Source organism: Tistlia consotensis USBA 355, assembly GCF_900177295.1.
GTDB lineage: Bacteria > Pseudomonadota > Alphaproteobacteria > Kiloniellales > DSM-21159 > Tistlia > Tistlia consotensis.
Map to the genome: position 1 here is coordinate 263,841 of NZ_FWZX01000002.1, position 109,830 is coordinate 373,670.

The window sequence follows — 109,830 nt, forward strand, 5'->3', positions numbered from 1 at the left end:
GCAGCCGGCGATCGCGAGCGCGACCAGCAGGCGCTCGGCGCGCAGCGTCCGGGCCGGGGCTCGCCGCCAGCGCTCGACCAGGGCGTCGATCCCGACGATCGCCACGGTCAGGAAGGGCATCAGCGCGAGGCCCAGCGTGGTGGCGTGGGAGCGGCCGACGAAATAGCTCAGCTCGCCGATCCCGAGCACGCTCGCCGGCACCAGGCTCCAGGCGCGCGGATGCCGGATCCGGCCGGCCAGGGCATCGCGCACCGGCATCGCCAGCGCCACGAAGAAGATGCCCGCCATCGGCATCCAGAGCCCGAAGCCGTAGGGGATCGGCTCGCTCCAGAGCGAGTGCTGGCCGTCCTGCCGCGGCTCGAAGAAGGCGAGGCCGCCGAGCATCGGGCCGTAGTCCGGCCAGCGGCCATAGGTGATCTGCAGGAAGGCGGCCAGGCCGGCGTGCCCGACGGCGATGCCGGCGACGACCGTCAGCAGGGTCCGGGCGAACGGCAGGAGGCTTCGGTCGCAGACCGCGGTCAGCAGGGCGAAGGCGATCGGCGGGCCCGCGACGTAGGCCGTCGCCTCGATGCTCCAGAGCGAGCCAACGAGCGCCAGGAGGAAGAGGCCGAGGTCGCGCCGCCGACCCTCCGGCACCCAGGCCAGCCAGGCGACGGCCAGCGAGGGCAGCAGGTAGCGGTAGCCCTGGGTCGAGGGCAGTGCGTTCATGTTGAGCGCGTAGATATGGAAGCAGATGATCCAGAGCAGCCCGACAGAGGCCAGCAGCAGGGCCGCCGGCTTGTGCGCGACCAGGCGATAGACGGTCAGCGGCAGGCTCAGATACCAGAGCACCGTGACGAAACGGACGATCATCGCCGCGCTGCCGTAGGTCTGGGGCAGCCAGTGATAGGCCGTCGTCAGCAGGGCCCAGGGCAGCAGGCCGTACTGGGAATAGACCTCGACCATCGGCACGCCGCCGTGCAGGGCGTGCAGCGCCGGGCCGACGTAGGCCGTGTAGTGGGCCCACTCGATGAAGGACTGGTCATCGTAGAGCAGCAGGGCGAAGACGAGCGCAACAGCGAGCAGCAGCGCAGCGATCGGGCCCCCGCGCACAGCCGGCAGCCGGGGCAGCAGCCAGGCGAGCGGCCAGGCGGCGAGGATCAGGATCGGGAACAGGGGCCGGTCCACGGCCCAGCCGAGGAACGCAGAAACCCGGTCGTCGCGCGCCGGGTAGAGCGGCGTGTAGACGGCGGCGAACAGGACCAGCGCGCCGACCAGCAGCGGCACGGACCAGACGGCGAGCCGATCGAGCGGGCGGGCGACCGGCCCGGGCAGCCGGCCCGCCAGCGCGACCATCGAGAGAACCAGGAACGCGGCCAGGAAATCGACGAGCTGGTCGTGCAGCGGCAGCCTGAAATGGATCTCCCTGAAGAAAGGGACGTACTGCCCCAGCTTATCGTTGGTCCAGTGGTACAGCTGGTCGTTCTGATGGGTGAGGCCGCCGATCGAGAGCAGCAGCAGGGTCGCGGCGGCCAGCAGTACGACACGCCCTGCCGCGAGCTTCCAGGCCTCTTCTCCGCCGCGGTCGCAGAGGCTCCAGATCAGGCCCGCGGCGAAGGGGCCGACCACCAGCAGCATCAGGTAGCCGACGGTCTCCTGCAGCTCGGTTTCGACCGACAGGTTGACGCTGAAGACCAGCGCCGCCACGAAGAGCGCGAAGAGCGCGACGGGGCGCAGCGGCCAGGACGGTCCGGGATCGGGGGCGTTCACCGGTCGACCGCTCCAGCTTGGCGGCGCCGCGAGTCGCCGGCGGCGCCGGCGAGGGTCACGCCGAGGACGAGCAGGGCGAGGAGGGGGGAGGCGAAGAGGTGGGCCTGGACCAGGCGCCGGGTCCAGCTGCCGGAAGACGCGGGCTTGTAGGCGAAGACGACGCTGTGGCGGCCGGCGGGCAGCTGGACCGCCATGGCCGTGACGTCGGCGATGTAGAGCGGCGCCGGCTTGCCGTCGAGGGTCGCCCGCCAGCCCTCCTCGTAGGGTGCGCGCCAGACCAGCCAGCCGTCGGCCGGGGCCTCGACGGTCAGGCCGGTGGTGTCGTTGCGGTTCGGCTGCACGTCCTTGAGGAAGCCGTCGAGGATGACGCTGAGCCGCAGCGTCGTGCTCTCGGGCTGGCCGGGGGGCAGGGCGACGACCAGGCGGTCGGTGGCGACGTTGCGCACGTCGAAGGTGAAGGGCCGGATCAGGTCGCCCTGGGCCGGCGCCAGCTCGCGGCCGCCGACGCTGAGGCGGATCGCGTCGCGGTCGGCGGTGAAGAGGTTGGTCGCCATGTAGGCGGGGAAGCCTTCGGGCAGCGGGAAGTCGTACTCGACGAAGCCCCCCGCCGTCGCGAGGGCCGGCTCGCGCCGGCGCTGCGCCACCGCGTCGGCGAGGGTGAGGTCGAAGTCGCGCCGCTCCGCTTCCTGCGGCGGCAGGGCCGGCGGCGCGTCGGGCAGGGCTTCGCGGGCCTCGTCGACCTGGTCGCCGTCCGGGTCGGCCAGCGAGACGGCCCAGCGGCCGGCGCCGGCGGCGAGCAGGGCGGCCGGGCCGACCTTGTCGGCGCGGACCCCGACCGGCGCGAAGAACAGCGCCCGGTCGTCGGCCTTGAGCAGCGGATAGAGCGCCTTCTCGTCGGGGCTGCGGCTGTCCTCTCCCTTCACCTTGTCGCTGGCGTCGGCATATCGGATCTGGCGCAGCTCGTAGATGTTTGGCGGATTGAAGTGGCGCGACAGGAAGACGGTGTTGAAGTAGGCGCCCATGTAGATCTGGCGGATGAAGTAGACCGCGAAGTCGGTCGGGAAGGCCGGGTCGCTGGTCGGCGCGACGGGGTCGGGCGCGACCCGCACGTGGCGCGGGAAGGTCAGGGTCGCCGGGTTCTGGTAGTCGATGACGACCGGGTTGATCTCGCGGCCGTCATCGGCCTCGAGGCCCTTGAAGCTGCGCGGCTGGATGCGGTCGCCGGTGTAGGGGACCTTGGCGAGATAGACCGAGTAGCCCCAGAGGTCGGCGGCGATCGCGGCGAGCGGCAGGGCGACGGCGAGCGCGCGCAGCCGGCGGCCCCGGCGCAGGAGTGCGAGGCGCGACGCCAGCAGGCAGGCCGCCAGCGCCGCGAAGACCGCAGCCGACTCGAGGGCCGAGGCGAGCGGCAGCGCGACCAGGGCATAGACCGCGCCGGCCAGCAGGACCGTCGTCGCGATCGCGTCGGCCCATCGCCCCTCCTCGGCCGCGCCGGCCTCGGCCCGCCGCCGCAGCGCGGTCAGGCCCAGGCCGATCGGCACGATCAGGAAATAGGCCATCAGCAGCATCGACATGTGCGGATTGGCGATCAGGAACCCGAAGGGATTCGTGAAGCCGGTGATCAGGTGCGCCGGCAGGCCGGGCGACCGCAGGATCGCCGGCTGCATCGCCAGGATGGTCAGCAGGAAAGCGCCGCCATGGATCCAGCGCTCGCGGTGCCGGCCGTGGGTCAGGCCGATCAGCGCCAAGCCCAGGCTCGCGGCGCCGATCCACTGCCAGGAGAACCACCAGCGGTTCTCGGTGAAGTCGAGCGCGAAGGTGGGCAGCAGGGAGAGCTCGGGGCCGTGAATGCCCTTGGTGATGAAGCCGAGCGGGTCGAACAGGTCGTTGAAGCGGCCCGAGGTGCCGGCGAGACCGGAATTGGCGACATAGAAGGTGGTCTTGAACAGGTGCAGGTAGTCGAGATCCATCGCGACCACCAGCGTCAGTGCGCCGAGGCCGGCGGCCAGCGCCAGGCCCTGGCGCAGCGTCCATGGCGTTGCGGGGGCCGGCTCTCCGGCCGGCCGGCCGCGCCGCGCCTGGAAGGCCCACCAGCCGGCGGCGGCGGCGGATGCGAAGACGAAGAAGTGGATCGGCATGTAGAAGTAGCCGACCGCGATCAGCGGGATCTGGGCGAAGGCGAGGCCGAGGGCCAGGATCGCCCAGAGCAGGGCCGCCAGGCTGAAGCGGCGGAAGAGGAGAGTCAGGAAGTAGAGCACCAGCGGCGCCAAGCTGTAGAGGAAGCCGGCCAGAAGGCCGTTGTAGGTCTGTGCCGCCAGCACGGAGTTGGCGAGCAGCAAGGTCAGGACCCGCGCCCAGCGTGGCACCGGATAGAGGCCGAGCAGCGCCAGGCCGCCGGCCGTGCGGAACAGCGTCGCCAGGCCGAAGAAGAACAGTGGATGGAAGGCCTGGAAGGTCTCGCCCGGCCGCGCCAGGCCCTGGGCAAAGAGCGAGAAGACCCAACCCTCGACGATCGGCGTCAGTCCCTGGAAGCCGGTCGTGAGATGGAAGTAGGCGTGGTTGACCTGGTCCATCCTGCTCCAGAGCTGGACCCCGCCGCGCAGGAAGTAGCCGGCGTGCACCCAGGCCGACTGGTAGGGGATCTCCAGGTCGTGGCCGGCGGTGAAGCGGATCCGGTGAAACGCCAGCAGGTCCGGATAGACCAGGGCCATCACCAGCATCGAGACGGCGGCGACCAGCAGCCATTCCAGAATGACAGCGGTCCAGCGCCTCATGAAACGATGACCCCCCCCCTGCGCCTTCCCGCGGCCGTACCGAGTTTCTTCGGCGGAACATTGAGCATCCGCGGCGGCTCCGCCGGGGATAGCCCACGTCCGGCCTCAATGCCACAGCTTAGTTGGGCCTGGGGCTTGCGGTCGAGAGTCGCTGCTGCGGCGGCTCAGAAGAGCCCGAGGAGCGCGAGGGCGCCGAGCAGCAGCAGGACGATCGCGACGACCGCGAGATACTTGAACAGGCGGGCGAAGAGCTGGCTCTCTTCGGTGGTGAACGGCACCTAGATCAGGCCCCGGTCCGCCTCGAAGATTTCCCGGTCGCTGCTGATGCTGTTCTTCTTCTTGCCCAGGAGCCTCGGGATGTTGCGCATGGTCATCATGTCGCTCGAGGCCAGCACGGTGTTGCGGAAGAACTTCACGGCCGGGCCGAGGGGCAGGCGATAGAACAGCAGTTCCTGGACCATGTTGGCCGCACCGATCATGCGGAAGATCACGTTGTCAGGCAGCGCCACCATCTTCTTGAAGAAGGGGATCCACTTGGGGTCGAACTTGACCATCAGCCAGAACAGCGAGCAGAGGTTCTTGAACTCGTTGCTGTAGGGCGTCTTGAGGTTGATCTCCAACGCCTCGGCGACGTGCTTGTCGATGTCGAAGTTCGGATCGACGAAGCCTTCGCGCTTGGCGTAGTCGACCAGCGGCAGGCCGGGGAACAGCAGGAAGGTGTTGGCCCGGGTGTAGTCCGACTTGAGACGCATGTTGAGCTCGACCGTGTCGAAGGCCTGGTCGAGCGTCTCGCCGGGCAGGCCGATCATGTTGGTCGTCAGCATCTTGATCTTGCGGTCGCGCAGCAGCTTCGCGCCCTCGATCATGTGCTCGTTCTTGACCCGCTTCTTGATCACGACCTCGCGCAGATGCTCGTTGCCCGATTCCAGGCCGACGGCGACGCCGAAGCAGTGGGCCTTCTTCAGCAGGTCCGCCGACTTCTCCACCACCGAGTCGTAGCGGATGTTGCAGTTGAAGGGCAGGGCGACCTCACGCGCGTAGAGCTCGGCGAATTCCTCCAGCCAGTCGTAGTTGTTGCGCAGGAAGAACAGGTCGTCCGAGAAGTGGACGTGCTTCAGCGGGTAGCGGTTCTTGATGTAGAGGATTTCGTCGATCGTCCGACGCGGGCTCTTGCGTCGGTAGTACTTCCCCTTGCCCTTGTACATCTGGAAGATCACGGGCTCGTGGCAGAAGGTGCAGGGGTAGGGGCAGCCGATCGAGGCGATGAAGCGCTTCATCGGCAGGTCGCGGATGAAGTCGTACTTGTAGTAGATCTCGCGGTCGGGGAAGGCCAGCTCGTCCAGGTCGGCGACCAGAGGGCGCAGCTCGTTGCGATGGATGCTGCCATCCTGGTCCTTGACCCAGAGGTTCTTGATCTGGCGGATGTCCTTGCCGGCCTCGAGCGTGTCGCAGAGCTCGAGCAGCGCCATCTCGCCCTCGCCACGGCAGATCGCGTCGATGCCCGGCTTCTCGATGACCTCCGGCGAATAGGTCGGGTGCGGGCCGCCGACCACCGTGGTGATGCCGGGGAAGCTCGTCTTGACCTTGCCGACCAGGTCGAGCACGGCGTTGTGCACGCCGGTCAGGGCCGAGAAGGCGACGACCTGGGGGTCGTAGCGAGCGATGGTCTCGCGCAGGTTCGGCGTGTGCGAGGCCAGGAAGAGGTCCACCTCGTGGCCGTTCGCCTTCAGCGTGCCGGCGAGACTGGCGATGCCGATCGACTCCTGGATGCCGTTGTTTTGCAGGAACAGGATGCGCATTCAGAAGACCTTATTCCGCCGAGGGTGTTTGTTTGGAGGCCGAAGACAATTCTCCCATCTAGGGCTTGTTGTTAGCATCGGACCATGTTCCCCACAAGGACTCGCCTGCCGTTCCGGAAGGATTCTGCGCCGTCTCTTCGTGCGCCGGGGGTTGGCGCCGGCCCATCGAAATGGCACAAGACTGACGAACCGGCCTGCGCACCTCAATGTACGCGGAGGCCAGTCGCCGCCATCGTTGCTCTGCGCAATGAGTCGCCCGCGGGCTGGCCGCGGATCAGGGATCAGGTGAAGGCCCAATGCTCGACGTTGCCGTGAAGCAGGACCCGACCGTCGCGGCCGGACGACGTTCCGCCGAGGCGGCATGGCGGGCGTTCCTGGAGCGCTTCCCGCAGCCGAAGGAACTGGTGCTGATCCAGCCGCCGCTGGTGCCGGAGCAGTTCTTCGACGTCAAGACGGCGCAGGGCGGCGGCTACTACAACTTCCCGCCGACCGGACTGCTCTACATCGCGACGGTGGCGCGCGAGGAGCGGCCGGATCTGGAGATCTCGCTGATCGACCTCAACCACCTGCTGCTGAAGCAGAGCCACGACCCGGCGTTCCGCTACAAGGTCTGGCAGGACGTGGTGCGCGAGGCGATCGCCGGCTGCGAGGCGCCGATGGTCGGCGTCACCTTCATGTTCGGCACGACCAAGCCCTGTTACGTCGAGGTCACGAGCTTCGTGCGCCGCGAGTTCCCGGAGGTGCCGGTGCTGAGCGGCGGCGTCCAGGCGACCTTCGACTACAGGGAGATCCTGCAGGACGGCCAGGCCGACCTGGTGACCCGGCGCGAGGGCGAGGACCAGTTCCGCAGCTTCCTGCGCGGTCTCTCGGACCCGGCGACGCCGCCGGTGCCGGGCCTGGCCTTCCGGCTCGGCGAGGCGATCCATGAGATCGACGGCCCGATCGAGGCGGCGCCGCTGGCCGCCGACATCCGCTGGGCCTACGACCTGATCGACATTTCCGAGTACTACGCCTACGGCTGCCTCGGTGCCTTCTCGCGCTACGTCGGCACCGACCGCCGGTTCTGCACGGTGCTGACCAACCGCGGCTGCCGGGCGCGCTGCACCTTCTGCACGGTGCGCAACTTCAACGGCTTCGGCGTGCGCCAGCGCTCGATCCAGGACGTCATCGACGAGGTCAAGTTCCTCAGGGAGCGGAAAGGCGTCACCTACATCGACTGGCTCGACGACGACCTGCTGTGGAACCGTGAGCGGGCGCTGGCTCTGTTCAACGGCCTGGCCGAGCAGGTGCCGGGCCTGGAGTGGACGGCCAGCAACGGCCTGATCGGCGTCTCGGTCGACGAGGAGATGATCGACGCCATGGTTCGCTCGGGCCTCAAGGCCTACAAGATCGGCATCGAATCCGGTAACGATCGCCGGCTGAAGCAGATCAAGAAGCCGACCACGAAGAAGAAGCTGCGCGAGCGCAACGGCTGGTTCAAGAAGTATCCCGAGGTCCTGACCTCGACGAACTTCATCATCGGCTTCCCCGAAGAGACCTTCGGCGAGATGCGCGACACCTTCGACTTCGCGCTGGAGCTGGCCTGGGACTGGTCGAGCTTCTACATCTGCCAGCCGCTGCGCGGCACCGAGATGTTCACCGACTTCGAGGACCTGGGCGACGAGCGCACCAAGGAAGAGCGCTACGACAAGATGATCAACCCGGGCCGCTCGGCCGAGCGCGGCGAGTTCGGCTACCGCTTCAAGGAGGCGAAGCGCACCTACGCCGGCTGGGAGATCTTCGAGATCCCGGAGGACACGGTCCCCGACCTCGACCAGCAGAAGGAGATCTGGTTCGCCTTCAACCTGATCGCCAACTTCCTCGGCAACCCCTGCTTCCAGCCGGGCGGCAACCCGCTGAAGATCGCCCGCTGGATCGAGGCGATCCACTCCGGCTATCCCTACGACGCCTCGATGGCGGCGGCGCTGTCGCACGCCTACCGTCTGGCCGGCCAGGTCGAGCGCGCCGACGGCCTGACCGCGCGCTTCCTCGAGCTCTGCGCCGGCGCCGACTACTGGCAGAACCGCGTGCGGCAGTTCCCCGAGCTGCTGCTGCTGGCCGGCCTCGAGCAGGCTCCGGACTGGTACGAAGGCGAGGTCCCGACGGCTCTGCTCCGGCCGCTGCCGACGCGATGAGCGGCAATCCGGACGGCCCGCTCACGGGCAAGGTCGCCGTCGTGACCGGCGCGTCGCGGGGCATCGGCCGGGCCGTCGCCGAGGCGCTGCTGCGCGCCGGCGTCTCGGTCATGGGCTGCTGCCTGCACGCCGAGAGCCTGGCCGCCGCGGTCGGGCAGATGGCGCCGCTCGGCCCGATCGAGGGCCGGGTCTGCGATGTCCGCGACCTGGAGCAGGTGACGGCTCTCTTCGCCCGTGCGGCCGAGCGCTTCGGCGGCCTCGACATCCTGGTCAACAATGCCGGCGTCGGCATCGTCAAGGACTTCGACGCGCTGACCCCCGAGGAGTGGCGGCAGACCATCGACGTCAACCTGACCGGCGTCTTCAACTGCTGCCACGCCGCCCTGCCGCACCTCAAGGCGCGCGGCGGCGGCCATATCGTCAACATGTCGAGCCGCTCGGCGGTCAACCCGATGCCCGGCGGCACGGCCTACAACGCCTCGAAGTTCGGGCTGAACGGCTTCAGCGAGGCGCTGACCCTCGACCTGCGCAAGCACGGCGTGCTGGTCACCTCGGTGATGCCGGGCCGGGTCAACACCGACTTCGCCGGCGAGGCGCCGCAGGATTGGCACATTCCGGTGGAGGACCTCGCGCGCAGCGTGCTAGAGGTCCTGGCCCATGATCGGCGCAGCCTGATCAGCCGGATTGAGGTCCGGCCCTCCTTTCCGCGCTACTGACAACAGGTTCCCATGTCCCTGCCGCTTCTCGCCGACCATGTCGTCGCGGTCACCGGAGCGGCGCGCGGCGTCGGCGCCGCGGTGGCGCGCGCCTGCGCGGCGCACGGCGCGGCGCTGCTGCTCCTCGACGTCGAGGCGATCGGGCTGGAACGGCTGGCCTGCGAGCTGGCGGAGAGCGGCACCGAGGCCCTGTCCCGCATCGTCGACGTGCGCGAGGCCGGCGCCGTGGCCGAGGCCTTCGCGGCGGCGGCCGAGCGCTTCGGCGGGCTGACCACGCTGATCCAGAGCGCCTCGCCGGAGCGGCGCGACCGGCGCAGCTTCCCCGAGAACATGGAGCACTGGCACGCCGAGCTCGAGATTCTGCTGGAGGCGCCGGCCCAGCTCGCCGCGGCGGCGGCGCCACTGCTGAGCAAGGCGGCCAATCCGAGCATCCTCAACATCTCCTCGGTGCTCGGCGCGCAGGTCGCCCAGCAGACGCCCGGCTACCACATCGCCAAGGCCGGCATCGACCACCTGACCCGCTACCTCGCCGTCTCGCTGGGCGAGAGCAGCATCCGGGTCAACGCGATGGCGCTCGGCCTGGTCGACCGCGACGAGGGACCGCGGCTGACCGACGACCCGATCAACCGGGCGGTCTGCGAATCGGTTGTGCCGCTGCGTCGGGCGGCCAACGGGCGCGACATCGGCCAGGCAGCGGTCATGCTGGCCTCGCCGCTTGCCTCGTACGTCACCGGCCACGTGCTGGTGGTCGACGGCGGCCTCAGCCTCAACGAGCCCTTCTTCACCGCCCGCAAGGGCTACCTGCACGGCAAAGGCCCGGTGAAGGAGGTGTGAGCGCCCCCGGATGCGGCCGGGCGCGCGACCCGTTCTACGGCGCCCGGCAGGAGCGCAGGGCGAGGACGTCGTAGAAGGCCCCGGAATCGACCCGCTCCAGCGTGCAGCGCGACGCGATTCGCTGCCAGGCCTCCTGCCAGATCGACAGCAGGCTCTCGCGCTCGCGGTCGACGAGCAGCAGGTCGCCGGGGCCTAGGGCGTCGCTGGACTCCAGGATGGCGCGGCGCAAGAGCGGCGCATCCATGTCGTTGAGCGAGCTGGAGACCGGCCAGAAATACCAGCGGTCACTCTGTGCGAACAGTGCAACCCCGAGGAAGTAGAGGCGCTTGCTGTCGATCAGCGCCGGGATTCGGTTCCGGCCCGGAAAGTCCCGGTCCAGGAGCAGCCGCAGGTCGCGCACGCGGGCGGCCAACCCGGTCCCCTGCATCTGGAACTGCACGGGGTCGGTCTCGTCGACCTCGCTCGGCCGCTGTGCGATCCCGGCGGCGAGCCTGCGGGCGACCGCCTGCGGTGCGCAGCCGGCGGCGTCGAAGCACTCGCGGAGCAGCGTCGCGTTGCCCTGGTCGGCTCGGTAGGGGCGCGCGAAACGCTCGAGCGAGAAGGCGACGACCGAGGCGACGGCCAGCGCGACCAGGAGCCGTTCGAGCCGCAGCTGCGATCGGGGAGTCTCGCGCCAGCGCTCCAGCAGCGCGTCGAGGCCGACGAGGGCGACGGTCAGGAAGGGCAGCAGCGCCAGGCCCAGCGTCGTCGATGTCGAGCGGCCGACGAAATAGCTGACCGCACCGATGCCGAGCACCGACGCGGGCACCAGGCTCGAGGCGCGCGGATGGTCGTCACGGCCGGCCAGAGCGTCGCGCGCGGCGAGGGCGAGCGGCACGAAGAAGGCAAGCGCGACCGGTATCCACAGCCCGTACTCCCTGGGGATCGGGACGCTCCAGTGCGAGACGCTGCCCGGCTCGAAGCTGGACACCAGCTCGAAGTAGGGGCGGTAGTCGGGCATCCGGCCGTAGGCCGCCGCGAGATACAGGGCGAGGGCGCCCTGGCCGGCCAGCAGGCCGCCGAGCAGGATCGCGCCGTCTCTCAGCAGGGGGCGTGGCGTGCGCGCGCGCAGCGCGGTCAGCACGGCCGCAGCGCCGACCGGACCCGCCGAGAACAGGAGGTCCTCGATGCTCCACAGCGAGGCCACCACCGTCAGGACCAGGAGGCCGAGGCCGCGCCAGCGCCAGTGCTCGGCCCAGGCCATCCAGAGCACGACCAGGGCGGGCAGCAGATAGCGGTAGCCCTGGGTCGAGGGCAAGCCGTTCAGATTGAACACCTTCTCATGGAAGGTGATGGCCCAGATCAGGCCGATGGCGGCGAGCAGGAGGCAGACGCCCTTGTCGCGCACGAGCCGGTGGACGGTCAGGAGGAAGGTGACGAACCAGGCCAAGGTGAACAGCCGCACGACGAAGGCTGCTGCGCCGAAGGTCTCGGGCAGGCGCTCGAAGGCCGCGCTGAGCACGACCCAGGGCAGGAGGCCGTACTGCGAATAGACCTCGACCATGGGCACGCCGCCCCGCCGCGCATGCAGCGCGGGACCGACATAGGGCACGAAGTGGTCGTACGCGCGAAACAGCCCGTCGTCGAACAGCAGCAGCGCGAGGATCAGGCAGAGCGCGAGCAGGCCCCACGCGAAGGGGCCTCGGCGGAGAGGCGGCAGCCGCGGCGCCAGGAATGCCAGCGGCCAGGCGGCCAGCAGCAGGATCGGGAACAGCGGCCGCTCGGTGAGCCACTCGAAGAAGGCCGAGACCTGCGGACGATCCGGATAGAGCGGCGCGTAGATCGCGCAGAAGAGGGCCAGCGAGCCCAGCAGCAGCGGCACCGTCCAGCGGTCGAGGCGCGCCAGCCGGTCGTCGAGCCTCGCCGGCAGCCCCCTCGCCGCAGTGAGGAGCGCGCCTGCCAGGAAGGCGGTCAAGGCGACCACCAGCAGCGGGCCGAGCAGCGGGACTCCTGTCGCCTGGCGCACGAGGCCGCCGAGCGCCAGGATGAGAAGCAGGCAGGCGGCGAGCTGGACGATCCGTTCGGCGCGGCGCGCCCAGGTGCTCGGGCCGAGCCGCTGATCGAGCCAGGCCCAGAGCAGTGCCGCGGCGAAGGGGCCGAAGACCAGCAGCAGGAGGTAGCCGGCCATCTCGGCCTTCTCGCTCTGGCCGACGACCGCGACCGCCAGGACCGGCAGGGCCGCCAGCAACGCGAAGGGCGCGATCGGCGCGACCGGCCAGCCCGGCACGCTAGGCGTTGGTCGTGGCTCGCTCACGATGGCCGGCTCCTCTACTTTCCGGACGCGCCGTACCCGAGGTGTCCGAGGTCGATATAGACCCGCTCGGGCCGCTTCGAGAACTGCTGCCGGCGCGAGACGTGGATCTCCCAGTTCAGGCGCAGGAAGACCTTCACGACCTCGCGCAGGTTGCGCCAGCTGGCGGCGCCGCCGGGCTTGCCACCGGACAGGTAGCCCGGCACCTCGGCGAAGCGGGCGCCGGAACGCAGCAGCTTGACGTTGATCTCGGAGACGATCGAGAAGCGCTGCGAGGTCGCGTCGACGGAGCGCACCAGCCGCGTCGGCCAGACGCAGGGCGCGTTGATGTAGAAGACGTAGACCTGGAAGGCGATGTAGTAGAGCAGCCGGTAGGTCAGCGACAGGATGATGCGGCCGTAGGGCCGGATCTCCAGGTTGAGCGGGGCCGCGATCACCATGTCGGCGGCGTCGCGGTGCCGCGCCATGACGTCGATGAAGCCGGCGTTCATGTCGTTGTCGCCCGGCACGATCATGAACTTCTCCGACTTCAGGGCGGCGAGGCCGCTGCGGATCGCCGCGCCGAGGCCCCGGTTGACCTCGTGGCGCACCAGCCGCACGCGCGGGTCGGCGGTGCCGGCCGCCTCCACCAGGCGCGCCGTGGCGTCGCTGCTGCCGTCGTCGATCACGACGATCTCGTAGTCCGCCAGGCCGATCCCGGCCATCACCCCGCCGACCGTCGCCAGGGTCGACTCGATGTTCGGTTCCTCGTTGAAGGCGGGAACCACGAAAGACAGCTCCGGCATGGTCACGCCCCTCCGCTGCCCGGCCGGCGGGCCAGGTCCAGGTAGACTCGCCGGGGCCGCGCGCGGAATCGCTCGCGCTGCGAGACGTGGATCTCCCAGTTCAGGCGCAGGAACACCTTCACGACCTCCTGGAGGTTGCGCCAGCTGGCGGCGCCGCCCGGCCGTCCGCCGGTGAAGTAGCCCGGCACCTCGGCGAAGCTGGCGCCGGAGCGGAGCAGCTTGACGTTGATCTCGGAGACGATCGAGAAGCGCTGCGATTTCGCTCCGATGCCGCGCACCAGCTCGGTCGGCCAGACGCAGGGCGCGTTGACGTAGAAGACGTAGACGCGGAAGGCGCAGAAGTAGAGCAGCCGGTACATCAGCGACAGGAAGATCCGGAAGTCGGGCCGGATCTCGAGATTGAGCGGCGCGGCGATCACCAGCTCGGCGGCGTCGTGGTGCCGTGCCATCGCGTACATCAGGTCGGCGCTCATGTCGTTGTCGCCCGGCACCACCATGAACTTCTCGGCGAGCGCCGCCGCGGCGCCGTCCAGGATCGAGCTGCCGAGGCCCTTGTTGACCGTGTGGCGCACCAGGCGGATCCGCGCATCGGCGGCCGAAGCCTGTTCGACCAGGGCTGCCGTCGCGTCGTGGCTGCCGTCGTCGACCACCACGACCTCGTAGTGCTCGAGCGGCAGCTCCGCCATCGTCGCGGCGATCGTCGCCAGGGTCTTCTGGATGTTCGGCTCTTCGTTGAAGGCCGGGACCACGAGGCTCAGCGCCGGCCTGGTCATCGCGGCCTCCCCGGGTCGAACTCCGAGAGCCGGCCCAGGTAGAGCCGCTTCAGGGCGCGCATCAGGCCGAGCAGCCGGGCGAGCGAGGGTGAGGCCAGCCACAGCCGCCCGTCGCGCCGCAGCACCGCGCCGCCGGCGACCATCCGCTCCAGGCGCAGGTGGGTCAGGTGGCGGTCGCTGTAGCGCGCGAGCAGGTCGTCGTGCGGCAGTCCCGCGGCGCCGGCCGCCTGCAGCTCCAGCAGGATGCGCACGCGCAGGCTCGACTGTCCGGCCTGCACGAAGTTGAGGAAGACGAACCAGCCGCAGCAGAACAGCAGCAGGTCGCCGAGCAGCAGCCAGAGGCCGGCCGGGCTGAAGGTCAGGACCTCGACCAGCGCCAGCGCCGCGAGGCCGGCGAGCAGGCTGACCTTGTAGGGCAGCACATGACCGCGGGTCAGTCGCTGGCTTGCGACGTGGCCGGCCAGGCTGGCGGCCAGGGCCAGGGCGACCCGTGCCAGGCCCAGCCACTCGGCGAGCCCCTCGGGCGGCGGCAGCAGGGGCAGCAGGCCGGTCATCCGCTCGCCTTGTCCATGCCGGAGAGCCGCCGGTAGAGGTGGGTGAGCTGCACGAAGAGGCCGACGTGGCCCTGCATGCGGTAGCGGTCGTCGGCGTCCAGCACGACGATGCGCTGCTCGAGCAGCTTGCCGATGCGCGTGGCGGTGAAGGGATGACTGGCGATGAAGGCCTCGACCTCGCCCTCGGGCATGCCGGCGCTGCCGTGGCGCTCGATGAAGCCGGCCAGGGCCAGGGTCGGGCTGTCGTGCTCGACGCCGATGTAGAGCAGCAGGTAGGAGGTCATGCCTGCGCCGGCGAGCAGCAGGGCGTAGACCGCGGCCGGCAGGCTGCCCCAGAAGAGGCCGGCGAGCCCGGCGATCAGGATCGTGGCGGCGAGCAGCGGCAGCGGCCGGGCCGCGGCCAGGCGGACGACGAGGAAATGCAGCAGGACGCCGGCCAGGACCGATCCTGCACCGGCGAGCACGGCGACCATGCCCATCCCCCCAGGTTTCCTCAGCCCGGTCCGGCGCCCCAGGGCATCGCGGCCGCGGCGGTGACGAAGAGGCTGCCGTCGCGATAGCTGGTCGGCATGTCGGCGACCGTCGCGACCTGCCGCCAGCCGGTCTTCTGGGCGAAGAGGTTGACGCCCAGGCCCTTGAGGTGGGCGAAGACGATCTCCGCGTTCTCCGGGGTGCCGATCTCCATGACCGCGTCGGTGCCCTGCCAGTGCGCCCGGGTCGTGCCGCGGATGATCTGCGTCTCGTGGCCCTCGGCGTCGATCTTGACCAGGTCGGCCCAGTCCATGATCTCGCCGATCGGCTTCAGCTCGACCGGGAAGCGCTCCAGCTCGCCGTAGGGGTTCGCCTTGGCGCCGCTGAGGTGGCTGCCGGTGGTGTTGCCGAGCACGCGGACGAACTCGGCCTGCCCGGGCCGGTCGGAGACCGCGGCCTCGATCAGCTCGACCCGGTCGGCGACGCCGTTGAGCTCGAGGTTGCGGCGCAGCAGCTTCGCGTGGACGGGATCGGGCTCGAAGCAGCGCACCTGGAAGCCGGAGCGCGCCAGCATCAGGGAGTGCAGGCCGATGTTGGCGCCGACGTCGCCGGCCTTGCGGTAGCGGCCGCGGTTGGCGTTGTAGAAGGCGAAGAGGATCAGCTCGTCGAGGCCGAAGAGGTCGAGCGAGTCGATCGCGCCCATGCCGTGATAGGGGAACGTCAGCGCCCCGAACGGGCCGAAGCGGCGCGGCCGCCGGTTGCCCGGCCCGAACATCTGGCCGACGGCGTGCTGCGCGGCCGCCTTGAGGAAGGCGTAGGCCGGCGCATCCGGCCGGTGGTCGTCCAGGTCGACCGGCAGGACCTCGAACTGGCGGGCCAGCAGCTCCTCGGGGGCGACGTGGCGGAACGCGCCCTTGCCGACCAGCTTGTCGTTGCCGGCGCGGCGCAGCTTGTACATGTCCGGATCGTCGGCCAGCAGGGCCTCGAGCTCGGCGGTGCCCCAGCGGTCGTGGGCGACGCTGAAGTTGCGGCCGCCGATCGTCTCGCGGCCGGCGCCGACCAGCCAGTCGCAGCAGGCGACGACCTTGTCCATCGACACCCAGTCGCCGCCGTCCAGCATCTCGACCGTGCGGCGGTAGTTGTCGCCCGCGGCCTCCTTGGCGTCGAGCGTCGCCTGGTGGATCTTGGTCTTGACCCAGCCCGGGCCGACGATGGCGAAGCGGGTGTCCGGGATCTCCGCGTCGAGCAGCTCGCACATCTTGATGCTCGCCACCTTGGCGACGGTGTAGGCCGAATAGTTGGTCGGCGCACCGTTCGTGCCGCCGGCGGCGAAGAACAGGACCAGGGGGCCCTGCGCGCTGTCGCGGCGGCGCGCCGGCAGCAGGCCGTGCAGGGCCCGCAGCTGCGCGGTGAAGTTGACCTGCACCGACTGCTCCCAGGCGTCGAAGCCGACGGCCTCGAAGCTGCCGACCGGCTCCATGGCGCCCGGGGCCACGACCAGGACGTCCCAGGCGCCCTCGGCGGCCAGGGTCCTGGCGGCCGCCCCGACCGAGGCCGCGTCGGAGAGGTCGCAGGGCGCCAGGACGGCGCCCGCCCGCTCCAGCTCGTCGAGGGCCGGTGAATGGGTCCGGTAGGTGCCGGCGACCTGGCAGCCTTCGGCCAGCCAGGCCTTGGCCAGGGCGAGGCCGATGTCGCTGGAGATCGACAGGATCAGCCGGCGCGGCAGGTCGCGGGCGGTCTGCGGGGCGTCCGGGGTCTGTTGGCTGCTGGTCACGCCTTGTGCTCGTAGTCCAGGGATTGCGAACGGATGAAGTCCCAGTTGTCCTCGACCCAGGACACGGTCTCGTCGATGCCTTCCTCGAGCGAGATCCGGGCGCGCCAGCCGAAGGCTTCGCGCGCCTTGGTCGAGTCGATGACGTAGGCGGCGTCCTGGCCGGGCCGGTCGGCGACCGTTTCGGTCACCTCCTCCAGCGACTTGCCGAGCCGCTTCGCGATCTCGGCCACGACGTCGCGCACCGCGACGCCGCCGTCGGGCGACAGGTGGTAGCGCTGGCCGATCTCGCCCCTGGTCAGGATGTCGAACTCGCCCTCGGAGACGTCGCGCACGTGGATATAGGACTTCACCGCGTGGCCGCCGCCGTGCAGCTGGATGGTCCGCCCGAGCTTCAGGTAGATGACCGAGCGCGGGATGATCTTGAAGAGCTGCTGGCGGGCGCCGTAGACGTTGGTCGCGCGCACGTTCATCACCGGCAGGCCGTACTGCTTGCGATAGACCTCGAGCAGCATGTCGGCCGCCGCCTTCGAGGCCGCGTAGGGCGTCGAGGGATTGTCCGGCGTGTCCTCGGTCACCCTGCCGACGCAGTTGCCGTAGGCCTCGGGCGAGGAGACGTGGAGGTAGCGCTTCAGGTAGTCGCGCCGGCGCAGGGCGTTGACCATCTTGGCGAGCGAGACGGTGTTGGTCTCGAACCAGTGCTCGGGATGCTCCCAGCTCGGCCCGACCTCGCTCTGCGCTGCGAAGTTGACGATCGCGTCCGGCTTCTCCTGGTCGAGGAAGTCGATCAGGGCGTCGCTGTCGCGGTTCATGTCGAACTGCTGGAAGCGGAAGCGCGAGAGGTCGTCGCGGCCGCGGTAGCGCAGCAGCGGCGCCGGCTTCTCGGCCGAGCGGCTGATGCCGATCACCTCGATGCCCGGCTTGTCCAGCAGCAGATCGCAGAAATCCTGGCCGGAAAAGGCGTTGCTGCCGAGCACCACGACGCGGCTGGGTTGGTAGCTTTCGCTCATCACTCTCGGTTTCTGCTGGAAAGGACGGTGGGGCTCTAGAAGGGGCCGGTGAAGCTGCTGTCGGGCTGGTCCAGGTTGCGGCCCTCGGGCACCGCGAAGAGCTCGGGATCGACCGGTCGGCCGAGCAGCTTCAGGGCCGCCGCCACGAGGTGCGGTGCGCGCGGGTAGTAGGAGTCGGACAGCGCCTTGCTGGTCGGGGTCGGGAAGTCGGGCAGGCCGATGCGCACCGGCGCGGCCTTGAGCTTGTCGAAGGCCTGCTCGACGACCAGGCTGACGACCTCGGCACCGGCGCCGAAGCGCACGTGCGCCGTGTCGGCGACGACCAGCCGGCCCGTCCGCGCGACCGAGTCGAGGATCGTCGCCTCGTCGAGCGGCCTGACCGAGCGCAGGTCGATGACCTCGGCCTCGATGCCCTGCTCGGCCAGGATCTCGGCGGCGCGCAGCGCCTCCAGGCTCATGTAGGACAGCCCGACCAGCGTGACCTCGGCCTTGCCGCCGCCGCCGTGCATCAGCCGCGCCTTGCCCAGGGGCACCCGGTAGGGACCCTCGGGCACCTCGTCGGCGAGGCCGTAGAGCCAGCGGTGCTCCAGGCAGATCACCGGGTTGTCGTCCTCGATCGCCGAGAGCAGCAGGCCCTTGGCGTCGGCCGGGGTCGCCGGCATCACGACCTTGAGGCCGGGCACGTGGGCGAACCAGGCCTGCAGGCTCTGGGAATGCTGCGGGCCCTGGCCCCAGCCGCGGCCGACGATCATCCGGATGGTCAGCGGCACGGGCACCTGGCCGCCGAACATGAAGAACCACTTGGCCGCCTGGTTGACCATCTGCTCCATGGCGACCAGGGCGAAGTCGACGCGCTGATGGGTCAGGATCGGCCGCATGCCGGTGATCGCCGAGCCGACGGCGACGCCGGTCATGGCGTTCTCCGACAGCGGCATGTCCTGCACGCGCTCCGGCCCGAAGCGCTGCAGCAGGCCGGAGGTCGTGCCGAAGATGCCCTTGGGGTCGGGCGCGCCGAGGCCCATCAGGTAGACGCTGGGGTCCTGCTCCAGCGCGATCGCCTGCGCCTCCAGCAGGCCCTGGGCGAAGGTCATCCGGCGGGTCGACACGGCGGCGCTCCGGTGGGCGTCGTCAGGCATAGCAGTCCTCCGGCGACAGCGTGTCGACGGGGAAGGCAGCGGCCTTGGCCTTGGCGACGGCGGCGTCGATGCGTGCCTGCAGTTCGCCCTCCAGCGCGGCGAACGCCGCGTCGTCGGCGCCCAGGCGGTCCTGCAGCAGCGCCTTGTGGCGTGCCAGCGGGTCCCGGGCGCGCCAGGTCTCGTACTCCTCGACCGTGCGGTAGCCGATGTCGTTGTCGAAGTTCGGTCCGCAGTGCTCGCGCCAGCGGTAGGTCGCGAGCTCCAGGAAGGCCGGTCCGTGGCCGGCGCGGCAGGCCTCGACCGCCTCGCTGGCCATCTGCCAGACCGCGACCGCGTCGTTGCCGTCGCCTTCCCAGGTCGCGACGCCGTGGGCGCGGGCGATGCCGGCGATCGGCCGGCCGAGCGGCTGGCGCACCTCCATGGGGGAATAGACCGAGTAGAGGTTGTTCTCACAGACGAACAGCAGTGGCAGCTTTTTCAGCGCCGCGAAGTTCAGGGTCTCGTGGAACACGCCGGTCTCGGCGGCGCCGTCGCCGAGGTAGATCACCGTGACCTTGCCGTCGCCGCGCAGCTTGCTGGTGAAGGCGGCGCCGGCGGCGATCGGGATCGTGCTGCCGACGATCGGCACGGCGCCGAGGAAGCCCTTGGCGCGGTCGATCAGGTGCATCGAGCCGCCGCGGCCCCGGGCACAGCCGGGCGCCTTGCCGTAGATCTCGGCGAACATGCCGTCCAGGTCGGCGTCCATCGCCAGGTAGTGGCCGTGCGAGCGATGGCCCGACATCGCCTGGTCGCCGGGCCGGAGCGCGGCGGCGACGCCGGCCGCCGGCGCTTCCTGGCCGATCGAGAGATGCACCGGGCAGCGCATCTGCTGCTCGGGATAGAGGGCGACGATCTTCTCCTCGACCAGCCGCACGTAGAGCATCAGCCGGTAGAGACGCCAGAGCAGCTCCGGATCGGGACCGTTGGCGAGCGCCGCGGCGCTGCCCGCCGATGCGGCGGAGGCCGAGGTCATTTCAGGTCGATCTTCTGCATCATGCGGATGTTGTAGTAGCGCGGGTCGTTCAGGGCGTCGGGCAGGCGGCCGTCGCGGAAGGCCGCGACCAGGCCCTCGACCGCCTCGGCGATCGTGTGCTTCGGCGTGAAGCCGAGCTCCTTGGCGATCTTGGCCGAGGAGACGTGGTAGGAGCGGTTGTCGTCAGTCGGCTCGACGACCATCTCGACGTCGTCGCCGACCGCCTTCTTCACCGTCTCGGCCAGCTCGCGGACCTTGTGGTTCTCGTAACCGGCGTTGAAGACCTTGCCGTCGATCATCTCGTCCGGCGCCTCGAGGGCCAGCAGGTAGAGGTCGCACATGTCCTCGATGTGGATGTTCGGGCGCAGCTGCTCGCCGCCGAACACCTTGATCTTGTGATTGTGCACGGCATGGTTCGTCAGGATGTTGACGACCACGTCCAGGCGCTGGCGCGGCGAGTATCCGCAGACCGTGGCCGGGCGCAGGGTCAGGGTCACGAAGCCGGGCTCGCGCTCCTCCTCCAGCACCGCCTCGCACATCGCCTTGAACTTCGAGTAGTCGGTCAGCGGCTCGAGCTCGAGCTCCTCGGTGACCTCCACGCCTTCCTTGATGCCGTAGACCGACGAGGAGGAGGCGTAGATGAAGCGGTTCACGCCCGCGGCCTTGGCGGCGCGCACCAGCGGCCGGAAGCAGTCGAAGTTGATCGACTTGCCGAGGCCGGGGTCGAGCTCGAAGGAGGGGTCGTTGGAGATGCAGGCGAGGTGGATCACCGAGTCGCAGCCGGTCAGCGCGTCCTTGACCGCCTCGATGTCGCGGATGTCGCCCTTGACGGTGCGCAGGCGCTCGTGCTTCGGCAGAACGTCCTCGCCGTAGATGAAGAGGTCGAGAACCGTGACCTCGTAGCCGGCGTCCAGCAGCTTGGGGATCAGGACGGCGCCGACGTAGCCGGCGCCACCGGTCACCAGAACGTGCCTCTTGCTCACTGAAGTCTTCTCCATTCGCCCGGAAAGAAGACGGTCCCCTGTCAGGCCGTCCGAAAGCCGGCTTCCCAATAGCGCGTCAGGTCGCCCAGTACAATTTCCTTCTTGGCGTCCGGCGGGGCGAAGCGGCCGTGCCTGCGCGAGGGGCTCACACGATCTCGTGCAGGATGCGGTCGCTGCGCATCATCGCCCAGGAGCCGAGCAGGAAGACCGCCAGGGAGATCGTCGTGGCGGCCAGCAGGGCACGCGAATCGGGCAGGGCCGCGCCGAACAGCGCGTGCCGGTAGATGCCGCAGATCGCGGTCATGGGGTTGCCGAAGAGCGACAGGGATCGCCAGACCGGCGGCAGCATGTCGAGGGGATAGACGACCGGCGTCGCCAGGAACCAGACCTGGACCAGGAGCGGCAGCACGAAGCGGACGTCGCGGGCGACGAGAAAGATCACCGAGCTGACGGCCGAGAGGCCGGCGATCAGCAGCAGCGTCAGCGCGACCGCGAGCGGCGCGTAGCCGAGATTCCAGCCGACCGCGATCGGCAGGGCGCCGCCCGTCGCCCAGTACCAGGCGAGGAGCGCGGCGAGGATCGCCACGAAGACGAGGTGGTAGAAGACCGGGATGACCAGCGAGCCGAGCACCATGGTCAGGCGCGGCGTATTGATCGAGCCGTGGATGCGCCGCGTGTGCGACAGGCTGCGCACGCCGCGCAGCAGGCCGATATGCACCGCGCTCCACAACGCCATGCCGCTGAAGAGGTAGAGCGGATAGGGGATCGTCTTGGACTGGAAGGAGCCGACGTGCTGGAAGACCAGCGCGATGCCCAGCGTCGGCAGCGCGGCCCGGACGAGCAGCCAGAAGGGGCCGAGGATCGTCTGCTGGTACATGCGCGCGAAGAGGATCTGCGCGACGGCCAGGACGATCCGTCGGGCCTGCAGGGTCCGCCGCAGATAGACGAAGAGGTTGCGGGCGACCGGACGGACGACCGTTCGGCGGACCGGGCGGCGACGGCGGCCTGTCATTCGCCGGGCTCCGCCGCGAGCTGCGTGACCTGCCAGTCGCAGCGCGGCTCGACGAAGCCGGCCGCCGAGATCGACAGCAGGTGGTCGCCGCGCCCGTCGGCCGGGCGCCGCTCCCCCCGGACCGCGATCGGCAGGGCCTGGCTCAGGCTGTCCTGCTCGCCTTCGAGCTCCAGCCGCAGCGACAGCGGCCGGGGGCCGACGACCTCGGCGCGCAGGCCGGCCTCGATCACGAGCAGCCCGGCCCGCGCGATGTCGACGGCGGGAGCCGGTGCGCTGCGGCTGACCAGGGTGGTCTTGTTGTCGGCGATCAGGGCGAGGCGCAGCCGGCGCGGGCCGAGCGGCCGGGTGACCGGCACCTCGATCCGCAAGCGCAGCGGCTCGCCCGCCGTGGCGACGAAGGTGCCGGGCGCACCGCGATCCTCCTCCAGGCGCCGGCCGTCCCGCCCCCTGGCTTCGAGCTTGCCAAAGGTGACACCCTCCGCCGACCGGGCCAGGGCGGCGTCCCGGATCTCGATCAGCTCCGAGAAGACCGGCCCGGGGGTGCCCGGCACCGACGCGGCCGGGGGCCGGGGGGCGCGCGGGATGGCGAGGAAGGTGACCGGCTCCCGCCGGATCACGATGTCCTGCCGGCGGGCGCGGTCGACCGCGACGAAGGCGGTGACGGTGAAGGGAAAGCTGCCGAGCAAGCCGGGCGGCACCGTCGCCCGCAACTCGTAGGTGCCGGCCTCCGGCAGGACGATCGGCTCGCCGAAGCTGCGGGCGGTCAGGACGTTCTTGTTGCGCAGGAGGTCGAGGCCCGGCCGGATGCGCAGGTCGTCGACCGGCGTGCGGAAGCGGAAGCCGAGGCAGAAGCCCTCGTCCAGGAAGACGGCCGGCAGGTGGCGGCAGGGGGCCTCGACGTCGGGACGCTCCGGCTGCGGGACGGCGGGTGCGCCGTCGGCCAGCAGGATGTCGAGCCAGGCGGTCTCCGGGCCCGGAATCTCGCCGAGGTCGCTGCGGGCGCTGACGTAGTCGGCGCCGCCGATCTGGTTCTGCCGGATCGCGCGCCGCGTCCTGTCCTTCTTGCTGTAGCTCTCCCACTCCCTGGACAGAAGCACCGGCCGGTCCCCGTCCTTCTTCGAGCGAGATTTCTTCGAGGGCGCGCGCTCCGGGGGTTCCTCTGCGAATCCGTCGTCCTCGAGGAGATCGCCGTCGTCCTCCTCGTCGTCCTCGTCCTCGGCCTCCTCGGCCCCGGTCTCGAGGGGACCCTGCGGCGTCGCGATGGCCTCCTCTACGAAGGCTGCGTGGCGGTGCTCGACCTCGCTGGCCGGGCCGAAATCCAGCAGCCTTCCGTCCTTCAGCAGCAGCAGGTGGCTGCTGGCCTCGATCGCGTCGGCGAGCCGGCGCCCCGAGAAGAACAGCGTCTTGCCCAGGGCCGGCGCGTCCCGCAGGAAGGCGCGCCAGCTCTCCTCGACGCCGGGCGAGGCGATCCGGCCGATATCCTCGATCACCAGGGTGTCGAAGGGCGCGCAGCACATCACGCCGAGCAGGATGTCGTTCAGCTTCTCCCGCGGCACGCGGCGCAAGGGCAGGTCGAGCATCTCCGTGGCGCCGGCGAAGGCCTCGACGGACGGCAGGGCCGCGGCCATCTCGCGCCGCTGCAGGCCCAGAAGCTCGGCGACGGTGAGCAGGTTGGCCCGCACGGTCTCGTGGGCGCTGCCCGCCATTCTGAGCTGGGGCCTGACGATCACCCGGCCGCGATGCACGACCTTGCCGCGATCCGGCGCCATGGCGTTGGCGACGATGCGCAGGAAGGCCTGTCGCGAGGCGCCGCCGAGGTCGACGACGGCGACCAGGGCGCCGGCCGGGACCGCCACGCTGACGCGATCGAGCAGGACGGTCCGCCCGTCGCCGCGGCGGCGGGCGGGATCGCCGGTGCCGAAGAACAAGGCGCGGAACTCGAGGAGCGTGTTCAGCGATTCGTTGCGTGCGAGCCGGCGCCGTTCGTGCCGTGGTGCGTCGCTCCGCCAGAGGCCGAGGCGGTCGACGACGACGGCCGCCGTCTCCGGTTCGCCGACGGTGCCTCGAACCGCCTTTCCGCCGCTTGCCCGAGCCGGCGAGCGCGGGTCCTCGCGCGGTGAAGCTCTGTTCAACTGACTGGAAATCTTGCCTCTCCGCTCGCGCGGCGTTTTCGGGGGGTGACGGGAAGGGCCGTCCGGCTGCGGCTAGGCGCCTACGGCGCTCCGTTCGTCCGGGGCGTCGCTGCCCTCCCCGGGCGGAGCCTGGCTCGAATCGCTGCCGTGGCCGGACAGGGCCTCGGCCTCCAGGACGAGGCCCCGGCCGAGGATCAGGTGGTGATCCAGCAGGTTCGGATTGCCGCCGGTCAGGGCGTTGTAGCCGAGCCAGAGCTCGCTGCGCAGCCCCGTGTCGCGGTCGTCGGCGCGCTTGCCGAGGGTCTCGACGAAGACCTCCGCCGCCGCGCGGATCTGCTCGCCCGACGGCTTCTCGACGCGCAGCCCTTCGAGCCCGGGCCGGCCCTCCCGCTGCAGCCGTTCCGCCAGCCGACGCAGCGACAGCGTCTCGCCGTGCTTGTCCAGGAAGCGGCCGAACAGCGCGCCGTCGCGCGCGGACAGCGGATAGTGCAGCCAGGGATCGTAGGCGTCGATCGTCAGGCAGGCGGTGCCGCAGAGGCGCGCATAGAGCGTCCAGAACAGGCCGCGGGCGACGGCGAAGCGGCTGCGGGACAGGGCTTCCAGGGCGGCGCCGGCCGCGAAGTCCTCGTTGCCCAGCAGGCGGATCGCGCCGCCGGCCGGCCAGTCCTGCTTGCGGCCGCCGAGCACCAGCACCTGCCATCCCTTCTCTTCGAAGGCCCGGGCCAGGGGCAGGAGCTCCCTGGCCTTGATCGACCGCGTCTTGGAGTAGGGAATGTAGGAATGGATCTCCCGGTCCCGTGCGGGGTCGGCCAGGATCGTGAGGACCTTCCTGCCCGCCTCGACAGGCGGCTCGCACTGCGCTTCTGACCGGTAGATGGAAGGCAGCTGGATCGCCTTCTTCAGCCGTCGCACCGAGCGCCGGCTGACGGTATCCCAGGGGGCCGTCTGGCGGGCCGAGAGGCCCCTCTGCTGCCTCAGCAGCTCGCGTTGCCCGGCTTCGAGCGCGCGCAGCTTGAAGCGCTCGACGAAGGCCAGGTCCTGCTGCATCTCGGCCTCGAGCGTCTTCACCTCCTTGGTGATCTCGGCGATCTCGGCCTCGGTGTGCCGCTGCGCCTCCTTGAGCGCCTCGGCCGTCGGCAGCTGCAGGGCGCCGAGGCGCTGGCCGGCACGCACGGCCTGCCGCGGCAGCCATCGGATCTTCACCGCGTCGCTGCCCAGGCCCGCGAGCCCGAGCTCCTCGCGCGCCTCGCGCGGCAGCCACAGCTCGGCGGGCGGGGTGAAGGGCATCATGCGGGCGACGTTGTAGAGCAGGATCAGCGAGGCGACCGGCTTCTGCGGATCGAGCGCCAGGCTGAGCTGCCGGTCGAAGTGCAGTCGGCCCGCCGCCGCCAGCAGCGCCCGCGTCGCGAAAGGCTTCTTCGGCAGCGGAACGGCGACCTCGGGCTTGGCGCTCGACCGGTAGCCGATCAACCTGTCGGCGCGGCGGCGGCTGAGCGCCGGAAGCAGAGGCCTGGCCGGCAGCGCGCCGTGCACCGCGGCACCGTTGACCCGGCCCTCGCAGAGTTCGCCGAGCGCCTGCGCGAGCAGCTCCGCGCCTGGCCGGGCGAGGCCGTGCGGGCGCACGAAATGCGCAACGAAGGCCTCGTTGATCGCCCGGTACTTCCCCGGATCCGCCAGGCAGGCTTCGAGCTGCTTGATGTTCTTGGCGATGCCCTTGGCGATGTGGGTCGGGCCGCCGTGCTTCGCCATCAGGTGCCGGAAGTGGATCGTGCCCACGGTCCCGACGTTCGTCGCGCGGTCGATGATCGAGAAGACGGGGGCGCCGACGATCGCCGCGTCGATCTGGGAGCTCGTGTTCAGCCCGACCGTGGCGTCGGCATAGTAGAGGGTGTCGTAGAAATCGGTCTGGGTCTCGGGGCCCTGCAGGTCCGGGCCGTAGCGCCAGACGGTGACGTTGCGGTGGCCGTCGAGCTGCGACGGCTCCCAGATCGCGAGGTTGCGCGGGTGCGGCCGGATCAGCACGCTGGCGTTGGCCAGGCGCGGCTCGCGGCTCGCGCGCAGCGCCTTCAGCCACTTCAGGACGAAGGCGCGCTCGTTGCCGGCGATCTGGCTCGACGAGCAGAGGTAGACGACGAGCTTCTGGTCCTCGGGCAGGCCGAGCAGCCGCAGCCACTCCGCGCGGCTCCGGCTCGGCTTCTTTTCGAACCAGGCGTCGAAGGTCTGGGCACCGGTCGTGACGACATGGTCCTCCGGCACGCCGTGATAGAGCCGCGCCTCCCGCTTCTGGGCGTCGTTCCAGACCGTCACGAGGTTCGGGACGAAGCGGATCAGTCCCTTGTTGGTCAGGTTGTCCCAGCTGGCGACGCAGAGGCCCGTCGGGATGTCTTCGGCCGCCGCCGCCTTCAGCAGGTCGACCTGCGGCGAGCCGTAGTCGATCAGCGGCGAGACCACCACCGCGTCGGGCCGGATCGCGCGCAGCAGCGCGAGGTCGCTCTCGAAGGGCGGGGTGGCGGCCTCGCCCCGGGCCAGCAGGCGCTGCAGGGCGGCCAGCCGACGGCGGCTCATCGGCAGCTCCGGGGGGAAGGCCTCCATGATCGCCGGGGGCGCCAGGTGCTGTGCCCGCTTGCGCAGCATCTCGACCTTCCGGAAGGCCGGGCTGAAATAGCGCAGATAGTCCTGGCCGAGCCGCAGCATCCGTCGTCGGCGTCGCTCTTCCTTCTCCGCGGGGAGCGCGCAGAGGGTCACCGGTCGTGCCAGGGGGCGCCGGGCGCACCAGTCGAAAAAGCCGCCGGCCAGGCTGTTCGTCGCCTCGTAGGCGATGACCACCTCGGTGCCGCGCTCCATGAGCCGGTCGAGGGCTGGGCCGAAATGGCGGAGCACCACGCTCGGTTCTCTCAGGACGAACAGGAGGCGACGAGGCTGTTCCGTCATGACTGCTCTACGAGCCCCGGTTCTGGATCCCTGGCGTCCGCCTGCCGCTCAGCGGCAGGCGATGCGGTGGCCGGAGGACGCGGCCGCCATCCGGCTTCGACGATGCCCGAGGCATTGGGTCAAGTGAAACTCCAAGTAAAGCCGGACAAGCAAGAATAGAGCCCGCTCCCGCGGAGGGATTCTCGCGGAGGTCGTGCTGCCCGGGTCGCCGCCGGTTCCTGCCGAGGCCCTAGCACGAACCCCCAAGGCGTGTCACTGCCGGAAGGCGGCAGCGTCCGCGATCCGCCGCCCCGGTCAAGGGCAGCCTGCCCCGTCGTCGTCGCATTCCGAGATCGCCATGGGCGAGCCGCGGCGGGCTTCGGCCGGGGCCTCTCCGGATCGCTCCAACGGCCGCCAGCCGCCGCCCTCGGCATCCCGCTCGACCACGAACTGCGCGAGGTCGCCGTTGCCGATGAAGCCGCCGTCGGCGGCCCACTTCCGGAAGTAGTTGGGGGCGTTCGGCTGGTCCATCCACTGGACCACGGCCTTGCGGTAGCGCGCCTGCAGCTCCGTCCGTCCCGGCGGCCCGGGAGACTGCAGACGCCGTTCCATCTCGCGGACGCCCGCCAGCAGGTCCTCCGGCGTCAACTCGATGTAGTCGTAGAGGGCGTCCGCGCGGAAGTGGTCCAGGTGATGGCGGCCGCAGGTCTCCTCCAGGCTCAGGAAGCGGCCGCTCTCGGCCTCGCAGACGTACTTCGGCACCAGCAGGTCGGCCGGCCCGATCGGCCAGTTCACCGCGATGTGGGTCGCGTTGACCAGCAGCATCGGCGTTCCGGTCATGAAGGGGATGATCATCGGTCCGGAGTCGGACGCGAGGAAGAAGACGCTACGCGCGATGCAGTAGTAGTCCAGCGCGGGGACGCTCTCCGGGTTGGTCGCGATGTCCACGACCGAAGGCAGCGACAGCGGAGTCATGAACCGGTCACCGAGCCGGACCACGGTGTAGCCCGCCTCGGTCAGGTAGCGGATCGCCGGAAGATAGTTGTCGACCGTGTTGTTCCGGGTCGATTCGTTGCGCGGCAGCACGACCGTGCCGTCGGGCAGGATGGCCGCCGACTTGTTGCCCGACTTGTAGCCCGGCTCGCGGATGTGCAGGGCGACGATGCGGGCGTCGGGGGGAATACCCAGCCGCTCCGCCAGCGCGGCGAGGCGCTGCTCGTCGGCCTTGCGGAGGTGCATCGGCTGCGTTTCCGCGACCAGCCGGCGCCTGTAGTAGGACTCGCCCTGGCCGGCGACGAGCATCCTGGCGTGCCGTGCCGGCGCCTGCTCCTGCCGCTCCCGGCGGCGGATGCGCCATTGGTGGAGCGGCCAGGTCCAGAAGCGGCTGGGATCGAGGGGATGCTCGCGGCAGACCTTGGCGAACTCGCCCTGGTGCTCCGCGAGCAGTTGCTCGACCCGCTTCAACTCGTGACGTACCTGCCGCAGCTCGTCCTTGCGCTCGACGCTCTCGGCCTTCGCGGCCTTGTCCTTGTCCCGGCCGCCGCCGGTTCTGGCCGCCGTGCGGGCCTTGCTCCGCGCGGCCATCAGCCTTTCCTTCCGGCGGGCCAGACGCCGCTGCTTGCACTGCAGCCCTCGGATCCGCAGGGCGATGCGGAGCCGGTATTCCTTCTCCAGCCATTCGCCGTCGACGGGCAGGCCGATCTTGCGCCGCAGCCTCTGCTGCAGGCGGCGGTCGGGATCCCGGGACAGCTGTTGCTCGGCGAGGTGCGCCTGCTCCTGCCGCAGCAGGTCGCGATCGGCGTACCAGTTGAGCACGCGGTCGAGCAGGCGGCAGCTCGGCAGCCGCCGGACGCCGGGCATCACGAGGTCGAAACAGGTGCGATTCGGCAGATTTGGCGGCTCGACGAGGTAGAGCCAAGCGTCGTTGCGCCGCGCCGTCGCGGCAGCCTGCATAACCTCGAGGTTGAGATGGCCGAAATACTTGCCCGCTGGCCGGAAGACCAGAAGTGGCCGTCGGCTCAAGCGGAGGGCACGTTCCCAGGGCATCTGAGTCGAAGTCTAAGCTCTCGCCGCGGGCGAACAAGAAACAAACGCCGACACGACAGGGAGTGCAGCCGCCGAGCGTCGCGGCCCTTATGCCATGAGGTGGCGACCGCCAAAAGACAAAAAGCGGCGCGGCAGGCGTGTGGCGGCCGGCGGGCCGCCGGCACATCCAGTTGACAAGGGACGGGCGCGCTGGCATGCCCGCTGCGTCGTTCACGCAAAGCGAAGATCTGCCTGCACATGAAAACGTTGGTGACCGGGGGAGCCGGCTTCATCGGAAGCCATTTGGTCGAGCGTCTGCTCGCCGAAGGGCACGATGTCACGGTCATCGACAACTTCACGACCGGGCGGCAAGCCAATCTCGATCTCGCCGATCCCGAGGGGCGCGTGCGGCTGGTCCGTGTCGACGTGGCCGACCCGGAGGCGCTGCGGCCGCATTTCGAGGGCGTGGAGTGGGTCTTCCACCTGGCCGCCCTGGCCGACATCGTGCCCTCGATCGACCATCCGATGCTCTACCATCGCACGAACGTCGACGGGACGATCGCCGTCCTGGAGGCGGCGCGAGCCGCCGGTACGCTGAAGAAGCTCGTCTATGTCGCCTCTTCGTCGTCCTACGGCTTTCCCGACACCGTGCCGACGCCGGAAGAGGAGCCGATCCGGCCGACCCATCCCTATGGCCTGACCAAGGCCCTCGGCGAGCAGTACGTGCTGTCCTGGGCCAAGATGTACCGGCTGCCGACGGTTTCCCTGCGGCTGTTCAACGTCTACGGCCTGCGCTCCCGCACCTCGGGCGCCTATGGCGCCGTGTTCGGCGTGTTCCTCAAGCAGAAGCTGGACGGCCATCCCTTCACCGTGGTCGGCGACGGCACGCAGACGCGCGACTTCACCTACGTGACCGACGTGGTCAACGCCCTGGTCACGGCGGCGGCCTCGGACGTCTCCGGCGAGTGCTTCAACGTCGGCTCGGGCCACACCTACAGCGTCAACCGGCTGGTCGAGCTGCTCGGCGGCGAGATCGTCTACGTGCCCAAGCGGCCGGGCGAGCCGGACTGCACCTTCGCCGACACGGCCAAGATCCGCCGGGTGCTCGGCTGGGCGCCGAAGGTGAGCTTCGAGGAAGGCGTCTCGACGATGGTCGAGAACATCGAGATGTGGCGAGACGCGCCGCTCTGGACCGTCGACTCGATCGCCGACGCCACCCGGCAGTGGTTCAAGTACCTCAAGTCCGAGGCCTGAGGCGCCTGCGCCGGCAGGCGCGGCCGGGTCAGCCCGCCGCTTCCTCTTCCAGGATCCGTTTCAGGTAGGCCCGGATCGGGGCGTTGGCCGGATCCTCGGCCAGGCGCTCGAGCTGTGCCGCGTCGATCAGGCCCTGGCGGAAGGCGACCTCCTCCGGGCAGGCGACGTGCTGGCCCTGGCGGGCCTGGACGGTCTGCACGAAGAGCGAGGCCTGAAGCAGCGACTCGTGGGTCCCGGTGTCGAGCCAGGCGTAGCCGCGGCCGAGCCGCTCGACCGTCAGTCCGCCGCGCTCCAGGTAGGCCTGGTTGACGTCGCTGATCTCCAGCTCGCCGCGCGCCGAGGGCTTCACCGCGCCGGCGATCTCCACCACCTCGTTGTCGTAGAAATAGAGCCCGGTCACGGCCCAGCTGGAGCGCGTCTGCTTCGGCTTCTCGACGATCGAGGCCGGCCGGCCGGCGCGGTCGAAGCTGACGATGCCGTAGCGCGACGGCTCGGCGACCTGATAGGCGAGCAGGGTCGCCCCCTGCTGCCGGCCGGCCGCCCGCTGAAGGATCTCCGGCAGGCCGTGGCCGTAGAAGACGTTGTCGCCGAGCGCCAGGGCGCAGGCGTCCCGGCCGATGAACGCGCGGCCGATCAGGAAGGCCTGGGCCAGGCCGTCCGGCGAGGGCTGCACGGCGTAGCTCAGCGACAGGCCCCACTGGCTGCCGTCGCCGAGCAGCTGCCGGAAGGTCGCCTGCTCGTGGGGCAGGGTGATCAGCAGGATGTCGCGGATGCCGGCGAGCATCAGCGTCGACAGCGGATAGTAGATCATCGGCTTGTCGAAGACCGGCAGCAGCTGCTTGCTGACCGCGCGGGTCACCGGGAACAGCCTGCTGCCCGTGCCGCCGGCGAGAATGATTGCCTTCATGCCCGATCGTCGCGCAGCAGCGTGATCCCTCCAGCGGTACTGCGCCGCACCCAGCGTGCGGCACCGCGCCGACCGTCATGCCATCGTCGGGCGCTTCCCGGCAAGCACGGCGATCGGCCGGCCGCGGCTGTTGCGCCCGGCCGGTGCCTTGCCTAAAAGGCGCCAGTGACGGACAGCGGCGGCCCGTCGACCGGCCCCGTCCGCGATCCACCTGGGCCGCCAGAGGAAAGAATGTCAGCAGCCGAACGGCTCGCAGCGCGCCTCGCGGCGCTTCGTGAGAGCGCCGCCTTCCGGAACTACCTCGAGGTGCGCGACGCGGTGCTTCGCCTGAAGGACCAGGCCGGAACCGCGGGCGAGCCGAGCCGCTACTGGCAGGAGGAGCTGGCCGGCTTCGAGTACCTGCTCGACGCCTCGCCGCTCGTCGTCGAGAAGCTGCTGCACCACAGCTACCACCTCACCGGCCTCAAGGTTTACGACTACCGCAGCGGCAAGGAAGCTGCGCAGCGGCAGTTCGAGGAGAAGCTGGCGGCCCTGATCGAGCTCGGCGGCCGCGACCTGCTTGTGCCCCAGCCGCGCGCGCTCGGCGGCTTCGGCTTCGAGATCGACGGCGCGCTCTACAACATCGACACCCTGAAGTTCTTCGAGGTGCTGATCGGCATGCGGCGGGCCGGGGTCCTGCCGCCGGCGGACGGCGAGCGCCGCTGCCTGCTGGAGGTCGGCGCCGGCTGGGGCGGCTTCGCCCACGCCTACAAGACCCTGCGGCCCGACACGACCTACGTGATCGTCGACCTGCCGGAGGTCCTGCTGTTCTCCGGAACCTATATCAGGACCGTCTTTCCCGCGGCCCGGCTGCACTTCCACGACGCCGCCGACCCGATCCCGAAGGGGAGGTGGCGGGACTACGACTTCGTGCTGCTGCCGAACACCGCCCTGGATCAGCTCCGCCCGGACCGGCTCGATCTCGTCGTCAACATGGTCTCCTTCCAGGAGATGACCGCCGAGCAGTGCCTCGGCTACGTCGCCAAGGCGGCGGCCCTGCACTGTCCCGTGCTGTACAGCCTCAACCGGGACCGCAGCCCCTACAATCCGCAGATGACCGCGGTCTCGGAGCTGATCGGCGAGCACTACGACACCGAGGAGGTGGCGCTGCTCGACGTGCCCTACACGAAGATGCTGCAGCCGACCGGCAGGAAGAAGAAGGACGGCGAACGGACCGAGCGGTCCTATCGGCACCTGGTCGGCCGCCGCCGTGCCGCCGCGCCCGGCGCGGGCGGGTTCCTGCGCCGTCTTTTCGGCTAGAGACGGCCTTCCGGCGCCGGGCGAGGCCGCCAAAAAGCGCTTTGTCAGCGACCCGGCATTTGTGTATCCCAAGGGGCCCATTGCGCAGCTGCGAACCGCCAGGCGACTGGACGGCGGCCACACTTTCCCCGAAGTGGTGAAGAACCTGTCGATGCCCTCCGAATTGTCAGTGCCGAGTGACGAGCCCGCGATCAAGGTCGAAGGCCTCTCCAAGGAGTATCAGCGCAAGCTGCGGACGAAGGGGCCGACCGGCAACGCCGCCTTGAACCTGCTGCTGGCGCAGATGCGCCTGCCGCGCTGGCTCGGCGGCAAGAAGAAGAAGGCCGACAACCGCATCGTCGCCCTCGACGACGTCAGCTTCGAGGTCAGGCCGGGAACCTGTCTCGGGGTCATCGGACCGAACGGCGCCGGCAAGTCGACGCTGCTCAAGGTCATGGCGCGCTCGACGCCGCCGACCGCCGGCCGGGTCACGATGCGCGGGCGCGTCGCCTCGCTGCTCGAGCTCGGCCTCGGGCTGCGCGACGACCTGACGGGCCGCGAGAACGTGCTGCTGGCCGGCGCGATGTACGGTGTGAGCCGGCGCTTCATCGAGGAGCGGCTGGAGGAGATCGAGGCCTTTTCGGGCCTCGGGCAGATGTTCGACGAGCAGGTCAAGGCCTACTCTTCGGGCATGTACGTGCGCCTGTCCTTCGCGCTGATGATCAACCTGAAGCCGCAGATCCTGCTGGCCGACGAGATTCTCGCGGTCGGCGACATGCAGTTCCAGGAGCAGTGCATCGAGCGGGTCAGGAACGACGTCGCCGACGGGCTGACCGTGCTGTTCGTCTCCCACGACATGGCGGCGATCGAAGTGCTCTGCGACCGTGTCCTGTGGCTCGACAAGGGCCGGGTCATGATGATCGGCGAAACCCTGGAGGTGATCGACGCCTACCGGGATTCCGTGCACGGCGTGGCCCGGGCGCTGCCCGTCATCAAGTCGAAGCCCCGCGACTCGGTGTTCCACAACGAGGAACTGGTGATCGCCTGGGTGAAGCTGCTGTCGGCGGAAGGCAAGGAGACCGGGCACCTGGACCGGAGCCGCTCCAGCTTCATCGAGATCGGCCTCGAGGCCAAGAAGCCCGGCATCCGGACGCGGGTGGCGGTCGATTTCGAGTGGGGCAACGTCAAGGTCTTCCGCACGGTCACGCCGATCGTGACCTTCGAGCAGCCGGGCACGAAACGCGCGACGGTGCACCTGCCGCCGAACCTGCTGGCCGACATCGAGTACAAGGTCCACGTCAAGGCCCGCTTCGTCGGCCGCCATACCACCGACACGGTCACCGCATCGGACGCCCTCACGTTCCGGGTCTACGACGACACGGCGACGGATCCGGATTCGGCCGATGCCGATGCCTACCTGCTCGAGATCAAGCGGCACGGCAGCCATGTGTTGCGCCCGCAGCTCGACTGGCAGGTGGAGTCCGATACGCTGCCGGCCATCGCCGACAGGGAGGCAAAGGGATGACCACGGTCGACGTCATCGAGCCGGCGAAGCCCCAGGTCGGCCGGCAGATCTTCGCGGTCTGGCGCTTCCGGCACCTGTTCTTCTTCTTCACCCGGAACTCGATCCGCGGCTACTACGCCAACACGATCCTCGGCTGGCCCTGGCTGGTGATCCGGCCGTTGCTGCCGGCGCTGCTCTTCGCCGTGCTGTTCAGCAACGTCCAGCAGTTCAAGGGCAACGGCCTGCCCTATCTGCTGTTCCTGCTGTCGGGCTTCGCCCTGTGGAACCTCGTCGGCGTCGGGCTGCGCATCTCGGTGCGCAGCATCTCGGGGCACCGCAAGTTCATCACGCGGATGAACTTCCCGCACATGATCGTGCCTTTGGCGACGATCGCGCCGGCCTTCGCGCAGTTCCTCTTCGCGATGGTCGTGATGGGGCTGGCGACGGCCTACTACTGGTGGGCCGACGGCAAGCTCTACATCCACGTCAGCTGGCGCCTGCTGTGGCTGCCGGGGCCGGTTCTGATCACGCTGCTCACCGTCGGCGGGATCGGCATGCTGCTGTCCGGGCTCAACGCCTTCGCGCGCGACGTCCGCCTGACCCTGCCCCTGTTCCTGCAGTTCTGGATGTTCGTCAGCCCGGTGCTCTATCCGCTGACGGTCGTTCCGGAGCACGCCCTCAAGATCATCTACATCGTCAATCCGATGGCCTCCGTGCTCGACACCTTCAAGTGGATCCTGTTCGACATCCCGATGCACGAGCCGACTTTCGTGTGGTATGCCGCCGGCATGTCGCTGGTCATCTTCGGCATCGGCGCCTGGTTCCTCACGCGGCTCGAGAACGCCCTCGTCGACTACCTCTGAGCCCCTCCACGCGGTCCTGCCTTCGGCGGGTTCCGATCCCTTCGACAGCAGCGGAGCGCGACGCGTCAGCATGGCGATTTCCAGCAAGATCGTTTCCCTGGAGACCCTCTCCAGGCTTTCCCAGGAGGCCCGCGCGCGCGGCGAGGCGGTGGTCCAGTGCCACGGCGTGTTCGACGTCCTGCATGTCGGCCACCTGCGCCACCTGGAGGCGGCGCGGCGCCACGGCACCATGCTGGTGGTGACGATCACTGCCGACCGCTTCGTCAACAAGGGTCCGGGCCGGCCGATCTTCAACAACGACCTGCGCTGCGAGATGCTGGCGGCCCTCGACGTCGTCTCCTACGTCGCGGTCAACAACAACGGCAACGCCGTGCCGGCGATCGAGGCGGTCAAGCCGACGGTCTTCGCGAAAGGCGGCGAGTACGTCGACCCGAAGGACGACGTCACCGGCCAGATCGTCGTCGAAAAGGCGACGGTCGAGCGCTTCGGCGGCCGCATCGAGTTCACCCACGACCTGACCTTCAGCTCGTCGAGCCTGATCAACTCGGCCTTCGATGTCTACTCGCCGGCGCTCAACGTCTACCTGAGGACGGCGCGCGAGCGCGGGCTGATGACCGAGCTGTCCGGGGTCGTCGAGGCGATCGGCAAGCTCAAGGTGCTGTTCGTCGGCGACATGATCGTCGACGAGTACGCCTACGTCCGGCCGATGGGCAAGTCGGCCAAGGACAACATCATCGCGACCCTCTACCAGGGCGACGAGTGCTTCGCCGGCGGCGTCGTCGCGGCCGCCAACAACATGGCCGAGATGTGCGGCTCCGTGGACGTCCTGACCATGCTCGGCGACCAGCGATCGTACGAGACGGTGATCCGCGAGAGCCTGCGGCCGAACATCAACCTGCAGCTGACCCGTCGCGCCGACGCGCCGACGACCCGCAAGTGCCGCTATGTCGACCCGAACTACACGCGCAAGCTGTTCGAGGTCTACTACATGGACGACACGCCGCTGCCGTCGGCCGAGCAGGCGGCCTTCGACGGGCTGCTGAAGGAGCAGATCGCCGACTACGACGTGGTCGTCGTCACCGATTTCGGCCACGGCCTGATCGCCGACTCGACCCGGCGGGTGCTGGAGGAGGGCGCGCGCTTCCTGGCGGTCAACACCCAGACCAACAGCGCCAACATCGGCTACAACCTGATCAACAACTATCGCCGGGCCGACCTGGTCTGCATCGATGCGCCGGAGGCGCGCCTGGCGACCCGCGAGCGCTACGCGCCGCTGGAGCAGGTAATCCGCGAGCGGCTGACCGGGCTGATCGACTGCGGCCGCTTCATCGTCACCAACGGCGCCAACGGCTGCTACACCTACGAGCCGGCCGAGCAGCGGCTGTCCCACGTGCCGGCCTTCGTCACCGAGGTCGTCGATACCGTCGGCGCCGGCGACGCCTTCCTGTCGGTCGCCAGCCCGGTCGCCAGCCTCGGTGTGCCGCTGGAGTACGCCGGCTTCATGGGCAACGCGGTCGGCGGCATCAAGGTCGGGATCGTCGGCCACCGCCGCTCGATCGGCAAGGCCGAGGTGGTGAAGTTCATCACCGCGCTGCTGAAATAGGCAGGCCGCTCGAGGGCCCGGGCGTGCGGCGCCGCTCGCTGCGCCGCCGCCTCAGCGACGCTCGAACAGCAGGTAGCTGACCCGGCCCTCTTCGCCGAGCTCCGGGGTGCTCGACCACTCGCCGGCCTCGGCCAGCCCGAGCTCCTCGCCGAGCAGGCGGCGGACCTGGTCGCGGCGCTCCTCGCCCGAGCATTCGACCAGGACGGAACGGATCGCCGGCCCGCCGAGCGTGCGCCGCGCGCCCTCAAGAAGGGCGCACTCGTGGCCGTCGACGTCGATCTTCACGTAGTTGGGAGCCGGCAGGCCGAAGTCCTCGACCGCGCGGTCCAGGGTGTAGAGCAGGATCGGGTAGACGAGGGTGGCGTCGAAGTCCTTCATGCCCTCGACCGGCTCGTCGCCGATGCCGTGCATGCCGGCGCCCGACTCGTTCGAGCGATAGCGCATGTCGCTCATCGTCACCCGGTCCGACAGGGCCAGCGGCAGGGCGGTGATCCGCCCCTGCATGCGGTTGAGCGCGACGTTGTCGATGAGCGCAGCGTAGGTGCGGTAAGCCGGCTCGAAGGCGAAGATCCGGCCCTTGTCGCCCGAGACGGCGCCGGCAACCAGGGAATAGGCCCCGACGTTGGCCCCGATGTCGTAGAGCACGCCGCCGGCCGCGAACTCGCGCTCGATCCACTCGACCGTCCAGGGCTCCTTCTCGACGACCCGCCAGCGGGTGAACTCCGCCTTGGAGCGGGCGTAGATCTGCAGCGCGTTGTCGCGGTACTCCAGGGGGATCGTCGGCCAGGCGATCTCCTCGTAGAAGCGGCTGACGAGGCGCAGCAGCCGCCGGGAACTCGGATTGTCGGGATCCTTCCGGACCGTCTCGAGCATGGTCCGCTGCGTCATCGCCGTCAGGTCGGTGAGGGCGCCGAGTTGCTTCTTGATCAGGAAGTGCAGGGCGTCGAGGTCGCGCCTGGCCAGGGCGTCGCGGCCTCTCTTGAAGAGGCGCTTGAGCTCATGGACCAGCTCGGGCTGCTGCGCCACCCAGGGGGCGAACACCTCGAGGCGCTCGTCCAAGGTCCGTCGGTCCAGTTCCTGGGCGTGCCGGCTGTCGCCCGTCTCTGTCAGGTCTTTGATATCCACGGTCCCTTCCGTGTCCTTGGAAGCTCGCCAGTCTTGATGCCGGTCGGTGGCCGGGTGGCATGCTCGTCATGCCATCGCCGCCCGCACTCAATTAATGCTCTTTCACGTCAGAGTCATCGACAGAGTACGCATGATCGTCGGTTCTTCCGCTTCGGGGCGTCGAGAGCTCGGGGCAGCGGGCCGGACTTTTCCTCGATCAGGCAGCTGGCCGTCCGACGGACTCCGCTGACCTGGTGCGATCGCAGGGGACCGGCTCGCTCGCCCCGCCGCGTCCTCATGCCGGATAGCCTGGCAGCGCCGGGGCGTCCTTCAGCAAGGGGGCGGCGCGGTCCTTGGCCGAGAGGATCGGCTCGCGGACCGGCCAGTCGATGCCGATCGCCGGGTCGTCCCAGCGTATTGCCCGGTCGCAGTCCGGCGCATAGACGCTGCCGGTCACCGCATAGATGATCTCGGTCTCGTCGCTCAGCGTGGCGAAGCCGTGAGCGAAGCCGGGCGGAATCCACAGCTGGTTGCGCTCGGCCGCGTCGAGCTCGACGGCGACGTGGCGGCCGAAGGTCGGCGAGCCGCGGCGGACGTCGACGGCGATGTCGAGCAGCGTGCCCTTGAGGGCGAAGACCAGCTTGCCCTGGGCGCGCGGCTCCTGGAAATGCAGGCCGCGGACCGTGCCGCGCACCGAGCTGGAATGGTTGAGCTGCACGAAGTCGAGCTCCAGCCCGGCCTCGCGCCAGGCTTCCCGGTTCCAGCGCTCCAGGAAGAACCCGCGGTCGTCGCCGAAGACCTTGGGACGGATCATCAGCACCTCGGGCAGCGCGGTCTTCTCAAGCTGCATCGCGGGTCGGCTCCTTGGCTTTGGTCTTCTTCCTGGCGGCCCGTTCCCGGTCTCGGGCTTCCTGCTTGCGCCGTTTCATTGCCGCCCGGTTGTCGCGCCGCCGGCGGTCGATCGAGGCGTTGTCCAGGGTATAGAGCGCGAGCAGGCGCAGCCGCCCGGGCCAGGACAGCTCGGGCGGGCCGAGACCGCGCAGCAGCCAGTCCTGGGCCAGCACGGCCAGGTGCTGGGCCCAGACCGGCAGGTGGGTATAGAGCGGCGCACCGCCCGGAAAGCTGCTGCGCCTCTGGCGGGCGCCGCTCGCAAGACCGGCATAGCGGCGGTGCCAGAGGTACTCGGGCACCTCGACGAAGGGACCGAGCGCGGCCAGCTCGGCGAGCAGCAGGCGGTCCGGCACCAGCACCAGGCGCAGGCCCGAGGTGCGCTCCAGCGCCGGGACGCGGATCAGGGAATAGATGCAGCTGCCGGCCGCCGCCCCGGAGCCGACGTAGCGGACCCGGGCGGTCCGGTCGGCACTGCCGCCGCGGCCGAGCATCTCGCGGCGCGACATGATCATCTCGCCCTCGGCGCCGATGCGATGGTACCAGCTCCAGGCGATCGGGGCCTCGGGCGCCGCGTCGAGCGCGGCGACGAGCAGGCGCAGCCAGTCCGGGTGCCAGAGGTCGTGATCGCTGCCCCAGGCGAAGTATTCGATCGAGGGGAAGCTCTCGCGTGCCAGGCGCCAGGTCTTCATGGCGTTGCGCGTGTAGCCGTGCTGCCGCTCGTTGCGCACCACCTTGAGCCGCGGGTCGAGTGCGGCGTACTCGGCCAGGATCTGCGGCGTCTCGTCGGTCGAGCAGTCGTCGACGACGAGGATGCCCAGGTCGCCGAAGGACTGGCTGAGAATCGATTCCAGGGTGCGCCGCAGCTGGTGGGCGTGGTTGTAGACCGGAATCCCGAAGGCGGCGCGCGGCGCGAAGGTCATGACCGCCGGTACTTCTTCCAGGCGACGACGTGCCGGTAGCCGGATCCGTCCTGCGGGCCGCCGCCGGAGACGGCCTTCTGCCCCGGCCTGCTGCTGTCGACCGGGGCGGCGCCGCCCAGCTGCTCGCCGGCCTTGTCCTTGAAGGCGCGCGCCCCGAGGTCGGTGAAGGGGCCGTCGAGCAGGGCGACCTCGTTGACCCAGTAGGCCTGCTCGAACAGCGGGTGCAGGTCGCCGACGCCGGCGCCGGCGTCGGGATCGGCCGGCGCGCGGCGGTTCAGGCTGTAGAGCTGCGGGCAGTCGAGCGCCGCCAGCGTCGCGATCCAGCCGCTCACCTGCTCGGCGGTCATGTCCTGGAACGACAGGGTGTTGATCGCGAGGTCGAGGTGGTCGGGCCGCAGCGTCCCGGCCAGGGCGGCGGGCAGGAAGACGAAGTCGTGCTCGGCCCAGCTGCCGGCGGGCAGGGCCTCCGGGCCGGTCGCGAAGGCGACCTTGGCGTCCGGGAACAGCGTCGTCAGGTAGGTCGCCGACAGCAGGAACAGCTGCGGCAGGTCGACCAGCACCAGGGTGCTGTCCGGGAACAGCCGCTTCAGGGCGCCGGCGAGGCCGCCCCAGCCCGGACCGATCTCCATGACGACCGGGCGCCGCTCGCCGCGGCGCAGCGGCACCAGGGCGCCGCCCCGGTCCATGGCCAGCAGGCTCTCGTAGAAGCGCAGCGTGTCGAGGTTGACGAGCGCGCCGTCGATCTCGACGCCGAAGCCGCCGAGTTCGCGCGCCTCCGGCACGAAGAGGTCCGAAACGTCGAGTCCGCGCAGCACCGCCAGCTTCTCGGCGATCGCGGCCGCGCGCTCGGGCGGGCCGTCGGGCCGGTAGTCGTAGGACTGCACGCCGGTGACGAAGCCGCAGTGCCGGCGCAGCCGCTCGACGACCGCCGGCCCGGCATCCAGCAGGTAGCGGCTGTCGTCGAGCGCGGTCCGCCAGTAGCCCGTCGCCTGCGCCGCCACGCCGCCGGCGGGCAGCGCCGACATCGCTTGGACGGCATCGCGGACGCGCTGGAAGCGGCGCTGGAGATCTCGGTCCTGGAGACCGTCGGGCTGCTCGGGGGCGGTCATGGCAAGGGCCAGTCGGAGAGGGCCAGTCGGAGAGGGCCGGTCGAAGCGGCCGGTCGGGCGGGCCTGTCGGGAAGGTCGGCCGGGCGGAAAGCGCCGCGATACTTGCGATGCGGGCGGGAGCTGTCAATCGTGCGTGGCGGTTCCGGCCGCGACGCCGTCGCGCTTGCCGGCAGCGCCGCCGTCGACTATAGGCCGCGCTTCCCACCGGAAGCCGTCTCGGGTAGCCTCCTGCCGTCATGAACAAGCCGATTCTCGCCGCCGACCGATTCGGCGTCGCTTCCGCCGTTCCCGGGCTCGATCCGGCCGCGATCCTGGAGACCGCCCGCCAGGTCGTGGCGACTCAGCGCGACGGTCTCGGAGCCCTGTCGACGGTGCTGGGCGACAGCTTCGTCGAGGCGGTGCGGATCATCGCCGCTGCGCCGGGACACGTCATCGTGACCGGCATGGGCAAGTCGGGCCACGTCGGCCGCAAGATCGCCGCGACCTTTGCCTCGACCGGCACGCCGTCCTTCTTCGTCCATCCCGGCGAGGCCAGCCACGGCGACCTCGGCATGATCACCGAGAGCAACGTCCTGCTGGCGATCTCGAACTCGGGCGAGACCAGCGAGCTCTCCGACCTGCTGGTCTATTCCCGGCGCTACGGCATCCCGCTGATCGCGATCTCCTCGCGCAGCGACAGCACCCTGGCGCGCCAGGCCGACGCCGCCCTGGTGCTGCCCGCGGTCGACGAGGCCTGCCCCCTGGGGCTCGCGCCGACCACCTCGACGACCCTGACCATGGTGATCGGCGACGCCCTGGCCGTGGCGCTGCTCGGCCTCAAGGGCTTCACCCGCGACGACTTCCGCGACCGCCACCCGGGCGGCCGCCTCGGCAACGTGCTGCTGCGCGTCGGCGACATCATGCACCACGGCGCAGCGGTGCCCGTGATCGCGACCGGCTCGGCCATGGGCCAGGCGCTGATCCGCATGTCGGAGGGCGGCTTCGGCTGCGTCGGCGTGACCGATGCCGAGGGCCGTCTGGTCGGCATCGTCACCGACGGCGACCTGCGGCGCCACATGAGCGGCGACCTGCTGGCCCAGCCGGTCGAGGCGGTCATGACCCCCGATCCCAAGACCATCGAGGCGACGGCCCTGGCCGCCGAGGCGCTCAAGGTGATGAACGCCTCCAAGCCGAAGATCAACGCGCTGTTCATCGTCGAGGACGGCCGGCCGGTCGGCTTCCTGCACCTGCACGACTGCCTGCGCGCCGGCGTCTACTGACCCCCGCTCCGCGGCCCCGCCGGCAGGGGCTGGCGCACCTTGACGGCAAGCTTGCCCGCTCTTCGGCACGACCCGGCCACAATCATCCGCCATCTTGTAGCTTGGTAGCGGTCCGGCAGGGTTGCCGGGCCGCGGAACCAGCAACGAGGTTCGAATGGTTGTCAGCGAGCAGATCGCGGGAGGCCGGATCGTCGCGTGGCACCGCGGCGCGTCGCCGCTGGTGCTGCCGCCGCCGATCCAGGAGCGCCTGGAGCGCTGTGTGGCCACGCTGCTGCAGCCGGGCGGCGAGCCCCCGGTCGACTTCACGGAGCCGGTCGACGAGCCGGCCCTGACCCGGCCGGAGTCGGTGTCCTGGCAGGTCTTCCGCAATCCGGTGTCCCTGATGATCGGCGGCGTCGCGGCGGTGCTGCTGGAGCTCGCCGAGCCGCGGGTACGCTCCGGCGTCTGGGACCACAGCAGCTTCCGCGCCGATCCGCTCGGCCGGCTGCAGCGCACGGGCCTCGCCGCGATGGTCACGGTCTACGGGCCGCACAGCAAGGCGGAGGCGATGATCGCCGGGGTGCGCCGGCTGCACGAGCGGGTGCGCGGCAAGACGCCGTCGGGCCGGGTCTACCGGGCCAGCGAGCCCGAGCTGCTCGACTGGGTCCAGGCGACCGCCTCCTACGGCTTCATCCAGGCCTACGACCGCTACGTGCGGCGGCTGTCCGACGAGGCGCGCGACCGTGCCTATGCCGAGGCGTCCGTCGCCGCCCGGCTGTTCGGCGCGACCGGTGCGCCGCGCAGCGAGGCCGAGCGCGAGATCCTGTTCCGGCGCATGGCCGATGGCCTGGAGGGCTCGCCGATCGTCTTCGAGTTCCTCGACATCATCGGGCGCACGCCGGTGCTGCCGCGCGGCCTGCGCCCGCTGCAGCCGCTGCTGATCCGCGCCGCCGTTGAGCTGGTGCCGGCGCCGATGCGCCGGACCCTGGGACTCGGCCCGCGCTACGGCCTGGCCTTCTGGCAGCGCGGCCTGGTGCGCCTCTCGGCCCGGCTCGCCGACCGGGTGCTGCTGCGCGGCCACCCTGCGGTCCAGGCCTGCCGCCGCCTCGGCCTGCCCGACGACTATCTGCTGCGCGGCTAGCCGGACCCCGAAGGGGCCGTCCGCGGGCGTCACGCGCGCGCCTGGCCGAGCGCGGCGCGGTCGCGCGCCGCCTCCGCCATCAGCCAGTCGAGGAAGCGGGCCGCCGCCGGCTTGTCGGTGGCGCGGCTGGCGTAGCAGACGTAGTAGGGCGCACCGAGCGGCATCGGCCGGTCGAGCGCTACGAACAGCCGGCCGTTGACCAGGTGGTTCGAGATCAGGGTCTGCTGGCCCAGCACGACCCCGCGGCCGTTGGCGGCGGCGTCGATCGCCAGGGCGTTGAGCGAGAAGCTCAGGCTCGGACCGCGTCCGTCCCGGTAGGGCGCGCCGACCGACTCGAACCACTGCTCCCAGGACGGCGCCTCACCGAACTGCGGCTTCCAGAAGATGTGGATCAGGGGCAGCGCCAGCAGGTCGGCCGGCTCCAGCCGCTCCTGCGGATCGACGAGCTTCGGGCTGCAGACCGGCCGGACCCTGTCGCGGAACATCTCGCGCCGGGCGGCGTGCACCTGGCTCTGCTCGCCGTAGGTGATGCGGAAGTCGATGTTCGAGGCGACGATGTCGGGCTCGTCGTGGGCGCTTTCGATGCGGATCTTGGCGTCGGGGTCGCTCATCTGCCAGCGGTGCAGCCGCTCGACCAGCCAGTTGCTGACGATCGAGGGGACCGCGCTGACCGTGAGGTCGGCGGAGGCGCGGTGCGACTGGACGATGCGCTGGGCCTCCTGGAAGGCGCCGAAGCCGCGGTTCAGCGCGGCGAAGTAGTCCCGCCCGACCGGCGTCAGGCGGATGCCGCGCCCGGCCTTCTCGACCAGCCTGACCTTGAGCTCTTCCTGCAGGCTGCGCAGTTGCTGGCTGACCGCGCCGGGCGACACGCCGAGCTCCGTGGCGGCCCGGGCCAGGCTCTCGTGCCGTCCGACCGCTTCGAAGAACAGCAGGGTCCGCAAGGGCGGCAGGCGCATCGGATGGCTCCTCGGCGGTCCGGAAAAACATTAGGCGGCCTAAAGTGAGGCTGTCGAGGTCTGCGTTTTCCCGTCGGGGCGGCACCCGTAAGGTCGCGACGTCGGGCCCCGACCCGAGACGCAGCCGCAACGACGAGGTCCAGGATGTCGCCCTTCACCAGCATCCCCGTCATCGACATCGAAGGGCTCGCCCGGGGCAGCGAGGCGGCCATCGGCCAAGTCGCCGAGCAGATCCGCGCGGCCTGCACCGACGTCGGCTTCTTCTACATCGTCAACCACGGCATCGAGCCGGCGGTCATCGAGGCGGCGATGGAGAGCTCCCGGGAGTTCTTCCACCTGCCGCTGGAGGAGAAGCGGAAGGTCGCCGCAGGGGCCAGCCACCGCGGCTACAACGCGCTCGGCAAGGCCCTGATGGACGGCGCCGAGCTGCCGGACTTCAAGGAGTTCTTCCAGGTCGGGCTCGAGCTGCCGGCCGACGATCCCGACGTGCTGGCGGGCCAGCCCCTGCGCGGCTCCAACCTCTGGCCGGAGCGGCCGGCGGCCTTCCGCCCGGCGATGTCGCGCTACTACGATGCGATCGGCGAGGTCGGCCGGGTCCTGCTGCGCGGCGTCGCGGTCAGCCTCGGCCGGCCCGGCGACTTCTTCGACTCGCGCTACGCCAAGCCTCTGCAGCGGACCCAGGTCGTCTACTACCCCCGGCTGACCGCGGCGGAGGGCCCGGATCGCTTCGGCGTCGCGCCGCATTCCGACTTCGGCTGCATCACGCTGCTCTACCAGGACTCGAGCGGCGGCCTCGAGGTCCAGAACCTGACCGGCGACTGGGTCGCCGGGCCGCCGCTGGAGGGCGCGCTGGTGATCAACGTCGGCGACCTGCTGGAGCGCTGGAGCAACCGGCATTTCGTCTCGACCAAGCATCGCGTGATCAACCGCAGCGGCCACGAGCGCCTGTCGATCGCCACCTTCTTCGACCCGGACTACACGGCGCTCATCGACCCGGCCGAGCTCTGGACAGACGAGGCGCCGCTGTTCGAGCCGACCACCGCCGGCGATCACATCATGGGCCGGATCCAGCGCTCCTTCGGCTACGGCGCGAAGAAGGCCGAGGCCTGAGCGGCGCGCGCGAGGCGGAACTCTTTAGCCGTCCTTAGCAGACGCGCGACGTTTCTGCATTTTCCCCGAGCCGGCTGGCGCGCGAAGCTGCCTGCTTCGGGCTGTGAAGGTCGCGGCGCCGGCCGGCAGCATCAGGGGGAGAGGCAGATGAACCGGAAATTCGAGATGAACCGCCGGCAGGTCCTGGTCGCCGGCGCGGCCCTGGGGCTGGGCGCGGCCCTGCCGTCGCGCCTCCGCGCCGCGACGCCGAAGCAGGGCGGCCACTTCCGGATCGGCATCGCCGACTTCTCGACCAGCGATTCGCTGGACCCGACGCTCTACGACACCAAGATGCAGATGAATCTCTGGTGGCAGCTGCGCAACAACCTGATCGAGGTCGGGCCCGGCGGCGTGCTGGTGCCGGAGCTGGCGCTGTCCTGGGAGCCCTCCACCGACGCCAGGACCTGGACGATCAAGCTGCGCCAGGGCGTCGAGTTCCACGACGGCCGGCCCTTCACCGCCGCCGACGCCGTCTACTCGCTGAACCTGCACCGGGCGCCGGACACGACCTCCTCGTCCAAGCCGCTGCTCGCCTCGATCAGCGAGCTCAAGGCGGTCGGCAGGTACGAGCTCAGGGTCGAGCTGTCCGAACCCAACGTCGACTTCCCGCCGGTGCTCGGCTCGAACGACCTCAACATGGTGCCGGACGGCGAGAAGGACTTCTCCAAGGGCATCGGCACCGGCGGCTACATCCTGGAGAACTTCGAGCCGGGCCAGCGCTCGCTGGTGAAGCGCAACCCGAACTACTGGAAGGAGGGGCGTGCCCATTTCGACAGCGTCGAGATGATCGGCATGAGCGACGCCAACGCGCGGATCACGGCGCTGACCACCGGCGACGTCGACGCGATCAACTCGGTCGACCTGAAGCTCGCCGGCCGGCTCGCCAGCCAGGGCTCGGTGCAGGTGCTGTCGACGCCCAGCAAGTCGCACTACGGCTTCGCCATGCGCATGGACACGCCGCCCTTCGACTCCCTGGACATGCGCCTGGCCCTCAAGTACGCGATCGACCGCGAGGCGATCCTGAAGACGGTCGTGCTGGGCTACGGCGCCCTGGGCAACGACCAGCCGATCAACGGCGCCTATCCCCTGTTCGATCCCTCGACCGAGAAGCGCTCCTACGACCCCGACAAGGCGCGCTTCCACTTCAAGAAGTCGGGCTACGACGGCGGCCCGATCGCGGTCCACGTCTCCGACACGCCCTTCGCCGGCGCCGTCGACACCGCCCAGCTCTACCTGGAGCACGCCAAGAAGGCCGGCATCGCCCTGCAGCTGGTCCGGGAGCCGCAGGACGGCTACTGGAGCAACGTCTGGGCTGTGAAGCCCTTCTTCGCGACGCGCTGGAGCGGCCGCCCCTCGGAGAACATCATGTTCACCACGGCCTACTCGAAGGAGGCGCTGAAGACCGGCTGGAACGAGACGCACATGTCCGACGACCGGCTCGACGAGCTGCTGCGCCTCGGGCGCCAGGAGCTCGACGCGCAGAAGCGGCGCGAGATCTACGGCGAGCTGCAGAGCATCGTGCACGACCGCGGCGGCTTGGTCGCCCCGGTCTTCGCGAACTTCGTCGACGGCGCCTCGGCCAAGGTCGGCATGGGCGAGCGCGGCTCCGACTGGGATCTCGACGGCGCCCGCGCCGCCGAGCGCTGGTGGTTCGCCTGAGCGCTGAGTTGCCCCCTGGGATCTGCTTCTAGCCGGCTGCGCGGCCGAGCCGGGCGGCCATGTAGCGGTAGCAGTCCAGCACCGTGCCCTCGTAGTCGTCGGCGGCCAGGGGGCCGGGCCGGTAGGTCCGGCTGCCGAGGCCCCGGTAGAGCGTCTCCAGCTTGGCCCGGTCCTCGGCGTTGAAGGCCTCGCAGAGCGCCAGGTAGTCGCGCACGACCGGGGCTTCCGGGTCGTCCGGCACGCCGACGAGGCCCCAGCGCAGCGCGACCTCGCCGACCGCGGTGGGGCGCAGGCAGAGGTAGAGCGTGAAGTGCGGCGCCACCGACAGCACGAAGGAGGGGAAGACGCAGAGCAGCAGGCTGTAGCGCCGCTCCGCCTCGCTGAGCGAGGGCGGGAAGGGGCCGCGCTCGGGCCAGGCCGGATCGTAGTGGGACTTGTAGCCGGTGAAGGCCTCGCTCCCCGGGATCTTCTCGCACAGCCGGGTTGGCGTGATCGGGTGCAGCGTCGTGCGGTGGGTGACGCTGAGGTGGTAGCCCTCCAGGAAGTTCTCGGCCAGGCACTTCCAGTTGGTCGCCCAGCGCTCCTCCCGGCTGAACAGGTGATGCCGCTCGGTCATCCGGTAGTTCGCGACCAGGGCGTCCATCCCGGCCAGGCGCGGCGCCAGCGGCTCGGCGCGGCCGTCCAGGTTGACGAAGAGGAAGCCGTTCCAGAGCTCGCTGCGGAAGGTCGGCAGGCCGAGGCAGGCGGGGTCGTAGCCCGGCCGGCCCTTCATCAGCGGCGCGCCGACCAGGGCGCCGTCCTCGGTCGCGTAGGTCCAGCCGTGATAGCCGCAGGACAGGAACTTCGCCGTTCCGCTGCCCTCGGCGACCAGGTTGCCGCGATGCCGGCAGACGTTCGAGAAGACCTTCAGCCCGCCTGCGGCGCTCCGCGCCACCAGCAGAGGCTCGCCGCAGAGCTCGGTCGTCAGGTAGTCGCCGGGGCCGGGCAGCTCGCCCTCGTGGCCGAGGCAGACCCAGTCCCTGGGAAACAGCTCGGTCCGCTCCAGCTCGAGGAACTCCGGGGCGGTGTAGTAGTCGCCGATCATCGCGGTCGCCTGCCCGGACGGCGCGGCCGCGCGCCGAGCGAGTTCGCCACGGATCCGCGCGACGATCCCGCTCCGGCCGCTGTCCAAGGCGTCGATTCTGCTGTCCAAGGCCGCTCCTCCGCTGCCGCGAGTATCGGCCGCCTCCGGCGCCCCGGACAATTCAGATCGCCGTCGCGATCGGTTACCCGGGCTAATGCGGGGCGTCGCCCTCCGGCACGGCGCCACCCGGCTGGCGCTGCGCGGCGACCGCCTCGACGGCGCGCCTGAGGTCGGGCATCTGGCGGGTCAGCTCGCGGAAGTCGGGCACCTCGAGGGCGAGCAGGCGGCAGTCGCGGAGCGCGGTCACGGTCGCCGTCCGGTGCAGGTCGCGCAGCAGCGCGATCTCGCCGAAGAAGTCGCCGGCCTTGAGCCGCACCGGCTGCGGCTCGACCTCGACCTCGACCTCGCCCTCCATCAGGAAGAACATCGCGTCGGCCGGGTCGCCCTTGCGCACGATCACCTGGTTGGCCGGCACGACCCGCGGCTTGAGGAGGCGCGCGACGGCGGCGATGCGCCCGGCGTCGAGGCCGGCGAACAGCGGCACCCGCGCGACGGTGTGCCAGGTCACCACGAAGTCGCGCTTCTTCAGCTCCTCGGCGAAGCCGGTCGCCAGGATGCCGGCCGGCACCGCGAACATCGCGATGCCGAGCAGCATGGTGAAGCCGCCGACCAGGCGACCGAGGGCGGTGACCGGCGTCATGTCGCCGTAGCCGACCGTCGCCATGGTGACGATCGCCCACCAGAGGCTCTGGGGGATCGAGCTGAACACCGTCGGCTGCGCGCCGCGCTCCAGCAGGTACATCCCGGTCGCGGCGATCACCAGCAGCACGCCGAGCAGCAGCAGGGCGGCGAACAGCGGCCGCGCCTCGCGCCGGATCACCGCGCCGAGCAGGGAGAGCGCCGGCAGGTAGCGCGCCAGCTTGAGCAGCGAGAGCGCCGCCGCCATCTCGAACCAGCCGTCCGCGACCGGCAGCACCAGCGAGGCCACGGCCGGCAGCGCGACCAGCAGGTCGATCAGGCCGCCGAGCGAGCCGAGATAGGCGAGGCGCGCCTGCCAGGGCCGCACCGCCGGATTGTCGGCTGCCGCCTCGGGCGCGACCCAGAAACGGACCAGCAGCTCGACGACGAAGAGCGCGAAGGCCGCCTCGACGACCCGGCGGTCGAGCAGCGCCAGCAGCGGCCCGGTCTCCGGCAGGCTGGCGACCATGGCGCCGCCGACCGCCGCGGCGACCGCCAGCAGGATCACGCCCTTGGTCAGGGCATGGCCGAGCGGCTGGCTGTCGTGGACCAGCAGGTCGTGGATCTTCCGGCGCACCCTGTCTCCCCCGACTCGGCCCCTGAAGTCGCGCGGCAGAGTGTAGTGCGTGCCGCGCCGCCGCGGGAGAGGGCAGGCGGGCCCGACGCCGGCAGGCTTAACGCGGCGCTAACCACGGCGGCGGCAAGGTCGGGGCCTTCCGGTCCCGACATGAGCCCGCCATGCCGACCTCCCAGCCGCTTGCCACCGCCGCGCCCGACGATCTTGCGCGGGTCGAGGCGCTGATGGCGGCGGGGCGGCTCGGCGAGGCCGAGGCGGCCTGCCGGGCCCTGCTCGCCGAGGATCCGACCCGGGCCCGCGCGCTGATGCGGCTCGGCGAGATCGGCGCGCGCAAGGGCGCCTGGGAGCCGGCGATCGCCCTGTTCGTGCGGGCGCTCGGCCGGGATCCCGGCCTGCTGGAGGCCTACCGCCATCTCGGCCATGCCCTGGCCCAGCGCCGCCGCTTCGCCGAGGCGCGGCGGGTCTACGCGGCACTGATCGAGCGGGCGCCCGAGGACGGCGAGGCGCACAGCAACCTCGGCGCCATGTACGGCAGCCTCGGCGACTACGAGGCCGCCTGCCGGGCGCTGCGCCGTGCCGTCGAGCTCAGGCCCGGCTTCGCGCCGGCGCACAACAACCTGGGCGTGGCGCTGGCCCGCGTCGGCCGCCACGGCGAGGCGATCGAGGCCTACCGCCGGGCCATCGTCCTGGCCCCCGACTACCGCGACGCACGCTGCAACCTGGTCTTCGCGATGGACCTGGACCCGGACACGACGGCCGAGGCGCAGCGGGCGGCGCGGCTCGACTGGGGCGAGCGGCTGATCGAACGCCACGTCGCCCTGCGCCGGCCCCACGCCAACCCGCCGGACCCGGAGCGGCGGCTGCGCGTCGGCTACCTGTCGCCGGACTTCCGGCGCCATGCCGCGGGCACGGTCGCGCTGCCGCTGTTCCTGCGCCACGACCGCGACGCGGTCGAGGTCCACGGCTACTTCAACGACCCGCGGGCCGACGAGGTGACCGAGCGCTTCGCCGTCGCCGCCGAGGGCTTCCGCGCCGTCGCCGGCTGGAGCGACGAGCGCCTGGCGCAGCAGATCCGCGCCGACGGCATCGACATCCTGGTCGATCTCGCCGGGCACTCGCTGGGCGGCCGGCTCGAGCTGCTGGCGATCAAGCCGGCGCCGCTGCAGTTCTCGGGCTTCGGCTACGGCGCCGGCAGCACGGGCCTGCGGACCGTCGACGGCTTCTTCGCCGGTCCCGTCCAGGCCGAGGGGCTGCGCCTGGACGGCGCGGTCGAGGAGGTCATCGAGCTGCCCGCACCCTTCGCGATCGAGCCGCCGGAGGGGGCGCCCCCGGTGACGCCGCTGCCGCTGCTGGCGCGGGGCCAGCCGACCTTCGGCTCGTTCAACCGCCTGTCGAAGGTCTGCGGCCGCACCCTCGACCTCTGGGCGGCGGCGCTCGCCGCGGTGCCGGCGGCACGCTTCCTGGTCAAGGCCGGCGAGCTCGACTCGCCCGGCGAGCGTGAGCGGCTGACCGCCGCCCTGGCCGGTCGCGGCGTCGCCCCGGGGCGCCTCGAGCTGCGCGGCGCCAGCGGCCGGGCCGAGCATCTGGCGGCGATCGCCGAGGCCGACCTGCTGCTCGACACCACGCCGCAGTCGGGCAGCGCGACCACCGCGGAGGCGCTCTGGATGGGCGTGCCGACCCTGACCCCGCTCGGCGCCCGGCCGGGCGGCCGTGCCTCGGCCAGCCTGCTGCATTGCGTCGGGCTGGAGGAATTCGTCGTCGCGGATCCCGACGGCTTTGGCACCCGCGCCGCTGCCCTGCTCGCCGGGCCCGGGCGCCTGGCGCGGCTCCGGGAGGGCCTGCGCGATCGCCTGCGCCGCTCGCCGATCGTCGAGGCCCGGCCCCTGGTCGCCGCCCTGGAGGCCGCCTATCGGGAGCGCTGGCGGCGCTGGTGCGCGGGCGCCGCGGCCTGACGATGCCCGTTCACATCCGGCAGGCGTTGCCCTCGACCCGCCAGCCGGTGACCCTGTCGTCGATGACGGTGAAGGTCGTCTTGCAGCTGCTGCTGAAGAGGTAGCCGGGCGAGCCGCCGATCGGCGTCGTGTAGACCTGGTTGCCGACCGAGTGCGTGACGTAGCTGGGCGGCGTGCCGGGCATGTAGTTCTGGTACTGCCGCTTCCAGGTCAGGTACTTGGCCTCGTCGTTCTGGTAGGAGCTGTCCGGCGGCCCCCAGGCCTGGATCAGGTCGTGCTCGCTGGCGCCGACCCAGCCGTCCAGCATGCTCTGGTACTTGGCCTCGCTCGCGCAGGCCGAGAGCAGCAGCAGCAGGGCGAGCAGCGGCAGGCATTTCCTCATCGTCGACCTCCGGCCGTCTTGGCGGGTGCGGGCACGCGCCCTCCCGTCTTCAGATAGGAAGCCGCGGCGCCCTCCGAAACGGGCACGGCGCGCTCGATCGAGCGCCGGCCATAGGATTCGCCGTCCCGCGGCTCTACATTCAGGGGGTGTCGCGCCGAGCCACCGAAGGCCCAGACATGCGAGATCGCGGAGCCTCTCTTCCCGGCGGGACCGCCTGGCCTCGCCGCGCGCCCGGTGGCAGGCCCGCCTGGGCGGCGGGGCTGGCCCTGCTGCTCTGGCTGTTCCTGGCCCCCGCCGCGGGGGCTGCGCCACCGCAGGCCTACCTGCTGGACCTGAACGGCGCGGTCGGGCCGGTCACCGCCGACTACGTCGTGCGCGGCCTCGAGGAGGCGGCCGAGGCGGGCGCTGCCGTGGTCGTGCTGCGCCTCGACACGCCGGGCGGGCTCGACAGCTCGATGCGCGAGATCGTCCGCGCCATCCTGGCTTCGCCGGTGCCGGTCGTCGGCTACGTCGCGCCGAGCGGCGCGCGCGCCGCCAGCGCCGGCACCTTCATCCTCTACGCCTGCCCGATCGCCGCCATGGCGCCCGGCACCAACCTGGGTGCGGCGACGCCGGTCAACCTGATGGGCGGCGGCGGCTCCGCCGCGCCCGGGCGCGGCGACGCGGGGACCGAGGACGGCCAGCCCGCCCAGGCCGGGCAGAAGCCGGGCCGTCCGGCCGACGCCGAGATGACCAAGGTCACCAACGACGCCGTCGCCTATATCCGCGGCCTCGCCAGGCTCAACGGCCGCAACGCCGACTGGGCCGAGCGCGCGATCCGCGAGGCCGCGAGTCTGCCCTACGACGAGGCCCTGAAGCAGAACGTCGTGAACCTGGTCGCGCCGAGCGTGCCGCAGCTGCTCCGCCAGCTCGACGGCCGCCAGGTCGAGGTCGCCGGCGAGACGCGGACCCTGCAGCTCGCCGGTGCCGCGGTCGTGCCGGTGGCGCCCGGCTGGCGCACCCGGCTGCTGTCGGTGCTGACCGATCCGACCGTCGCCTATCTGCTGCTGCTGGTCGGCGCCTACGGCCTGGTGCTGGAGTTCGCCCATCCCGGCATCTTCGCGCCCGGGGTCATCGGCAGCATCAGCCTGCTGCTCGGCCTGCTGGCCCTCTCGATCATCCCGATCGACCTCGCCGGCCTCGGCCTGACCGTGCTCGGCCTCGCCCTGATGGTCGCCGAGGCCTTCGTGCCCTCGTTCGGCGCGCTCGGCATCGGCGGCCTGGTCGCCTTCGTGCTCGGCTCGCTGATGACCTTCGACACGCCCGGCTACCAGCTCGCGCTGCCCGTGGTGATCGGCGCCGCGGCGGCCAGCGCCGGCCTGTTCCTGCTGGTCCTGGCGCTGCTGGTACGGGCGCGCCGCCGGCCGCTCAGCGGCGGCGAGGCCGCCCTGGTCGGTGCCCGGGCCGAGGTCCTGGACTGGTCGGACGGCGCCGGCGAGGTCCAGGTCCTGGGCGAGCTCTGGCGGGCCCGCGCCGACGCGCCGCTCGCCGCGGGCCAGGGCGTGCGGGTCGTCGGACGCGACGGGCTGACCCTCCGGGTCGAGCCGGAATGAACGAGGCGCCCGCGCGCGGGCCGCACGGGAAGGGAGAGAGACCATGCCTGTAGCCATGATCGCCTATCTGGTCATCGCGTTCTTCGCGCTGGCCCTGCTGGCCTCGGCGATCCGCGTGTTCCGCGAGTACGAGCGCGGCGTCATGTTCACCCTCGGCCGCTTCACCGGGGTGCGCGGGCCGGGCCTGATCCTGATGCTGCCCTACATCCAGCAGATGGTCCGGGTCGACCTCAGGGTCATCGTGCTCGACGTGCCGAGCCAGGACGTGATCTCGCGCGACAACGTCTCGGTCAAGGTCAACGCGGTGCTCTACTTCCGCGTCGTCGACCCCGACAAGTCGGTGATCCAGGTCGCCAACTTCATGCAGGCGACCAGCCAGCTGGCCCAGACCACCCTGCGCTCGGTGCTCGGCAAGCACAGCCTCGACGAGATGCTCGGCGAGCGCGACAAGCTGAACCGGGACATCCAGGAGATCCTCGACTCCCAGACCGACGCCTGGGGCATCAAGGTGACCAACGTCGAGATCAAGCAGGTCGACATCTCGGAATCGATGATCCGCGCCATCGCCAAGCAGGCCGAGGCCGAGCGCGTGCGCCGCGCCAAGATCATCAATGCCGAGGGCGAGCAGCAGGCCGCCCAGAAGCTGGTCGAGGCCGCCGAGATCATGGGCGGCGCCCCGGCCTCGATGCAGCTGCGCTACCTCGGCGCCCTGCACGACATCGCCAGTGACCGCACCAACACCATCGTGCTGCCGCTGCCGACCGGCCTGATGGAGGCGCTGTCGGGGATGAGGAAGCCGAAGGCGTAGGGAGCTGCTCCCTCTCCGCCCCCTTGTCGCTCCCTCTCCGCCCCTTCAGGGGGGGGAGAGGGCCGGGGAGAGGTGGGGCCATGGTGCCGCCGGGCGGCTGCCGGCCGTTTGGCCAGGACGTCTCCCCACCTCTCCCTGACCCTCTCCCCCCCAAAGGGGCGGAGAGGGAAGACCCGAGAGGCGGCCTGCCTTCCCCTATCCCGTCGCCAGGATCTTCTCGACCAGCTCCTGGACCCGGAGCGCGCAGCGGAAGTCGGGCATGACGTTCGCCTCGCCGTCGAGGCGCCGGACCAGCTCGTCGAGCTGCAGGCGGTAGGAATCGAGCGCCGGGTTCTCGATGCCCTCCAGGGCGTAGCCCCAGTCCTCGCCGTCGCTGCGCCACAGCTTGTAGAAGTCGGTCAGGCGCAGCGAGCGGCGGCTGCCCCAGAGGGTGAACTCGACGAGGTCAGGCCCGGCGCCGCCGACCGAGCCGGCCAGGGTCACCGGCACCCCGCCGGCCTCGAGCTGCGCCAGCACGTGGGTCTCGGCGGCCTCGGGATCGGCCGGATAGGCCGCCGAGGCCGAGACCAGGCGGGCCGGGCCGAGCAGGCTGTCGACCAGATAGAGGAAGTGGGTCGCGACCTCGCGGGTGAAGCCGCCCTCGGCGCGCCCGGCGAGCCAGGTCGCGCTGTGCTGCCAGCCGCGCGGCCAGCGGCCGAAGTGCAGGCGGATGTCGCAGCCGGCGAGGTCGCCCAGGCTGCCGTCGGCCAGCGCCGCGCGCATCGCCGTGACGCCGCGCGCCGCGGCCAGTGCCAGGTTGACCGCCTGGGGCAGGCCGCTCGCCTCGACCAGCTCGGTGAGGTCCCGGCTGTCGGCGAGCTCGACGCCGAGCGGCTTCTCGCAGAACACCGCCTTGCCGGCGGCGACCGCGGCGCGCGCATAGAGGCCGTGCGCCTTCGGCGGCACGCCGATGTAGACGAGGTCGGTCCCGGGGGTGGCGATTAGCGCCTCGGCGCTCTCGGCAATGCGCAGCCAGGGAAAGTCCTCGGCCGCCTTGGCCCGGGCCTCGGCGCTGAGATCCCAGCCGCCGACGACCTCGAGCCGGCCCTGGCCCGGCATGTTGGCCAGCATGCGCCGCCCGATCACGCCGAGTCCGACGATCGCCACCCGATAGACCTTCTCCGCCATCCTCGCCCTTCCACTTGGTCCTCGCGGCCGCGACTCGGCCGGCGCGGGCGCAGCTTAGCCAGCCCTCGGGGTCCCTGGCCAGCCGCCCCGCCCGCCCGTCACCCCCCGCCGGCCGGAGGCCTTGTCCGCCCCGCCGTGCGGGCGTAGCCTTCCGGCCATCAACCGGGCCGGCACGCTCCCGCCGCTGGGTCTCCAGCGGCCCTGACGCCATGGAGGCATGCCATGACCGCGAAGATCCCGCAGCCCGTTCCGCTCCGCTCGCCGCTTGCCGCCGCCGCGCTCGGCGCCAGCCTGCTGCTCGCCGTGCTGCCCGCCGTGCTGCCCGGGGCGCCGGCCGCCGCGGCGGCGCTCGACGCCTGCAGCCTGGTCGATCCGGCCGCGGCGGCGAAGATCCTCGGCCATCCGGTGACCCCGAAGCCGGTCGACAGCGCCGCCGCCGGCAACGACGCCAGCCTGTGCAGCTACCAGGGCGGCGGCCTGCACGGCGGCTTCCTGCTGATCGCGGCGCCGCTCCGGGCCGACGACCTGGCCGCCACGGTCGACGCCCAGAAGAAGAGCGTGCTGGAGGACAGCGCCCCGCCGGGCGTGCCGCTGCCGAAGCCGACGATCGTCGACCTGCCCGACCTCGGCGACGCGGCCTTCCTGGTGACTACCGACGACAACCTGCAGCTCCACGTCTTCGCCGCGGGCGACAAGCTGGTGCTCGACCGCAACCTCGCGCCCAGCCCCGCCGCCATCGACCAGGCCGAGGCCCTGGCCCGCGCGGCGATCAAGGGGCTGAAGTAGGCCACCCGCGACGCGCGCAATCCTTTACATTCGAAAAATCGAATATTAGCCTTTCCGGGCGGATGAACGATCCGGGGCAGCCGGACGACAGCTTCAGGAGGAGTGCCATGACCGAGCGGAAGCCCGGGAGCCTCAATCGGCGCGACCTGATGGTCGGCGCGGCGGCCGGCGGCCTCGCGCTGGCGGCCGGCCCGGCGGTCGCCGGCTCGGGGGCGGCGCCGCGCCACCTCGGCCTCGACCAGCTCGCCAAGCAGGCCGAGGTCGCCTGCCTCTACCACTGCGACTACGGCGACCCGAAGCGCTTCGCCCAGACGCTCAACAACATCAACAACCACTATGCCGCCTACGGCGCCGACCCCTTCGCGATCGAGATCACGCTGGTCGCCCACGCCGGCGGGGTGAAGTTCTTCCTGGCCGACCTGGAGGGCACGCCCTGGGCCGGCGAGAGCCTGCCGCCCGGGCTGTTCGAGCGGGTCGAGGCGCTGTCGAAGTACGGCTTCACGGTGCGGCTCTGCGAGACGACCTTCCGGCGCAACAAGCTGGACCCGTCGCGGGCCCGCGACGCCGAGTTCATCGCCTTCGTGCCCTCGGGCGTCGCCGCCGTCGCGGCCCTGCAGTCGAAGGGCTTCGCCTACCTGAAGGTCGGCTGAGCCGGCGGGCTGCCGCGACGGGAGAGCTGCGCGGGACCGGCCTTCGTTCCACGCGCGGCTGGCCGCGCCGGGACCGGCCCTTCATGCTTTCGCCGGATTCCGGGACTAGCGGGAAAGGCTGGCCCACGACCGGCGAGAGCGGGATCCTTGCAGCGCATACCCCAGGTCAGCCCCTGGCTGGGCGAAGACGAGAGCGCGGCCGTGGCCCAGGTCGTCGCCGACGGCTGGATCACCGAGGGGCCGGCCTCGGCCGCCTTCTCCGAGGCGCTCGACCGCCTGATCGGCGCGCCCTTCGGCGTCTTCGCGCCCAACGGCACGCTGGCGCTGGCCCTGGCGCTGATGGCGCTCGACATCGGCCCGGGCGACGAGGTGCTGGTGCCCGACACCACCTTCGTCGGCTCGGCGACGGCCGTCGTGCTGGCCGGCGCCCGGCCGGTCTTTGTCGACGTCGAGCCCGAGACCTTCCAGCTCGACGTCGGCCGGGCGGCCGCGGCCCTGACCGGGCGGACGCGGGCGGTGATGGCGGTGCATCTCTACGGCACGGCCTGCGACATGGACGCGCTCGGGGCCTTCGCCGCGCGCCACGGCCTGCGGGTCGTCGAGGACGCGGCCCAGGGCATCGGCGTCACCTGGAAGGGCCGGCACGTCGGCGCGCTCGGCGACCTCGGCTGCTTCTCCTTCTTCGCCGACAAGACCATCACGACCGGCGAGGGCGGCTATGTCGCCTGCCGCGACCCGGCGCTGCACGAGCGGCTGCGGCAGCTGCGCAACCAGGGGCGCAGCGAGCGCGGCTCCTTCGTCCATCCGGCGATCGGCTTCAACTTCCGCATCACCGACCTGCAGGCGGCGATGGGCCTGGTGCAGCTGGGGAAGCTGCCGCAGATCCTCGCCCGCAAGACGGCCCTGCACGCGCGCTACCGCGACGCGCTGGCCGGCCTGCCGCAGATCCGCGTGCTCGGCGCCGCGCCGGGGGCCGGCCTCGTGCCCTTCCGCTGCGTGCTGATCGCCGAGCGCGCCGCCGAGCTGAGCGCGCACCTTGAGGCGGCCGGCGTGCAGATCCGCGGCTTCTTCCCGCCGCTGCACCGCCAGCCCTGCTTCGCCGAGGGCCGGGAGGCACAGCCGGACAGCCGCTTTCCCAACGCCATCGCGGGCCACCGCGACGGCCTCTGCCTGCCGATCTTCCCGACCCTGGCCGAGGCGCAGGTCGAGCGGATCGGGGCGCTGGTCCGGGACTTCTACGGCTCCGGATAGGGGCTTCGGCGCGCGGCCGGGCGCCGCCTCACGGCACTGGCAGCAGCGCCTCGCCCTCCGCTTCCGGCGCCAGTATCCGCTCCGCCGGCAGGGTCAGGGTCACGGTCGTGCCGCAGCCCGGCGTGCTGGCCAGGGCCAGGCTGCCGCCGTGCAGCTCGGTCAGGGCCTTGGCCAGCGGCAGGCCGAGGCCGACGCCCTCGTGCCGGCGGGCCAGCCAGCCCTCGCCCCCGGGCCGCTCGGCGACCTGGCCGAAGGGCTGCAGCACCTGGGCCAGGTGCTCGGGCGCGATGCCGATGCCGCTGTCGGTGACGGTCAGGCGCAGGCCGCCCGCCGGCTCGCGCCGCGCCTCGACGGCGACCTGGCCGCCGGGCTCGGTGAACTTGACGGCGTTCGACAGCAGGTTGCCGAGGATCCGGCGCCAGGCCGCCGGGTCGAGCGACAGCAGCAGCGGCGTCTCGGGCAGCTCGGCCGACAGGGTCAGGCCGCGCTCGGCGGCGGCCGGCTCGACCTGGCGCAGGGCCGCCGCGACGCCGGCGGCCAGCTCGACCTCCTGCTCGGCCAGCTCGAAGCTGCCGCCCTCGACCCGCGCCATGTCGAGCAGGTCGTTGACCAGCGCCAGCAGGTGGCGGCCGCCGTCGCGGATCTCGGCCAGGTAGTCGGCGCGCCGGGCCGGCTCGATCTGGCCGCGCTCGTCCTGGGCCAGGACCTCGGCGAAGCCGATGATCGCGCTGAGCGGCGTGCGCAGCTCGTGGCTCATGGTCGCCAGGAACTGCGACTTGGCCCGGCTCGCCGTCTCGGCACGCAGGGTCTGGGCCGCCAGGTCCGCGGTGCGCTGCCCGACCCGCCGCTCCAGCTCCTCGTTGAGCCGCGACAGGGCGGCCTGGGACTCGGTGAGGCGCCGGTTGGCCGCCCGCAGCGCCGCTTCGCGGGCGACGTCGCGGGCCTGCAGCCGGTTGAAGGCGACGATGACCCGGCCGAGCTCGTGCTGGCGGCCGGCCGGCACGCTGCGTCGCTCGCCGGTGCGCGAGGTCCACTCGATCGCCTCGAGCAGCAGCCTGAGCGGCCGGCCGACGATGGCGCGGAAGCCGATCGTCGAGGCGGCGACGGCAAGCAGGAAGGCGAGGCTGACCACCGACAGCGAGACCATGAGCTGCAGCCGGTTGGCGTCGCGGATCTCGGCGGTGCTGAAGCGGACCAGCAGCCGGTAGGCGCCGGCGTCGCCGACCGGCACCTCGAAGCCGTCGTCGCCGCTGCCGTGCCGGCAGCCGACGCGCGGCGGCTGGGCGGCCAGCAGCGCGCCGTCGGCCACCCCGGCGCCCGCGGCCCGGAGCTCGGCGCAGACCAGCGCGCGGTCGGCCGCCAGGCCGGCGACCAGGTCCTGGACGACCTTGGGCTGCAGGTGCGGGTCGTGGTGCGCCAGCGCCGCAGCGACGCGGCCGGCCTGGTTGCCCAGGCGCGCGGCCAGCACCGCGCGGTCGGCCTTCAGGGCGTAGTGCACGAAGAGGCCGATGCCGGGCACGGCGAGCAGCAGGAACAGCGGCACCAGGATCAGCAGAAAGCGGGCCAGCAGGCTGTCGCGGCGCCGCACCGGACGCGGCGCCGCCGGCCGCTTCCGGCCGGCACGCGGCGACGGGCCCGGGCGCATCACTCGGCCAGCTTGACCTTGCCGGCCCGCATCAGCGCCTGGACCTGCTGGCGCTGCGAGACCGCCTCGTGGAACACGACGAAGCCGTCGCCCTTGCGCGCCAGCCAGTAGTCGATCTGGACCGGCTCGCCGGTCGCGTCCAGGAAGTCGAAGCAGAGGATGAAGCTGTCGCCCATCTCCAGGATCTTCGGATGGGCGGTCACCGGGCTGAGGCCGCGCACCTGCTGGGCCTCGGCGTCGTAGGCCAGGTACACGCCCTCGATCGTCTGGCGCTCGACCTGCTGCTGCATCGCGGCCTGCAGCGCCGCCTTCTCGCCGAGGGTCAGCGCCGAGGCTGGCGGCAGCAGGGCGAGCAGGGCGAGGACGCCGGCGGCGAGGGCCGGCAGCAGGGGCGGCAGGGCGGCCGGCAGGCGGCGGGCGGGCAGGGCGGGACGCAGGCTCGGCATCGTCTCGGTCCGATGGAGGAACTCGGGCCGACTGTCGTCCTGTGGCCGTTAAGGGCGGCTTAAGAATGGCGCGCCCTGCTCCGAGGCCGCCAGCCAGTCCGCAAGGCCGCGGGCCGCGGCGCGGCCCGTGGCGAGGCAGGCGGTCAGCAGGTAGCCGCCGGTCGGCGCCTCCCAGTCCAGCATCTCGCCGGCGACGAAGACGCCGGGCAGGCGCTTCAGCATGTAGCGCTCGTCGACCGCGTCCCAGGCGATGCCGCCGGCCGAGGAGATCGCTTCGGCGAGCGGGCGCGGCCGCGAGACCGGCAGGGGCAGCGCCTTGATCAGAGCGGCCAGGCGCTCCGGGTCCGCGAGCGCGCCCGGCGGCCCGAGCTCGCGCAGCAGGGCGGCCTTGACGCCGGTCATCCCGGCGCCCTTGCGCAGGCGGTTCGACAGGCTGGCCCGGGCCGGCTGGCGCGCCAGGTCGCGCGCCAGCCGCTCGCGCGTCCGCCCGGGCGCGAGGTCCAGCAGCAGGAGCGCCCTGTCGTCGCACGCCAGGGCGTCGCGCAGGGCCGCCGCATGGGCGTAGACCAGGCTGCCCTCGATGCCGCCGGCCGTGACCACGAACTCGCCGGCGATCGTGCCGGCGGGGCTGCCGGCGGTCACCGCCTTGACCGGCGCCCCGGCGAAGCGCTGCCGGAAGCCCTCGGTCCAGTCGACCTCGAAGCCGCAGTTGGCCGGCCGGAAGGCGTGGAGCGCGACGCCGCGCGCCGCCAGCCAGGGCTGCCAGGCGCCGTCCGAGCCGAGCCGCGGCCAGCTCGCCCCGCCGAGCGCCAGTAGGGCGGCGTCGCAGCGCAGGAGGCGCTCGCCCACGGGCGCCTCGAAGCGCAGGCCGTCCGCCGCGAAGCCGATCCAGCGGTGGCGGGTCAGGAGCCGCACGCCCCGACCCTCGAGCCGGCGCAGCCAGGCGCGCAGCAGCGGCGAGGCCTTCATCGCGGTCGGGAAGACGCGGCCCGAGGAGCCGACGAAGGTCTCGCAGCCGAGCCCGGCCGCCCAGTCCCGAACGTCGGTGCCGGTGAAGGCGTCGAGCGCTGGCCGCAGGCGGCCGGCGGCGGCGCCGAAGCGCCCGGCGAGGCGGGCGTGCTCCTCCGCGTGGGTCAGGTTCAGCCCGGACTTGCCGGCCAGCAGCAGCTTGCGGCCGAGCGTCGGCATGGCGTCGCAGAGCGTCACGCCGAGGCCCGTCAGCGACAGCACCTCCGCCGCCATGAGCCCGGCCGGCCCACCGCCGACGATCGCGACCTGTCTCGTCATGGGGCGGCTGGATGGCACGCGGCCGCGCCGACCGCAAGCGGGCTCGGGCGGCCCGGCGGCCGGCCGGAAGAGGAGGCCCGGGGAATCGGCCCGGGGAATCGGCCCGGGGAATCGGCCCGGGGAGGATGCCGATCCGACCCGGGGCCGGCGGCGTGAGCGAGGTGCCACTCCGCCGCGGAAGGTTCGTCCGGCGAGGAATTGACAATCAAGCAAACGACGTGATCACATCGGTGCCAACAACAATAAAGATGGCGTCAGCGGGAGGCTCTGACATCACTCGACGCCATGCGTCTGGGTATTCGATGGTGACGTTTGGCAAATCGCACGCCAGTACGATTCAAAACGGTGGGGGTCTATCTCTGCGACAATTTGACGCGCCAGGCGAATGACTGGCCGGTTGGTTATGAAATCTTCGACTGTCTGGGCGCCACCCGTGCGAGCGGACGGAGCCGGCAAGAACGGATGGGACGGATGAGAGGACGCGACCGCGGGCAGCTGTCACGAACCGGCGCGGACGGCGGCGCCGGGAGGGGCAAAGGCAGCTAGATGGCCGCCCAGCTCGACATGCCGCCCGATATGCCGCCCGCCGCGGACCCGATGGCGCGCGGGGCCCGGCCCGACCGCGCCGGCTCTCGCGAGCATCTCGACGTTCGCCTGGACGGCGTCACCAAGGCCTATGGTCACCTCGTCGCGGTCGACGACATCTCGCTGACCATCGAGCGCGGCGAGTTCTTCAGCCTTCTGGGCCCCTCGGGCTGCGGCAAGTCGACGACGCTTTCGATGATCGGCGGCTTCGCCGAGCCGACCTACGGCGCCATCTACCTCAACGGCGTCGACGTCAGCCGCCAGCCGCCCTACCGGCGTGACGTCAACACAGTGTTCCAGTCCTACGCCCTGTTTCCGCATCTCGACGTCTACGAGAACGTCGCCTTCGGGCTGAAGCGGAAGCACGTCGACAGGAAGGCGATCGAGCGGCGCGTCCGCGACATGCTCGCACTGGTCGACCTGACCGGATTCCACGACCGCAGGCCGGCGCAGCTGTCCGGCGGCCAGCAGCAGCGCGTCGCCCTGGCCCGCGCGCTGGTCAACAGGCCGAAGCTGCTGCTGCTCGACGAGCCGCTGGGCGCGCTCGACCTCAAGCTGCGCAAGCAGATGCAGCTCGAGCTCAAGCGCATCCAGTCCGAGGTCGGCATCACCTTCCTCTACGTGACCCACGACCAAGAGGAGGCGATGGTGATGTCCGACCGGCTGGCGGTGATGGCCGGCGGGCGCATCGAGCAGGTCGGGCCGCCCGACGTCGTCTACGACAGCCCGGCGACCGAGTTCGTGGCCGGCTTCCTGGGCGCCTCGAACCTGATGGCGGGAGAGGTGGTCGAGCGCGGCGGCGCGCTGGCCAGGGTGCGCCTCGACGACGGCCTCGTCGTCCAGGTGGCGAGGGGGCGCCTCGGCGACCGCGGGCCGCGCGTCAAGGTCGGGGTGCGGCCCGAGAAGATCCAGGTGCTGCCCGCCGGGCAGCCCGTCCCGGAGGGCAGGAACAGCCTCGAGGCGGTCGTCGCCATGACCGCCTACATCGGCGTCAGCCACCAGTACACGATGGAAGGGCCGGACGGCCGCAGCTTCAGCGCCTACGCGCAGAATCTCGGCACGGGGCCCCATCCCGCCCGAGGCGACCGGGTCCGGCTCTGCTGGCACCCGGAGCACACCTTCGTCGTCGAGCCATCGGCACCGCGAGCAGCAGAGGAGAGCTCCGCATGAGCAAGCGATCGAATTCTGGCAGGACAATCGACCCGGCGCTGCTGCGCGGCCTGACCGAAGCGCGCGTCTCGCGCCGAGGCCTGCTGCAGGCGGGGGCCCTGGGCCTGGGCATGGCGGCGCTCGGCCCGCTCGCCGCCCGCACCGCCCGGGCCGCGGAGCGCGACTGGGAGGCCTGGTGGAAGCAGCAGAAGCCGACCGACGAGCTGGTCTTCGCGAACTGGCCCTACTACATCGACGTCGCCGACAAGGGCGCGAAGAACCCCTCGCTCGACGACTTCACCAAGGCGAGCGGGATCAAGGTCAAGTATCTCGAAGTCATCCAGGGCAACGCGCCCTTCTACGCCAAGATCGCCCCGGTCCTGAAGGCTGGCCAGTCGATCGGCTACGACCTGATGGTGATGACCAACACCTGGCAGCTGACGGAACTCGTGATGCAGGACTGGCTGGTGCCGCTGTGGAAGGAGAAGCTGCCGAACTTCAAGAAGTATGCGAGCCCCAGCGTCGTCAGCCCCGACTACGACAAGGGCAACAGGTACACGCTGGCCTGGCAGTCGGGCTTCACCGGCATCGCCTACAACCCGAAGCTCACCAAGCGCGAGATCACCTCGATCGACGACCTCTGGGACCCGGCCTTCGCCGGCCACGTCGGCATGATGAGCGACATCACCGAGCTCGGCAGCGTTGCCCTGCTCAAGCTCGGCATCGATCCCGCCAAGTCGACGAAGGCCGACTGGGAGAAGGCCGCCAAGGTGCTCAAGGAGCAGAAGGACAAGGGGCTGGTCCGCCAGTACTACGACCAGAGCTACATCACCGCGCTCGAGCACGGCGACACCTGGATCAGCCAGGCCTGGTCGGGCGACGTCTTCCAGGCCAACGCCAAGGGCTTCAAGGACCTGAAGTTCGTCGCGCCCAAGGAGGGCGTGATGCTCTGGCACGACAACATGATGATCCCGGTCGGCGCGAAGAACCCGCTCAGCGCGCTGGCCTGGATGAACTTCTACTACACGCCGAAGACCGCGGCGCTGATCGAAGACTACGTCAACTACGTCTGCCCGGTGCCGGACGCGAAGGACGTCATCCTGAAGGACCTGCAGGATCCGGACGTCGCCAACAGCGTGCTCGTCTTCCCGACCGAGGCGATGTACGCCAAGGCCCACGACTTCTATACCTTCAAGAGCTACGCCGAGTACCAGAGTTGGAACAGCGTCTTCACGCCCATCATCCAGGGCTGAGGCGTTTTTCGACCATGTGGCATCGCCGGCCCGCACCTGCGCCCGACCACCCACGGCAGTATCCTGGAATGAGCGGCCGGGGGAAGGCGCGGGCCGGCGCCGGTTCCGCGCGAGCGGAAAGGGCTCCGGCCCGGCGGCGCGACCGGCGGATCGGGAAGGCGGCGGTACCCTACCTGCTCGGCCTGCCGAGCTGGGTCTACCTGCTGCTGTTCTTCCTGGTTCCGCTGGCCTCGATGCTCGCGCTCTCGGCCGCCGTCGGCGATCCGATCGTCGGCTACAGCTACGGCGGCCACTTCGCCGAGTTCCTCGACGCGATCGGGCAGTATCACCGGCAGCTGCTGCGCTCGTTCTACTACGGCGCGCTCGCGACCCTCGTGACCCTGGCGATCGCCTATCCGGCCGCCTACTGGATCGCCTTCCACGGCGGCCGGCACAAGTCGACCTATCTCTTCCTGATCATGCTGCCGTTCTTCGTGTCCTTCGTGATCCGGACGGTGGCCTGGCAGTTCATCCTGGCGGACCAGGGCTTCCTGTTCGGGCAGCTCAAGAGCTGGGGCCTGATTTCGGACCGCTTCTACATCCTCTCGACCCAGTGGGCGGTGATCGGCGGCCTCGTCTACAACGGGCTCGCCTACTACGTGCTGCCGCTCTACGTCGCGATCGAGAAGATCGACCGGCGGGTCGTGCGCGCGGCCGGCGATCTCTACGCCGATCCGGCCAGCACCTTCCTGCGGGTGATCCTGCCGCTCTCGGCGCCCGGCGTCTTCGCCGGCTTCCTCCTGGTCTTCGTCACCGACGTCGGCGACTTCGTCAACGCCCAGATCCTCGGCGGGCCCGGCACCTACATGGTCGGCAACGTCATCCAGGACAGCTTCTTCGTGAACCAGGACTACCCGATGGCGGCGGCGCTCTCCTCGATCCTCATGTTCCTGCTGATGGTCGCGATCTTCCTCTATGCGCGGGCCTTCGGCAGGGAGCGGATCCAGGAGTATGCCGCGTGACCGGCCTCGCCCCGGGCCCGGGCAGGGCGGTCGCGGCGCCGGGGCGGGGCGACGGTCCCGGCCTCGCGCCCCGGCTGCTCTCGCTCTACACGTGGCTGCTGATCCTCTACGCGATCGTGCCGATCGCGGTGATGGTGGTGTTCAGCTTCAACCAGGCGCCGAGCGGCCGGGTGACCCTGAAGTGGCTGGGCTTCACCACCGCCTGGTACGGCCATGCCTTCGCCGTCGCCGACCTGACGGACGCCCTGGTCCACTCCCTCGAGGTGGCCTTCGGCAGCATGATCGTCTCGGTGATCCTGGGCACGCCGCTGGCGCTCGCGCTGGCGCGCTACCGCTTCCGCGGCAAGGCGGTCACCGACATGGTCATCTTCGCCGACATCGCGGCACCGGCGGTGGTGGTCGGCGCGTCGCTGCTGTCCTTCTTCCTGACCCTGAACCTGCCGCGCGGCCTGCTGACCATCCTGATGGCGCACATCGCCTTCAACGTCGCCTTCGTGGTCGTGGTCGTCCGCGCCCGCGTCTCGGGCCTCGACCGCGCGCTCGACCGGGCCGCGGCCGATCTCGGGGCGACGCCCTGGGTCGCCTTCTGGAAGGTGACCTTCCCGCTGATCCTGCCGGGCATCGTCGCCGCCGGCCTGCTCGCCTTCGCGCTGTCGATCGACGACCTGATCATCACCAGCTTCGTCTCGGGCCAGACCCTGACCTTCCCCTTGTGGATCTACGGCGCGGTGAAGACCGGCATCCCGCCGCAGGTCTTCGTGCTCAGCACCTTCATCTTCCTCGGCGGCGTCGTGCTGACCCTGATCAACACGATCGTCGTCCGGCGCAACCTGCCCTGAGACGGTGCGAGCGGCACCGGCGTCGCGAGATGATTGGTTCTCTGCGGAAAGGTTGGCTGGGGGACCTGGATTCGAACCAGGACTAGCGGAGTCAGAGTCCGCGGTTCTACCGTTAAACTATCCCCCAAGCCGGGGCCTCGGAACGGCGCCGGGCCTGGGCCCGGGCGGGGCGCGCGGCCTTGCCGGGCGCCCGTTGCCGTCGAGAGGTTGGCTATTTAGTCCAGGCGGGGGGGCCAGTTCAACCCCTTAGTGGAGGCTTTTCGGCCGCCGGCCATCGTGCCGCCCCCGCCGCCGCCCTTGGTGCCACGGCCGGGCCGGCGGTCCCCGCTCTGGCCAGACTCGCGCGCATCGGGCTAAGCTGTCGGCCGAGCAATGGAAACGGGACGGCCCGGCGGGCGCGGCGACTGCTGCCGGGTGGCGCGGGGCGCGCGGGCGGGCCGGACCAAGAGAACGCGGGAGGTTTCAAGGGGTGACGCGCTTCGACCTGCCCGGGCGGCACAGCGAGCCGCCGGGCGGCGCCGGGCCTGCCGGCGCCGAGGCGATGCCGCGGTTCGACGGTCACGGCCCTGGGCCGTCGGCCGGCCCGTCTGGTCATCCGTCCGGCAATCCGGCCGGCAATCCGGCCCGGCTGAACGGTCACCGCATCGCGCCCGTCCGCCGGCCGCTCTACGCCGCCCTCGACCTCGGCACCAACAACTGCCGCCTGCTGATCGCCAGGCCGGCCGCCGAGGGCTTCCGGGTCATCGACGCCTTCTCGCGCATCGTCCGCCTGGGCGAGGGGCTGGGCGCCCGCGGCCTGCTGTCCGAGGCGGCCATGGCGCGCACGCTGGACGCGCTCAGGGTCTGTGCCGCCAAGATCGATCGGCGCGGCGTCACGCACCTGCGCGCCGTCGCCACCGAGGCCTGCCGGCGCGCCGGCAATTGCAGCGAGTTCCTGGCCCGGGTCGAGCGCGAGACCGGCATCGTGCTGGAGATCATCGACGGCATCGAGGAGGCGCGCCTGGCGCTGCTCGGCTGTGCGCCGCTGCTCGATCCGGCGCTGCCCCACGCCCTGATCTTCGACATCGGCGGCGGCTCGACCGAGATTTGCTGGTTCGAGGCCGACGCCAGCCGGACGCTGCACCAGCGCAGCCGGCCGGACCGGCCGGACGGCGCCGCCGAGGGGCCGGGGCCGGCGAACGGGGCGACGGGAGGCGACGGCGGCAACGGCGCGGGCGGCGACCCGCTGCTGCGCGCCTGGCGCTCGCTGCCCTGCGGCGTCGTCACCCTGGCCGAGCACTACGGCGGCCGCGAGGTCTCGGCCGAGACCTACGAGGCGATGGTCGCCGAGGTCCTGGCCCGGCTGCAGGCCTTCGAGGCCGAGCACGGCCTCGCCCGGACGATCGCCCGGGGCGAGCTGCAGATGGTCGGCACCTCGGGCACCGTCACCACCCTGGCCGGCATCCACAAGCGCCTGCCGCGCTACGACCGCTCGCTGATCGACGGCTGCTTCCTGGACTTCGCGACGGCCCGCCAGGTCACGGACGAGCTGCTCGGCCTCGGCTATCCGGAGCGCGTCGCCCATCCCTGCATCGGCCCGGAACGCGCCGACCTGGTGATCGCCGGCTGCGCGATCCTGGAGGCGATCTGCCGGACCTGGCCGGTCGGCCGCCTGCGCGTCGCCGACCGCGGCCTGCGCGAGGGCATCCTCTTCACCCTGATGCAGGGCGTCGAGGAGGTCGCGGCCGAGGCCGGGGCGGTGCCGCCGCGCCCGGCGGCGTCGCTCGACGGCCGACCGGCGTGAGGGCCCGTCGTTGAGCGAGCGCAGAGGCGGCAAGGGCGGCGGCAAGGGCGGCGGTAAGCCGGGCGCGGGGCGGCCGGGCGACGTGCGCTCGGCGGGCGGGCCGCGGCGCCTGAAGGAGCGGGTCAAGACCGCCAAGAAGCGCTCGCTCTCCTCGACGCTCTGGCTGCAGCGGCAGATCAACGACCCCTTCGTCGCCGAGGCGCGGGCCCGGGGGCTGCGCAGCCGTGCCGCCTTCAAGCTGCTGCAGCTCGACGAGAAGCTGGGCCTGCTGAAGCCGGGCCAGCGCATCGTCGACCTGGGTGCCGCCCCGGGCGGCTGGACCCAGGTCGCGGTCGACAGGGTCGGCGCGCTCAAGGCCGGCGGCGGCCGGGTCGTGGCCCTCGACATCCTGGCCATGGAGCCGCTGGCCGGCGCCGAGGTGCTGCAGCTCGACTTTCTCGAGGAGGCGGCGCCCGAGCGGCTCAAGGCGCTGCTCGGCGGCCCGGCCGACCTGGTGCTCTCGGACATGGCGGCGCCGACCACCGGGCATCCGCAGACCGACCACCTGAGGATCATCGCCCTCGCCGAGGCGGCGCTGGCCTTCGCCCTCGAGGTGCTGGCGCCGGGCGGCGGCTTCGTCTGCAAGGTCTTCCAGGGCGGCAGCGAGAAAGGACTGCTGCAGACGCTCAAGGCCAACTTCGACAAGGTCCGCCACGTCAAGCCGCCGGCCAGCCGGGCCGAGTCCGCCGAGACCTACGTGGTCGCGACCGGCTTCAGGGGCGCGCCCGACGAGATCTGACGGCCGACGGCCGCCGCGTCCCGCCGCGCAAGATAGTTGCGCCGGGCGCCACGGACTTGTTCTTGGCGCGGCACTCGACTCGCGTATACTCCGCCGCCATCTTCCAACCCGGCGGGACCAAGCGAGGACGGCATGCAGCTGAGGGAGGCCTATACCTTCGACGACGTGTTGCTGGAGCCGGCCGCGTCCAGCGTGCTGCCCGCCGCCGCCGACACCCGCACGCATCTCACCCGCAGCATCGAGCTCGGCATCCCGATCATCTCGGCGGCGATGGACACCGTCACCGAGAGCCGGCTCGCGATCGCCATGGCCCAGGCCGGCGGCCTCGGCGTGATCCACAAGAACATGACCCCCGAGGTCCAGGCCGACGAGGTCCGCAAGGTCAAGAAGTTCGAGAGCGGCATGGTGGTCAACCCGGTGACCATCTATCCCGACGAGCCGCTGAAGAACGCCCTGGCCCTGATGGAGCTGCACCGCATCTCCGGCATCCCCTGCGTCGAGCGCCACTCCCGCAAGCTGGCCGGGATCCTGACCAACCGCGACGTGCGCTTCGCCGAGAACCCCGACCAGCCGGTCGGCGAGCTGATGACCCGGGAGCGGCTGGTCACGGTCAAGGAGGGCGTCAGCCGGGACGAGGCCAAGCGTCTGCTGCACCAGCACCGCATCGAGAAGCTGCTGGTCGTCGACGATGCCTTCCGCTGCGTCGGGCTGATCACCGTCAAGGACATCGAGAAGGCCCAGGCCCATCCCGACGCCGCCAAGGACGGCCAGGGCCGCCTGAGGGTCGCCGCCGCGACCGGCGTCGGCGAGCAGGGCCTGCGCCGCGCCGAGCGCCTGGCCGAGGCCGAGGCTGACCTGATCGTCGTCGACACCGCCCACGGCCATTCGCGCGGCGTGCTCGAGACCGTCGCCGCGGTCAAGCGCCTGTCCAACGAGATCCAGGTGATCGCCGGCAACATCGCCACGGGCGAGGGCGCCCGGGCACTGATCGACGCCGGCGCCGATGCGGTCAAGGTCGGCATCGGCCCCGGCTCGATCTGTACGACGCGGATCGTCGCCGGCGTCGGCGTGCCCCAGCTGACCGCGCTGATGGACACGGTCGAGGTCTGCCGGGCCGCCGGCACGCCGGTGATCGCCGACGGCGGCATCAAGTTCTCCGGCGACCTCGCCAAGGCGATCGCCGCCGGCGCCGACGTCGCGATGATCGGCTCGCTGTTCGCGGGCACCGACGAGAGCCCGGGCGAGGTCTTCCTCTACCAGGGCCGCAGCTACAAGGCCTACCGCGGCATGGGCTCGATGGGCGCCATGGCGCGCGGCTCGGCCGACCGCTACTTCCAGCAGGAGGTCGCGGACAAGCTGAAGCTGGTGCCCGAGGGAGTCGAGGGCCAGGTGCCCTACAAGGGCGCCGTCGGCACGGTGATCCACCAGCTGATCGGCGGCCTGAAGGCGGCCATGGGCTACACCGGCAACGCCACGATCGCGGAGATGCAGACCGGCTGCCGTTTCCTGAAGATCACCAACGCCGGCCTGCGCGAGAGCCACGTCCACGACGTCGTCGTCACCCGCGAGGCGCCGAACTACCGCAACAACGGCTGATCCGGAGCGGCCGATGACCCCGGCCGCGCGCGTCGCCGCCGCGATCGAGCTGCTCGGCGAGATCGCCGCGACCGGCCGGCCGGCCGACCGGGTCGCCGCCGACTGGTTCAAGGCGCGCCGCTTCATCGGCGGCGGCGACCGGCGGGCGGTCTCCCTGCGCATCTGGGCGGTGCTGCGCGCCCGCGCCCGGCTCGGCTGGTGGCTGGCCCGCGCCGGCGCGGCCGAGACCCCGCGCGCGCAGGTGCTGGCCTGGCTCTGCCTCGGCGAGGGCCTGGCCCTGCCGGCCCTGGAGCGGCTGTTCGACGGCGCGACCTTCGCGCCGGCCAGGCTCGAGGAGCGCGAGCGCGGGCTGGCCGCGGCCCTGGCCGGACAGCCGCTCGACCACCCAGACCAGCCGCCCGCCGTCGCCGCCGAGCTGCCCGGCTGGCTGCACGCCCGGCTGGCGGCCGCGCTCGGCGAGCACGCGGCCGCGGAGCTGGCGGCGCTGCGCGAGGAGGCGCCGGTCGACCTGCGCGCCAACGCCGTCAAGGCCGGGCGCGAGGAGGTCCGCGCGGCCCTGGCGCGCGAGGGCATCGAGGCCGAGCCGGGGCGCTGGTCGCCCTGGGCCCTGCGCATCGACGGCCGCCGGCCGGTCGCGGCGACCGCCGTCTTCCGCAACGGCGAGGTCGAGGTCCAGGACGAGGGCTCGCAGCTGGTCGCTCTGCTGGCCGACGCGCAGGCCGGCATGCGGGTCTGCGACTTCTGCGCCGGCGCCGGCGGCAAGACCCTGGCGCTGGCCGCGGCGATGGGCAACCGCGGCCAGATCGTCGCCTGCGACGTGCGCGGCGGCCGCATCGACCGCGCCGCCCAGCGCCTGAAGCGCGCCGGCGTCGACACGGTGCGCCGCCAGGTCCTCCAGGACGAGCGCGACCCCTGGGTCAAGAAGCACAAGGCCGGCTTCGAGCGCGTGCTGGTCGACGCCCCCTGCTCGGGCAGCGGCACCTTCCGGCGCAACCCCGAGGCCAAGTGGCGCCTGAGCGAGGCCGGCCTCGCCGAGCTGACCGCCCTGCAGGCGCGCATCCTCGAGTCGGCCTGCCGCCTGGTGAAGCCGGGCGGGCGCCTAATCTACGCGACCTGCTCCCTGCTGCCCGAGGAGAACGAGGCGCAGGTCGAGCGCTTCCTCGCCGCCCGGCCCGACTTCGCCGTGCTGCCGGTCGCCGGGGTCTGGGCCGAGCGGCTCGGCGGGGCGCCGCCCGCCGCGGGCCCCTTCCTGAAGCTGCTGCCGGCGCGCGACGGCACCGACGGCTTCTTCCTGGCCGTGCTGGAGCGGAAGGGGACGGCGGCTGAAGCGCTTCACCCTTCGACAGGCTCGGGATGAAGCGCTTGGGGTGGCTGGCGGCAAGGCTGCTCCTGATCGTCCTCGCTTCGGACTATCCCTCACTCCCACGCTTCATCCTGAGCCTGTCGAAGGATGGGCCAGAGGCACCGCAGTCCGCGATCTTTCTTCGCTCACTACAAATTCCCGAGGGCGCGCTAGATTGAGGGCATGGCCCTGGCCTTCGACATACGCGAGGCCACGCCGATGGATTCCGATGCCATCGGGCGCATCCACGTCGAGGCCTGGCAGGCAACCTACGCGGGCATGATCGAGCCGGGATATCTCGCGCGCCTCGATCCCGGCACCTGGGCGACGCGCTGGCGCGAGGCGATCGGCCGGCAGCGCGCCGGGCGGGTCCGCTACGGCAAGGTGCTGGTGATCTGCGCGCCGGACCAGGGCCCGGTCGGCTTCGGCTCCTGCGGGCGCACCCGCAGCCAGACCCTGCCCTACGACGGCGAGATCGAGACGCTCTACATCCATCCCGACTGGCAGGGCCAGGGGCTGGGCCGCGAGCTGCTGGTCGCGCTCTTCGAGGAGCTCTCGGCGGCCGGCTTCCTCTCGGCCCTGGTCTGGGTCGTCGCCGCCAATCCCAGTCGCTTCTTCTACGAGGCCATGGGCGGCGAGCGCCTGGCCGAGAAGACCGAGCCCTTCGCCGGCTGTCCCGTCGCCCAGGTCGCCTACGGCTGGGACGACCTGGTCGGCTGGCTCTCGGCCTGGCGGTAGAACAGAAGAAGCGACAGAGGAGGGGAAGCAATGACAGCGCAATTCTCCGTGCGCCACGCCGACGAGCCCTTCGAGGAGGGGCTGCGCGGCTTCTTCGCCTACCGCGACCTCGGCATCGCCGCGGCGACCGGCGGCCGGGTCGGCGCCCACGTGATCCGGGCGAAGCCGGGTCACGGCGCCGAGCCGGTCTGGCACCGCCACGAGCTCGGCTTCCAGATGGTCTACGTGCTCAAGGGCTGGGTCGTCTTCGAGTACGAGGGCCAGGGCGAGGTCCGGCTCGAGGCCGGCTCCTGCGTGCACCAGCCGCCCGGCATCCGGCACCGCGAGGTCGCCCACTCCGACGACGTCGAGATGCTGGAGATCACCACCCCGGCCGGGTTCGCGACCGAGGAGACCGGCGCGCCGGGGTGAGCGGCGTGGTTCGTGCCGCACCTCACCCTCCCACGACCTGACGGCCGCGGGCCCCTCCCTCTCCCCAAAGCGGAGAGGGTTCACTTTCCCTCTCCGCCTCTGGGGGAGAGGGAGGGGCCCACGCGAAGCGTGGGAGGGTGAGGTGGGCGGCTCCGGCCTCAGCCGCCCGCATGCCAGCCCCGCCCGATGCCCCTCCCACCGCCCCCTCCCACCGGCGCCGGGAATCGGCTATCAAGCGCCATGACCGAGCACGTGCTGATCCTCGACTTCGGCTCGCAGGTGACCCAGCTGATCGCGCGGCGGCTGCGCGAGGCCGGGGTCTACTGCGAGATCTTCCCCTTCGACGCCGGCGAGGCGCGGATCCGGGCCTTCGACCCGAAGGCGGTGATTCTCTCCGGCGGGCCGGCCTCGCTGACCGTCGAGACCTCGCCCCGGGCGCCGCAGACGGTCTTCGAGCTGGGCGTGCCGATCCTCGGCATCTGCTATGGCCAGCAGGCCATGGCCGCCGGCCTGGGCGGCAAGGTCGAGCCTTCCGACCACCAGGAGTTCGGCCGCGCCTTCCTGAAGATCGAGCAGCCCTGCAGGCTCTACGACGGCCTCTGGCAGCCGGGCGAGCGCCACCAGGTCTGGATGAGCCACGGCGACCGGGTCGAGGCGCTGCCCGCGGGCTTCCGGGTCGTCGCGACCAGCGAGGGCGCGCCCTTCGCGATCTTCGCCGACGAGGCGCGCGACTACTACGGCCTGATGTTCCATCCCGAGGTCGTGCACACGCCGGACGGCGCGAAGCTGCTCGAGAACTTCGTCAAGAAGGTCGCCGGCTGCCGCGGCGACTGGACCATGGCCGCGTTCCGCGAGCAGGCGATCGCGGCGATCCGCCGGCAGGTCGGCCAGGGCCGCGTCATCTGCGGCCTGTCGGGCGGCGTCGACTCCTCGGTCGCCGCGGTGCTGATTCACGAGGCGATCGGCGAGCAGCTGACCTGCATCTTCGTCGACCACGGCCTGCTGCGCCAGGGCGAGCGCGAGGAGGTCGAGCGGCTGTTCCGCGGCCACTACAACATCCCGCTGGTCGCGCGCGACGCCTCGGACCTCTTCCTCGGCAAGCTGGCCGGCGTCGACGATCCCGAGGCCAAGCGCAAGATCATCGGCGCGACCTTCATCGACGTCTTCGAGGAGGAGGCCGCCAAGGTCGGCGGCGCCGACTTCCTGGCCCAGGGCACGCTCTATCCCGACGTCATCGAGTCCGTCTCCTTCGCCGGTGGGCCCTCGGTGACGATCAAGAGCCACCACAACGTCGGCGGCCTGCCCGAGCGCATGCGCATGCAGCTGGTCGAGCCGCTGCGCGAGCTGTTCAAAGACGAGGTGCGGGCGCTCGGCCGCGAGCTCGGCCTGCCCGAGACCCTGGTCGGCCGCCATCCCTTCCCGGGCCCGGGTCTCGCGATCCGCATCCCCGGGCCGGTCACGCCCGAGGCCTGCGCGATCCTGCGCAAGGCCGACGCGATCTACCTCGAGGAGATCCGCAAGGCCGGCCTCTACGACGCCATCTGGCAGGCCTTCGCCGTGCTGCTGCCGGTCAAGACCGTCGGCGTCATGGGCGACGCCCGCACCTACGACCACGTCCTGGCCCTGCGCGCCGTCACCTCGACCGACGGCATGACCGCCGACAGCTACCCCTTCGACCACAGCTTCCTGTCGATGGTCGCGACCCGCATCGTCAACGAGGTGCGCGGGGTCAACCGGGTGGTCTACGACGTGACCTCGAAGCCGCCGGGGACGATCGAGTGGGAGTAGGCTCTTGGCGGCGGTGCTGCCTGGTTCCTGGCGCCGCCGGGAGGTCGACTGACGGAAGCGGACCATGCCGAAGCCGAAGGGCAGATGGGTCTGGGTCAGGGAGCTGACCAAGGAGCAGAAGGCCGAGATCACGGCCGTCTGCGAGCGCTTCATCGCGAACCGGCTGAAGCCCCGCTTCCTGCCCGTGATCTGCCCGACGCAGTTCAACTATGCCGTCGACATCCTCGGTCGCTGGCGCGGCCACCGCTACAGCTTCATCACCCGCTTCCGCTCCGGCTTCCCGGACAATCTCGGCGAGGAGTTCGACTCGGCCTTCACGCGCCTCGACCACCGGCAGAGCCATCTCGCCGAGCCGCGCTTCGACGTCTTCTGGCATCGCCATACCGGACAGTGGTTCCGCCTGCATGGCGACGTCCCTCTGGAGGAAGCCTTGAATCTCATCGAGGACGACGAGCTGCTGCACCCGCTGACATGAGCACGAAGCGCGGCCCGCGGTTCGACCTGGACACCCTCCGGGACTTGGCCGGCGACCGGGTGCTCGCGCGTGGCCAGGCCTATTTCCGCGACGGGCTGGTCGAGATCCTCGACATCGGGCCGGGCCGGGTGCTGGCGCGGGTCACCGGCAGCGAGGAATACCGCACCGAGGTGACCGGCCAGGGCAGGGCGATCGGCGGCGCGTGCTCCTGCCCGGCCTTCGAGCGCGACGGCTTCTGCAAGCACATGGTCGCGGTCGCCCTGGCCGCGAATGCCGCGACCGCCCCGGGGCAGCCCGAGGGCCCCGGCCTGCTCGACCGGATCCGCGAGCACCTGAGGACCCGGAGCGTCGAGGCCCTGGTCGAGACGATCGTCGGGATTGCCGAGCGGGATCCGGCGCTGCTCCGCAAGCTGGAGATCGCCGCCGCGGCGACCGGGGCCGACGACAAGGCGCTCGAAGCACGCCTGAAGCGGGCGATCCGCGACGCGACCCGCACCGGTGGCTTCGTCGACTACTGGCAGGCGGCGGCCTGGGCCGGCGGCGCGGATGCCGCGCTGGACCTGCTGGCCGAGCTGGCCTCCGGTCCCCGCGCGGCGCTGGTCGTCGAGCTCGCGGACTACGCGGTCGAGAGAATCGAGAGCGCGATCGAGGAGATCGACGACTCCGACGGCCACTGCGGCGCCCTGCTCGCGCGCAGCCAGGAGATCCACCTCGAGGCCTGCCGGGCCGCCAGGCCCGACCCGGTCGCCCTCGCCCGCGACCTCTTCCGGCGGGAGACGAAGGGCGAGTACGGCGGCTTCGAAGCGGCTGCGGAGCGCTATGCCGATGTCCTGGGCGAGGCGGGGCTCGGCGAATACCGCCGGCTTGCCGAGGAGGCCTGGGCGACGCTGTCGCCCCGCGGCGGACCGCCGCGCGGCGAGCAGGACGAGGTCGATCGCGACAGCTTGATGGCGATCCTCGACTTCTTCGCCGCCCGCGACGGCGACCTCGAGACGCGCATCGCGCTGCGGGCCGGGAACCTCGTCTCGCCCTGGGCCTATCTCCAGCTCGCCGAGTTCTGCCGGGCGCACGGCCGCGAGGCGGAGGCGCTGAGCACCGCCGAGGAGGGGCTCTGGCTGTTCGAGGACCGAGGACCGGACGAGCGGCTGCTGTCCTGCGCCGTCGACCTGCTGCTGAGCGCCGGCCGCGCGGCGGACGCCGAGGCGCATCTGTGGCGGGCCTTCGAGAAGGCACCGAGCCTGGGCCTCTACGGCCGCCTGCGCGCGCTCGGCGGCGAACAAGCGGCCCCGCGGGCGGTCGCGGTCCTGGAGGGAAGGCTCGACGGCAGGCGCGCCTCGCTGTGGGAATCGCCGGCCGACCTCCTCGTGCACGTGATGATCGAGGAGCGGATGTTCGAGGCTGCCTGGACCGTCGTCCGCGCCCGCGGGGCATCGCGCGAGGTCAAGCAGGCACTGGCGGTAGCGAGCGAGGCGACTCATCCGGGCGAAGCGCTCGCGGTTTATGCCGAGCATGTCGAGGAGCTCGCCCGGGTCGGCGGCAATCCGTCCTACGCGGAGGCCGCCGCCCTGATCGCGCGGATGGCCGGGCTGAGGGGTGCGGCGGAGCAGGCGACATACCTGACGGACGTCAAGGCGCGCCACGGCCGCAAGCGCAACCTGATGAAGCTTCTGGGGTGACGCCGGACAGAGGGAGATCGGCCGTCGTGACGATGCGCGATCTGAAGTGGTCAGGGTCGGAAAAGAAGGTCGCGCGCCGCGCCTTCGACCAAGCCGCCGAAGCGGTCTTTGCCGAGCTGCTGGCAGAGTTCCGGCGCCGGGCGGCCGCGGTCGCCGAGCCGGCGGATCTCTGGGAGCTGGAGCGCCATCTGCGGCAGCAGCGGCGCGCGCTCGAAGAGCTGCTGGATTTCCGCTATTCGCAGCTGCCCTTCGTCTTCGCCCGCCTGATCCACGAAGGGCACCTGGACGAAGCACAGCTCGCCGGCCTCGCCGAGGAGAAGCTGGAACTCGTCCGCTCGTACCTCGCCCTGCTGCGGAGGCGGTGAGGGGCGGGGCCTCGTGGGCCGGGATCATCGCTCGGTTTGAAAGCGCCGCGCCGATCAGCGAGGTTTCGAGGTAGAGCATCAGTAGCGGTCGGCATTCCGCATTGAGCGCTCCGGATCTCTGGCGTCTCCGGTCTCTGCGGGCATGGTCGCCGTCAGGGCCCTGAGCATCTCCGCATCGATCCGCTTGCGCGGCCCGACCACGGCCATGAGCCGCGCGACCGGCCTGCCGCACCGGGTGATCTCGATTGAACCGCCCGATTCGACCCGGTCGACGAGCTCGCTCAGATGCGCCTTGGCGCCCGCCACCTCGATCGTGTCCATGCCACGCTCCTGACCATCTGGATGGCCACATCGTATAGCGGGTGGCCTGGCTTCGGCGAAATCCCCCGCGTCCGCCCGGCGGTTCCGGACAGTTCGGGGTCATCGGCGACGCCCGCAGCTACGGCCATGCGTTCCAATCGATCGTGGCGACGCGGGTTGCGAGCGAGGAGCGGGGGGCAACCGAGTCGTTTAGGACGTCACGAGCAAGCTGGGGACGATCGAGTGGGAGTAGGGGGCTAGGGCCAGCATTGTGCTCGGACTAGAACGGAATGTCGTCGTCCAGATCGGCGGCGAACGCCCCGTCTCGCTCTTTCGGTGGTTTCGCGTCTGCTGGACGAGGCGGCAACAGGGGCTGAGGTGGCTGGACCGGCGGCAACTCGCGCTTTTCCTCGTCGATGGCCTTCGCTTCGCCGATGGTTGTCATAATATTCGCGACCAGCTTTTGCATCGCCGGGCTGTCGGCGAGCTGGGCCACATTGGCGGCGCCGGCCAAGATTGTCACTATCACGCCGGCGAGCATTACCACGTTCACCCGTGGTCTCTCCAACGCTGCCTCAAAGTCTGCGATTCGCTTGTGCAAAACGGCGCGCCGGGGTTCTGGCATTTCGGTCTGATCGATGAGGGTCTTGATTCCGTAGACATGCTGGCGAAGGCGGTCCTTGACCTTCGGTTCTATTACGACAGCGTCACGCTTGCTCCGAATGCTGTTATCGAGAAGCAGCTGGGCGGTGTAGTGGTCCAGGTCGACTTTGAATTCGGCGAAATCTTGGGCCCCGAAGCCTCGCCGTGGCGGCACGGCCATATCTGCGAACGGCCGGATCGCATAACGCTTTGCCACGGCAATGATCGTATTCATGGCCGTGTGCTGAGCCGTCTCGTAGACGTACCAGCTGCTATTCTCGGTCTCGTCGACCGCTTGCAAAGCCTCGGCGAGATACGTGTCTGCGCGGCGCAGCACCATGCCGAACGCGGCTCGTGAATCATCGGGGAGCTCGGCCAAGAACTCCTCGGTCAGAATCTCGGTCACACTCATGCGCGCATAATAGTGCGTTGGCCTGATTGCAGCTAGGCTTCTTCGGAACGGAGGGGGAACAATATTGGCCGTTGGGTAGTCCGTACAATGTCCGCCAACGACACGTTGAGCAGAGGCAAGAATTGGGATGCCGTTCGATGATCGCGACCCGCATCGTCAATGAGGTAGGCAGTCATCCGAGTCGTCTACGATGCGACCAGCAAGCCGACTCGGATAATCGAGTGGAGTCGGGAGAGAGGCGCCGGGAGCTTGCTGACCTATTCTGTCTCCCTAGACCGTCGTCTCCCCGACGCCCCACGGCCGCGCGAAAGGGTGAGAGCTCGACAGGCCTCCGTCGACGGCGAGCGCCTGGCCGTTGACGTAGCTCGCCGCGTCGGAGGCGAGGAAGGCGATGGCCGCGGCGATCTCTTCGGGCTCGCCGCCGCGGCGCAGCGGGTTGAGCTGGCCGATCCGGTCCTCGCGGCCTTTGGCGCGCGCCGCCTCGTAGAGCGCGCGGGTCATGCCGGTCTCGACGAGGCCGGGGCAGACCGCGTTGACGCGGATGCCGCTGCCGGCGAGCTGCTGGGCGGCGGTCTGCACGAGGCTGATGACGCCGGCCTTGGAGGCGGAGTAGGCCGGCCCGCCGGCGCCGGCGCGCAGGCCGGCGACCGAGGCGGTGCAGACGATCGCGCCCGGGCGCCCGATCTCCAGCATGGCCTTTGCGCCGTGCTTGATCGCGAGGAACGGGCCGATCAGGTTGACGCGCAGCAGCGCCGCCCAGTCCTCGGCGCCCAGCTCGAACAGCCCGCGCGTGCCGCCGCTGACGCCGGCGTTGGCGACGACGACGTCGAGGCAGCCGTGGCGCTCGACCGCGGTCGCGACCAGGGCGGCGACGTCGGCCTCGTCCGCGGCATCGCCGCGCAGGGGCAGGACGGCGGGGTGCTGGGCAGCGGTCTCCTCCACGCTTTCGCTGCGGTCGAGCGCCACCACCCGGGCGCCCTCGCGGGCGAACAGCAGGGCCGTCGCCCGGCCGATGCCCGATCCGGCGCCGGTGACGACGACGCTGCGGCCGGCGAAGCGTCCGCTCATGAAGGCCTCCCTAGTCTTTCGCTCCGGCCTGGCGGGCCTCGGCCCAGGCGGCCTCGGCCAGCGGCGCGATCCGCTCGAAGACGCTCGCGGCTTGGCTGCTCGAGGCGTTGCCGTCGACGAAGCGCTTCTTGACGCCCTGCAGGATGCCGACCAGCCGGAACAGGTTGTAGGCGAAGTACCAGTGCAGGTCGGGCAGCGCCTCGCGGCCGCTCGCTGCGCAGTAGCGGGCGACGGCCTCGTCGAGCGTCGGCAGGCCCTCGGCCTCCAGGTCGAGGCCGAGCAGCCCGGAGCGGCCGTCGAGCGGCATGACCCAGTGCATCGCGAGATAGGTGAAGTCGGCCAGCGGGTCGCCGATGGTGGCGAGCTCCCAGTCGAGCACCGCGCGCACCCGCGGGGCCTCGGCGGCATAGATCAGGTTGTCGAGCCGGTAGTCGCCGTGGATCACCGAGCTCCGGGTCTGCTCCGGGATCGTGCCCGGCAGCCAGCCGATCAGCCGCTCGACCTCGGGGATCGCGTCGGTCTGGGCCGCGCGGTACTGCCGGGTCCAGCGGCCGACCTGGCGCTCGACGTAGTTGCCCGGCCGGCCGAAGTCGGCGAGGCCCAGGGCCTCGTGGTCGAGCGCGTGGAGCGCGGCCAGCGTGTCGATCATCGCCTCGTAGAGGGCGCGCCGCCCGGCCACCGGGACCTCGGGCAGGGCGCCGTTCCAGAAGGCGCGGCCCGGCACCAGCTCCATCAGGTAGAAGGCCGCGCCGATCACCCCGGGATCCTCGCAGAGCGCGATCGGGCGCGGCACCGGGAAGCCGGTCGGCTGCAGCGCCGTCAGCAGCCGGAACTCGCGCTCGACGGCATGGGCCGAGGGCAGCAGCACGCCGAACGGCTTGCGGCGCAGCACGCAGCTGCCGCCGCCGGTCTGGAGCCGGTAGGTCGGGTTGGACTGGCCGCCGGGGAACTTCTCCAGCGCCGCGATCCCGGTGAAGCCGGGAAGGTTGTCCTCCAGCCAGCGCGAGAGCCTTGGCAGCTCCAGGTCGCTCACTGCGCCTCCTGGCGGTAGGGCCTGAGCTCGCTGCGGGCGATGACGCGCTGGTGGACCTCGTCCGGCCCGTCGGCGAGGCGCAGGGTGCGGATGTGCGCCCAGGCCGCGGCCAGCGCGAAGTCGCCGCTGACGCCGGCGCCGCCGTGGGCCTGCACGGCGTCGTCGATGATCCGCAGCGCCATCCGCGGCGCCTGCACCTTGATCATCGCGATCTCGTTGCGCGCCGCCTTGTTGCCGGCCCGGTCCATCATGTCCGCGGCCTTGAGGCAGAGCAGGCGGGTCATCTCGATGTCGATGCGCGCCTGGGCGATCCGCTCCTCCCACAGCGAGTGCTCGTAGATCGCCTTGCCGAAGGCGGTGCGGCCGACCAGCCGCCGGCACAGGGCCTCGAGCGCCTCCTCGGCCGCGCCGATGGTGCGCATGCAGTGATGGATGCGCCCCGGGCCCAGGCGCCCTTGCGCGATCTCGAAGCCCCGGCCCTCGCCGAGCAGCAGGTTCCCGGCCGGCACTCGCACCTTGTCGAGGGTGATCTCGCCGTGGCCGTGGGGCGCGTGGTCGTAGCCGTAGACCGACAGCAGGCGCTCCTTCCGGACCCCGGGCGCCTCCAGGTCGACCAGGATCATCGCCTGCTGGCGATGCTTCTCGGCCGAGGGATCGGTCTTGCCCATGACGATCGCGAGCTTGCAGCGCGGATCGCCCGCCCCCGACGACCACCACTTGCGGCCCTCGACCACATAGTGGTCGCCGTCGCGCACGATCGAGGTCTGGATGTTGGTGGCGTCCGAGGAGGCGACCTCGGGCTCGGTCATCAGGAAGGCCGAGCGGATCTCGCCCTCCATCAGCGGCTTCAGCCAGCGGTCCTTCTGGGCGCGGGTGCCGTAGCGGTGCAGCACCTCCATGTTGCCGGTGTCGGGCGCCGAGCAGTTGAAGACCTCCGAGGCCCAGTGGATGCGCCCCATCTCCTCGGCGCAGAGGGCGTACTCCAGGTTGGACAGGCGCTCGCCGGAGAACACGAAGCTGTCGTCGACCTGATCATGATCGCCGGCCGGCGGCATGAAGAGGTTCCACAGCCCCGCCGCCCGCGCCTTGACCTTCAGCGCCTCGATGGTCTGCGAGGGCGCCCAGCGGTCGCCCTGCGCGACCTCGTCCTCGTAGTCCCGGAGGCGCGGCCGCACCTCGCTCGCCGTGAAGGCGCGGACCCGATGCTGGAACCCGCGTTCGCGTTCGCTCAGCGTGAAGTCCACGGTGCGTCTCCGATCCAGGCGTCGAGCGGCGCTGCCGCTCCCTTGGGGGCGTTGCCGGTTCTGCGGGCCGGTTGCATCGGCCTCTCGCCAGCGGTTCCGGATCATTTCGAATTCCGGCTGCGCCGTCACCCCTCTCGCTCGCCCGTGCTCCGGATCGACGAAGCGACGCAGGACGCGATGCCGCCGGCCACGGTGCATGCCTTGGCGCCTCCGCGGGGATGACGGAAGAGCGCGGCGACGACGGGGAAGGAGGCGGAGAGCGTTCTGGCCGGTGACAAGCCGGCGATCTGCATCAACGAGCCGGAGGCGGGCTCGGCCCCGAGACCGCCGCTGCCGTAGGGGCGGGTCAGGATCTCGAGCAGGTGGCCGTCGGGGTCGTCGAAGTAGAGGCCGCGGCCGTCGCCCCAGCGGTTGATCGCGCCCGCCTCGTGGCGGGACGGGTCGGCCCACCAGGTCAGGCCGCGCTCCCGGAGTCGGGCGAAGATGGCGTCGACCTCCGGCTCGCTGACTAGGAAGGCGAAGTGGTGCTGCGCGATCTCGCCGTCGGCAGGCAGGACGTCGAGCGAGGTCTCGCCGACCCGGACGACCGTGAAGTGCCGGAGACGCCGCGGCGGTTCCAGGCCGAGGATCTCGGTCAGGAAGGCCGCGGTCTCGGCGCAGTCGCGGGCATGGACGATGGTGTGGTTGAGCGTGACGCTCATTGCCTTTCCTCCGAAGCCGGCCGTTTCGATCGTCGCGCCCTGCCATGGCCCTTTCGCGGCGGCGGAGGCCGGAGCCAGCGGGGCGGCCGGGCGCAGGGCAGGCTGGACCTGCCGTTGCGGAGTCGGGGAAAGTCATGCACCGTCGGGTGCCGGAAGCGCGAGAGGGAATCGCGAGGGCGGCCGGCGGACCGACGATCTCCAGGGGAGCGCATTCGAATGGCGAGGACAGCGGCGATACTGGTGGCGAGGCTGATCTTCGCGGGCATGTTCGTCATGGCCGCGTCCTTCAAGTTCCTCGGCATGGCAGGGACGGCGGGCTACATCGCCTCCGCCGGCTTTCCGTTTCCGCTGGTCCTGGCCTGGATCGCCGCCTTCTTCGAGGTCGCGCTCGCCCTCGCCTTCCTGACCGGCGTCCTCTTCTCCGAAGCCGCGCTGCTCGCCGCCGCCTATGTCCTGTTCCTGGCTTTCGCCTTCCACGGCCCCTCGCACTGGCAGGCCAACCAGATGGAGTTCGGCGCCTTCGTCGACCACTTCACCTTCATCGCCGGACTGCTGTTCGCCGCCGTCCACGGGCCGGGCGATGCCTTGGTGGCCCGCAGAAGGCGCCCGATCCGCCTGCTGGCCTGACGCGCGGGCGCTGCGTCGCTTTCGGTCGTGACGCGGCCCTGGCATCATCCCGCGGGATCGAACCGACGAGGTGGCCCCATGCCGTTCAGCCTCAGCCCGGAACAGGAGAGACTCAGGGCCCGGGCCCGCGAGCTGGCCGAGGCCGTCGTGCGGCCGCGCGCCGCCGAGGTCGACCGCAGCGAGGCCTATCCCTGGGACAACGTCCGGGCGCTCAACGAGGCCGGCCTGATGGGCTACACCATCCCGCAGGCCTACGGCGGGGCCGGCGGCAGCTTCTTCGACGCCGCGCTGATCGTCGAGGAGCTGGCCCGGGTCTGCGGCGTCACCGGGCGCATCGCGGTCGAGGCCAACATGGGCGCGATCTCGGCGGTCATGCACTACGGCAGCGAGGCGCAGAAGCGGCTGGCGGCCGCGGCCGTGCTGTCCGGCGACAAGCCGGCGATCTGCATCACCGAGCCGGAGGCGGGCTCGGCGGCCAGCGAGATGACGACCGCGGCGGTGCGGCGCGGCGACGCCTTCGTGCTGAACGGCAGGAAGCACTGGATCACCGGCGCCGGCGTCTCGCGCCTGCACCTGATCTTCGCCCGCGCCTTCGAGGCCGACGGCAGCGAGCTCGGCATCGGCGGCTTCCTGTTCCTGCGCGACGACCCCGAGGCCGCCGAGGCCCAGGGCTTCCGGATCGGCCGTCGCGAGCCGGCCATGGGCCTGCGCGGCATCCCGGAGAGCGAGGTGATCCTGGAGGACCTCGAGGTGCCGGCGGCCATGGTGCTGCAGCCGCCGGGCGGCTGGCGGCGCGGCTTCGCCGAGCTGATGAACGCCTACAACAGCCAGCGGGTCGGGGCCGCGACGGTGGCGCTCGGCATCGCCCAGGGCGCCTTCGAGCTGGCCCGCGACTTCGCGAAGGAACGCGAGCAGTTCGGCCGGCCGATCGCCGAGTTCCAGGGCCTGCAGTGGATGCTCGCCGACATGGCGGTGCAGCTCAACGCCGCGCGCCTCGGCATCCACGACGCGGCGCTCAGCGCCGCTCCCTTCCCGGACCCGCTGCTCGCGGCCCAGGCCAAGGTCTTCGCCTCGGAGACGGCGATCAAGGTGACCAACGACGCGCTGCAGCTCTTCGGCGCCCGCGGCTATTCCCGCAACCTGCCGCTCGAGCGCATGGTCCGCGACGCCCGCATGTTCACGATCGGCGGCGGCACCGCCCAGGTGCTGCGCACCCAGATCGCCGGCCGCGTCCTGGGCATGAAGCTGCCGCAGGGCCGGGACGGCTATGCGAAGGCCGCGGCGACGCGCGCCGCGGAGTGAGTCCCGCCGTGCTTCCGGTCCGTCGCCTCGCAGGATCGTTCAAGACGGCCGTCGCCGCGCCCAGCTAGCCAGGGCTGACAGACGGGAACGACGCGCAGGGGCGAGGCATGGGCGAGCGGCAGGACATCGGCTTCATCGGTCTCGGCGTGATGGGGCTGCCCATGGCGCTGAACCTGGCGCGGGCCGGGACGCGGCTCGTCGTCTGGAACCGCTCGCCGGAGAACCGCGAGGTGCTGCGCGCCGCCGGCGCCCGGGTGGCGCCGAGCGCGGCGGCCGTCTTCGCCGAGGTCGAGACGGCGGTCCTGATGATGGCCAACGAGGCCGCGGTCGATGCCGTGCTGGGGCGCGGGCAGGCGGTCTTCGCGGCCAACGTCGGCGGCCGCACCCTCGTTCAGATGGGCACGGTCTCCCCGGCCTATTCGGAGGCGCTGGAGGCCGAGGTCCGGGCAGCCGGTGGCCGCTACGTCGAGGCCCCGGTCTCCGGCTCGCGCAAGCCGGCCGAGTCCGGCGAGCTGGTCGTGATGCTGGCCGGCGAGCCGGCGGCCGTCGCGGCGGTCGAGCCGCTGCTCCGGCCGCTCTGCCGGGAGGCCTTCGTCTGCGGCGAAGTGCCGAAGGCCCTGCTCATGAAGCTGGCCAGCAACGCCTTCCTGATCCCGACCGTCACCGGCCTAGTCGAGGCCTTCCACCTGGCCGAGCGCTACGGCCTCGACCGGCAGCAGTTCCTGGCCGTCGTGAACGGCGGCCAGATCGCCAGCGCCATCTCGCGCGTCAAGGCCGGGAAGCTGGCGGCCGGCGACTTCGCCGTCCAGGCCGCCATCGCCGACGTGCTGAAGAACTGCCGCCTCGCCGCCGGGGCCGCCCGGGACGCCGGGCTGGCCGCGCCGCTGCTCGAGCTCTGCCGGCAGCTCTACGAGGAGACGCAGGCCCTGGGCTTCGGCGAGGCCGACATGATCGCCGTGCTGCACGCCCTCGAGGCCCGCAGCGATGGAGATCGGGAGACGCCGCCAGCCGCGCCGGCGTGATCCGGGACGACGTCCTAGAGGGCGCCCGGGACGGGCTGCCTGCGGGCGAGTTCCAGGAAGGCGGCGAGGGCGGTCGACTGGTAGGCGTCGCTGCGGCGGACGAAGAGCGTCTCGACCCGGGCCTGCTCGGGCGGCAGCTCGTGGACGGCGACCCTGCCGTCCTGCCAGGCCGCCGCGACCACGCCCTTCGGCAGCAGCGTCACGCCGACGCCGGCCGACACGCAGCTCACGATCATGTCCAGCGAGCCGAACGCCAGCGGCTCGGCCGTGACGATGCCGAGGCCGGCCAGCAGCGCCTCGAGCCGCTGGCGGTAGGAACAGCCGAGCTGGAAGACGATGGTCTTGAGGTCGGGCACCCCGGCCAGCTCCTCCGGCGCCCGCACGGCGCGGGAGGTCACGAGCACCAGCTCCTCGCGGAACAGGACCTCCTGGTGCAGCTCCGGATGGTTGACCGGGCCGGCGACGAAGGCACCTTCGAGGCGGTAGCCGAGGACCTCGTCGAGCAGACTGCGCGTCGTGCCGGTCGTGACCACGAGGCGCACCGCCGGATAGCTCTTGGCGAAGCGCGTGAGCAGAGGTGAAAGGCGCAGCGCCGCGGTGCTTTCCAGGCTGCCGAGCTGCAGCGCCCCGTGCGGCGTGCCGTCGTCCCGCGCCGCCGTCTCGGCATCGGCGAGCAATCGGGTGATGCGCGCGACGAACGGCAGCATCCGCAGGCCGGCCGGCGTCGTCGTCACGCCCCGGGCGTGGCGCTGGAACAGCCTGACGCCGAGCTCCTTCTCCAGGGCGCGGACTCGGGCCGTGACGTTGGACTGGACGGTGTGCAGCTCCTGGGCGGCGCGGTTCATGCTGCCGTGCCGTGACACGGCCTCGAACAGCCTGAGGTCGGAGACGTCCATGGGCTTGCTATCCGGTCAGATGATCGATTCGAGCTGGATCATACGTCTGAAACGATAGGCTGGGACCCCGAAACGCCGCGACCTCCGGTTCCGGGGACGTTGCCGTCGGCGCTACGCGAGGCGCACATCTCAGTCGAAGAGATAGGTATTATCAAATAAATTCGTTTTTCCAGATTAGAAGGCGATCCCACTCTCTCTGCATGCGATAGCCGAGGAGCGAGCGATGGCCGATACGATCGTCCGGGAAGCCCGGGGACACGCGGTGCCGCCGGTGCGTGTGCGGAGGGCGCTGCTGTGCGCCTTCTGCGCCAGCCTGATCGGCATCGGGCTCGCCCGCTTCGCCTATACGCCGCTGCTGCCCGCGATCATCGGCGCCGGCTGGTTCGGCCCCTCGGCGGCCGCCTACCTCGGTGCCGCGAACCTGGCGGGCTATCTTGCCGGCGCCCTGCTCGGCCGACCGATGGCGGCGCGGCTGCCGCCGGTTGCGCTGCTGCGCGCCATGATGCTGGTCGCGACGGCGGCCTTCTTCGCTTGCGCCTGGCCACTCAGCGTGCCCTGGTTCTTCGTCTGGCGCTTCGCCGCGGGCTGGGCCGGTGGCGCGCTGATGGTGCTGGCGGCGCCGAGCGTCCTGCCGCACGTGCCGCCGGCGCGGCGTGGCCTGGCGGGTGGCGCGATCTTCATGGGCGTCGGCGTCGGGGTCGCCCTGTCGGGGACGCTGGTGCCGCTGCTGCTGGAACAGGGGCTGAGGCAGGCCTGGTACGGCCTGGGCGGGCTCTCGCTGCTGCTGACCGCGGCCGGCTGGGCCGGCTGGCCGGGCGACGCGGCGCCGGCCGCCGCGCCGGCGGTGCAGCCGCATCCGCCGCGGCCGGGACGGCTGCGGGCGCTCTACGCGGAATATGCGCTGAACGCCGCGGGCTGGGTGCCCCACATGATCTTTCTGGTCGACTTCGTCGCCCGCGGGCTGGGCCAGGGCATCGAGGCCGGGGCGGCCTACTGGGTGCTGTTCGGGCTCGGCGCCACGGCGGGGCCGATCCTCGCCGGGGCCCTGGCCGACCGCACCGGCTTCGGCACGGCGCTGCGCCTAGCCTTCCTGCTGGAGGCCTGCGCCGTCGCGATCCCGGCGCTCGGCCTGGGCCAGGCCTGGCTGATCGCGTCGAGCGTCGTGGTCGGGGCCTTCGTCACCGGCACCGTGCCGCTGATGCTCGGGCGGATCGGCGAGCTGCTGCCGCACCACCCGGCCCAGCAGAAGGCGGCCTGGAGCCGGGCGACCGCGGCCTTCGCGCTGTTCCAGGCGGCCGCCGCCTACCTGCTCTCCTTCGTCTTCGCGGAGAGCGGCGGCGACTACCGGCTGCTGTTCGTCGCCGGCACCGCCGCGATGGTGCTCGCGCTGGCCATCGATCTCGCGGCCGGCCCGGCCGCCTCCGGCCGTGGTCCGGGCGGCGGCCGGCATCGGGCCGGTCACGGTATCGCGAAATAGCCCCGGACCAGCTTCGGGATCTCGTCCTCGGAGGTGCGGGACTCCAGGACGGGCGAGGCCTCGTCGGGCGCGCTGCGGATCACGCTGTCGACGGCGCGGGTGACGACGAAAAGGTCGGTCTGGGAGGGTATGGCGGCGCCGGCCGGCAGCGCGCGGTCGGGGTGGCTCGGCAGCAGGTCGGCGATCTCGTGGACGGGCCGGGCCATCTCCCCGCCGCCGCGGGCGAACAGCGTCTCCACCAGGATGCGGCGGGCCCCGGGGCGTCGGCGAGCACTGCGCGCCGAGCATCGGGCCTGAGACCCTGCGCGACGGGCGGTCGCCGGCGACGTTCCCGGTCGGCGGACGGCCGCCCGGGACGCCGGGCTGGCCGCGCCGCTGCTCGATCTCTGCCGGCAGCTCTACGAGGAGACGCAGGCCCTGGGCTTCGGCGAGGCCGACACGATCGCCGTGCTGCACGCCCTCGAGGCCCGCAGCGAGGCGCGCGGCGTGACGTCGTCCTGAGGCCCCGCCCTAGGAGCTGGCTGCGCCGCGGCGCGGCCGGCGCACGGCGCGCACCTTGCCGCTGTTGCCGCCGCCGCAGAAGAAGCGCTCGGCGCCGTCGGACTCGAGCCCCGACACGGCGGTGCCGGCCGGCATCTCCAGGCGCTCCAGGACCTCGCCGCTTGCGGGGTCGATGCGCCGGAGGTCGCTCTCGTCGCCTTCCCAGGTGCCGTGCCAGAGCTCGCCCTCGACCCAGGTGACGCCGGTCACGAAGCGGTCGGACTCGATGGTGCGCAGGATCGCGCCGGTCTCGGGGTCGACCTGATGGATGCGCCGGCCGCGATGCTGGCCGACCCAGAGCGAGCCTTCCGCCCAGGCCAGCCCCGAATCGCCGCCGTCGCCCGGCGCCGGGATCGTCGCGAGCACCTCGCCGGTGCCCGGATCGATCCTGCGGATCCTGTCCTCGGCGATCTGGAACAGGTGCCGGCCGTCGAAGGCGGTGCCGGCGTGCGCCGGGACCTCGAGCGTGCGCAGGATCTCGCCGCTGCCGGGGTCGAGGGCGTTCAGCCGCCCGCCGCCGGCGAACCAGACCTGCCGGCCGTCGAAGGTCACGCCGCCCACCTGGTCGCTGCCGGGGAAGGGCCCGTATTCGCGGAGAATCTCTGCCTGGGCGCGTTTCATGGAGCGATCCTAGCTCCCCGGCAGCGGGCCGGGGAGTAACAAGGCCGTCGCGAATCCCGGGAGCGGCGGGGTCGTCCAGCGGCGCGCCCGCCCGCGGCCGTAGGCCTGCACCTTGCCGGCCGCCGACAGAGCGTCGAGCGCCCGCTGCACGCTGCGCTGGCTGGTGCCGAGCGCAAGCGCCAGGGCCGAGCTCGACCAGGCCTCGCCGTCGGCGAGGAAGGCCAGCACCGCTGCGTGCTCCTCCTCGACCGGCCGGGCCAGCACGACGACCTCCAAGGCCCGGCGCGGCGCCAGCACGAAGCCCCGCTTCGTCGCGCTGACCCCGGCCAGCGGCCTAAGCTCGGCGCGCAGCCGGCCGATCTCGACCCTGAGGCGCGCGCGGTGCGACTCGTCGGCCTGCCGGGCGCGGAACGCCCGCTTGACCAGCTCGTCCCGCGAGACGTCGGCCGGCCAGGCCTCGGCGAGGGCGCGGGCGAGGGCGAAGAGGACGGGCCGCGTGGCAAGTGGTACCGAGCCCTCCGCGTCGCGCAAGACGTGGCGGCAGGCATCGACGACGAGGGCCGGCGAGGCCAGCAGCGCCTCGACCTCCTCGAGCCGCAGCGGCCGCTCGCCGTCGTGCCCGACCAGGCGGGCGGCGGGCTGGTCCAGCACCAGCGCCGCGCTCGTGACCTCCGCCGCCAGTGCCGGGATCGCCGCCGCCTGCGCCGCCCGCCGGGCCCGGGCCAGAGCCGCGCGCGCGGTCTCCGTGCGCAGGCGGCGGATCGCGATCCCCGCGACGACCAGCTCGGGGGTGGCTTCCAGCGCGGGCGGCAGGAAGCCCGGCTCCGGCGCGGCGAGCGCCCGATCGGCCTCGTCGAGGCGGCCGATCAGGAGCAGGCGCCTCGCCTCGATGGTCCGGGCGTGCGCCGCGTTGACGCGGTCGCCCTGCGCCGCCAGCGTCGCCTCGAGCGCCTTCGGCGGCCAGCCCAGGTCGCGCGAGACCAATGCGATCTCCGCCTCGGCGACGAGGCAGCGCGCGCGGGCGACCGCCTCCCTCGGGCCGAAGGCGCGCGCCGCCCGCCGCAGCAGGGCCTTGGCCCGGTCCAGGTCGCCGAGCTGCGCCATGGCGATGCCGCGGAGCGCGAGGGCCGGGGCGTCGTCGCGCAGCGCGACCCGCTTCAGGGCGCCGAGCGGATCGCCCGCCGCGAGGGCGCGGCCGGCGGCCGTGATCAGCGAGTCCATCGCGAACCCGCCCGGCCAAATCCCGCCAGAGATGTCACTCACGCCCTCCGTCGCCGATCGCGACTCTGGCCGCTCACCATCAGACACCAATGGAGAGTGGAACGATGAGACACAAGACCGGAAGCCGCGAAGAGTGGCTGACTGCCCGCCTCGACCTGCTCCAGGCGGAGAAGGAGCTGACGCGGCGCAGCGACGAGCTGGCGGAACGCCGGCGGCAGCTGCCCTGGGTGCGCATCGACAAGGCCTACCGCTTCGACACCGATACGGGTGGCGCCTCGCTGGCGGACCTGTTCCAGGGCCGCTCGCAGCTGCTCGTCTACCACTTCATGTTCGGGCCCGACTACACGGCGGGCTGTCCTTCCTGCTCGATGATCGCCGACGGCTTCGACGGCTTCGCCGTGCATCTCGCCAACCACGACGTGATGCTCTGGGCGGTGTCGCGGGCGCCGCTGGCCAAGCTCCAGGCCTACAAGGCGCGCATGGGCTGGCGCTTTCCCTGGGCCTCCTCGCACGGCGGCGACTTCAACCTCGACTTCAACGTCTGGTTCACGGCGGAGCAGCAGCAGGAGGGCGGCGTCGAGTACAACTACCGGCGCGAGCCGGCCCTGGAGCCGCGCCCGGCCGGGGAGGGCGGCTGCTTCATGACCTCCGGCACCGACCGGGCCACCTTCCTGCGCGAGCGGCCGGGCATGAGCGCCTTCGCGCTCGAGGACGGCGTCGTCTACCACAGCTACTCGACCTACGCGCGCGGCCTGGACGGCCTCTGGGGCTCCAACCAGTGGCTCGACCGGGCACCGCTCGGGCGCAACGAGGCCGGCGTCTGGTGGCGACGGCACGACGAGTACGACCATGCCTGACGGCCGCTCCCGCGGCCGCGCGGCCGAGGATCTGGGAGGCGGCCGTCCGGCCGCCTCCGCTGCCGCCGACTGGCTGTGCCTCGCCGCCACCCCGACCTTCGCGGTCCTGGCGCTGGCCGGGCTGCTCGGCGGCGGCCGGCCGGACGGGCTCTGCGCTGCCGGGCAGCACGGGGCGGGCCCGGGCGGGATGGCGACGATGTACCTGCTGATGGGCCTCTTCCATTCGGCGCCCTGGCTGCGGCGGGTCACCCGCCGAAGGGCGCCCGAGGCTCATGGCGGGCGCGGCCTCGCCGAGCGGGACGCCGGCAGCCCGGCAGCCGCGGTGCGATTCCGCTCCGCCGCACGGGGCGAGCGCGGGAGTGACGAGAGGTGCGCTTCGCAGCGCGCCGACGTCACCTGATCGCGGCGACCTGCCTCGGCGTCGCCGGGCGGTCTCAGACGGTGATGTTCAGGCCGGAGACGGAGCCCTGCGCGCTCTGCATCGTCGAGAGGGCCTTCTCCAGAAATGCGACCGCCTTGTCGTCGTGGCGCGCCTTCGCTCCCTCGATGCCCTGCATCGCCATCTTCGTGAAGTTGTAGCTCGTTGTGTCGCTGGCCGTGCCGACCTGCCCGCCGGTCGCCGTGGAGAGGTTCATGGTCATGTCGAGGAAGGCACCGCTGTCCGCGGGCGACATCTGGCCGCTCTTCAGCTGGTTGTTCATCCAGTCCAGGAGCTGCTGGGAGGTCATGTCGGTGAAGTCGAGGGTCTCGACGGTCGAGCTCGACGAGGCCGCGGGGTCGGAGGTCGCGGTCGAGCTCGCCGACGCCGCCGAGCCGGTGCTCGCGAGGGCCGAGGACGACGTCCCCAGCCCGCCGGCGCTTCCGCCGAGCAGGCTGGAGTAGAGGCTGCTCGCGTAAGGATTGACCTGCATCTGGCGCTCTCCCCCGATAGAGAAATAGAAGATCGACGAGGTGTTCGATCGCTTCCAAGCAATGTTCGTACCAGTGCATGGAAAGGAGAGAGGCAGCCGAGCGCGGGTTGGGCCGGACCGGTCCGACGGGAAGACCCGTTCCCTCGCCGGGGGATCTTTTTGCCTAGCGCGCAGATCTTGCCGCCCTCCGCCGCATCGCTGCAGGGCGGCGGCGCGAAGCGGGCAGCTGGGCCCGCTGCTACGCCAGCTCGTGCAGCGAGCGCCAGTCCGGGGTGACGTAATTGACGATCAGCGAGCGGCGCAGTCCGCGGATCGGGCGCGGCGAGAAGCCGTGCCAGGTGTCGTCGCCGGGAATGAAGATCATGCCGAGGTTGCGGCCGTAGGGCGCGGTCTTCACCAGGCGCTTGTCGGCGTCGTAGATGTCGGTGCCGGCGTCGGCCAGGGCCGGGTCGTCCGAGAGGTAGACCAGCATGGTGAAGAGCTTGGCGCGGATGTCGGTGTGCGGCTCCAGCCAGAAGCCGTCGCGGTCGCGGGTGTACTCGATGCGCAGCAGGCCCTTCGAGAGATCGACTCCGCAGGTCCGGCCGAGCGCCGCGACGACGGCGGGGTCCTTGAAGAGGGCGACGGTCGCGGCCGAGGCGGCGTGGCCGGCGCAAAAGCCGGGGGCGAGGAAGACCCGGGTCTGGTTGTTGGTCTCGCGGCGGCCGTCGAAGGACTCGGCCTCGGGCTCGGGCAGCTCCAGGGCGGCGAGGGCGTCGCAGAGATCGCCGGTCAGGACGTCGGACAGCAGCCAGTGGGCGTAGGGGCTCTCGCCCTTCTCCGCGGCCGCCAGGGCGGCGAGGAAGTGGTCGCGCCGGGCCGCAGGGGTGGCGGCGCTTTGCGGGGCCGCCTGCGCGGCGGTCATGGTCGCTGTCGTCATCGTGCCATCACCCGCTTGATCCGGGCCGAGAGGCGGTGGCGGGAAACCTCCCGCAGGTAGGCGGCCTCGTCGGTCAGCCAGTTGAACATCACGTAGCGCCGCGGCCCGACGAAGGGCTTGTGGCCGTGGTAGGAGTTGCTCGTGCGGCGGAAGGCGACGAGGGTGCCGGCCGTCGGCGGCACCTCGGCGACCTTGTCCTCGATGTCGTCGGGCCCGCGCAGCAGGCGCAGCCGGCCGCCGTCCTGCCGCCAGTCCTCGTTGAGGTAGAGCAGGCAGGTCACCAGCTTGCTCCGGGTGTCGGTGTGGATCCGGCCATCCTTGGCCTGGCAGTGGCCGCGCACCGTGACCATCAGGGGCTTGCCCTCGATCGGCGCGCCGAACTTGCGGGCTAGCAGCGATTCGAGCCGCGGGTCGCGGACCGCCTCGATCAGGCGGGAGAAGGCGCCGCGGCAGTCCAGCTCGCTGACCGGGAAGAGGCCCGGCTTCGCGATGGCGGGGAAGTCCCGGTTGATCCGGGCGACCGTGAGGTCGTCGAGCACCGGGGTCGCGACGAAATGGGGAAAGGGCTCGGTCGCGACGGGCGTCGCCGCGATGGCGTTGAGATCGATCAGGTCCATGGTCCGATCCGGCAGGCAGTCCGCTGACAGGCAGCCCACCTTGCCGCGCCGCAACGTCAAGCGGCTTTGATCCAGATCAGGTTGTGAGACGGTCTATCCGACCTCGGCCCCGCGCTCCTCCAGCAGCGCGCGCAGCACCGAGCGGTGGCAGCGCGCCTCCTTCTCGCAATAGCAGCCGAGCGAGAAGTCGGCGCCGTGGGACAGGGCGGCCAGCAGGTCGAGGGTGCGGCGCGCCGCCGGCTCCTCCATCTCCTTGCGGAAGGCACGCACGAAGGCCTGCCACTCCTTGTCGGAGGCGGCGGCCAGGGCCTGCTTGACCAACTCGGCGCTGGGCGAGAGCTCGGGGTACCAGACGTCGTACCAGTCGTCGGCCGCGTAGCGCTCCTTGGGCACGCCGCGCGGCGGTCGGCGCACCGTGCCGATCCGCGTGCCCTCGCCGGGCACGCGGGGCGTGCCGAGCCGGACGATCCTGAGGGTCACGGCGCGGCCGTCCTGCCGGCCGTCAGGCCGCCTCGGTGCGCCGCGGCAGCTTCCAGCCCGGCCGCACGAAGTGGCAGGTGTAGCCGTGCGGGTAGCGCTGCAGGTAGTCCTGGTGCTCGGGCTCGGCCTCCCAGAAGTCGCCGGCCGGCTCGACCTCGGTGACCACCTTGCCGGGCCAGAGGTCGGAGGCCTCGACGTCGGCGATCGTGTCCAGCGCGACCTGCCGCTGCGCCTCGCTGGTATAGAAGATCGCCGAGCGGTAGCTCGGACCGCGGTCGTTGCCCTGGCGGTTCTTCGTGGTCGGGTCGTGGATCTGGAAGAAGAACTCCAGCAGCGCGCGGAAGCTGGTCTGCTCCGGATCGAACAGGATCTCGACCGCCTCGGCGTGGTTGCCGTGGTTGCGGTAGGTCGCGTTCGGCACCTCGCCGCCGCTGTAGCCGACCCGCGTCGAGATCACGCCCGGCTGCTGGCGGATCAGCTCCTGGACGCCCCAGAAGCAGCCGCCGGCCAGGACCGCCCGCTCCTCGTTCATGCCGGCCTCGCTCATCCCACTTCCTCCACCTGGTCGAGATAGGCAGCGTAGCCCTCGGCCGCCATGTCGTCACGATGGACGAAGCGCAGCGAGGCCGAGTTGATGCAGTAGCGCAGGCCGCCGCGGTCGCGCGGGCCGTCCGGGAAGACGTGGCCCAGGTGGCTGTCGCCGTGCGCCGAGCGCACTTCGGTGCGGATCATGCCGTGGGTCCTGTCGGTCAGCTCGGCGACGTTGGCCGGCTCGATCGGCTTGGTGAAGCTCGGCCAGCCGCAGCCCGACTCGTACTTGTCGGACGAGGCGAAGAGCGGCTCGCCCGACACCACGTCGACGTAGATGCCGGGCTCCTTGTTGTAGAGAAGCTCGCCGGTGCCGGGGCGCTCGGTGCCGCTCTGCTGGGTCACGCGGTACTGCTCGGGCGTGAGGCGCGCGAGGGCCTCGTCGGTCTTGCGATAGTCGGCCATTCCTTCTTCTCCTTTTGCCGAAGAAGGTAGGCTGGCCGGGCCGGATTTTCGAGACCCGCCTCGGCGCCGCCGGCGGGCCGGCCGATCACGATGCCGGCACCGGCCCTCGCGGCCTATGCCCGGAGCCACTGCTCCAGGGCGTCCTGCTTCGGCAGGCCGCCGGCATGGACGACCTTGCCGTCGACCACGATGCCCGGCGTCGAGACGACGCCGAAGCGGGCGATCTCCGCGTAGTCGGTGACCTTCTCGACGGCGACCTCGATGCCGAGCTTCGCGGCGGCGGCCTTCACCATCGCTTCCGTGGTCTCGCAGCGCTTGCAGCCGGGACCGAGCACCTTCACGTCCTTCATCGTTCGAGCTCCTCGCGGGCGTTACTGGAACAGCAGGTTGAACAGGAAGCCGACGGCCAGGATGCCGCTGCCGACGACGCCGACGAAGACCGCGATCAGGGGCAGGGTCAGGACCTTGCGCAGGATCACCATCTCGGGCAGCGACAGCGCGATCACCGACATCATGAAGGCGAGCGTCGTGCCGAGCGCGGCGCCCTTGCCGAGCAGCGCCTCGACGATCGGGATGACGCCGGCGGCGTTGGTGTACATCGGGATGCCCATGACGACGGCGGCCGGCACCGACCACCAGGCGTCGGCGCCCATGATCCGGACCATCAGGTCGGCCGGCACGTAGCCGTGGATCGCGGCGCCGACGGCGATGCCGGCGATGATCCAGATCCAGACCCGGCCGACGATGTCCCTGACCGCGTCGAGGCCGAGCCTGAGGCGGTCGACGAAACCGAGCTGCGCATCCGGGATCGCCGCCTCGCCGCCGGCGTGGATCTCCCTCACCCAGCCCTGCAGCCAGCCTTCCAGCCTCAGGCGGCCGATCACCCAGCCGGCGACCATGGCGACGGCGAGGCCGAAGCCGAGGTAGGTGAGGGCGACCGGCCAGCCGACCAGGCCGAACAGCAGGCCGAGCGCGACCTCGTTGACCATCGGCGCGGCGATCAGGAAGGAGAAGGTCACGCCGAGCGGCACGCCGGCGGACACGAAGCCGATGAACAGCGGCACGGCGGAGCAGGAGCAGAAGGGCGTCAGCACGCCAAGCCCGGCGGCCAGCACGTTGCCGATGCCCTCGCGGCGGCCGGCCAGCAGGGCCCGCGTCTTCTCGGGCGAGAAGTAGCTGCGCACCACGCCCATCGCGAAGACGATCAGGGTCAGCAGCAGCACGACCTTGGGCGTGTCGTAGAAGAAGAAGGCCAGCGCCGAGCCGAGGTGGCTCGTCCGCTCGACGGGGAGCTGGGCGACCAGCCACTCGGAGAGGGGGACGAGCTGGCTGTAGAGCAGGCCCCAGGCGACCAGGCCCGCCGCCAGGCCGGCCAGCCAGGGCCGGAGCGGGTCGTGCTTCGGGCCGTCGTGACGGCCGGCAAGGGTGTCGGTGCTCATGCGGCGACCTGCTCCTCAGTTTCGGCGGCGGCGATCACAGCATCGACGACGCGTGCCGCGCTGTGCGGCAGATCAGGATTCCGCCGGTAGCGGACCCACTGGGCGTCGCGCCGGTCGACGACCAGCCCGGCCGCCTTGAGCACGGCCATGTGCCGCGACATGCGCGACTGGGTCGCGTCGAGCCGGGCCATCAGCTCGCAGACGCAGTGCTCGCCGCCGCTCCAGACCAGCCGCATGGCGGCCAGCCGGGTCGGTTCGGACAGGGCGGCGAGAACCTGCTGGACGGGCATCTGTATATTCCCTAAAGCGCATATGCGGTCAAGCGCATAGATAGGATCGCAAGTGGACCGTGCCAAGGAGATTCCTCCAGGTTCGCTCCGACTGCGCGCCCGCGGGCGGCAACGAAGGCTGGATCGGCGGACCGGCCCGTGGCAGCAAGGCGGGCGGAGGCGGCAGGGCAGAGCAGGAGGCGGCGCGATGAAGGAGCTCGGCCCGGCGCCGCTGATGGCGGGCTTCCGGCTCCGCGACGTCGCGGTCGGCGGCGGCATCACGATCCGCGCGGCGACGGCGGGCAGCGGGCCGGCGCTGCTGCTGCTTCACGGCCATCCCCAGACCCACGTCACCTGGCGCAAGATCGCGCCGGCGCTCGCCGGGCGCTTCAGCGTCGTCGCTGCCGACCTGCGCGGCTACGGCGACAGCAGCAAGCCGGCCGGCGGCGGCGACCACGCGGCCTACTCGAAGCGCGCCATGGCGGCCGACCAGATCGCGCTGATGCGGGCGCTCGGCCACGAGCGCTTCGCCGTCGTCGGCCACGACCGCGGCGGCCGGGTCGCGCACCGGATGGCGCTCGATCACCCCGGCGCGGTCGAGCGGCTGGCGGTCTTCGACATCGCGCCGACCGCGACGATGTACGCCCGCACCGACCGGGCCTTCGCGACCCGCTATTTCTGGTGGTTCTTCCTGATCCAGCCGGCGCCGTTGCCGGAGCGGATGATCGATGCGGACCGGGCCTGGTACCTCAGGCGCCACATCGACAACCAGCTGAAGACCCCCGGCGCCACCGAGCCCGAGGCCTTCGCCGAGTACCTGCGCTGCTACGACGACCCGGCGACGGTCCACGCGATCTGCGAGGACTACCGCGCGGCCGCCTCCATCGACCTGGAGCACGACGCGGCCGACGCCGGGGCCAAGGTCGAGGCGCCGCTGCTGGCGCTCTGGGGCGGCAGGGGGACGGTCGGCGCGCTCTACGACGTGCCGGAGACCTGGCGGGAGAAGGCGCGGGACGTCCGGGGCCGGGCGCTCGACTGCGGCCACTGCCTGCAGGAGGAGCGGCCGGACGAGGTGCTGGAAGAGCTGCTCGGGTTCCTCAACCGATAGCGGGGCCGCTCAGCGCGTCGGCGACGAAGTCGGCGAAGGCGCGGGCCTTGGCGCTCGCCAGCCGGCCGCCCGGGAAGACCGCCCAGAGGTCGAGCGCCGGCAGGGACCAGTCGGGCAGCAGCCGCCGGACCGCGCCGCTCCCCAGCTCCGGCGCGAACATCCAGTCCGAAGCGACCGCGAGGCCCAGGCCGGCCAGCACGGCGGCGCGCACCCCCTCGGCGGCGCTGACCTCGAGCCGCGGGCGCATCGCGACCGAGGCCTCCGTGCCGTCGCGCCGGAAGGCCCAGGTCCGCCCCTCGCGGCTGTAGACGACGGCCGCGTGGTCGGCGAGCTCGGCCGGGCTGAGCGGCTCGCCGGCCCTTGCGAGGTAGCCCGCGCTCGCGACCAGCGAATGGCCGCCGACGGCGAGCTTGCGGGCGACCGCCGTCGAGTCCGGCAGCCGACCCATGCGCAGCGAGACGTCGATGCCCTCCTCGACCAGGTCGATCATCCGGTCGTCGAGGATCACCTCCATCTCCAGGGCGGGGTGGCGCTCGAGGAAGGCCGGCAGCCGCGGGATCACGTGCATCCGAGCGAAGGTCGTCGCGGCCGAGACGCGCAGACGGCCCGACAGGCCGGCGCCCTCGCCGCGCGCCGCCAGCTCGGCCTCCTCGGCCTCCTCGAGGGCGCGCCGCGCCCGCTCGCAGAAGCGCTGGCCGGCCTCGGTCGTGGCCAGGCCGTGGGTCGAGCGCAGCAGCAGGCGCACGCCGAGCCGGGCCTCCAGCTGTGCCACGCTCTTCGACACCGCCGGCTGGCCGACGCCGAGCTGCCGGGCGGCCGCGGAGAAGGAGCCGGTCTCGGCGACCCTGAGGAAGGTCGCCATCGCCTGGAAGCGGTCCATGGGCTGCTCCTTGTCCCCGGTCGTCGTGGAATGAGAGATGCCCGCCATCGGCCCATCTCATTCCCATGGAGAATAGGCGATAGTCGCCCACGCCGGCTACAGCCGCACCGCCGATCGGCGCACCTCCTGGCCAGGGCAGAGGCCCGCAACCAGAGGAGACCGACGATGACCCTTCAAGCCAGGCTGGACGCCTTCAAGGCCGACTTCGAGGCCGGCAAGCCGCCCTACAACGTGCCGCCCGCGGTGATCGAGACGATGCACCGGGCGACCGCGGAGCTGATCGCCTCGGGCGCCGCCGGGCGCGCGCTGAAGGCCGGCGACCGGGCGCCCGCCTTCACCCTGCCCGATCCGGACGGCAGGCCGGTCTCCTCGGCGGCGCTGCTCGCCGAAGGGCCGCTGGTCGTCAGCTTCTACCGCGGCGTCTGGTGCCCCTACTGCAACATGGAGCTGCAGGCGCTGCAGGCGGCGCTGCCGGCCTTCGAGGCAGTCGGGGCGAAACTCCTCGCGATCTCGCCGCAGAGCGCCCCCAACAGCCGCAAGTCGGCGCGCCAGAACGGCCTGGCCTTCCCGATCCTGTCGGACGCGGGCAACGAGGTCGCCGCGGCCTTCGGCCTGCGCTTCCGGCTGCCGGACTACCTGGTCGAGCTCTACAAGTCCCTGAAGAACGACCTGCCGGCCTTCAACGGCGACGACAGCTGGACGCTGCCGATGCCGGGACGCTTCGTGATCGATCGGGACGGCACGATCCTCTACGCCGAGGTCAACCCCGACTACACCCGGCGGCCGGAGCCCGAGGAGCTGCTGCCGGCGATCCGCCGGGCGGCCGAGGCGGCCGCCTGACCCGACGCCCGGGGCGGCCGCCCGCCGCGGCGGCAGCCCCGGGCGGTCTGGTGCCGCACGGCGCTCTCGTCTATCCTGGAACAATTGAGGAACGACGATCGGAGCGGCGGCCATGGCGAAACGGGCGGGCAGCGCCGACCTGCCCCTGCACGGCGGGCGGGTGCCGCGCTGGCTGGGCGAGCGCATGACCCGGCTCGGCACGGTGATGGTCGAGGCGATCGTGCTGGAGTACGGCCGCGACGAGCTGCTGCGCCGCCTGGCCCATCCCTTCTGGTTCCAGTCCTTCGGCGCGGTGATGGGCATGGACTGGCACTCCTCCGGCATCACCACCTCGGTGCTCGGCGCGCTCAAGCGCGGCCTCGCGCCGAAGGCCGGCGAGCTCGGCCTTCATGTCTGCGGCGGCCGCGGCAAGCACTCCCGCGCGACGCCGGCGGAGCTGGCCGCCGTCGGCGAGCGGGTCGGGCTCGACGGCGCGGCCCTGGCCCGGGCCAGCCGCCTGGTCGCCAAGGTCGACAGCGCTGCCGTGCAGGACGGCTTCGAGCTCTACCTGCACGGCTTCGTCGTGACCGACGAGGGCCGGTGGGTCGTGGTCCAGCAGGGCATGAACGGCGAGCGCCGCCAGGCGCGGCGCTACCACTGGCTCTCGGAGGGGCTGACCTCCTTCGTCGACCAGCCGCACGCCGCCATCGAGGGGCGCGGCCAGGGCACCATCGTCAACCTCGCCGACCGCCGCGCCGAGGCCTCCAGGCGCGGCCAGCTCGCCCTGCTCGGCGACCTCGGGCCCCAGGGCATCGTCCGCGAGCTGTCGCGGCTCGAGCCGGATGCGGCGCCCGCCGCGGCCGGGCCGCAGCCGCTGCTGCCGCACCTGGTGCTGCCCGACCGCCACGAGGTCCGGGCCGGCGACGTCGTCGCGCGGCGGCTGCACGGCGCCCTGGCCGCGGCGGCCGAGCAGGGCCCGAGGGACTTCGCTGAGCTGCTGCTGGTCCCGGGGATCGGCCGGCGCACCGTGCGCTCGCTGGCCCTGGTCGCCGAGGTGCTGCATGGCGCGCCCTGCCGCTTTTCCGACCCGGCGCGCTTCTCGCTGGCCCACGGCGGCAAGGACCGCCAGCCCTTCCCGGTGCCGACTGCGGTCTACGACCGCACGATCCGGGTCCTGAAGTCTGCGGTCGCGAACGCCAGGCTGGGCCGCGACGAGGAGCTCGGCGCGCTCAAGCGCCTCGACGACCAGGCCCGGCGCCTGGAGCGCAGCGCGACCGGCCCCTCGCTCGAGGCCTTCGTCGCCGGGGAGCGACGCCGGTCCCACGACTACGGCGGCCGCAGCGTCTTCGGCTGGGAGCCGGCGCCGGAGCGGGCCGCGGGGCAGATCAGCGAGCCGGTCCCGAGGTGAGCGTGGACCGAGGCACCAACGTGACCTCCGGCTCGCTCGATGGTAGGATGGATCCGAATTGGCGTCGGAATGGAACCATGCCCGTCAATCTCTCGATCAAGAACGCGCCCGACGATGTCGTGTTGCGCCTGAAACGGCGGGCCGAGCGGCACCATCGGTCCCTGCAGGGCGAACTGCTGGCGATCATCGAAGCTGCTGTCCGCGAGGATCGGCCGGCGACACCTGCCGAAGTCCTGGCGGAGGTCCGCCAACTCGGGTTGTCGACGCCGAGTGAGGCGGCAGAGGTGATCCGTGCCGATCGTGACGGACGTTAGGGTGGTCGATGCCTCGGCGCTGGCCGCCATCCTGTTCGGAGAGCCCGAGGGAGCCCGCGTCGCGGCGCTATTGGCGGACGCTCGCCTGGTGGCGCCGCACCTGCAAGCATTCGAACTCGCCAACGTCTGCGTCGTGAAATGCCTGCGTCACGCCGACCGGCGCGCAGCGATTCGCCGCGCCTTCGGCCTCCGCACGCGACTTGCGATAGCGGAACTCGCGGTCGATCAGGCGGGCGTCGTCGACCTGGCGCTGGCCACCGGCCTCACGGCCTACGACGCCAGCTATCTGTGGCTCGTAAAGGAACTCGCGGCCCCTCTCGTGACGCTCGACCGAAAGCTCGAGCAGGCCGCCTTGGGTCTGGTGCCGCGCGCCGACTGAAGCGGCGGGCGCTCAGTCTCCTGCGACCTCCGCGATCGTCCGCGCGATGGCGGCCATGACCCTGGCCCAGCCGCCGCTCATGGCGTCGAAGGCGAAGTCGTTGCCCGGCGAGCGGAAGCCGGCGTGGACCAGGCGCAGGCGCGTGCCGCCCTCGACGGCGGCCAGCGTCCAGGTCACGACGCTGTCGAGGCGCGAGCCGTAGCGGCCGTTGGTCGCCGAGCCGCCGACCCAGCTGTAGACCAGCCGCTCGTCCGGCACGACCTCCAGCACCTCGCAGTGCACCACGCCGTCCCAGTCGCCCATCGGCCTGGTCCGGAAGGTGAAGCGCCGGCCGACGACGGCCTCGAAGTCGTTGGGCATCAGCCAGCGGGCGATCAGCCCGGCCTCGGTCAGGGCCTTCCAGACCAGCGCGGGCGGGTGCGGCAGGACCTCCTCGACGACGATCTCGCGAGTCCGCGGCTCGCAGGTCTCCGGGGGGCGGACCCCAGCGCTCAACGGTCGATCTCCTGCAGCAGCTCCCTCAGGCCGGCGAAGCGCTCGCGCCAGAAGGTCCCGTAGTGGCCGAGCCAGTCGACCAGCGGCGCCAGGCCCTGCGGCGCGGCGCGGTAGCGCACGCTGCGGCCCTGCCGCCGCTCGGCGACCAGGCCGGCTTCCCTCAGGCTGCGCAGATGCTGGGAGACCGCCGGCTGCGAGACGCCGCTGCCGCGCGTCAGCTCGGCGACCGTGATCTCCTCGGCTGCGACGATGCGCTCGAAGACCGCCCGCCGGGTCGGATCGGCGAGGCTGCGCATCACGGTACCCACGTCCGCTGTCGGAAGCATGACCAAGTATAGGCCGATACTTATTAATAAGTGAACGCCGCGACATTATACTTGACGTACCCACCTCGTGAGCCCACGTTGGGGTTACAAGGAGATACGCCGATGTCCGTGCTTTCTGCCCCTCACTTCCACGACGAGCAAGCGGCCTACGAGTTCGTAGAGGCGCGCGTCTGGCCGAACGGCCGGGTCTGCCCGCATTGCGGCGTTGTCGACCGCAGCGGCCCGCTGAAGGGCAAGAGCACCCGCATCGGCACCTACAAGTGCTATGCCTGCCGCAAGCCCTTCACCGTCAAGATCGGCACCATCTTCGAGGCGAGCCACGTCAAGCTGCACCTGTGGCTTCAGGCGATCGCCCTGATGTGCGCCAGCAAAAAGGGCATCAGCAGCAATCAGCTCCACCGCACCCTGGGCGTGACTCTCAAGACCGCCTGGTTCATGTCGCACCGCATCCGCGAGGCCACGCGCGACGGCGATTTCTCGCCATTCGGCGGATCCGGCGGCGATGTCGAAGTCGACGAGACTTTCATCTGGCGTGATCCCGACGCGCGGCCGACCCCGAAGCACGCCCATGCGACTTGGGTCGAGAAGATCAAAGTGCTGTCGCTCGTCGACCGCGAGAGCGGCCGCGCACGCAGCTACGTCGTCGACAGCCTGAGCGCCAAGGATGTCCAGCCGATCCTGTCGGCCAACATCGCGAAGGAAGCGCGGCTGCTGACCGATGAAGCGCCCCGCTATATCAAGTTCGGCCGCCAGTTCGCGGCGCACGGCTCGGTCAATCACAAGAAAGACGAGTACGTGTCGCGCGAAGACCCGACCATCCACACCAACACCATCGAAGGCTATTTCTCGGTGTTCAAGCGCGGAATGAAGGGCACCTATCAGCATTGCGCGAAGCGCCACATGCACCGCTATCTGGCCGAATTCGATTTCCGGTACAATCACCGCATCGCCAACGGCTACGACGATCAGGAACGCGCCGAGCGGGCGCTCAAGGGCGTCGTCGGCAAGCGGTTGACCTACCGAACGACTAACCGGGAAGTGAGCGCCAATGGCTAAGCCGAAGCGCGAAGACGACAAGCCGAACAAGTCTCAGAAAGAGCGCTTCATCGAGACCGCCCGCGAGTTGGAAGTGGACGAGTCCGAGGAAGCGTTCGAGCGCGCATTCAAGAAAATCGTTCCATCTAAAATCAAAAATCCAACCGCCGATTAAAAATCGGCGTTATTCCAAGTCATTATATATGGTTTTGCTGTCACAGATATGATCAATCTGGCGGCATTTCTGTCATAATTTCCATTGACACTTTGAAGCATCATGTCTGTCTCAACAGATATTTGGCTGATTATTCCGTCGTCTTCCAAAAGACAATACAGGGGATTTAAGTCATCCGCAAGATCGCCAGAAAACTCGCCCACTTTCGGTAGCCTGAGAGCATCGAACAAGGTCTTGAGCCGATTGTCTATATCCCCGGAACTAAGCAAATTGCCCGGCGGGTCTGGCCTAAGAAAAAGTATGTCCAAGTGGCAAGTCAGACATAGATCGTCTGTGATCAATGGAACAAATTTATTATCGCCCATGCAAAATCTTTGTTTTAGCTCATCTCTTCGAAGTTCATGCTTTATATCCGGCCCATCATTGTATTTATGTCTCAGGATAGGATGAGTATCCCACAACCTTTTTAGTTGCCAATGGAAATAGGTCCGTATTGCATGCTTATGCTCAGACCGTGTGCTGCTGCGCGACGCCCCCAACAGCGGCCCTTCGTAGGTGAGACGAAACTCCATCGCATCTTCTCTGTATGACTCTGGATCGGTCATCAGCATGGCACGCGAACGCCATGATGCAGCATCGCTCATGCTAGCACCCCCCGCCGAGTCGGGGTACGGGAAGTATAACATCGCCGTGAACGCTTATATGGTCGGCCGGGCTGCCGCCTTTTGCCGCAAGGCGGTACGGCGGCCCCCCGCCGTGCTATAGCGCGCTGTCGCGCTCGATCCGGTGCGTCTCGCGGCCGCCCGCAGAAGGTTGCCCGAGGTCGGCTTCGGCGCGATCGGGGGGACGCTGGCCAGACCCGGCCCGGCGCCCAACGTGCCAGCAAGAGCACAGCTCTGGGGGGATCCGGCACATGCTCGACTATCTCAGAAACTCGGCCTTCATCTCGGTCCGGGACGTCGGCCTGTTCCTGGCCAGCGCCCGCAGCGATGCGCGGCTCGAGTCGCTGCGCCGCGACGGCCCGGCCGCCGCGGCCTTCGACCGGCTCTATGCCGACGCGGCGCACAACGACCCCTGGGCCTCGGGGCGGCCGCAGTACCAGTACCAGCGGCGCAAGTACGATGCCCTGGCCCGCTTGCTGCCGAAGCGCCGCTACCGGCGGGCGCTCGACCTCGGCTGCGGGCTCGGACTGTTCAGCGAGCGGCTGTCGTGCTGCGCCGACCAGGTACTGGGCATCGACATCTCGGAGGTCGCCATCGGCCGGGCCGCGGAGCGGACGCGGCGCGCGGGCAACGTCGAGCTGCGCCAGGGCGACATCCTCGACCTCGGGCCGGAGCTCGACGGCAGCTTCGACCTCGTCGTCGTGGCCGACACGATCTACTACCTGCCGCAGCCGATCCAGGACACGACGCTGAAGGCCCTGGCGGCGCGGATCTCGGAGCTGCTGGCGCCGGACGGCATCCTCTTGGTCGCCAACCACTACTTCCCGATGCCCAACGCCGAGACCCGCCTGACCCGGCGGATCCACCAGTCCTTCCAGTGGTCGCCGCGGCTGACCCTGTTCTCCGAGCACAAGGGCGCCTTCTTCCTGGCCAGCCTGCTCGGCCCGGTCGCCGCGCCGGCCTGACGGGCCCGGCCGAAGCAGCCGTCATCGGGGCTTTGGCGGGAGCGCCGATTCACGCTATCGATGCGCGATGGGGTTCGGGGTCTTCATCCATCGCTCGGATTCGATCTACGAGGACAGTCCGGCCGAGCAGTACCAGTTCCCGCGCCAGTACCTGGGGCGGGTCCAGGCCTGCGTCGGCGGCTGGATCGTGTATCTGGAGCCGAGCAAGGTGCCGGGGACCCGCGGCTATTTCGCCGTCGCCAAGGTCGGGCAGGTCATTCCCGATCCCAAGGCGCCGGCCATGTACCTCGCGCTCATCGAGCCCGGCAGCTACCTGAGCTTCCCCACCCCCGTTCCCTTCAGCGACCCCGACGGCGTGATCGAGCGTGGCCTGCTGAACGCCGAGGGGCGGCTATCGGGCCGCGCCCAGGCGGCGGTACGTCCCCTGTCGGCGGCAGACTTCAACCGCATCCTGGCCCGTGGCCTGGAAGAGCCCGCTCCGCTGTTGCCTCGGGTCGATTCCGCGATGCCGAGCGCCGGCCTGGAGGAGGAACCGCTGCCGTTCCTGTACGAGCAGGAACGGCAGCGCGTCCTGACGTCCCGCCTCTATCGGGACCGCGTCTTCCGCCGCACCGTCTTGCAGGCCTACGACGAGCGTTGCGCGATCACCGGCCTCAAGCTGATCAACGGTCGCGGCCGTGCAGAGGTCGAGGCCGCTCACATCCGGCCCGTCGGCGCGAGCGGGCCCGACGACGTGACCAACGGCCTCGCGCTGTCGGGGACGGTGCACTGGATGTTCGACCGCGGCCTGCTCAGCCTGGCAGACGATTTGACGATCCTGCTCTCTCGGCAGATCAACGACGTGGAGAGCGTGCGGGCGTTGCTCAACAGGGATGGTCGTGCCCGGTCGCCGCGACGTCCCTCGGACCGGCCGCATCCGCACTTCCTGCAGTGGCACCGCGAGAACTGCTTCAAGTGCTGAGCCGGCCGACGCCCCATCCTGTCCCGACTTCGTTCATCCCGGCTTGCAGCCCTTGGCCATCAGGTAGACCGAGTAGAGCGAGGTCGTGCCGCAGATGAACAGGCGGTTGAGCTTGACGCCGCCGAAGGTGACGTTGGCGACCATCTCCGGGATCAGCACCTTGCCGATCAGGGTGCCGTCGGGGTCGTAGCAGTGCACGCCCTCGCCGGTGCTGGTCCAGATCCGGCCTTCCGTGTCGAGCCGGAAGCCGTCGAACAGGCCTTCGGAGCACGCGGCGAAGATCTCGCCGCCGGCGAGGCTGCGGCCGTCGGCGCCGACCGCGAAGCGGCGGATGTGGCGCGGGCCGTCCTCGACGTGGGTGGCGCCGGTGTCGGCGACGTAGAGCAGCGTCTCGTCCGGGGAGAAGGCGAGGCCGTTGGGCCGGACCATGTCGTCGATCACCCGCTCGACGGCGCCGCTCTTCGGATCGATGCGGTAGACGTGGCAGCCCTCGATCTCGGGCTCCTGCTTGTCGCCCTCGTAGTCGCCGTCGATGCCGTAGGCCGGGTCGGTGAACCAGACCGAATCGTCGGACTTCACCACCAGGTCGTTCGGCGAGTTCAGGCGCCTGCCCTGCCAGCGGTCGGCCAGCACGGTGATCGATCCGTCGATCTCGGTGCGGGTGACGCGGCGGCTGCGATGCTCGCAGGTCACCAGGCGGCCCTGGTTGTCGACCGTGTTGCCGTTGGAGTTGTTGGAGTTCTCGCGGAACACCGAGATCTGGTCGCCGGGATCGGCCAGCCGCAGCATCCGGTTGTTCGGGATGTCCGACCAGATCAGGTAGCGCCCGGCCGCGAACCAGGCCGGGCCCTCGCACCAGCGCGCCCCGGTCCACAGACGCTCGACCCGCACGTGCCCGGCGAAGCAGGCCTTGAAGCGCCGGTCGAGCACGACGATGTCGGTGCCCTCCACGGTCTCGTACCACATGGGCGATCTCCCTCCCTATCTTCGTTCCCTGGCGCCCAGAATGCACCTCTTGCGGGCGGCCCGCGAGCCCTCGCGCTGTCGCGGCCGCTCCGGTCAGGCGAGGACGGCGCGGGGGAAGTAGAAGGAGACGACCCAGTTCGGCTGGTCGACGATCTCGCTGATCCGGAGGTCGCCGGCAACGCTGCACAGCAGGTAGGCCTCGACCGCCGACAGGCCTTCGCGGCGGCTCAGCAGCTCGACCATGGCGCCGACCGCGTCGCGGGCGCCGGCGAAGAGGTCCGGCCCGACGCCGGTCGTCACGTCCCAGCCCAGCGCGGCGCGCGGGTCGGGACCGCGCTGCGGCAGGAAGAAGCGCGGGAAGGCCGGGCCGGCGCCCTTCTCCAGCTCGAACCGCAGGGCCACGTCCATCGGGCTTTCGATGGCGGTGCCGCAGACCTCGCCGTCGCCCTGGGCCGCGTGGGTGTCGCCGACCGAGAAGAGGCCGCCCGGCACCTCGACCGGCAGCCACAGCTCGCTGCCCTCGGCCAGGTCGCGGATGTCCATGTTGCCGCCGACCCGGCGCGGCGGCACGACGCTGTGCAGGCCGGGCTCGGCCGGCGCCAGGCCGATGGTGCCGCAGAAGGGCCTGAGCGGCACGCGGCCGCCGGGGCCGTAGGCGGCCGGCCGCGACAGGTCGGTCTCGTAGCGCCAGAGATGCAGGGCCGGCTCTGGGAACTGGTCGGCGAGCAGGCCGAAGCCCGGGATGTTCGCGGTCCAGCCCCAGCCGGAGGGCCGGTAGCCCAGCACCGTGATCTTGATCGCGTCGCCGGGCTCGGCGCCCTCGACGAAGACCGGCCCGGTCACCGGGTTGACCCTGCCGAAGTCGAGCCCGGCGATCTCGGCGGCCGTCGACTGTGGCGTCAACTGCCCGCCCGAGGCGTCGACGGTCCGGAACTCGACCGTCTCGCCCGGCGCCACGGCGAGACGGGGCGGGATGGCGTTGTCCCAGCCGAAGTGGTGATGCTCCTGGTGGATCGTGTGCCCGCAGCCGAGGCTCATGGCGGCTCGCCCTCCCTTGCCGGATCGACCCGAGCCTACCCCGTCTGGGCGCAGGGGGCGACTGCCCGGTCTTCGGCGCCGGCTGTTCCGGCCTCCCGCGCGTGCTAGCCTGTGCCCGAAGCGCGCCGCGCCGAAGCGGGGCAGGCGCGGGGAATCCCAGAACGGCGAGGGAGTCGGGCCGGCGATGGCGGTGACGATCTACGGCATCAAGAACTGCGACACGATGAAGAAGGCGCGGGCCTGGCTCGAGGGCCGGGGCGTCGACTACGCCTTCCACGACTACAAGGCCGCGGGCATCGGGCAGGCGGTGCTGGAGGGCTGGGCCCGCGAGGTCGGCTGGGAGACGCTGCTGAACCGGGCCGGCACGACCTTTCGCAAGCTGCCGGAGGCCGAGAAGGCCGGGCTCGACGAGGCGAGGGCGGTCCGCCTGATGCTGGCCCAGCCCTCGATGATCAAGCGGCCGGTCCTGGAAGCCGACGGTCGCCTGCTGGTCGGCTTCAAGCCCGAACGCTACGCCACGCTGTTCGGCGGCTGACGCGGGACGGCCGGTCGTTCCGGTCCTCTTTCCTGCCTTGGACAAGGAATCGATGGTGATCGCGCGGCGATCGGCCGAAAATTCGCGCAGATTCCTTGCGTGAATTTTTGCGTGAGTACTTGATGGAGTTCCGTGCAACCTGGGAAGGGGCGGCGCAGGCGGCCCGGGATCTGCCGTTTTTTGTTCCCATCGACCCGGTGTCGTGTGATGATTATCTGGGAGCGATCGTTGTTTCGATAACGGGAGATCGAAATGACGTATTTTCTCTACTCGGATTTCTATCTGGCAGACCTGGGCGCTCGCGATCCGCCGACGCTCCATCCGCGCTTCGCCGAGATGGCCGCCTATCTCGCGCGGGTCGCGCCGCGGGGCCGCCTGCCGGGGCGCCAGCACGTCGACCCCTGCGACCTCCGCAGGGTCATCGGACTGCTGAACCTCGTCCAGGTCGAGCGCGAGGGAACGGCGCTGCGCTTCCGCTTCCGCCTCATCGGCGAGAGGCAGCGGCTCGCCGCCGGCCGGAACATCGCCGGCCGGCTGGTCGAGGATGCGGTGCTGCCCGACCTGGTGCCGCGGATCATCGCGAACATGACGAAGGTCGTCACGGCCCGGCGGGCGGTCTACGACCGCTTCCCGATGCCCCATGAAGGGCGCGAGTTCATCGACTCCGAGCGCATGTATTTTCCGCTCGCCGCCGACGGCGAGACCGTCGACGTGATCCTGATCCTGAACGGCTATCCCGAGGCGGAGCAGGGGCTCGGCGTGCCCGCGGCCTATGCCGCGGCGGTGCAGCGGCGCTAGCCTGGTTGTCTTGCGTGCGGTGCTGCGCGCCGCCGAGCGGTCGGGCCGGTCGGGGCAGCCGCGGCTATCCTCGCGGCCGTCCGGCGGGCATGCTGGCGCCGGCTCCCCCGCGAGCCGCTGCAGAAGGAGGTCCGCCATGTCCGATTCCGCCGCCTGGAGCGAGGCCGAGAGCGCGGTCTATCGCGACCTTTCGCGCTATGCGGTGCCGCAGCGCGCCCGGCAGGTCGCCATGGTCACGGCACTGGTCCGTGCCGCCGTCGCGGCCGGGGCGGACGGCGCCCTGCTCGATCTCTGCTGCGGCGAGGGACTGCTCAGCGAGGCACTGCTGGCGGCCCTGCCCGAGGCGCGGGTGCTGGCCTACGACGGCTCCGACTCCATGCTGGCGACGACCCGCCGGCGGGCCGGCGACACGCCGCGCCTCGAGACCCGGCTGATCGACCTGGCGACGGCCGGCTGGCGGCGCTTCGAGCGGCCGCTCGGCGCCGTCGTCTCGTCGCTGGCGATCCACCACCTCGACGCTGCCGGCAAGCGCGCCCTCTTCGCCGACCTCCACGCCGCGCTGGCGCCCGGCGGCGTCTTCGTGCTGGCCGACGTCGTGCAGCCGGCGACGGCGGCCGGTCAGGCGATCGCGGCCGAGCTCTGGGACGAGGAGGTCAGGCGCCAGGCCCTGGAGCTCGACGGCGACCTCTCCGGCTTCGAGGCCTTC

The 109,830-nt window shown here is 71.1% G+C and carries 105 protein-coding genes and 1 tRNA gene (2 of these 106 running past the window's edge); 50 read left to right on the forward strand and 56 right to left on the reverse strand.

What is annotated here, in order from left to right; genetic code table 11:
* The 3 genes from B9O00_RS04745 to B9O00_RS04755 form a co-directional block, all read right to left on the reverse strand.
* Nucleotides 1-1,749: the 5' portion of a hypothetical protein gene (locus B9O00_RS04745; RefSeq protein ID WP_085121292.1), read on the reverse strand. It extends 567 nt beyond the left edge of the window; 1,749 of the gene's 2,316 nt are visible here — the first part of the coding sequence; it begins with the start codon at nt 1,747-1,749; the stop codon falls past the left edge of the window.
* Nucleotides 1,746-4,523 carry a YfhO family protein gene (locus B9O00_RS04750; protein ID WP_085121293.1) on the reverse strand — a complete coding sequence of 926 codons (2,778 nt, stop codon included), beginning with the start codon at nt 4,521-4,523 and terminating at the stop codon, nt 1,746-1,748. Before B9O00_RS04750 ends, B9O00_RS04745 begins: the two co-directional genes overlap by 4 nt.
* Before the next feature lie 278 nt (nt 4,524-4,801).
* Nucleotides 4,802-6,322, reverse strand: a complete 1,521-nt coding sequence (locus tag B9O00_RS04755; protein WP_085121294.1) for a B12-binding domain-containing radical SAM protein — start codon at nt 6,320-6,322, stop codon at nt 4,802-4,804.
* Nucleotides 6,323-6,618: 296 nt separating this feature from the next.
* On the opposite strand from B9O00_RS04755, the gene B9O00_RS04760 reads away from it, so the two are divergent.
* The 3 genes from B9O00_RS04760 to B9O00_RS04770 are packed head-to-tail and all read left to right on the forward strand — an operon-like array spanning nt 6,619 to nt 10,046.
* Nucleotides 6,619-8,496 carry a B12-binding domain-containing radical SAM protein gene (locus B9O00_RS04760; protein ID WP_085121295.1) on the forward strand — a complete coding sequence of 626 codons (1,878 nt, stop codon included), beginning with the start codon at nt 6,619-6,621 and terminating at the stop codon, nt 8,494-8,496.
* Nucleotides 8,493-9,212, forward strand: a complete 720-nt coding sequence (locus B9O00_RS04765; protein WP_085121296.1) for an SDR family oxidoreductase — start codon at nt 8,493-8,495, stop codon at nt 9,210-9,212. Before B9O00_RS04760 ends, B9O00_RS04765 begins: the two co-directional genes overlap by 4 nt.
* Before the next feature lie 12 nt (nt 9,213-9,224).
* Nucleotides 9,225-10,046 carry an SDR family oxidoreductase gene (locus B9O00_RS04770; RefSeq protein ID WP_085121297.1) on the forward strand — a complete coding sequence of 274 codons (822 nt, stop codon included), beginning with the start codon at nt 9,225-9,227 and terminating at the stop codon, nt 10,044-10,046.
* A 34-nt stretch (nt 10,047-10,080) separates the two neighbouring features.
* On the opposite strand, the gene B9O00_RS04775 is transcribed toward B9O00_RS04770, so the two are convergent.
* The 14 genes from B9O00_RS04775 to B9O00_RS04840 all read right to left on the reverse strand — a co-directional run bounded on the left by B9O00_RS04775 (nt 10,081) and on the right by B9O00_RS04840 (nt 28,907).
* Nucleotides 10,081-12,339: a hypothetical protein gene (locus tag B9O00_RS04775; protein WP_143596148.1), complete on the reverse strand. Its 2,259-nt coding sequence runs from the start codon at nt 12,337-12,339 to the stop codon at nt 10,081-10,083.
* A gap of 14 nt (nt 12,340-12,353) precedes the next feature.
* Entirely contained in the window at nt 12,354-13,121 is a 768-nt protein-coding gene (locus B9O00_RS04780) for a glycosyltransferase family 2 protein (protein ID WP_085121299.1), read from the reverse strand.
* 2 nt (nt 13,122-13,123) lie between these two features.
* Entirely contained in the window at nt 13,124-13,894 is a 771-nt protein-coding gene (locus tag B9O00_RS04785; RefSeq protein ID WP_085121300.1) for a glycosyltransferase family 2 protein, read from the reverse strand.
* A complete protein-coding gene (locus B9O00_RS04790) occupies nt 13,891-14,448 on the reverse strand; it encodes a hypothetical protein (RefSeq protein ID WP_085121301.1) in 558 nt (185 codons plus the stop codon). The genes B9O00_RS04785 and B9O00_RS04790 overlap by 4 nt, the downstream gene beginning before the upstream one ends.
* Nucleotides 14,445-14,927 carry a hypothetical protein gene (locus B9O00_RS04795; protein WP_085121302.1) on the reverse strand — a complete coding sequence of 161 codons (483 nt, stop codon included), beginning with the start codon at nt 14,925-14,927 and terminating at the stop codon, nt 14,445-14,447. Before B9O00_RS04795 ends, B9O00_RS04790 begins: the two co-directional genes overlap by 4 nt.
* Before the next feature lie 14 nt (nt 14,928-14,941).
* Nucleotides 14,942-16,693 carry an FkbM family methyltransferase gene (locus tag B9O00_RS04800; RefSeq protein ID WP_085121303.1) on the reverse strand — a complete coding sequence of 584 codons (1,752 nt, stop codon included), beginning with the start codon at nt 16,691-16,693 and terminating at the stop codon, nt 14,942-14,944.
* A complete protein-coding gene (locus B9O00_RS04805) occupies nt 16,690-17,700 on the reverse strand; it encodes a GDP-mannose 4,6-dehydratase (RefSeq protein WP_085121304.1) in 1,011 nt (336 codons plus the stop codon). The genes B9O00_RS04800 and B9O00_RS04805 overlap by 4 nt, the downstream gene beginning before the upstream one ends.
* Nucleotides 17,701-17,735: 35 nt before the next feature.
* Nucleotides 17,736-18,836: an alpha-ketoacid dehydrogenase subunit beta gene (locus B9O00_RS04810; RefSeq protein WP_085121305.1), complete on the reverse strand. Its 1,101-nt coding sequence runs from the start codon at nt 18,834-18,836 to the stop codon at nt 17,736-17,738.
* Entirely contained in the window at nt 18,829-19,848 is a 1,020-nt protein-coding gene (locus B9O00_RS04815) for a thiamine pyrophosphate-dependent dehydrogenase E1 component subunit alpha (protein WP_085121306.1), read from the reverse strand. Before B9O00_RS04815 ends, B9O00_RS04810 begins: the two co-directional genes overlap by 8 nt.
* A complete protein-coding gene (locus tag B9O00_RS04820) occupies nt 19,845-20,831 on the reverse strand; it encodes an NAD-dependent epimerase/dehydratase family protein (protein WP_235017040.1) in 987 nt (328 codons plus the stop codon). The genes B9O00_RS04815 and B9O00_RS04820 overlap by 4 nt, the downstream gene beginning before the upstream one ends.
* A gap of 145 nt (nt 20,832-20,976) precedes the next feature.
* A complete protein-coding gene (locus tag B9O00_RS04825) occupies nt 20,977-21,843 on the reverse strand; it encodes an ABC transporter permease (RefSeq protein ID WP_085121308.1) in 867 nt (288 codons plus the stop codon).
* Nucleotides 21,840-23,771: a P-loop NTPase family protein gene (locus tag B9O00_RS04830; RefSeq protein WP_089229730.1), complete on the reverse strand. Its 1,932-nt coding sequence runs from the start codon at nt 23,769-23,771 to the stop codon at nt 21,840-21,842. Before B9O00_RS04830 ends, B9O00_RS04825 begins: the two co-directional genes overlap by 4 nt.
* A 276-nt stretch (nt 23,772-24,047) precedes the next feature.
* Nucleotides 24,048-26,858, reverse strand: a complete 2,811-nt coding sequence (locus B9O00_RS04835) for a hypothetical protein (RefSeq protein WP_085121310.1) — start codon at nt 26,856-26,858, stop codon at nt 24,048-24,050.
* Nucleotides 26,859-27,200: 342 nt separating this feature from the next.
* Entirely contained in the window at nt 27,201-28,907 is a 1,707-nt protein-coding gene (locus tag B9O00_RS04840) for a TIGR04372 family glycosyltransferase (protein ID WP_159460110.1), read from the reverse strand.
* A gap of 261 nt (nt 28,908-29,168) precedes the next feature.
* Between B9O00_RS04840 and B9O00_RS04845 the strand changes: the two genes are divergently transcribed.
* Complete coding sequence (locus tag B9O00_RS04845) at nt 29,169-30,164, forward strand: SDR family oxidoreductase (protein WP_085121312.1); 996 nt, start codon at nt 29,169-29,171, stop codon at nt 30,162-30,164.
* A gap of 28 nt (nt 30,165-30,192) precedes the next feature.
* Here B9O00_RS04845 and rfbA read toward each other — a convergent pair whose 3' ends face one another.
* Nucleotides 30,193-31,071: a glucose-1-phosphate thymidylyltransferase RfbA gene (gene rfbA, locus B9O00_RS04850; protein ID WP_085121313.1), complete on the reverse strand. Its 879-nt coding sequence runs from the start codon at nt 31,069-31,071 to the stop codon at nt 30,193-30,195.
* 231 nt (nt 31,072-31,302) lie between these two features.
* Here rfbA and B9O00_RS04855 point away from each other — a divergent pair, with 231 nt between their 5' ends.
* The 4 genes from B9O00_RS04855 to B9O00_RS04870 all read left to right on the forward strand — a co-directional run bounded on the left by B9O00_RS04855 (nt 31,303) and on the right by B9O00_RS04870 (nt 36,319).
* On the forward strand, nt 31,303-32,370 hold the full coding sequence (locus tag B9O00_RS04855) for a putative sugar O-methyltransferase (protein WP_085121314.1): 1,068 nt from the start codon (nt 31,303-31,305) through the stop codon (nt 32,368-32,370).
* A gap of 151 nt (nt 32,371-32,521) precedes the next feature.
* Nucleotides 32,522-33,874 carry an ABC transporter ATP-binding protein gene (locus tag B9O00_RS04860; RefSeq protein ID WP_143596149.1) on the forward strand — a complete coding sequence of 451 codons (1,353 nt, stop codon included), beginning with the start codon at nt 32,522-32,524 and terminating at the stop codon, nt 33,872-33,874.
* Nucleotides 33,871-34,716, forward strand: coding sequence for an ABC transporter permease (locus tag B9O00_RS04865; protein ID WP_085121316.1), 846 nt, complete (start codon nt 33,871-33,873; stop codon nt 34,714-34,716). Before B9O00_RS04860 ends, B9O00_RS04865 begins: the two co-directional genes overlap by 4 nt.
* A 70-nt stretch (nt 34,717-34,786) precedes the next feature.
* Nucleotides 34,787-36,319, forward strand: a complete 1,533-nt coding sequence (locus B9O00_RS04870) for a PfkB family carbohydrate kinase (protein ID WP_085121317.1) — start codon at nt 34,787-34,789, stop codon at nt 36,317-36,319.
* Between the two features lie 51 nt (nt 36,320-36,370).
* On the opposite strand, the gene B9O00_RS04875 is transcribed toward B9O00_RS04870, so the two are convergent.
* From B9O00_RS04875 to B9O00_RS04890, 4 genes are all read right to left on the reverse strand, one after another.
* Entirely contained in the window at nt 36,371-37,444 is a 1,074-nt protein-coding gene (locus B9O00_RS04875; protein WP_143596150.1) for an FkbM family methyltransferase, read from the reverse strand.
* 274 nt (nt 37,445-37,718) lie between these two features.
* Nucleotides 37,719-38,273: a dTDP-4-dehydrorhamnose 3,5-epimerase gene (gene rfbC, locus B9O00_RS04880; protein ID WP_085121319.1), complete on the reverse strand. Its 555-nt coding sequence runs from the start codon at nt 38,271-38,273 to the stop codon at nt 37,719-37,721.
* On the reverse strand, nt 38,263-39,234 hold the full coding sequence (locus B9O00_RS04885; protein WP_085121320.1) for a glycosyltransferase family 2 protein: 972 nt from the start codon (nt 39,232-39,234) through the stop codon (nt 38,263-38,265). Before B9O00_RS04885 ends, rfbC begins: the two co-directional genes overlap by 11 nt.
* Nucleotides 39,231-40,343, reverse strand: a complete 1,113-nt coding sequence (locus B9O00_RS04890) for a putative sugar O-methyltransferase (protein ID WP_085121321.1) — start codon at nt 40,341-40,343, stop codon at nt 39,231-39,233. Before B9O00_RS04890 ends, B9O00_RS04885 begins: the two co-directional genes overlap by 4 nt.
* Nucleotides 40,344-40,579: 236 nt before the next feature.
* Here B9O00_RS04890 and B9O00_RS04895 point away from each other — a divergent pair, with 236 nt between their 5' ends.
* Together B9O00_RS04895 and B9O00_RS04900 are read left to right on the forward strand one after the other, a co-directional pair.
* Nucleotides 40,580-41,602, forward strand: a complete 1,023-nt coding sequence (locus B9O00_RS04895; RefSeq protein WP_085121322.1) for a KpsF/GutQ family sugar-phosphate isomerase — start codon at nt 40,580-40,582, stop codon at nt 41,600-41,602.
* Between the two features lie 154 nt (nt 41,603-41,756).
* Nucleotides 41,757-42,722 carry an oxygenase MpaB family protein gene (locus tag B9O00_RS04900; protein ID WP_085121323.1) on the forward strand — a complete coding sequence of 322 codons (966 nt, stop codon included), beginning with the start codon at nt 41,757-41,759 and terminating at the stop codon, nt 42,720-42,722.
* Nucleotides 42,723-42,751: 29 nt separating this feature from the next.
* Here the strand turns inward: B9O00_RS04900 and B9O00_RS04905 are convergent, their stop codons facing one another.
* A complete protein-coding gene (locus B9O00_RS04905; protein WP_085121324.1) occupies nt 42,752-43,678 on the reverse strand; it encodes a LysR substrate-binding domain-containing protein in 927 nt (308 codons plus the stop codon).
* A gap of 144 nt (nt 43,679-43,822) precedes the next feature.
* On the opposite strand from B9O00_RS04905, the gene B9O00_RS04910 reads away from it, so the two are divergent.
* Nucleotides 43,823-44,788: an isopenicillin N synthase family dioxygenase gene (locus tag B9O00_RS04910; RefSeq protein WP_085121325.1), complete on the forward strand. Its 966-nt coding sequence runs from the start codon at nt 43,823-43,825 to the stop codon at nt 44,786-44,788.
* 147 nt (nt 44,789-44,935) lie between these two features.
* Entirely contained in the window at nt 44,936-46,486 is a 1,551-nt protein-coding gene (locus tag B9O00_RS04915) for an ABC transporter substrate-binding protein (protein ID WP_085121326.1), read from the forward strand.
* 28 nt (nt 46,487-46,514) lie between these two features.
* Here B9O00_RS04915 and B9O00_RS04920 read toward each other — a convergent pair whose 3' ends face one another.
* Nucleotides 46,515-47,678, reverse strand: a complete 1,164-nt coding sequence (locus B9O00_RS04920; RefSeq protein ID WP_200808404.1) for an aromatic ring-hydroxylating oxygenase subunit alpha — start codon at nt 47,676-47,678, stop codon at nt 46,515-46,517.
* Between the two features lie 82 nt (nt 47,679-47,760).
* Entirely contained in the window at nt 47,761-48,924 is a 1,164-nt protein-coding gene (locus B9O00_RS04925; RefSeq protein WP_085121328.1) for a cyclic nucleotide-gated ion channel, read from the reverse strand.
* A 161-nt stretch (nt 48,925-49,085) separates the two neighbouring features.
* Here B9O00_RS04925 and B9O00_RS04930 point away from each other — a divergent pair, with 161 nt between their 5' ends.
* The gene (locus B9O00_RS04930) at nt 49,086-50,876 is read left to right on the forward strand and encodes an O-linked N-acetylglucosamine transferase, SPINDLY family protein (protein ID WP_085121329.1); all 1,791 of its coding nucleotides are present in this window, start codon (nt 49,086-49,088) and stop codon (nt 50,874-50,876) included.
* Nucleotides 50,877-50,886: 10 nt separating this feature from the next.
* Here B9O00_RS04930 and B9O00_RS04935 read toward each other — a convergent pair whose 3' ends face one another.
* Nucleotides 50,887-51,258 carry a hypothetical protein gene (locus B9O00_RS04935; RefSeq protein WP_085121330.1) on the reverse strand — a complete coding sequence of 124 codons (372 nt, stop codon included), beginning with the start codon at nt 51,256-51,258 and terminating at the stop codon, nt 50,887-50,889.
* Nucleotides 51,259-51,434: 176 nt separating this feature from the next.
* Here B9O00_RS04935 and B9O00_RS04940 point away from each other — a divergent pair, with 176 nt between their 5' ends.
* Both B9O00_RS04940 and B9O00_RS04945 read left to right on the forward strand, forming a co-directional pair.
* Nucleotides 51,435-52,850, forward strand: coding sequence for an NfeD family protein (locus B9O00_RS04940; protein WP_085121331.1), 1,416 nt, complete (start codon nt 51,435-51,437; stop codon nt 52,848-52,850).
* A 43-nt stretch (nt 52,851-52,893) separates the two neighbouring features.
* Complete coding sequence (locus tag B9O00_RS04945) at nt 52,894-53,658, forward strand: slipin family protein (RefSeq protein WP_085121332.1); 765 nt, start codon at nt 52,894-52,896, stop codon at nt 53,656-53,658.
* Between the two features lie 195 nt (nt 53,659-53,853).
* Here the strand turns inward: B9O00_RS04945 and B9O00_RS04950 are convergent, their stop codons facing one another.
* Nucleotides 53,854-54,825 (reverse strand): Gfo/Idh/MocA family protein, encoded by a 972-nt coding sequence (locus tag B9O00_RS04950; RefSeq protein ID WP_085121333.1) that lies wholly within the window; start codon nt 54,823-54,825, stop codon nt 53,854-53,856.
* A 222-nt stretch (nt 54,826-55,047) separates the two neighbouring features.
* Here B9O00_RS04950 and B9O00_RS04955 point away from each other — a divergent pair, with 222 nt between their 5' ends.
* From B9O00_RS04955 to B9O00_RS04965, 3 genes are all read left to right on the forward strand, one after another.
* Nucleotides 55,048-55,611 (forward strand): hypothetical protein, encoded by a 564-nt coding sequence (locus B9O00_RS04955; RefSeq protein ID WP_085121334.1) that lies wholly within the window; start codon nt 55,048-55,050, stop codon nt 55,609-55,611.
* Nucleotides 55,612-55,718: 107 nt separating this feature from the next.
* The gene (locus B9O00_RS04960) at nt 55,719-56,261 is read left to right on the forward strand and encodes a DsrE family protein (protein ID WP_085121335.1); all 543 of its coding nucleotides are present in this window, start codon (nt 55,719-55,721) and stop codon (nt 56,259-56,261) included.
* Between the two features lie 147 nt (nt 56,262-56,408).
* Complete coding sequence (locus B9O00_RS04965) at nt 56,409-57,512, forward strand: DegT/DnrJ/EryC1/StrS family aminotransferase (RefSeq protein WP_159460111.1); 1,104 nt, start codon at nt 56,409-56,411, stop codon at nt 57,510-57,512.
* A gap of 28 nt (nt 57,513-57,540) precedes the next feature.
* Here B9O00_RS04965 and B9O00_RS04970 read toward each other — a convergent pair whose 3' ends face one another.
* The 3 genes from B9O00_RS04970 to B9O00_RS04980 are packed head-to-tail and all read right to left on the reverse strand — an operon-like array spanning nt 57,541 to nt 60,890.
* On the reverse strand, nt 57,541-59,100 hold the full coding sequence (locus B9O00_RS04970; RefSeq protein WP_159460112.1) for a sensor histidine kinase: 1,560 nt from the start codon (nt 59,098-59,100) through the stop codon (nt 57,541-57,543).
* Nucleotides 59,101-59,156: 56 nt separating this feature from the next.
* Nucleotides 59,157-59,603 (reverse strand): hypothetical protein, encoded by a 447-nt coding sequence (locus B9O00_RS04975; protein WP_085121338.1) that lies wholly within the window; start codon nt 59,601-59,603, stop codon nt 59,157-59,159.
* A gap of 48 nt (nt 59,604-59,651) precedes the next feature.
* On the reverse strand, nt 59,652-60,890 hold the full coding sequence (locus B9O00_RS04980; RefSeq protein ID WP_085121339.1) for a TIGR03862 family flavoprotein: 1,239 nt from the start codon (nt 60,888-60,890) through the stop codon (nt 59,652-59,654).
* 546 nt (nt 60,891-61,436) lie between these two features.
* On the opposite strand from B9O00_RS04980, the gene B9O00_RS04985 reads away from it, so the two are divergent.
* The 4 genes from B9O00_RS04985 (at nt 61,437) to B9O00_RS05000 (ending at nt 65,717) form a co-directional block, all read left to right on the forward strand.
* Nucleotides 61,437-62,645: an ABC transporter ATP-binding protein gene (locus tag B9O00_RS04985; RefSeq protein ID WP_218822886.1), complete on the forward strand. Its 1,209-nt coding sequence runs from the start codon at nt 61,437-61,439 to the stop codon at nt 62,643-62,645.
* Nucleotides 62,642-63,877, forward strand: a complete 1,236-nt coding sequence (locus B9O00_RS04990) for a polyamine ABC transporter substrate-binding protein (protein WP_085121340.1) — start codon at nt 62,642-62,644, stop codon at nt 63,875-63,877. Before B9O00_RS04985 ends, B9O00_RS04990 begins: the two co-directional genes overlap by 4 nt.
* A gap of 68 nt (nt 63,878-63,945) precedes the next feature.
* Nucleotides 63,946-64,878 (forward strand): ABC transporter permease, encoded by a 933-nt coding sequence (locus B9O00_RS04995; RefSeq protein WP_085121341.1) that lies wholly within the window; start codon nt 63,946-63,948, stop codon nt 64,876-64,878.
* Nucleotides 64,875-65,717 (forward strand): ABC transporter permease, encoded by an 843-nt coding sequence (locus tag B9O00_RS05000; RefSeq protein ID WP_218822885.1) that lies wholly within the window; start codon nt 64,875-64,877, stop codon nt 65,715-65,717. The genes B9O00_RS04995 and B9O00_RS05000 overlap by 4 nt, the downstream gene beginning before the upstream one ends.
* 53 nt (nt 65,718-65,770) lie before the next feature.
* Here the strand turns inward: B9O00_RS05000 and B9O00_RS05005 are convergent.
* Nucleotides 65,771-65,844: transfer RNA gene (locus tag B9O00_RS05005), tRNA-Gln, on the reverse strand.
* A gap of 342 nt (nt 65,845-66,186) precedes the next feature.
* Here B9O00_RS05005 and B9O00_RS05010 point away from each other — a divergent pair.
* The 10 genes from B9O00_RS05010 to frp all read left to right on the forward strand — a co-directional run bounded on the left by B9O00_RS05010 (nt 66,187) and on the right by frp (nt 76,669).
* Nucleotides 66,187-67,500: a Ppx/GppA phosphatase family protein gene (locus B9O00_RS05010; protein WP_235017041.1), complete on the forward strand. Its 1,314-nt coding sequence runs from the start codon at nt 66,187-66,189 to the stop codon at nt 67,498-67,500.
* A 10-nt stretch (nt 67,501-67,510) separates the two neighbouring features.
* Nucleotides 67,511-68,278, forward strand: a complete 768-nt coding sequence (locus B9O00_RS05015; RefSeq protein ID WP_085121342.1) for an RlmE family RNA methyltransferase — start codon at nt 67,511-67,513, stop codon at nt 68,276-68,278.
* 132 nt (nt 68,279-68,410) lie between these two features.
* Nucleotides 68,411-69,874: an IMP dehydrogenase gene (gene guaB, locus B9O00_RS05020; protein WP_085121343.1), complete on the forward strand. Its 1,464-nt coding sequence runs from the start codon at nt 68,411-68,413 to the stop codon at nt 69,872-69,874.
* Between the two features lie 13 nt (nt 69,875-69,887).
* Nucleotides 69,888-71,231, forward strand: coding sequence for an RsmB/NOP family class I SAM-dependent RNA methyltransferase (locus B9O00_RS05025; RefSeq protein WP_085121344.1), 1,344 nt, complete (start codon nt 69,888-69,890; stop codon nt 71,229-71,231).
* 204 nt (nt 71,232-71,435) lie between these two features.
* Nucleotides 71,436-71,954, forward strand: a complete 519-nt coding sequence (locus B9O00_RS05030; protein ID WP_159460113.1) for a GNAT family N-acetyltransferase — start codon at nt 71,436-71,438, stop codon at nt 71,952-71,954.
* 30 nt (nt 71,955-71,984) lie between these two features.
* Nucleotides 71,985-72,365 (forward strand): cupin domain-containing protein, encoded by a 381-nt coding sequence (locus B9O00_RS05035; protein WP_085121346.1) that lies wholly within the window; start codon nt 71,985-71,987, stop codon nt 72,363-72,365.
* A 240-nt stretch (nt 72,366-72,605) separates the two neighbouring features.
* Entirely contained in the window at nt 72,606-74,153 is a 1,548-nt protein-coding gene (gene guaA / locus B9O00_RS05040; RefSeq protein WP_085121347.1) for a glutamine-hydrolyzing GMP synthase, read from the forward strand.
* Nucleotides 74,154-74,217: 64 nt separating this feature from the next.
* Nucleotides 74,218-74,628, forward strand: coding sequence for a DUF3024 domain-containing protein (locus tag B9O00_RS05045; RefSeq protein WP_085121348.1), 411 nt, complete (start codon nt 74,218-74,220; stop codon nt 74,626-74,628).
* Entirely contained in the window at nt 74,625-76,304 is a 1,680-nt protein-coding gene (locus B9O00_RS05050; protein ID WP_085121349.1) for an SWIM zinc finger family protein, read from the forward strand. The genes B9O00_RS05045 and B9O00_RS05050 overlap by 4 nt, the downstream gene beginning before the upstream one ends.
* 32 nt (nt 76,305-76,336) lie before the next feature.
* A complete protein-coding gene (frp, locus tag B9O00_RS05055) occupies nt 76,337-76,669 on the forward strand; it encodes a fluorescence recovery protein (RefSeq protein WP_085121454.1) in 333 nt (110 codons plus the stop codon).
* A 78-nt stretch (nt 76,670-76,747) separates the two neighbouring features.
* Here frp and B9O00_RS05060 read toward each other — a convergent pair whose 3' ends face one another.
* From B9O00_RS05060 to B9O00_RS05085, 6 genes are all read right to left on the reverse strand, one after another.
* Nucleotides 76,748-76,990 carry a type II toxin-antitoxin system Phd/YefM family antitoxin gene (locus B9O00_RS05060; protein WP_085121350.1) on the reverse strand — a complete coding sequence of 81 codons (243 nt, stop codon included), beginning with the start codon at nt 76,988-76,990 and terminating at the stop codon, nt 76,748-76,750.
* A 259-nt stretch (nt 76,991-77,249) separates the two neighbouring features.
* Nucleotides 77,250-78,023, reverse strand: a complete 774-nt coding sequence (locus B9O00_RS05065) for a hypothetical protein (RefSeq protein ID WP_085121352.1) — start codon at nt 78,021-78,023, stop codon at nt 77,250-77,252.
* Nucleotides 78,024-78,293: 270 nt separating this feature from the next.
* Nucleotides 78,294-79,091 (reverse strand): SDR family NAD(P)-dependent oxidoreductase, encoded by a 798-nt coding sequence (locus B9O00_RS05070; RefSeq protein WP_085121354.1) that lies wholly within the window; start codon nt 79,089-79,091, stop codon nt 78,294-78,296.
* Nucleotides 79,092-79,101: 10 nt separating this feature from the next.
* Nucleotides 79,102-80,124: a phosphotransferase family protein gene (locus B9O00_RS05075; protein WP_085121355.1), complete on the reverse strand. Its 1,023-nt coding sequence runs from the start codon at nt 80,122-80,124 to the stop codon at nt 79,102-79,104.
* Nucleotides 80,121-81,368, reverse strand: coding sequence for an acyl-CoA dehydrogenase family protein (locus tag B9O00_RS05080; protein ID WP_085121357.1), 1,248 nt, complete (start codon nt 81,366-81,368; stop codon nt 80,121-80,123). Before B9O00_RS05080 ends, B9O00_RS05075 begins: the two co-directional genes overlap by 4 nt.
* Before the next feature lie 125 nt (nt 81,369-81,493).
* Entirely contained in the window at nt 81,494-82,069 is a 576-nt protein-coding gene (locus B9O00_RS05085) for a VOC family protein (RefSeq protein ID WP_085121359.1), read from the reverse strand.
* 216 nt (nt 82,070-82,285) lie between these two features.
* Between B9O00_RS05085 and B9O00_RS05090 the strand changes: the two genes are divergently transcribed.
* The 3 genes from B9O00_RS05090 (at nt 82,286) to B9O00_RS05100 (ending at nt 85,020) form a co-directional block, all read left to right on the forward strand.
* Nucleotides 82,286-82,696 (forward strand): DoxX family protein, encoded by a 411-nt coding sequence (locus B9O00_RS05090; RefSeq protein WP_085121360.1) that lies wholly within the window; start codon nt 82,286-82,288, stop codon nt 82,694-82,696.
* A gap of 78 nt (nt 82,697-82,774) precedes the next feature.
* Nucleotides 82,775-83,998, forward strand: a complete 1,224-nt coding sequence (gene acdA, locus B9O00_RS05095; protein WP_085121361.1) for a 3-sulfinopropanoyl-CoA desulfinase — start codon at nt 82,775-82,777, stop codon at nt 83,996-83,998.
* Nucleotides 83,999-84,105: 107 nt separating this feature from the next.
* Nucleotides 84,106-85,020, forward strand: coding sequence for an NAD(P)-dependent oxidoreductase (locus B9O00_RS05100; protein WP_085121362.1), 915 nt, complete (start codon nt 84,106-84,108; stop codon nt 85,018-85,020).
* 14 nt (nt 85,021-85,034) lie between these two features.
* Here the strand turns inward: B9O00_RS05100 and B9O00_RS05105 are convergent, their stop codons facing one another.
* The gene (locus B9O00_RS05105; RefSeq protein ID WP_085121363.1) at nt 85,035-85,916 is read right to left on the reverse strand and encodes a LysR family transcriptional regulator; all 882 of its coding nucleotides are present in this window, start codon (nt 85,914-85,916) and stop codon (nt 85,035-85,037) included.
* 223 nt (nt 85,917-86,139) lie between these two features.
* On the opposite strand from B9O00_RS05105, the gene B9O00_RS05110 reads away from it, so the two are divergent.
* A complete protein-coding gene (locus B9O00_RS05110; protein ID WP_085121364.1) occupies nt 86,140-87,393 on the forward strand; it encodes a YbfB/YjiJ family MFS transporter in 1,254 nt (417 codons plus the stop codon).
* On the opposite strand, the gene B9O00_RS05115 is transcribed toward B9O00_RS05110, so the two are convergent.
* The 3 genes from B9O00_RS05115 to B9O00_RS05125 form a co-directional block, all read right to left on the reverse strand.
* Nucleotides 87,375-87,599 (reverse strand): hypothetical protein, encoded by a 225-nt coding sequence (locus B9O00_RS05115; RefSeq protein ID WP_143596151.1) that lies wholly within the window; start codon nt 87,597-87,599, stop codon nt 87,375-87,377. The two genes, B9O00_RS05110 and B9O00_RS05115, sit on opposite strands and share 19 nt — an antisense overlap.
* Nucleotides 87,600-87,903: 304 nt before the next feature.
* Nucleotides 87,904-88,554 (reverse strand): Vgb family protein, encoded by a 651-nt coding sequence (locus tag B9O00_RS05120; RefSeq protein ID WP_085121367.1) that lies wholly within the window; start codon nt 88,552-88,554, stop codon nt 87,904-87,906.
* A 9-nt stretch (nt 88,555-88,563) separates the two neighbouring features.
* Complete coding sequence (locus B9O00_RS05125) at nt 88,564-89,775, reverse strand: helix-turn-helix domain-containing protein (RefSeq protein ID WP_085121369.1); 1,212 nt, start codon at nt 89,773-89,775, stop codon at nt 88,564-88,566.
* Nucleotides 89,776-89,879: 104 nt separating this feature from the next.
* Between B9O00_RS05125 and B9O00_RS05130 the strand changes: the two genes are divergently transcribed.
* On the forward strand, nt 89,880-90,632 hold the full coding sequence (locus tag B9O00_RS05130; protein ID WP_085121370.1) for a DUF899 domain-containing protein: 753 nt from the start codon (nt 89,880-89,882) through the stop codon (nt 90,630-90,632).
* A complete protein-coding gene (locus B9O00_RS33390; RefSeq protein ID WP_179243964.1) occupies nt 90,625-91,032 on the forward strand; it encodes a hypothetical protein in 408 nt (135 codons plus the stop codon). The genes B9O00_RS05130 and B9O00_RS33390 overlap by 8 nt, the downstream gene beginning before the upstream one ends.
* A 34-nt stretch (nt 91,033-91,066) precedes the next feature.
* On the opposite strand, the gene B9O00_RS32330 is transcribed toward B9O00_RS33390, so the two are convergent.
* The 9 genes from B9O00_RS32330 to B9O00_RS05180 all read right to left on the reverse strand — a co-directional run bounded on the left by B9O00_RS32330 (nt 91,067) and on the right by B9O00_RS05180 (nt 96,281).
* Nucleotides 91,067-91,543, reverse strand: a complete 477-nt coding sequence (locus B9O00_RS32330; RefSeq protein ID WP_143596152.1) for a hypothetical protein — start codon at nt 91,541-91,543, stop codon at nt 91,067-91,069.
* Nucleotides 91,544-91,781: 238 nt separating this feature from the next.
* Nucleotides 91,782-92,462 carry a 2OG-Fe(II) oxygenase gene (locus tag B9O00_RS05145; RefSeq protein ID WP_218822884.1) on the reverse strand — a complete coding sequence of 227 codons (681 nt, stop codon included), beginning with the start codon at nt 92,460-92,462 and terminating at the stop codon, nt 91,782-91,784.
* Nucleotides 92,459-93,079: a 2OG-Fe(II) oxygenase family protein gene (locus tag B9O00_RS05150; protein WP_085121373.1), complete on the reverse strand. Its 621-nt coding sequence runs from the start codon at nt 93,077-93,079 to the stop codon at nt 92,459-92,461. Before B9O00_RS05150 ends, B9O00_RS05145 begins: the two co-directional genes overlap by 4 nt.
* Before the next feature lie 93 nt (nt 93,080-93,172).
* On the reverse strand, nt 93,173-93,559 hold the full coding sequence (locus B9O00_RS05155; RefSeq protein WP_085121375.1) for a DUF488 domain-containing protein: 387 nt from the start codon (nt 93,557-93,559) through the stop codon (nt 93,173-93,175).
* Nucleotides 93,560-93,581: 22 nt separating this feature from the next.
* Nucleotides 93,582-94,106 carry a peptide-methionine (S)-S-oxide reductase MsrA gene (gene msrA / locus B9O00_RS05160; protein ID WP_322111201.1) on the reverse strand — a complete coding sequence of 175 codons (525 nt, stop codon included), beginning with the start codon at nt 94,104-94,106 and terminating at the stop codon, nt 93,582-93,584.
* Nucleotides 94,103-94,552 carry a peptide-methionine (R)-S-oxide reductase MsrB gene (gene msrB / locus B9O00_RS05165; protein ID WP_085121376.1) on the reverse strand — a complete coding sequence of 150 codons (450 nt, stop codon included), beginning with the start codon at nt 94,550-94,552 and terminating at the stop codon, nt 94,103-94,105. Before msrB ends, msrA begins: the two co-directional genes overlap by 4 nt.
* A gap of 113 nt (nt 94,553-94,665) precedes the next feature.
* Nucleotides 94,666-94,902 carry a thioredoxin family protein gene (locus B9O00_RS05170; RefSeq protein WP_085121377.1) on the reverse strand — a complete coding sequence of 79 codons (237 nt, stop codon included), beginning with the start codon at nt 94,900-94,902 and terminating at the stop codon, nt 94,666-94,668.
* Nucleotides 94,903-94,923: 21 nt separating this feature from the next.
* Nucleotides 94,924-95,991: a permease gene (locus tag B9O00_RS05175; RefSeq protein ID WP_085121378.1), complete on the reverse strand. Its 1,068-nt coding sequence runs from the start codon at nt 95,989-95,991 to the stop codon at nt 94,924-94,926.
* Nucleotides 95,988-96,281 (reverse strand): ArsR/SmtB family transcription factor, encoded by a 294-nt coding sequence (locus B9O00_RS05180; protein WP_085121379.1) that lies wholly within the window; start codon nt 96,279-96,281, stop codon nt 95,988-95,990. Before B9O00_RS05180 ends, B9O00_RS05175 begins: the two co-directional genes overlap by 4 nt.
* A 187-nt stretch (nt 96,282-96,468) precedes the next feature.
* Between B9O00_RS05180 and B9O00_RS05185 the strand changes: the two genes are divergently transcribed.
* Nucleotides 96,469-97,368, forward strand: coding sequence for an alpha/beta fold hydrolase (locus B9O00_RS05185; RefSeq protein WP_085121381.1), 900 nt, complete (start codon nt 96,469-96,471; stop codon nt 97,366-97,368).
* On the opposite strand, the gene B9O00_RS05190 is transcribed toward B9O00_RS05185, so the two are convergent.
* Entirely contained in the window at nt 97,358-98,248 is an 891-nt protein-coding gene (locus B9O00_RS05190; RefSeq protein WP_085121382.1) for a LysR family transcriptional regulator, read from the reverse strand. The two genes, B9O00_RS05185 and B9O00_RS05190, sit on opposite strands and share 11 nt — an antisense overlap.
* 165 nt (nt 98,249-98,413) lie before the next feature.
* Between B9O00_RS05190 and B9O00_RS05195 the strand changes: the two genes are divergently transcribed.
* The 4 genes from B9O00_RS05195 to B9O00_RS05210 all read left to right on the forward strand — a co-directional run bounded on the left by B9O00_RS05195 (nt 98,414) and on the right by B9O00_RS05210 (nt 101,168).
* Nucleotides 98,414-99,088, forward strand: coding sequence for a peroxiredoxin-like family protein (locus B9O00_RS05195; RefSeq protein WP_085121383.1), 675 nt, complete (start codon nt 98,414-98,416; stop codon nt 99,086-99,088).
* Between the two features lie 112 nt (nt 99,089-99,200).
* Nucleotides 99,201-100,475, forward strand: coding sequence for a DUF763 domain-containing protein (locus tag B9O00_RS05200; protein WP_085121384.1), 1,275 nt, complete (start codon nt 99,201-99,203; stop codon nt 100,473-100,475).
* A 77-nt stretch (nt 100,476-100,552) separates the two neighbouring features.
* Nucleotides 100,553-100,789, forward strand: a complete 237-nt coding sequence (locus tag B9O00_RS05205) for a FitA-like ribbon-helix-helix domain-containing protein (protein WP_085121385.1) — start codon at nt 100,553-100,555, stop codon at nt 100,787-100,789.
* Nucleotides 100,767-101,168 (forward strand): type II toxin-antitoxin system VapC family toxin, encoded by a 402-nt coding sequence (locus tag B9O00_RS05210; protein ID WP_218822883.1) that lies wholly within the window; start codon nt 100,767-100,769, stop codon nt 101,166-101,168. Before B9O00_RS05205 ends, B9O00_RS05210 begins: the two co-directional genes overlap by 23 nt.
* Nucleotides 101,169-101,180: 12 nt before the next feature.
* Here B9O00_RS05210 and B9O00_RS05215 read toward each other — a convergent pair whose 3' ends face one another.
* On the reverse strand, nt 101,181-101,663 hold the full coding sequence (locus B9O00_RS05215; protein ID WP_085121386.1) for an SRPBCC family protein: 483 nt from the start codon (nt 101,661-101,663) through the stop codon (nt 101,181-101,183).
* Nucleotides 101,660-101,959 carry an ArsR/SmtB family transcription factor gene (locus tag B9O00_RS05220; protein WP_322111203.1) on the reverse strand — a complete coding sequence of 100 codons (300 nt, stop codon included), beginning with the start codon at nt 101,957-101,959 and terminating at the stop codon, nt 101,660-101,662. Before B9O00_RS05220 ends, B9O00_RS05215 begins: the two co-directional genes overlap by 4 nt.
* 132 nt (nt 101,960-102,091) lie before the next feature.
* Here B9O00_RS05220 and B9O00_RS05225 point away from each other — a divergent pair, with 132 nt between their 5' ends.
* Nucleotides 102,092-103,045, forward strand: a complete 954-nt coding sequence (locus tag B9O00_RS05225) for an IS1595 family transposase (protein WP_085121387.1) — start codon at nt 102,092-102,094, stop codon at nt 103,043-103,045.
* Nucleotides 103,038-103,199 carry a hypothetical protein gene (locus B9O00_RS32995; RefSeq protein ID WP_159460114.1) on the forward strand — a complete coding sequence of 54 codons (162 nt, stop codon included), beginning with the start codon at nt 103,038-103,040 and terminating at the stop codon, nt 103,197-103,199. The genes B9O00_RS05225 and B9O00_RS32995 overlap by 8 nt, the downstream gene beginning before the upstream one ends.
* Here the strand turns inward: B9O00_RS32995 and B9O00_RS32335 are convergent.
* Nucleotides 103,196-103,843, reverse strand: coding sequence for a hypothetical protein (locus B9O00_RS32335; protein WP_143596153.1), 648 nt, complete (start codon nt 103,841-103,843; stop codon nt 103,196-103,198). The two genes, B9O00_RS32995 and B9O00_RS32335, sit on opposite strands and share 4 nt — an antisense overlap.
* Before the next feature lie 269 nt (nt 103,844-104,112).
* Here B9O00_RS32335 and B9O00_RS05230 point away from each other — a divergent pair, with 269 nt between their 5' ends.
* Complete coding sequence (locus B9O00_RS05230) at nt 104,113-104,826, forward strand: class I SAM-dependent methyltransferase (RefSeq protein WP_085121388.1); 714 nt, start codon at nt 104,113-104,115, stop codon at nt 104,824-104,826.
* A 67-nt stretch (nt 104,827-104,893) separates the two neighbouring features.
* Entirely contained in the window at nt 104,894-105,787 is an 894-nt protein-coding gene (locus tag B9O00_RS05235) for an HNH endonuclease (protein WP_085121389.1), read from the forward strand.
* Nucleotides 105,788-105,820: 33 nt separating this feature from the next.
* On the opposite strand, the gene B9O00_RS05240 is transcribed toward B9O00_RS05235, so the two are convergent.
* Both B9O00_RS05240 and B9O00_RS05245 read right to left on the reverse strand, forming a co-directional pair.
* Nucleotides 105,821-106,753: an SMP-30/gluconolactonase/LRE family protein gene (locus tag B9O00_RS05240; RefSeq protein WP_085121390.1), complete on the reverse strand. Its 933-nt coding sequence runs from the start codon at nt 106,751-106,753 to the stop codon at nt 105,821-105,823.
* A 93-nt stretch (nt 106,754-106,846) separates the two neighbouring features.
* The gene (locus B9O00_RS05245; RefSeq protein WP_085121391.1) at nt 106,847-107,791 is read right to left on the reverse strand and encodes an acetamidase/formamidase family protein; all 945 of its coding nucleotides are present in this window, start codon (nt 107,789-107,791) and stop codon (nt 106,847-106,849) included.
* Between the two features lie 184 nt (nt 107,792-107,975).
* On the opposite strand from B9O00_RS05245, the gene B9O00_RS05250 reads away from it, so the two are divergent.
* From B9O00_RS05250 to B9O00_RS05260, 3 genes are all read left to right on the forward strand, one after another.
* On the forward strand, nt 107,976-108,326 hold the full coding sequence (locus B9O00_RS05250; RefSeq protein WP_085121392.1) for an ArsC family reductase: 351 nt from the start codon (nt 107,976-107,978) through the stop codon (nt 108,324-108,326).
* 252 nt (nt 108,327-108,578) lie between these two features.
* Nucleotides 108,579-109,124, forward strand: coding sequence for a PAS domain-containing protein (locus B9O00_RS05255; RefSeq protein WP_085121393.1), 546 nt, complete (start codon nt 108,579-108,581; stop codon nt 109,122-109,124).
* A gap of 136 nt (nt 109,125-109,260) precedes the next feature.
* Nucleotides 109,261-109,830: the 5' portion of a class I SAM-dependent methyltransferase gene (locus tag B9O00_RS05260; RefSeq protein ID WP_159460115.1), read on the forward strand. 165 nt of this gene lie beyond the right edge of the window; only the first 570 of its 735 coding nucleotides appear in the window; it begins with the start codon at nt 109,261-109,263; the stop codon falls past the right edge of the window.

Coding starts and splice junctions, on each gene's coding strand:
- B9O00_RS04915 (WP_085121326.1), top strand. CDS start 44,936: ATGAACCGGAAATTCGAGATGAACCGCCGGCAGGTCCTGGTCGCCGGC.
- B9O00_RS05035 (WP_085121346.1), top strand. CDS start 71,985: ATGACAGCGCAATTCTCCGTGCGCCACGCCGACGAGCCCTTCGAGGAG.
- B9O00_RS05045 (WP_085121348.1), top strand. CDS start 74,218: ATGCCGAAGCCGAAGGGCAGATGGGTCTGGGTCAGGGAGCTGACCAAG.
- B9O00_RS04750 (WP_085121293.1), bottom strand. CDS start 4,523: ATGAGGCGCTGGACCGCTGTCATTCTGGAATGGCTGCTGGTCGCCGCC.
- B9O00_RS05085 (WP_085121359.1), bottom strand. CDS start 82,069: ATGAGCGTCACGCTCAACCACACCATCGTCCATGCCCGCGACTGCGCC.
- msrA (WP_322111201.1), bottom strand. CDS start 94,106: ATGAGCGAGGCCGGCATGAACGAGGAGCGGGCGGTCCTGGCCGGCGGC.
- B9O00_RS05195 (WP_085121383.1), top strand. CDS start 98,414: ATGACCCTTCAAGCCAGGCTGGACGCCTTCAAGGCCGACTTCGAGGCC.
- B9O00_RS05255 (WP_085121393.1), top strand. CDS start 108,579: ATGACGTATTTTCTCTACTCGGATTTCTATCTGGCAGACCTGGGCGCT.
- guaB (WP_085121343.1), top strand. CDS start 68,411: ATGCAGCTGAGGGAGGCCTATACCTTCGACGACGTGTTGCTGGAGCCG.
- B9O00_RS04950 (WP_085121333.1), bottom strand. CDS start 54,825: ATGGCGGAGAAGGTCTATCGGGTGGCGATCGTCGGACTCGGCGTGATC.
- B9O00_RS05185 (WP_085121381.1), top strand. CDS start 96,469: ATGAAGGAGCTCGGCCCGGCGCCGCTGATGGCGGGCTTCCGGCTCCGC.
- B9O00_RS05205 (WP_085121385.1), top strand. CDS start 100,553: ATGCCCGTCAATCTCTCGATCAAGAACGCGCCCGACGATGTCGTGTTG.
- B9O00_RS04845 (WP_085121312.1), top strand. CDS start 29,169: ATGAAAACGTTGGTGACCGGGGGAGCCGGCTTCATCGGAAGCCATTTG.
- B9O00_RS04825 (WP_085121308.1), bottom strand. CDS start 21,843: ATGACAGGCCGCCGTCGCCGCCCGGTCCGCCGAACGGTCGTCCGTCCG.
- rfbC (WP_085121319.1), bottom strand. CDS start 38,273: ATGCAGCTTGAGAAGACCGCGCTGCCCGAGGTGCTGATGATCCGTCCC.
- msrB (WP_085121376.1), bottom strand. CDS start 94,552: ATGGCCGACTATCGCAAGACCGACGAGGCCCTCGCGCGCCTCACGCCC.
- B9O00_RS05070 (WP_085121354.1), bottom strand. CDS start 79,091: ATGAGCGGACGCTTCGCCGGCCGCAGCGTCGTCGTCACCGGCGCCGGA.
- B9O00_RS32335 (WP_143596153.1), bottom strand. CDS start 103,843: ATGAGCGATGCTGCATCATGGCGTTCGCGTGCCATGCTGATGACCGAT.
- B9O00_RS04935 (WP_085121330.1), bottom strand. CDS start 51,258: ATGAGGAAATGCCTGCCGCTGCTCGCCCTGCTGCTGCTGCTCTCGGCC.
- B9O00_RS04900 (WP_085121323.1), top strand. CDS start 41,757: ATGGTTGTCAGCGAGCAGATCGCGGGAGGCCGGATCGTCGCGTGGCAC.
- acdA (WP_085121361.1), top strand. CDS start 82,775: ATGCCGTTCAGCCTCAGCCCGGAACAGGAGAGACTCAGGGCCCGGGCC.
- B9O00_RS04860 (WP_143596149.1), top strand. CDS start 32,522: ATGCCCTCCGAATTGTCAGTGCCGAGTGACGAGCCCGCGATCAAGGTC.
- B9O00_RS04765 (WP_085121296.1), top strand. CDS start 8,493: ATGAGCGGCAATCCGGACGGCCCGCTCACGGGCAAGGTCGCCGTCGTG.
- B9O00_RS04905 (WP_085121324.1), bottom strand. CDS start 43,678: ATGCGCCTGCCGCCCTTGCGGACCCTGCTGTTCTTCGAAGCGGTCGGA.
- B9O00_RS05180 (WP_085121379.1), bottom strand. CDS start 96,281: ATGCCCGTCCAGCAGGTTCTCGCCGCCCTGTCCGAACCGACCCGGCTG.
- B9O00_RS05130 (WP_085121370.1), top strand. CDS start 89,880: ATGAGACACAAGACCGGAAGCCGCGAAGAGTGGCTGACTGCCCGCCTC.
- B9O00_RS33390 (WP_179243964.1), top strand. CDS start 90,625: ATGCCTGACGGCCGCTCCCGCGGCCGCGCGGCCGAGGATCTGGGAGGC.
- B9O00_RS05060 (WP_085121350.1), bottom strand. CDS start 76,990: ATGGACACGATCGAGGTGGCGGGCGCCAAGGCGCATCTGAGCGAGCTC.
- B9O00_RS05030 (WP_159460113.1), top strand. CDS start 71,436: ATGGATTCCGATGCCATCGGGCGCATCCACGTCGAGGCCTGGCAGGCA.
- B9O00_RS05090 (WP_085121360.1), top strand. CDS start 82,286: ATGGCGAGGACAGCGGCGATACTGGTGGCGAGGCTGATCTTCGCGGGC.
- B9O00_RS05120 (WP_085121367.1), bottom strand. CDS start 88,554: ATGAAACGCGCCCAGGCAGAGATTCTCCGCGAATACGGGCCCTTCCCC.
- B9O00_RS04815 (WP_085121306.1), bottom strand. CDS start 19,848: ATGACCTCGGCCTCCGCCGCATCGGCGGGCAGCGCCGCGGCGCTCGCC.
- B9O00_RS05025 (WP_085121344.1), top strand. CDS start 69,888: ATGACCCCGGCCGCGCGCGTCGCCGCCGCGATCGAGCTGCTCGGCGAG.
- B9O00_RS04890 (WP_085121321.1), bottom strand. CDS start 40,343: ATGACCGCCCCCGAGCAGCCCGACGGTCTCCAGGACCGAGATCTCCAG.
- B9O00_RS05125 (WP_085121369.1), bottom strand. CDS start 89,775: ATGGACTCGCTGATCACGGCCGCCGGCCGCGCCCTCGCGGCGGGCGAT.
- B9O00_RS04955 (WP_085121334.1), top strand. CDS start 55,048: ATGACCGCGAAGATCCCGCAGCCCGTTCCGCTCCGCTCGCCGCTTGCC.
- B9O00_RS04930 (WP_085121329.1), top strand. CDS start 49,086: ATGCCGACCTCCCAGCCGCTTGCCACCGCCGCGCCCGACGATCTTGCG.
- B9O00_RS04865 (WP_085121316.1), top strand. CDS start 33,871: ATGACCACGGTCGACGTCATCGAGCCGGCGAAGCCCCAGGTCGGCCGG.
- B9O00_RS04895 (WP_085121322.1), top strand. CDS start 40,580: ATGAACAAGCCGATTCTCGCCGCCGACCGATTCGGCGTCGCTTCCGCC.
- B9O00_RS05190 (WP_085121382.1), bottom strand. CDS start 98,248: ATGGACCGCTTCCAGGCGATGGCGACCTTCCTCAGGGTCGCCGAGACC.
- B9O00_RS05200 (WP_085121384.1), top strand. CDS start 99,201: ATGGCGAAACGGGCGGGCAGCGCCGACCTGCCCCTGCACGGCGGGCGG.
- B9O00_RS05235 (WP_085121389.1), top strand. CDS start 104,894: ATGGGGTTCGGGGTCTTCATCCATCGCTCGGATTCGATCTACGAGGAC.
- guaA (WP_085121347.1), top strand. CDS start 72,606: ATGACCGAGCACGTGCTGATCCTCGACTTCGGCTCGCAGGTGACCCAG.
- B9O00_RS04940 (WP_085121331.1), top strand. CDS start 51,435: ATGCGAGATCGCGGAGCCTCTCTTCCCGGCGGGACCGCCTGGCCTCGC.
- B9O00_RS04760 (WP_085121295.1), top strand. CDS start 6,619: ATGCTCGACGTTGCCGTGAAGCAGGACCCGACCGTCGCGGCCGGACGA.
- B9O00_RS05110 (WP_085121364.1), top strand. CDS start 86,140: ATGGCCGATACGATCGTCCGGGAAGCCCGGGGACACGCGGTGCCGCCG.
- B9O00_RS04945 (WP_085121332.1), top strand. CDS start 52,894: ATGCCTGTAGCCATGATCGCCTATCTGGTCATCGCGTTCTTCGCGCTG.
- B9O00_RS04885 (WP_085121320.1), bottom strand. CDS start 39,234: ATGACCTTCGCGCCGCGCGCCGCCTTCGGGATTCCGGTCTACAACCAC.
- B9O00_RS05250 (WP_085121392.1), top strand. CDS start 107,976: ATGGCGGTGACGATCTACGGCATCAAGAACTGCGACACGATGAAGAAG.
- rfbA (WP_085121313.1), bottom strand. CDS start 31,071: ATGAAGGCAATCATTCTCGCCGGCGGCACGGGCAGCAGGCTGTTCCCG.
- B9O00_RS05245 (WP_085121391.1), bottom strand. CDS start 107,791: ATGAGCCTCGGCTGCGGGCACACGATCCACCAGGAGCATCACCACTTC.
- B9O00_RS05230 (WP_085121388.1), top strand. CDS start 104,113: ATGCTCGACTATCTCAGAAACTCGGCCTTCATCTCGGTCCGGGACGTC.
- B9O00_RS32995 (WP_159460114.1), top strand. CDS start 103,038: ATGGCTAAGCCGAAGCGCGAAGACGACAAGCCGAACAAGTCTCAGAAA.
- B9O00_RS05175 (WP_085121378.1), bottom strand. CDS start 95,991: ATGAGCACCGACACCCTTGCCGGCCGTCACGACGGCCCGAAGCACGAC.
- B9O00_RS05115 (WP_143596151.1), bottom strand. CDS start 87,599: ATGGCCCGGCCCGTCCACGAGATCGCCGACCTGCTGCCGAGCCACCCC.
- B9O00_RS04995 (WP_085121341.1), top strand. CDS start 63,946: ATGAGCGGCCGGGGGAAGGCGCGGGCCGGCGCCGGTTCCGCGCGAGCG.
- B9O00_RS05100 (WP_085121362.1), top strand. CDS start 84,106: ATGGGCGAGCGGCAGGACATCGGCTTCATCGGTCTCGGCGTGATGGGG.
- B9O00_RS04790 (WP_085121301.1), bottom strand. CDS start 14,448: ATGACCGGCCTGCTGCCCCTGCTGCCGCCGCCCGAGGGGCTCGCCGAG.
- B9O00_RS04975 (WP_085121338.1), bottom strand. CDS start 59,603: ATGCCGAGCCTGCGTCCCGCCCTGCCCGCCCGCCGCCTGCCGGCCGCC.
- B9O00_RS04855 (WP_085121314.1), top strand. CDS start 31,303: ATGTCAGCAGCCGAACGGCTCGCAGCGCGCCTCGCGGCGCTTCGTGAG.
- B9O00_RS04810 (WP_085121305.1), bottom strand. CDS start 18,836: ATGCCTGACGACGCCCACCGGAGCGCCGCCGTGTCGACCCGCCGGATG.
- B9O00_RS05220 (WP_322111203.1), bottom strand. CDS start 101,959: ATGCGCAGCCTCGCCGATCCGACCCGGCGGGCGGTCTTCGAGCGCATC.
- B9O00_RS04870 (WP_085121317.1), top strand. CDS start 34,787: ATGGCGATTTCCAGCAAGATCGTTTCCCTGGAGACCCTCTCCAGGCTT.
- B9O00_RS04805 (WP_085121304.1), bottom strand. CDS start 17,700: ATGAGCGAAAGCTACCAACCCAGCCGCGTCGTGGTGCTCGGCAGCAAC.
- B9O00_RS05105 (WP_085121363.1), bottom strand. CDS start 85,916: ATGGACGTCTCCGACCTCAGGCTGTTCGAGGCCGTGTCACGGCACGGC.
- B9O00_RS04780 (WP_085121299.1), bottom strand. CDS start 13,121: ATGCCGGAGCTGTCTTTCGTGGTTCCCGCCTTCAACGAGGAACCGAAC.
- B9O00_RS05225 (WP_085121387.1), top strand. CDS start 102,092: ATGTCCGTGCTTTCTGCCCCTCACTTCCACGACGAGCAAGCGGCCTAC.
- B9O00_RS05050 (WP_085121349.1), top strand. CDS start 74,625: ATGAGCACGAAGCGCGGCCCGCGGTTCGACCTGGACACCCTCCGGGAC.
- B9O00_RS04795 (WP_085121302.1), bottom strand. CDS start 14,927: ATGGGCATGGTCGCCGTGCTCGCCGGTGCAGGATCGGTCCTGGCCGGC.
- B9O00_RS05145 (WP_218822884.1), bottom strand. CDS start 92,462: ATGACGACAGCGACCATGACCGCCGCGCAGGCGGCCCCGCAAAGCGCC.
- B9O00_RS04980 (WP_085121339.1), bottom strand. CDS start 60,890: ATGACGAGACAGGTCGCGATCGTCGGCGGTGGGCCGGCCGGGCTCATG.
- B9O00_RS04990 (WP_085121340.1), top strand. CDS start 62,642: ATGAGCAAGCGATCGAATTCTGGCAGGACAATCGACCCGGCGCTGCTG.
- B9O00_RS04985 (WP_218822886.1), top strand. CDS start 61,437: ATGGCCGCCCAGCTCGACATGCCGCCCGATATGCCGCCCGCCGCGGAC.
- B9O00_RS04785 (WP_085121300.1), bottom strand. CDS start 13,894: ATGACCAGGCCGGCGCTGAGCCTCGTGGTCCCGGCCTTCAACGAAGAG.
- B9O00_RS05240 (WP_085121390.1), bottom strand. CDS start 106,753: ATGTGGTACGAGACCGTGGAGGGCACCGACATCGTCGTGCTCGACCGG.
- frp (WP_085121454.1), top strand. CDS start 76,337: ATGCGCGATCTGAAGTGGTCAGGGTCGGAAAAGAAGGTCGCGCGCCGC.
- B9O00_RS32330 (WP_143596152.1), bottom strand. CDS start 91,543: ATGCAGGTCAATCCTTACGCGAGCAGCCTCTACTCCAGCCTGCTCGGC.
- B9O00_RS05170 (WP_085121377.1), bottom strand. CDS start 94,902: ATGAAGGACGTGAAGGTGCTCGGTCCCGGCTGCAAGCGCTGCGAGACC.
- B9O00_RS04960 (WP_085121335.1), top strand. CDS start 55,719: ATGACCGAGCGGAAGCCCGGGAGCCTCAATCGGCGCGACCTGATGGTC.
- B9O00_RS04755 (WP_085121294.1), bottom strand. CDS start 6,322: ATGCGCATCCTGTTCCTGCAAAACAACGGCATCCAGGAGTCGATCGGC.
- B9O00_RS04910 (WP_085121325.1), top strand. CDS start 43,823: ATGTCGCCCTTCACCAGCATCCCCGTCATCGACATCGAAGGGCTCGCC.
- B9O00_RS04770 (WP_085121297.1), top strand. CDS start 9,225: ATGTCCCTGCCGCTTCTCGCCGACCATGTCGTCGCGGTCACCGGAGCG.
- B9O00_RS05065 (WP_085121352.1), bottom strand. CDS start 78,023: ATGAGTGTGACCGAGATTCTGACCGAGGAGTTCTTGGCCGAGCTCCCC.
- B9O00_RS05150 (WP_085121373.1), bottom strand. CDS start 93,079: ATGGACCTGATCGATCTCAACGCCATCGCGGCGACGCCCGTCGCGACC.